Raw genomic sequence first — 98,200 nt, 5'->3', positions numbered from 1 at the left:
CACTGCAGGCGGCGCTGGACGGTGGCAAGATGACCGTGATCGTCAGCAAATGCGAAAGCGGCAACGCAAAAATGCCCGTCATCACAATGGACCCCGTCGTCATCAAGGACAGGTTCATGAAGGCTGTGCAGGCGTAAATTCACCGCCGTCGCGCGTTTCCGAGACGACGCGCGTGACGGCGGCAAGCAACCCCTCGACCAGACGTGTCTTGGCGCAATCCGCCCGTGTCAGAATCCCCAGCTGACGTTCCAATCCGAAGCTGTTCAATGGAATGCGCTGTAGCTGCGAGAACGCCGTATCGGGCACGCAGATATCTGGCACCACCGACACACCCAGGTCATGAGCCACCATGCTTGCCACGGATTCAAGCGAATCGAGCTCCATCGTTGCCTCGACCGTATAGCCCGCCTTGCTCAGCCATCGATCTGCCAATTGACCTACGGTGGCCCGCCTGCTGTGGCGAATAAATGGCCGGGTCTTCAACAAAGTATCGACGTCTGTTTCCCCAGCACCCGGTGCAACAATCAGAACTAAGGGTTCAACAGCAAAGGGGCGCCAGTCAAATCCTGGGTCTGGGGATCCTGGAATCGCAAGAATGGCCGCATCCAAACCGCGCCTTTCAACTTGCTCGATCAGCTCTTCTGACAAGCCCGGCACGATGCGCACGTGAAGTTGGGGGTAGGTTGCCACCAGTTGTTTCAGCACCCGAGGCACAAGTTCGCGCATCGTCGATTGCACCACACCCAAAGACAACTCTCCATAGAGTCGTGCCTCACCAATCAGATCGTCGAGCATTTGGTCATAGTCCTGAAGGACCGCGCGCGCGCGTGGGACCAAAGCCAGGCCAACAGCGTTGAGACGAGGAGAGCGCTCGGACCGATCAAACAGTTCGGTTTGGACCAGTTCCTCGAGTTTGCGCATCTGCTGGCCGACCGCAGCATGACTTACGCAAACCTGATCGGCAGCGGCGGCAAAGCTACCACGATCCGCAACGGCAACCAGGGTTCTGAGCAGAGTAAGCGACATATATCTGCATCCCCCGATTGGATAGGGAATGCAAGCGATGCATCCCGTTCTAGCCGTTTCGCTTGCGCCGAACCGTTGACCCGCGGACAATCAAGTGGGCGTCCAGCTGCTGGTGATCCGGTCGCGTGTCATGTTCAACCCAATTGGCCAAAGCGGTTGCGGCCTGCTCGCCCATTCTGTGAACGGGCAAATGCACTGTGGACAAGGGCGGCACAGTGACGGCTGAGCCCGGCAGATCGTCGATCCCCATCAGGGACAGATCTTGTGGCACGCTCACACCCATACCCTGCAACCCGAACAACATGCCCATGGCCAAAACGTCCGACAGGCACAAAATCGCATCAGGCTTTGGGCCATGTGAAAGAACTTGGCGCGCGGCCTCGGCCCCACCCTGCAGGCCAATCGGCGCCTCAACCCAGGACAGCTCGGTCTTTTGCTCAAACAATTTGAGCCCCCTGATCCGGTCCTGGGTTCGATCATTGTTCTGGGCCGGGCCATGTACCACAGCCACACGTCGGTGTCCCAGGTCATAGAGGTGCTCAAGTGCCAGCAATGCTGCCCCGCAATTGTCATAGCCGATGGTTGGCAACGCGCAGCTCTTGTCGAAATACGAGGTGGCAATCGTTGGCACACGGGCGCGATCTATCAGCGCCCTCAGATCCGCACTATGGGTGATGCCCGATACAATCAGCCCTTCGGCTCCGATGTCGAGCAAACCCTTGGCCTTGTTGGCCTCAAGTTCCTGATCGGAATTGGTTGTCGCCACAACCAGCGACAATTGATGCTCGCCCAACGTCCGTTCAAGTGCCGCCAGAAAGCGGGCAAAAATCGCGTTGTCCAGCGTCGGAACCAAGGCCCCTACAAACCGCGTACGTCCTGAGTTGATCGCCCGCGCAGCGGCACTTGGGACAAAGTTGAGCTGGTCAATCACCTCTTGAACGCGGGTGCGAGTCTTTTCGGTCACTGCATTGGGCGAATTCAAAACCCGCGAGACCGTCGCAACCGATACGCCAGCAGCCTTGGCCACGTCGCGCAGGTTCACCCGCTTCTTTCCGCTAACGTCAGTCATACCTTACCAAATACCCAGTCTCCCAACCCTTGCAAGATAAATTCTTGACACATGTAACTGGTTACATCAACCTATGTAACTGGTTACATTTTTCACGGAGGCTGGATTCGATGTCCGCTCCCACGATCTTGCGAGAGTTTTCAAACATCGGGTTTTCAAGCCCGGGGCGGAGCTTTCCCGGGTTTCAAACCGCTGCCGATGCACGGCCAATCGCCCTTTCGCCCCGCGATGCAGTGCGGATCGATATGGAACCGGGGGATTTGGTGTCCCTACACAACCTGACAGGTGATAGTTCTGTTTGGCTGGCGGGGTTCAACACCTTTGGCCAGGACACCCTGTCGGCAATCGGGTTGACCGCCAACGCCACGCTGGATCGCACGCTTGTCGATATCGATGCATTCCTGGGCTGGATCGCAGGTAAAGGTGGTGACCCGGACAAGGACATTCCGATTTGCATCGTTCAAGGCATCCGCGAACCTCTTGTCTTGAAGGCAACAGAAGCCCTCACTTGTTGGGCCATTTGCCCGATGCCAAGCCATCACCTGGTGACAGGTCGCGGTCTCAATTCTGTGTCGCTTGTCCACCAGCCCATGTCCCGCAATACCCCCCTCCTACCAATCCCCTTGGGTGAGGTGCGTGACGAATTCACCATCGCGCGGGGCACCGGGCAGGCCTATGAGGTTCGCAAAGGCGACATCATCCAGATTGTCGACATCGAAGGGCAGCAGTGTTCGGACTTCATGGCGTTGCGCATGGATGGGCTGGACAAGGGTCAGGAGTGGATGATCGACAGCACCGCGACCCGCTCGATGGTGCGGCGTGCGTACCCCGGTCCCGGCCTGCTGGACAAGTTCTTTGACCGCGAAATGCGACCGATGCTCAACGTTCTTCAGGACACATGCGGACAGCATGACACCTTTGGATTGGCCTGTACCGCGCGCGGCTACGAAGAACGCGGCTTTCCCGGTCACATCAATTGCTCGGACAACATGACGAACGCGCTTGATCCGTTTGGGGTGGCTCGTCGCGCTGCGTGGCCCGCGATCAACTTCTTCTGGAGCACCTGGATCGATCCCCACAGCCACCACATCCAAACCGAAGAAAGCCGTTCGCGCCCTGGCGACTATGTGGCGATGCGGGCGATGGATGACTTGGTTTGTGTCTCGACGGCCTGCCCGGACGATCTGGACCCGATCAACGGCTGGAACCCCACAGATATTCACGTCCGCATCTACCGCCCTGACGCCCCGATCCGGCGCGCGGTTGCCTATCGCGAAAAGGAAGACGCCCCGATGACCATCAGCCAGGAATCGGCTTTTCACGACCGGCTTGCTCCGTTGACCGAGCATTTCGCCCCGGCCCGCGACCTGTGGACGCCGGTCAGTTTCCCCAGCCACGGCACCTTGGGCGAATACTGGGCCTGCCGCGAGGCGGTCACGGTTCAGGACATGAGCGGGTTGCGCAAGTTTGATGTGATCGGCCCCGATGCCGAGCGTCTGCTGCAACAGGCCATGACCCGCAACATCGCAAAGCTGGCCGTTTGGCGCGGGACCTACAGCCTGCTCTGCGATGACAGCGGCACGGTGATCGACGACGGCACCTTGTTTCGTATGGGGTCCGAGCTGTTCCGCTGGTGCTGCGGGTCCGAGGAAAGCGGGCGTGTGTTTGAGGCACTTGCCACTGAGATGGGCCTGCAAGTGCGCATCCACGCCATGCGCGGCGCCCTGCCCAACCTGGCCATCCAGGGACCGAAATCCCGCGATCTGCTGCGCAAGATCGCCTTTACCCAGCCGCATGTACCGTCCCTGGATCAGTTGAAATGGTTCGGGGCAACCGTCGCTCGGCTGGACGACCGCGAAGGCGCGCCCTTCATGCTGTCCCGCTCGGGCTATACCGGCGAGCTGGGCTACGAAATTTTTTGCGCCAAGGCCGACGCTACCCGCATCTGGGACGCAATCATCGACGCCGGGGCCGAATTTGGCGTGACCCCGATGGGATCTGCGGCCCTGGAAGTCATCCGGATCGAGGCTGGTCTGGCCGCCGCAAATGCCGAGTTTGCGCCCGGTGTCGATGCCTTTGAGGCTGGCCTTGGCTTTGCCGTTGACCTGACCAAAACGGACTTCACTGGCAAGGCTGCGCTGGACCGCAACACCCGCGACCCGCGACGCGTACTAAAGGGCTTGCTGATCAACTGCGATGACGTGCCTGCTCATGGCGCTCCGGTCTTTGCCGGCGAGCGTCAGGTTGGTCAGGTCACTTCGGCGACGCGGTCCCCCAGTTTGGAACGGGCCATCGCCATCGTGCGGCTGGCCATAGAGCACGCCGAGGACGGAACCGAACTGGAGATTGGCCAGCTGGACGGACGCATGAAGCGTCTGACCGGCACCGTCACCGGCATCCCATTCATCGACCCACAAAGAAAACGCGCCCGGGCTTGAAACCGGGAACCCAATAGGAGGAGAAGACACATGAAGACACTCACAACACTTGCCGCATCGCTGGCCCTGACCCTGGCCGCGACCGGTGCCATGGCGCAGGAAAAGGTCATGGTTGGCGAACCCAGCTGGCCCGGTGCCAAGATCATGAGCCGCGTCATCGGTCAAATCATCGAAACCCGTTTGGGGGGCGAGGCCGGATATGCCCCCGGGGCCAATGCCGTCATCTTTGCTGCAATGGACGGCGGACGCGGCGACATCGACGTGCATCCCGATGTCTGGCTGCCGAACCAGTCGTCGTTCACCGACGAATACGTCGACCAGAAAGGCTCTGTTGCCCTGTCGTCGGGCAGCTATGAGGGCCGCGCAGGGTTCTGCACACCCACCTACATGGCCGACAAGCACAACATGAAGTCGATCTTTGATCTGGCAACGCCAATGGCGCAGGAGCTTTACGACACCAACGGCGACGGCAAGGGCGAGATCTGGGTCGGTGCCTCTGGCTGGGCCTCGACCAACGTGCACAAGGTCAAGGTGCGTGATTATGGGATCGAAACCTTCCTGGAGCCGTCAACCGAAGACGAAACCGTCTTTTATTCACGCCTCAAGGATGCCGTAGATCAGGAACAGGGCGTGGTGTTCTACTGCTACAGCCCGCACTACGTGCATGCTTTGTATGACGTGACCATGATCGAAGAGCCCGAGCATGATCCGGCGACCTACAAGATCGTACAGCCTGATCAGGACGCGGATTGGTACAACAAATCGTCGATCACCACAGGCGATCAGGTCAAGACCGTGACCGTGGCCTATTCCAAATCGCTGGAAGAGCGGAACCCGGCGGCGGCCTCGTTCCTGAGCCAGATCGACATGGACGCAGATGAGCTGTCGCAGCTGACCTATCAGGTCGTGATCCAGGGCAAGGATATCGACGCAGCCGTGTCCGATTGGCTCGCCGCCAACGGCGATACTGTTGATGGCTGGTTGGGCCTGAACTGAGCCAAACTGTGGCCGATTCCCGCCTATGGGGATCGGCCACTTCCACGCACGAAGATCAGGAGGGGACGATGACAGCTGAGATCGCAATCGACGCACGCAGCGTTTGGAAAGTGTTCGGCTCCAATGCAGATGAGGCGCTGAAAGCCATCCACGCCGAAGGCCTGAGCAAGGCCGAAGTGCTGGAGCGGTTCAACTGCGTAGTCGGAGTTGCGGATGCCAGTTTCAAGATCGAAACCGGCGAGCTGTTCTGCGTCATGGGCCTGTCGGGTTCTGGCAAGTCGACCCTCGTCCGGCACGTGAACCGCCTGCTGGAGCCCACCGACGGGCACATCTACATCGGCGGCGATGATGTCATGGGGCTGAGTGATGATGGGCTGCGTGACCTGCGCAATCGCCGCGTGGCAATGGTGTTTCAAAACTTTGGTCTGATGCCGCACCGCACAGTACGTGACAACGTGGCGATGCCGCTGGAAATTCGCGGCACGGGCAAGGCGCGCCGCTGGGAAGAGGCCGACCGCGTGCTTGATCTGGTCGAACTGTCGGGCTGGGAAGACAAATACGCGCACGAGCTTTCGGGCGGGATGCAACAGCGTGTGGGACTGGCCCGTGCCATTGCCGCCGACCCAGAAATCCTGCTGATGGATGAACCGTTCTCGGCCCTTGACCCGCTTATCCGCAAGCAGCTGCAGGATCAGTTCATGGCGCTGTCGCGTGAGTTGAAGAAAACCACGATGTTCATCACCCATGATTTGGATGAGGCCATTCGCATCGGTCACCGGATCGCGATCATGAAAGACGGGCGCATCGTGCAGGTCGGTACGCCCGAGGATATCATCTTGAACCCCGCCGACGATTATGTCGCCGACTTTGTGGCCGGCATCTCCAAGCTTCACATGATTTTTGCCCATGCCATCGTGGTGCCGGTCGCAGAATACGAGGCCGCAAATGGCTCACTGCCCGATGATTGCCATGAAGCGCACCCCGACATGGACCTACCCGACCTGATGGAGCTGAGCGTCAAGGGGCACGGGGTTATCGCGGTCAAACAGGATGGAAACATTCTGGGCATCATCGACCGAACGCGATTGATCCAATCCATCCAGGACAACCAGGCCTAAGGAGGGGCGGACATGAAACATGTGGACGTGAAAGACATCCAACCTGAAACCGCCGAACGTCTGTCCGGTCTGGTCGGAGAGTTTGTTGGACAAGGGCAGGACTACTACCGCCAGGTCTTTGCCTACATGATGGAAGCACCCGGGTTCCGGTTCACTTTTAACATCGCCGCCGGTTTGCTCGGCCCGATCTGGTTCGGGGCGCGCGGCCTGTGGTCCTGGTTCCTCAGCTTCATGGTGCTGGAAACGCTGGCCTGGATCCAAATCGGTCAGGGTCTGTTTGGCGATCTGGGACGCGAGGCGCGCACCCGCGCCGATCAGATCGCACAGACGTTGGAACTGCGTCGTCAGCAGATCGAAGCGGCCGAAGCCTCTGGTTCCGGCTCGCTTGACGCGTTGAAACGCGCTGCAACCTCGTTGGAAAACGCAATGACCGAGGCGCAGGCCACGGCAGCCGCGGCTGACGCCAGCGGGACGGTCTATCTTATCGTTGGCGTTGTGTTGCTGCTCGCAGTTAAAGGGCTCGCGGCCTCGGTCGCCAACTGGACGCTAGAGGGGCAATTCGCCCGCTGGCGCTCGGATCGGTCGGTGGCCAGCGGCTGGTCAATACCCCGGATGGGGTTGTCCATTGCCGTATTTGGAGCGGTCACGGTTCTGTCGACCATCAAGTTTGCGCAGCCTGACGCTATCGGCCTGCTCAAACAGTTCCCCACCAACCGTGATTGGCGTTTGAACGTGGGCGACGGCATTCAGGTGGCGTTCGACTGGACCAAAACCGCCGGTCGCGGGTTTTTTGACGGGCTGACCTATGGCATGCGCACTCTGCTTGACTGGATCGAGGTTGTCCTGGTCGACACCCCCTGGCCGGTTGTGGCCCTCGTCATTGTCATGCTGGCCTGGTTGTCCGCTGGCCCGCGTGTCGCGATCTTTACCGGCGCTGCTCTGGCCTATCTTGGCCTGCTCGATTTCTGGGAAAAGGCGATGACAACGATTGCGCTGCTCGGGGCCGCAGCGCTGATTTCGATCACACTTGGCATCCCGCTTGGCATCTACTGCGCGCGCAGGCCCAAGGTCTTTGCCGTGGTTCGTCCGATCCTGGACTTCATGCAGTCCATGCCGTCCTTCGTCTATCTCATCCCGGTTGTCGCGTTCATCGGGTCCGGTAAGCCGGCAGGCGTCGTCGCGACCATGATCTTTGGCAGCCCGCCGGTCATTCGCTTTACCGTTCTGGGCCTGCAACAGGTGCCGGAAACCGTGCGCGAGGCGGCAATGGCCTTTGGGGCAACCCCCCGCTACCTGCTCTGGCGCGTGGATCTGCCGCTGGCGCACAAAACGATCATGGCCGGCGTGAACCAGACAATCTTGTTGTCGCTGGCGATGGTGGTTGTCGCCTCGCTGATCGGCGCCAAGGGATTGGGCGAGGACGTTCTGGAAGCGTTGCAATACGCCGCTGCGGGTCAGGGCATTCTGGCCGGATTGGCAATCCTGTTCTGCGCCCTGATTCTCGACCGGATCGTGGCCGGAAAACGCTAGTTGTACAAACACGACACGGGAGCGGCGGTTTTTGCCGGTCCCGTTCGATGACATGTCGGTTTCTGCATCCACATTTCGGAAACCTGCACGTCAAACGGCCCATGCGACAGGCATGCTGCATTCAAACAGGAGATCGTCGCCATGACCCAACTCGCCACTGCGCCGCGCGCCCGTTCGGGTGGCAGGCAAGCCCGCCGCGCCCTGCGCACGGCCCCGAAATTCGACATGCTGCCCGGCCTGACCGGCAAGATCCCTCTATGCGAGGTGATGGACGGGGCCCAGGTCGAGCGCATCGACAACGCGTCGATGGACATTCTGGAAAACGTGGGGGTCCAGTTCCGTGATCCCATTGCGTTGGAGGATTGGAAAAAGGCCGGGGCCAAGGTCGAAGGCGAGCTGGTGTATCTGGACCGCGGTTTGGTTCGCGAACTGATCAAAACGATCCCGTCGGACTTCACCTATCACGCGCGCGATCCAAAAAAGAATGTGCGCCTTGGCGGTCGGCATTCAATCTTTGTTCCGATGACAGGCGCGCCCTTCCTGCGCGATCTGGATGACGTGCGCCGCAACCCGACGCTGGATGATTTGGCGATGTTCCACAAGCTATCGCACATGATGCCTGCGCTGCATTCCTCGGCGCACCACATCGTGGAACCCTACGATCACCCGATCAGCCAGCGGCATTTGCGCATCACCTATTCGTCGATGAAGCATTCGGACAAGACGTTCATGGGCATGACCACCTCGCCCAAGAACGCCGAGGATGTGATGGACATGTGCGCGATCCTCTTTGGCGAAGAGTTCATGGAAACGCACCCCGTCACCACCGGCAACTGCAACGGCAACTCGCCGCTGGTGTGGGACGAAACCATGTTAGGGGCAATGCGGGCGTTTTGCCGTCGTAACCAGCCCGTGCTCTGCTCTCCCTTTGTCTTGGGCGGTGCCAACACGCCCGCCAGCGTTCCCGCCACAGTCGCGCAGTTGAACGCGGAGGCGTTGAGCGCGCTGGCCTACACCCAGGTGATCCGCAAGGGTGCACCGGCGATTTATGGTCACTACCTGTCGACCGTGTCGATGAAATCTGGCGCGCCAATGGCCGGCACGCCCGAGATTTCGCTGATGAACTTCATGATCGGCCAGATGGCGCGCTATTACGGTGTGCCATGGCGCACCTCGAACACGCTTGGTGGGGCCAAGACGTTCGATGCTCAGGCCGGGTATGAATCGGCGACGACGCTGCAAGCTGTCATGCATGCCGGCGCCAACTACATCTGGCACAGCGCGGGCTGGAACGAGGCCGGGATGCACTGCTCAACAGCCAAATTCATCGTCGACGCCGAACAATGCGCAATGGCCTATCGTATGGCCGAAGGTCCCAAATGGGGTGATTTCGATCAGGCTCTGTCAGCTGTTCCTGATGTGGGTCCGGGCGGTCATTATCTGGGGCATCCCCACACGCAAGAAAACTTCCAAGAAGCGTTCTTCATGCCTGATATGTTCGACAACAACTCGATCGAGCAATGGGTGGCCGAAGGCAGTGTCGAGATCACCGAACGCGCCCTGAACCACGCCCGCAAGCTGCTGTCTGAGTATCAGGAGCCAACCCTCGACATCGCCAAGAACGAAGAGCTGTTGGACTATATCGCTCGGCGCGAACGAGAAATCCCGGCCGCCGACGAGCTGAACCAAGATTACTAATTCACTCCCCTACTGGCTCGCCCCGACAACGGGCGGGCCTTTTTTCGTGAGGGTCCCCTTTGAAGATCGCCGAAATTCACATCTATCAGCACGACCTTCCAGTCAAAAATGGCCCCTATACCATGGCCAAGGCGCAGGTTTGGGCACTGGACACGACGCTTGTCAAAATGGTCTCGGACACCGGTTTGATCGGCTGGGGCGAAACATGCCCTGTTGGTCCAACCTATGCCGAATCCCACGCAGGCGGCGCGCGTGCGGCCCTTATGCAGATGGCTCCGGATCTGATCGGGACAGAGGTCGCCCCATTGACCCTACATCGCGCGATGGACGGCCTGCTCAACGGGCACAACTACGCCAAGGCGGCCATCGACATCGCGGCGCATGATCTGCTGGGCAAACACCTGGGTGTCAGCGTGTCCGAACTGCTCGGTGGGGCCGCGACCAACCGTGTGCCGTCCTACTACGCCACAGGCGTCGGCACTCCGGATGACATCGCTCGGCTTGCCCGCGACAAGATGGCCGAAGGGTACCCACGCCTGCAGATCAAAGTCGGCGGGCGTCCGGTCGAGATCGACGTCGAGGTCATCCGTAAGGTTTGGGAGGTCGTCCAAGGCTCAGGTATGCGCCTAGCGGCCGATGGCAACCGGGGTTGGACAACGCGCGACGCGTTGCGGGTCAGCCGGGAATGCCCCGATGTTCCCTTCATCATGGAACAGCCCTGCAACACGATTGAGGATCTGCAAAAGATCCGCCCGCAGATCACCCATGGTCTTTACATGGACGAAAGCAGCACCTCGCTGAACACTGTCATCACCGCCGCTGGAACCGGGTTGGTGGATGGGTTCGGCATGAAGGTCACCCGCATCGGCGGCTTGCACCCGATGCGTGCCTTCCGCGACATTTGCGAGGCGCGCAACCTGCCGCACACCTGCGATGACAGCTGGGGCGGGGACATCATCGCCGCCGCTTGCACCCATATCGGGGCCACCGTCCGCCCCGATCTGCTCGAAGGGGTTTGGCTGGCCGCGCCTTACATCCAGGGGCATTATGACACCGCAAACGGCATCCGCGTCGAAGGTGGCCACATCGCAGTTCCAACCGGTCCGGGATTGGGGATCACACCGGATGAAACCCTGTTCGGGCCACCCGTCGCAGAGTTCTGACAACAAGAGGTCGAGCATGGATTTTCAAGGGAAACGCGCCCTCGTCACAGGTGCCGCAGGCGGTATCGGAGCCGCCATCGTCAATCGCTTACGCGCGGCCGGGGCTCAAGTCGCGGTGGCAGACCGCATGACAGATAGTGTCGACGCGGACGCCCACCTGCCCGGTGATCTGCTGAATGAGAGTTATGCCGATGGCCTGCCCGCCGCAGCGATCGAGGCGCTCGGAGGCCTGGACATTGTGATCAACAACGCGGGCGTGATTACCCGAGGGCCGGTCACAGAAACTTCGGATGCCGATTGGCAACTGTCGATGGGCGTCAACGTTGAGGCACCGTTCCGCATCTGCCGCGCCGCGATCCCGCTGATGGCGGAATCCGGCGGCGGCGCAATCGTCAACACCGCCTCTTGTTGGGGCGGAAAAGCGCCGGGGCCAAACCACGCGCTTTATTGCATGACCAAGGCGGCGATCGCGTCACTGACCCAATGCATGGGGATGGACCACGCGCACCAAGGCATCCGCATCAACGCGGTCTGTCCGAATGAGGTGAACACACCCATGTTGCGCAGCGGGTTCGAAAAGCGCGGCTTTGATCCTGACACAGCCGTCGCGAAACTGGGCCAATCCGTGCCACTAGGCCGGATCGCCGAACCCGATGACATTGCAGATGTTGTGCTTTTCCTGGCCTCAGATGCTGCGCGCTACATGTGCGGAGCCCTGGTCGAAGTGAACGGAGGTAAGCCGGTCTCATGAAACGGTTCGACGGAAAGGTCGCCTTGGTCACCGGCGGACGCAGCGGCATCGGTCAGGCCATCGCCCGCCGCCTGCGTGACGAAGGCGCACGGGTCTTCACAGCACAGCGAGGCATTGATCCCGAATTCGAACAAGTCACTGCTGATTTCTCGAACCCAAATGCGCCCGGCAAAGTGATTTCTGATATTATCGCTCAAACGGGCCAACTCGACACTGTCGTGAACAATGCAGGTAAGATGCAAGAAGCTCGGGTCGAGGACATGAGCCTTGCTGATTGGAACAGGACGCTCACCATCAACCTCACCGCACCGTTCCTGATGATCCAGGCCGCCCTGCCCCACCTGCGCGACACCAAGGGCAGTATCGTCAACGTGGGTTCCATCGAGGGGTTTGGGAGCAATCCGGGCCACACCGCCTATTGCGCCTCCAAAGCCGGGTTGCATGGGCTGACACGCGCGGTTGCCGTGGATCACGGTCCCGAGGGCATCCGCTGCAACGCCGTCGCGCCCGGCTGGATTGACACCGAATTGAACGAAGATTTCATCGACAGCATGCCAGACCCACAGGCTTTTCGCCGAGAAATTGCAGGCATCCACCCCGTCGCGCGAACCGGCAATCCCGAAGAAGTTGCTGCGCTGGTGGCTTTCCTGGCTTCAAAAGACGCCTCTTTCATCACCGGGCAAGTTTACACCGTCGATGGAGGAAGAATGGCTCAGCTCAGCCTGCCCTGATCCCCCCTCTTCTTCTTGCTAAAAATATCCCGGGGGAGGAGCGCAGCGACGGGGGCAGAGCCCCTATTCCTTGCCTGACCGCCATTCCTTCCACATCAGATAGGTGTTGGCTCCCAAGGCCGCAAAGGGCTCGGGCGGCAGTTTCGGCAACTCGGGCTGCGCAAGAAAGTGATCGGCGATGTCCGATGTCCCTTGCACAATCAGTTCAGCAACTCCCATGCCTTGCAAGGTGCCTCGTGCCGTTCCCAATCCGTTCTGGCAGCAGGCTGAGAAAACGCCCTGATCAAGTTCACCAAACGCGGCCGACCCATTGCGACTCAGGCACAGCATGCCCGCCCACCGATGTTCCATCCGCACGCCATTCAGGTGCGGGAACCGCTCGGCGAATTTGCGGTCATGCACCCAGCCGGCGTTGCGCACGCGCATGGGGCTGGTCTCGATCGTTGGGTGGAAACTGGCACAAGTCCGGATCAGAATGCGGTCGCCATAGCTACCCGAGATACGCCGCACGGATGTGCCCATCGGATCAGCAGGTGTGACACCCCAACGAGCTTGACCGCCAAGTGTCTTGGTCTGCTCATTGGACAGCCGTTCGGTGATCGAGGCGTACAGACAGATATGCATCAATTGCCGCTGGTAGAACCCGAAACTCTCCAAGTGCCCGTTGTTTGCCAGAACGACAGTGCCGGTGGCGATCTTGCCCTTAGGCGTCATCACCTGCCAGCCGTTGCCTTGCCGCTCGAACCCGGTTGCAGGTGTATTTTCAAAAACGTCGATCTGCCCTGCCAACAGCTGAGACAGGCCACGAATGTAGCCCGCCGGTTGCAGCATCACCGTGCCCGGACAGAACACGCCGGAGGTATAATGCGGACTGCCCGTGACCTCATGAATCTGAGCCTTGTCAAGGAACTCGCAGGGCTCCCCCAAACGTTTCAGATGCTCGACATAGTCACGGTTGTGCTTGTCGCCCGCGCGTGTGGCTGCCGCATTGTATTTTCCGCAAGGATCAAAGATCTCATCCGGCATCTGGCACTCGGCGGAGACCCCTTTGGCAAAACCGATGGCGCGCCGGTTCAGAGCGATTTCCGCCCGGTCAGCCTCTAGCCCGTCACCCGCATAATTGTCTGATGACAGATCATGCGGCAGATCGATCATGAAGCCTGAATTGCGCCCCGCCGAACTGTCCGCAAAGCGTCCCGCTTCGAGCACCGCGACTTTCAAGCTCGGGTCCAACTGATGCATCCGCCGCGCCGCGCTCAGCCCCGCAAAGCCACCCCCGATTACAGTGATGTCGACGGTCAAGTCCTGCTCCAGTACCGGCAAGGCTAGTTGCTCCGGCAGGATGGCATTCCATCCCGCCGGGCCGGTTTGTCGTGGCAGCCGTTTGGTGGTGTACTTGGTCAATCCACCGCCTCGTCTTCGTCATCTGCCAGATCAATCCAGATGGTTTTCAGCTGGGTGTACTGATCATGCGCATGGACCGAGTTGTCGCGTCCACCAAAGCCGGACTGCTTATACCCGCCAAAGGGGGTCGTGATGTCGCCCTCCCCAAAGCTGTTGACGGTTACGGTCCCTGCACGGATAGCCCGCGCACCGCGGATGGCGCGCTTGGCATTGGCAGTAAAGATCGAGGCGCAAAGGCCATAATCGGTGTCATTGGCGATGTTGATCGCCTCGTCAAAACCCGACACCTCGATCACCGAAAGAACCGGGCCAAAGATCTCTTCACGCGCCAGAACCGCGTCGTTGCCGGAAACCTCGACCACCGTCGCTTCGACAAAGCCATCCTTGGCGCTACCGCCAATCACGACGTTCTCCGCTTGCTCGAGATAACCGCACACTTTGGTGTAGTGCCCCTCGCTGACCAACGCGCCCATACGGGTTTCGGGATCAAGGGGATCGCCGATGTTCCAGTGTTTCGCGTGATGCGCGATCCGCTCCAGCAACTCGGCTTTGACGTCCTTGTGCACGATCAGGCGGGACGAGGCAGAGCAATTCTCGCCCATGTTCCAAAACGCGCCATTCACCACATGCGCCGCGACGCGGTCCAGGTTTTCGGCGTCATCCATGACGATGGCCGGGTTCTTGCCGCCCATTTCCAGCACCACCTCTTTGGCGTTGCTGTCTGCGGAATAGCCCAGGAACCGCTTGCCGGTCACGGTCGAGCCGGTAAAGGACACCATGTCGATGTCCATGTGCCGCCCGATGGGCTCGCCCACATCCGCGCCACCGCCAGGTACGATGTTCAGAACGCCGCGCGGCAAGCCCGCCTCCATCGCCAGTTCGGCCAGACGCAAGGCGGTCAACGTGGTTTCCGCCGCCGGTTTCACCACGACCGAACAGCCAGCCGCGAGCGCCGGGCCGATCTTCCACCCCAGCATCAGCAGGGGGAAGTTCCACGGCAGCACCAAACCCACAACGCCAATCGGCTCACGCACGACCATAGCGATGTGATCATCGCTTGCGGGCGAGACCTGATCATAGATCTTGTCGATCGCCTCGGCGTGCCATTTGATGCAATGGATCGTCTCGGGCACATCCACCGTTTCGCAGTCATAGATCGTCTTGCCGCTGTCGATGCTTTCCATCACCGCCAGTTCGCGCGCATTGCGGGTCATCAGCTTGCACAGGCGGATCAGCACATCCTTGCGATCCGACGGATGCATCCGCGACCAACGACCGTCATCAAACGCCTCGCGCGCCTTTTCCACGGCAAAGTCCACATCCTCGGCCCCGCAGGCGGCAATGTCGGCCAGCTTCTCGCCCGTGGCGGGGTTCGACGTCTCGAATGTCTTACCTGAAGTCGCCGGGCGATAGGCACCGTCGATGAAGGCCCCCGTTGGCAGGGTCAGATTGGCAGCGATGGATTTGTATTCGTCCTGAGTGAGCAGCGACATGGTTTATCCCTCCGCCTCGATATCTGCGATTTTCTGTTTCAACACGCGCGTGACCTGTTCCAGCGCGCGTTTGTCGTCCTTGTTCAGCCCTTTGAGCGGCGGGCGCACAACGCTGGCCTCGATCCCGTTCATGGTGACACCATGCTTGATGGTCTGGATGAACTTGCCGCCCTGCTCCAACACCCGCATCAGCGGCATCATCGCCGACATGATCCGGCGGCCCTTGGCAAAGTTGCCCTCGATCACGCAAGCATTGTAGAGCGCCACATGTTCACGCGGCAGAAAGTTCGATCCACCACAGACCCAGAATGGCGCGCCCCAAGCAAAGAATTCCAGCGCCTGATCATCCATGCCGCAACCCAATTGGATATGCGGGTAATCGCGTGCCAGTAGGTGCACCCGGTTGATGTCACCCGAGCTTTCCTTGATGCCGCAGAAATTGCGAGAGCGGCCAACACGGTCGAGGAACTCCTCGCCCATCATGGTGCCGGTGCGGTGCGGGTAGTTGTAGAGCATGATCGGCAGATCAGCAGCCTTGTCGATGGCCAGAGCGTTCAGCGCATTTTCGCGATCCGTTGGCACCGAATATGGCGGGCTGGCAAGCAGGATGCTTTCTGCCCCAATCTCGCGGGCGCCGGTCGCCAGTGCAATCGAATCCGGTGTCAGCATCGCTCCGGTGCCTACTACCAGCGGCAGACGCCCTTTGAGCTGCTGATGCGTGAATTTCGCCAATTCAAGACGCTCTTCAACGGTCTGGGCATAATTTTCACCGGTCGAGCCGCCCGAGATCAGGCCGTGCACGCCGTTATCGACCAGATATTCGATCACGTTCGCCAGGCCGTCCCAATGGACGCTGCCATCGGCGTGATAGGGGGTCACAACAGGTGTGTAGATCCCTTTGAATTCGAACAGGGGTGTCATGATGGTCCTCAAGCAGGTGTGTTTCGAGCGACCGAGCCCAGTTGCACGTCCAGCCCTACGGGCATGACGAACAGTTCAATCTGGTCTCGGGACAGGTTCCAATGGTCGATGGCGAGTTGCGCGGCTGCGATCTCGTCCCGCGCCTCGATGGCGGCGATGATAGCGTCGTGTTGTGCGCTGGCCTCGGACACGTTTTCGACCATCTGGGTGTCTTGCGGGCGGTAAAAGGTCATCGAGATCCGGGCATGGTCGATCAGCAGGCGCTGGAATGAGGGGAGCAAATAGATGTTGTCCGCCATCTCTCCGGTCACTTCGTGAAAGCGGTTGTTGGCCATGGCCCGATCCGCGCCAGAACCCGAACGCAGGGTGGATTTGAACACCTCTTGCGCGGCCTTCAGATCGTCGATTTGGGCGGGCCGCGCGTTTTGCGCCGCCAATTGCAACACCGCGCCGTAGATCATCGGGGCGGCCAGAAAGAAGTCACGCAAAGTCATGTGGGACATCTCGCTTACCCGCGCACCGCGATTTTCACGCAGATCGACATACCCGTCGCCTGCCAATTGGCGCAGCACTTCGCGCAACGGCGTGCGCGACAGCTGAAATTCGTCCGACAAGCGGCTTTCATCCAGATCGGCACCCGGCCGCAGGTCAAGCGTCATGATCGCGGCCTTGAGCCACTCGTAAAGTTCTGTCTTGCGGTTCTTCGCAACGTCTTTCACCGGCACCTCCCATGAATCGGTTGCCCAGTTGTCGAATGCTCTATGGCACGAAAATACAAATTGTGTACACAGTAAAAAAATGTTGTGTGCAAAAAATAAGTAGCGTACCCCGCATTATCTTGCCGCGCATACGAATCTTGGCTTAGCCTGAGAGGTGCACCCGCAGGACCACCAAATGCCACGCCCCGGCAACTTTGAATTGGGTCACGCCATGTCTAAGACACAGCACTTTGTCTTTCTTCTGGTCGAAGAGTTCTCGCACCTTGCTTTTTCCTGCGCGGTCGAGCCGTTGCGCATTGCCAATCTGGTGAGCGGCGAGCCGCTGTATCGGTGGTCTTTCGCGTCCGAGAACGGAGAGTCCGCAACCTGTTCGAATGAATCCGTGACCTTGGTGCATTCTGGGTTCGACAATCTGCCGCGGTGTGATCAGCTGTTTGTCTTGTCCGGCATTCGCATGCGCAATCATGTGACCAAACCCCTGTTGGCCACACTACGGCGCGAAAGGGTAAAGGGCACGCCCATCGGGGCTCTGTGTTCGGGCGCATGGGTCTTGGCCGAGGCCGGATTTCTGGATGATATGCAAGCCGCGATACATTGGGAATATCACGACAGTTTCATGGAGGCCTTTCCCGAAGTGAACCTGGTGCGCAGTGTCTTTGTCGCTGACGAGAAATACATGACCGCCTCGGGCGGCACCGCCACCGCTGATCTGATTCTGCACCTGATCGAACGCGACCATGGACAGGACCTTGCCGTCGCTGTGGCTGATCAGATGGTTTACAACGCCGTGCGCAACTCAACGGCGGAACAGAAGGTGTCGTTGCAATCGCGCAATGGAATGCGCAACGCACATCTGACCAAGGCGATCCAGATCATGCAAGAGCAGATCGCAGACCCGATTTCACCCACCGTGATTGCTGAACTTGTTGGGATTTCGACACGGCAGCTAGAGCGGTTGTTCGGCAAATACCTCAATGCCTCGCCCAAGAAATACTTTATGGAAATGCGGCTGGAACGGGCGCGCAACCTGCTGATCCAAACGGAATCATCCGTGACCGAAGTGGCCTTTGCCTGCGGTTTCGAAAGCCCCGGTCATTTCAGCCGGGTTTACCGGGCGGCTTACGGCGTCACACCGATGCTCCAGCGCGGCAAAATCTCGTGATCTGAGGCGTTGACAGAATTCGATTTCGGGCGTTGAGTTGCAGAAAACATCGACGCCCGAGGTTTTCATGCACAAGATCATCGCGCTTTGGTCGCACCCCCGTTCGATGTCCACCGCGATGGAACGGATCATGCGGGAACGCGGCGATCTGGACTGTGCGCATGAGCCGTTCATGTACGACTATTACGTCAACCGCTCGGTCCGCGAGATGCCGCATTTCGATGTGCAGGACGACCACCCCCAAACCTTTGATGCGATCCGGGACATGCTGTTGGCCCGCGCCGAGAAACAGCCGGTCTTTTTCAAGGATATGAGCTATTATGTCATGCCGCATATCCTGGATGACGCAGCGTTCCAGGACCGGTTGGTGAATTGCTTTCTGATCCGCAACCCAATGGCGTCGATCAAATCCTATTTCAAGCTTGATCCGGACGTATCAAGCGATGAAATCGGGATCGAGAAACAATGGCGACATTACCAGGCATTGGTTGATGCAGGCCAAACCCCGGTCGTGATCGAAGCCGAAGCCGTTCGCCGCGATGATCGCGCAACACTTTCCGCCATGTGGGACAAGATTGATCTGCCTTTTGTCGAAGCCGCTTTTGACTGGCAAACCGAGCGCCCGGCTGATTGGGCCCAGGTGGATGGCTGGCACGCGGACGCGGGCACGTCAAAATCCATCCGTCCGCTGACGCTCGAAGATCTGACCCGGCAGGAAGAGGCATTCTTTGCCGCAGCCGAAGCCGAGCCCAGGATGCTCGCCTATCTTGAACATCACATGCCATACTATCTGCGGCTCAAGGCTGCGGCGATGCGGCGATAGCCCCAAACGAAAACGGCGCCAGGCAGCACCGTTTTCATCGCTTGTCAAAAGGCAGGTTACTCTGCTGATTTCATCTCGGTCACAATCGAAATCGAAATCGGCCCCGTCGAAAAGCCACCAACACCAAACGCCATATGGTCGATCTCGGTTTCTGCGGTAAAGGCAATCCATTCGCCTTTATAGTAGTCGATCACGCCACCCAAAGGATGCGGCCCAATGTGGGTTAGCTCGGTCGCCAGAGTGACAGGCTTCGTGGTCCCGTGAATGGTCAGATCGCCGGTGACATTTGCGGTTTTCTCGCCGGTTACCTCGACCGAGGTGCTGGTAAACGTGATCTCTGGATAAGTTTCGACCTCAAGAAAATCCTTGCTTTTCAGGTGATCGTCCAGCGGGCCAAAGCCCGAATTCAGGCTGTCGGCCTTGATTGTCACGTTCAGCTTGGCCTCGCCCGGGTTTTCCGGATCAAGATCCAGGGTGCCGTCAGCAACGGTGAACTCGGCCGACTGCATCGAGACACCGGCGTGGCTCCAGCCAAAGTTGACTTCGGTATGGCCTTGGTCAGTTTTGAATTGGGCAGCACCCGCGCTGCCTGCGGCAAATAATGCGGCGGCAGCACTGGCGCAGAGGAAAGTCTGGAAAGAACGGAACATGGTCATAACCCTTTGGTTCGCCGTTTGGACAGGATGCAGATTTAATGCATTTGCATGTATATTGCACGCCTTTCTCTGGGCAACCTGTTTTCCTTATCCTCTCGACATCGTGAAAACCCGCGCCACGACTATCAAGCGGTTCCATTTTCGCCGAAATCCTCATACCGTAATCACCAAATTTCGCGGCAAGGGTACACCCGTTGAACATTCGACAACTTCGCTATTTCATTACCATTGTCGACGAGGGCAGTGTTTCCAGCGCGGCCCGCGTACTGCACATCGCCCAACCCGCTCTCAGCCAACATATTGCCAACCTTGAGGCCGAATTGACAACTGATCTGCTGGTCCGCTCATCACGCGGTGTGAAACCCACGCGGGCGGGCGAGGTGCTGTATCAACACGCCCGCAAGATTGCAGCGCAGATCAAGCAAGCCACCGATGACGTGCGCAACGAAGCGGAAACACCTCGCGGTGAGGTGTCCGTCGTGGTGCCTCCGATGCTGGGCGTTCACGTGGCCCCGCGCCTGCTGGAACGGGTGGCCGAAAAGTTCCCCGAAGTTGACCTGCGGATCATGGAAGAGCTTGGACTGAACGTGCGCGACATGATCGAAAACGCAAGGGTCGACATGGGAATCCTTGCAACCCAAAATCACACACCCAAGGCGGATCACTTGCTTCTGTATCGTGAACCGCTGTTCCTTGTTTCACGACGCAAAAAGGACGATCCACCCTGCGACGGCACTTCGACCATCAAGGCCGAAAAAATCTTTGACGTGCCGCTGGTACTCAGCCAGCAATCTCATGCGGTCCGCGAAATGGTCGAGACACTCGCCCAGGAAAGCGGCCGCACCTTGGCCCCACGCGTGACGACCGAATCCACCCGCCTCCGCCTCAGTTATATCCGAAGCGGGGTGACCTGTGGGGTTTTGCCCTGGCCATCGTTTGATGCTTTATGGCAGCGCGGAGAGATCACAGCCAGGCGCCTTGTCGATCCGGATCTGACCCGAAACATCTTTCTGATCTGGCCCAAAAATCAGCCATTGAACGCAGCCTCGCGCGCGGTACGACAAGAGCTGGTCGACATCTGCCACGACCTGTTCGAGCAAGGCGTCATTCGCGGATCCCTGGTCGCCACGCGTGAACAGCTTCAGGACAGCTGATCGTCAGCCAAGATCCCCTTGCGCATTCCGTACAGAGGTGTACGTTTAATCTCTATGACGGACACGGAAACATCAGACGGCACCAAACCCCGTGGGCGCGGGCCAAGCCGCACCAGCCGCGAGGATTGGATACGCATCGCACTGGATACACTGATTTCGGACGGGGTGGACAGTGTCAAGGTTCTGACCCTGGCCGAAAAACTGGAATGCGCCCGGTCCAGTTTTTATTGGTTCTTCAAGAACCGCACCGATCTGCTCAATGCGCTGCTGGATCATTGGCAATCAACCAACACCAAAGCTCTGGTCGACAGCACCAAACGCCCTGCTGATACCATCAACCTGGCCCTGGTTCAGGTCTATGGCATTTGGGTGGCGGATGGATCGTTTGACACTCAGCTGGACTTTGCCATTCGTGATTGGGCGCGCCGCTCAGGTAGCGTCCGGCGGGCGCTGGATCTGTCGGACACCGCGCGGGTTGATGCCCTGTCGGACATGTTCGAACGCTACGGCTATCCCAGATCCGAGGCAGAAACTCGTGCTCGGATCACGTATTTCACCCAAATCGGCTATGACGCGTTGGATCAACGCGAAACGATGGAAACCAGGGCGGCACGGGGATGGGACTACCTTTATTGCATCACCGGTGTACAACCGACCGAAGTGGAAATGACCGCTCTGCGCAACGCCGTCTGGAATGACGACAACGCCTAAGAGCCAGTGTTGCACAGCATGAACAGTGCGGACTTCGAGTTGATCCCAAGCTTCTCATAGGCCCGCTTACGATAGGTCATCACCGTGCTTGGCGCCACGTCCAACTCCCACGCGATGGCATCCGCTGTCAGCCCCCTGAGCATCCCTTCGCAGATCTCTTTCTCGCGCGCGGAAAGGGAATTCAGGGGGCTTTGTAGCTTGCTCCCGTTACGATCCGAGAAATGCAAAAGCACGGTCTGGGCAATCGCGTTCCAGAAATCCAATCGCAGCTGGTTCTCGCTGACGAAAAAACGCCCATTCTCCTTGAACCGAAAGAAATTCATGGCGATCACATCCTCGTCCCGCCGGGCAATCACGGTCAGCCGATCCCCGATCCCGGCGGCCGCAAAGGGCTCGTCCCCGTCGACCTGGTCCATGGTCGCGATAACCAATTGGCCGGTTTCGCGCACCTGTTCGATCGCAGCGCGTGATGGGTCCTGTTTGAACCCCTCGCGCAGATAGGTCTGCACCATGTTCTGCACGCCTTTGGCGTGACGCTCGTTATAGGTCAGATAGCATTGCGGCCGGGGTGTTTTGTAGGAAAACACCATGCATTGATCGGCCTTGATCACCTGTTCGATCAACTCAAGAAAGCGCGCGTTAAAGCCTGGCGTGCCGATCGACTGCAGGCACGTCGAAAAGATGTGCAAAAATTCCGGCGCGCCCGGCCCGCTAAAGAAATCTTCCAAGGACATAAGCGCAACATGCGCAGTCACGCCGCTAAAGGCAACCGATCCCCTGTCCCCCCTGACAAGGGACAGACGATCCCGCCCCGCCTGAGCTAGACACTCAGCCAACGACATGATTTTTGCGGATGACCCCATGACCCAATCAGACGCCGGCGGCTATCAGGCGGGCCTGTCAGTGGCCGAGGTACAAAGCCTCAGCGACACGCCCATCACCAAGCTCAGCTCGAACGAAAACCCCTATGGCCCTTCACCTATGGCTGTGGCTGCAGCGCACATGGCGCTGAGCGGCGCCAACATTTACCCCGAACGCACGGACGCAGCCTTGTGTCAGAAACTGGCCGAGTTTCACGGGCAAAACATGCAGCCCGAGCATTTCTTTTCTGCCAACAGCGGGGTCGAGGTTCTGTCCCTGATCGAAGACGCACTAATCGCCCCCGGGCAACGCGCCATCATCTGCCCGCCTTGCTTTGGCGCCTATACCGGCTCGCTGATGAAAAAAGGTGTCCATGTCGACAAAGTTGATCTGGTCGGAGCTGATTTTGAAGTGCATGTCGAAGGCATCCTAGCTGCCGTCACCCCAGACACGCGGTTGGTCTACCTATGCAACCCGAACAACCCCACCGGCACCTATTTCGGCGCCGAAGTGCTGGACGCCCTACTGGACGGCCTGCCCGATCACATCACGTTGGTATATGACGAAGTCTATTTTCAATTTGCGACCGAGTTCGATCTGCCCGACGCCCTGCGCCATGTTCGTGACGGGCGCAACATCGTCATCGTGCACAGCTTTTCAAAAGCGTACGGATTGGCGGGTATGCGGGTGGGCTATGGCATCGCGCCTGAGCCGATTGCGGCGCAGATCCGCAAACGCAAACGCAGCTTTCATTTGAACTCTATGGGAATGGCAGCCGCAATGGCAGCCCTGGACGATGCCGCCCATCTGGATCGAACCGTCGCCAACAATACAACCGAGCGTGCACGTCTCTCACAAGCCCTCAGGGGTATGGGGTATGAGGTGAGCCCCTCTCAAGCCAACTTCGTCATGTTCCGTTGCCCTGATGGGATGGACGCCAAGACGCTGACCAATCAGTTGGTAACCCATGGCGTCATGGTGCGGCCAGCGTTTGACCTGCCCCACCACATCCGCGCCACGATTGGCCAACCGGATGAAAACACCCGACTGCTGAACGCTCTGAAATCGCTGCAAGACGAGGTCCAGTAATGACTCAGACCATGACAGGCGGCGAAGCGGCCGTCCTTTCGCTTTATAAACACGGGATCAACACCGTGTTCGGCCTACCCGGCGTGCAGAACGACTGGCTTTACAATGCCTTCTACGACCACCGGGAAAAGTTCCGCATCATCCACACCCGGCATGAACAGGGCGCCGCCTACATGGGCTTGGGCCATTCACTTGCCAAGGATGAGCCGACGGTCTTCAACGTGGTGCCCGGCCCGGGCCTGCTGAACGCCACCGCTGCGCTCTCCACTGCTTACGCGCTGAACGCCAAGCTTTTTTGCCTGACCGGTCAAATCAACTCGCGTGCTATTGGCAAAGACTGGGGTGAATTACACGAGATCAACGACCAGCTTGGCGTCATGCGCGGCCTCACCAAATGGGCTGAACGCGCCAATGCGCCCTCTGAGGTGCCAGGACTGATCCACAAGGCGTTCACCCAGATGCAATCGGGCAGACCGCGCCCCGTTGGGCTTGAGATCCCGATGGATGTTCTGGCCGCAGAATGCGCAGTCGACCTGCTGTCCGGCGACGTACACGGCGCCGAGCCAGAGCTGAACGAGGACACCATCGAAGCCGCAGCCAAACTGCTGGGGCAGGCCAAGACGCCGATGATCTTCGTGGGCAGCGGGGCGCAGGGTGCAAGCGCTCTGGTCCGTCAACTGGCCGAGGCATTGCAAGCGCCTGTCGTCGGTTATCGCACTGGCATGGGCGTTGTGGATGCGCGCAGCTATCTGTCGTTGCATCAACCCGCGGCCAAAGGGCTGTGGGACAAGGCGGATGTGGTTCTGACCATCGGGTCGAACATGCGTGTACCGGCCCGCAAATGGATCAAGGGTCACGCGCCGCAGATCATCCGCATCGACGTTGATCCCGATAGTCACGAAAAATTCTTTATCCCCGCCTGCGCCATCACCGCCCGCGCCGAACAGGCCTTGCCGGTGTTGCTCAACCGTCTGGAGAGGCACAATTCCGTGCGCGCTTCGCGCAAGGACGAACTGCTGGAAGCCAAGGCCAAATGGGCCGAACGGTCGGCGGTGCTGGAGCCGCAGCTCAGCTATCTCAAGGTGATCCGTGAAGAGTTGGGAGAAGACGGTGTCTTTGTTGACGAGCTGACACAGGTCGGGTTTGCCAGCCGCATCACCTATCCGGTCTACAACCCGCGCACCTATATCTCGACCGGTTACCAGGGCACGCTTGGCTATGGCTTCCCCACCGCACTAGGCGTCAAGGTGGCGCGCCCGGATGTGCCGGTAATTTCGGTCTGTGGGGATGGAGGGTTCATGTTCGGCGTGCAGGAGCTAGCCACCGCCGTACAACACAAGATTCCGTTGATTGTGCTGCTGTTCAACAACAACCAGTATGGCAACGTGCAGCAGATGCAAAAGAACAATTATGGTGGCCGGGTGATCGCAACCGATCTGCACAACCCCGACTTTGTACGTATGGTCGAAAGCTTTGGCGCGCAGGCCTTGCGCGCGACCACACCCGAAGAGGTGCGCACCGCCATCCAACAAGGCAAACGCACCACAGATGTGCCTACGGTGATCGAGGTGCCGTTCACCGAAATGCCAAGCGTTGACCAATTCCGCTGAGGGAAGAGCCATGACCGACGATCAGATCATCATTCCGCATGACAGCCCGATCAGGGCGCAGCTGGAACATGCAGTCTCAACCCGCCGCTTGATCTTTATCGCGGGGCTGCCTGGTACGGGCAAAAGCCTGATTTTGCAACAAATCATCCTGCTTGCGGATCAGGCCGGGCGCCGGGTGCATACGATGCAATGGGACGCCGCGCGCCGTCCCTTTGAAACGGCTCAGTGGTTGGAAAAATACCCCGAGGTCGACAACCTGACCCACCCCGGCATTCGAAAAGCAGTGGGGTTATGGGTGCGCGACGGCGTAATGAATTGGCATGCGCACAACAGCGATCCGGCCGAGCTTTTGGTGGCCGAACTGCCGGTTGTCGGTGGACGGTTCACCGAATTGCTGCACAAGCTCGACGATGAGGCTGAGGACCTGCTCAGTTCGAACAATGCGGTTTTCTTTGTCCCAATCCCGCGCCCAGAAATCCGACGCGCCATCGAAGGGTTTCGCGCCGATACCTTTGCCAACCCGCGCAACGAACAGGAAACCAAGGACGCACCGCCGGAAATCGTGCAGAACGACTGGCTGGACATTCGCCGGGTGCATGACCTCTGGACGGACACGCAAAGCGACCCCGCCACGGCCCAAGTCTATGACGCCGAGATTTATCGCCACGTATATGACCAACTGATGCGGCACCGCAATTTGCAGATCCTCGACATCGACCGGACGTTCGACACCAAGGGCTCGGCCTATGAACGCGCGGTTCCCGTTCAGGAACTTGCAGCGGCAGGAGAGGCAATCACCAACAGCTATGCTCGACTGAAAGAGCAATTCCCCGGCGACAGCGTCGGCCCGGTCGTGGAAGCTTGGTATGACTACTGAACCGGCTGAGGCGTTGATCCTCGATTTTGGCAGCGTGGTCACGCTGACCATGTTCGAAACGCATCGGTTTTCCGAGCGCAACCTTGGCCTGCCCGAGGGCAGCCTGACGTGGATGGGTCCGTTCGACCCAGACAATGACACGCTTTGGACCACCATGCAGCGCGACGAGATCACCGAGCGCGACTATTGGCTGACCCGAGCACGTGAAGTGGGGCAGATGCTGGGCCAGGACTGGACTGAGATGGCGCAATTCGTCATCGCCGCACGCGGCAAGGACACCGAGAAAATTATCCGCCCCGAGATGGAGCCATTGGCTGAAATCGTCAAATCCTCGGGCAAGAAACTGGCGATCCTGTCGAACGAGCTGGACCTGTTTTTTGGCAAGACCCTGCGCCAATCGCTGCGGTTTCTGGACCATTTTGATGTGATCAGTGACGCCACCTATACCAAGATCCTGAAACCCGATCCCCGCGCCTATCAAGCCTGTCTCGATGATCTGGGGCTTGAGGCGCATCAATGCGTCTTTATCGACGATCAAATGCGCAATGTGGTGGGTGGGCAGCAGGCCGGTCTGCGGTCGCTGCACCTGGATGTGAAATTGCCGCTTGACGCGTTTAATACCGCGCTGACCGAGCTTGGCATCGACGCGAAATTCACCGCGCCGGGGCAATTGGCCCGGACAAAGGACCTCTCATGACCCTGGACCAATCCCGTATCGATGCCCTGCGTGCTCAACCCGTGGCACAAGGGCTGAACTTTATCGATGGTCGATCTTACGCTGCAAGTGACGGCGCGGTGATGCCCGTGATCTCTCCCATCGATGGACGTCACTTGACCGACCTGGCCGCCTCGGGTCAGGCCGAGGTCGACCGGGCCGTTGCCGCCGCCCGGCGATCGTTCGAAGCAGGCGATTGGTCCGAATTGTCACCGGTCGAGCGTAAACGCATCCTGCTGAAATGGGCCGATCTGATCGAAACGCAGGCGCTGGACCTCGCTGTTCTGGGCGCGCGTGACAATGGCACCGACATCCGTTCCGCGCTCAAGGGCGAGCCCCTGTCTGCTGCGCAAACGATCCGCTTTTATGCTGAAGCCATCGATAAGCGGAATGGAGAAATCACCCCAACCCGCAACGATGTCCTGTCCCTGATCGACCGCGAACCCGTTGGGGTCGTGGGGATCATCACGCCCTGGAACTTCCCTTTGATGATCGGCGCGTGGAAACTTGCCCCTGCCCTGGCCGCCGGCAATTCGGTCGTGATCAAACCGTCAGAAGAGGCCAGCTTGTCCACTTTGCGTATTGTGCAATTGGCCCACGAGGCGGGGTTGCCTTCGGGCGTCCTGAACGCTGTCACCGGGCGCGGCATCGACGTGGGTGCGGCCATGGGGTTGCACATGGACATCGACGTGATGGCCTTTACCGGGTCGGGCGGTGTCGGGCGGCTGTTGATGGAATATTCCGCGCAATCCAATCTGAAACGCGTCTATCTGGAGCTTGGCGGCAAATCCCCCAACATCGTCTTTCCCGATGCACCCGATCTGGACCGAGCCGCAGCAGAAACGGCGGCCTCGATCTTTCGCAACAACGGACAGGTCTGCGTCGCGGCCTCGCGCCTGATCGTGCATCGCGACATTCACGACGACTTCCTGGCCAAGGTGCGTGACCACGCAACAGCGTTAAAAATCGGCGATCCGCTGGATTTGTCCCTGACCACCGGTGCGCTTGCAAACGCGGCGCAGCTGAGCAAAACGCAAGGTGCCGTGGCCCGTGCGATTGACGAAGGGGCGGATCTTTGGACCGGCGGTCATCAGCTGCACGCAGACAGCGGCGGATTCTACCACGAGCCGACCGTGCTGACCGGCGTGACATCGGCCATGGGCATCGCCCAGAACGAGGTTTTTGGCCCGGTTTTGGCCGCCCGCAGTTTCGATACCGAACACGAAGCCGTCGCAATCGCCAATGAGACGGTCTATGGCTTGTCATCCGTGGTCTGGTCGCGTGACATTTCACGCGCGCACCGCATGTCGCGACGGATCAAATCGGGCACGGTGCAGGTGAATTGCTTCAGTGGTGCGGATGTGACTTCGCCCTTAGGAGGCGTAAAGCAATCCGGCAATGGGTCGGATCGTTCGCTGCATGCGCTTGAAAAATACGAAAACCTCAAGGCGACCTGGATTCAGCTTTGAGCTGGCATTGCCCACGGCTGTCATCAGGCTGTCACGTCTCGGAAACCAGAACGGGGCCTCAACACCCGAGGCCCCATGACCGATCTGGACCAACTCATCGCAACCGCCCTTGATCTGGCTGCCATGGCGCCCGAGATTTCGGGTGCCACTTGGCGCGCCGATCTTGACACTTTCGACATCTGCGCTCTGTGCCCAGTGGTGCAAGACGCCGGGGGGATTGTCACAGATTTGAACAGAGGACCGCTGTTCCTGACGTCCAACGGAGCCATCGTGGCAAGTGCTTCGTCAAGGCTGCACAGCAGGATCCTTGCGGGCCTCTGTGGGTAACCCGCTGTACAGCTAAGCTTTTTTGTTGAGCCTTAAGGCAGTGCCGCGATCACCAGGATCTCGACCTTCAGGATTTCACGGGCCAGTTTGGCTTCGCCGCAGGCGCGGGCAGGTGCATGACCGGTTGGGACCCAGGCGTTCCAGACCAAGTTCATCTCGGCAAAATCTGCCATGTCAGCCAACCAGATCGTGGTCTGCAGCAGGTGTTCCTTATCGGTTCCGGCTTCGGCCAGCAGGGCATCAACCTTGGCCAGGCAATCACGGGTCTGCTCGGCAACCGTGTCCCCTTCGGCAACCTGGCCGCTGAGGTAGACAACCCCATTATGCTTGACGATCTTGCTGGCGCGTTCGGTTGTGTGAAAGCGTTCGATCATGGGGTCTCTCCAATTCTGACCGGTGATGCGTTGTGGCGCACACTCATCAACTCGGACGGCAAAGCGCAACCCTCAATCCTTTTGTGGACGTCAGTTTTGCGCCTCGCTGCCATCAAGGTTCTCCAACAGCTTCGACAGAAGCCGGTTCAATTCGGCAACCTCGTCCTTGGAGAGCCCGCGAAGCAGATGTTTCTGCCGTTCCAAGGCCGCAACCAGAACGTTGTCGTGAAGCTCTTGCCCCTTGTCAGTCAAAAACCACTCTTTCCGGCGTTCATCGGGGCTGTTGCATTGCGCCTTGGCCAGCCCCTCTTTCTCAAGCCGCGCCAAACTGCGGCTGACAGCGCCCTTGTCGATCCCGATGGTCGCACTGGCATGCGAGACGCTACTGCCGGGATTGCGGGTCAAAGATACCAACATCCGCCAATCCATCGCCCCGATGCCAAAAGCATTCTGATAATGGCGCGACGCGTTGCGGGTAAAGCGGTTCGCTGCAAAGTTCAACAGAACCGTCGGAGACCGCGAAAAACTCAAGGTTTGGCGCCTGCGCCCGTCATCATCCTGTTCCAGTTCTGTCAGGAACATCTTGTCCGGCAGATCGTCCATGTCCGTCATCAACACCTCGCTTTGTCGCGACCCTAGCGAAATCGGATTGACTCAACAACAGCTCACGTGTTGACATGACAACATGTCACGCAAGAGGCCAGCAAAATGACCAATGCGCCTATCTATGAAATCGACCCCGAAGCGTTCTGGAAAGATCCCTACCCTGACCTGAAACAACTGCGTGCGAACGCCCCGGTCGCCTTTGTCCCGCAGTTGGGTGCGGTGCTGATCACCCGACGCGACGACATCTTTGCGAATGAGAAAAAGATCGACATCTTTTCGTCCACTCAACCAGACGGGCTGATGACCCGCTTGATGGGCCAGAACATGATGCGCAAAGATGGCGACGCGCATATGGCCGAGCGTAAGGCGATCTTTCCCACCGTGTCCCCCAAAACGGTCAAGAACGTTTGGAAAGCGCAGTTCATCGAGATGACAAAGGCAACCTTGGATGACCTGCACCCCAAAAGGCAGGCCGATATGGTCCTGGACATCGCCAAGCGGATTTCCGGCGACGCCTTGCGGGTGATGACGGGGCTGACCAACATGACCTGGCAAGAGATGGATCGCACCAGTCAGGGCATGATCGACGGCTGCGCGAATTACGCGGGCGACCCCGAGATCGAAGCGCATTGCCACGATTGCACCGCCTCGATCGACAGTCACATCGCGGCGCGCAGGCCGGACCTGCAAGCCAACCCGGACGCCTCCCTTTTGTCGGTCCAGATGCAAGCCGGTCTGTCGGACGAGCAGATCAGCGCCAACATCAAACTGGCGATTTCAGGCGGTCAGAACGAGCCGCGCGACGTGATCGCGGGTGCCATCTGGGCACTGCTCACGCACCCAGATCAACTGGCGCTTGTTCAAGCCGGTCAGGCAAACTGGATGGATGTGTTCGAAGAATACGCGCGCTGGATGTCCCCCATCGGCATGTCCCCGCGAGAGATTGCCAAACCCTATGAGCTACATGGCGTCTCTCTGGCCCCGGGCGACCGGGCGTTTTTCATGTTTGGGTCGGGCAACCGAGACGAGCGTACCTTTGAACGGCCCGATCAGTTCGACATGACACAGGATCATGGCCCATCGATCGCCTTTGGGGCGGGGCCGCATTTCTGCGCCGGGGCCTGGGCGGCACGCACATTGATCGCGGATGTCGCCTTGCCGATGATCTTTGAACGGCTGACAAACCTGCGGCTGGCAGGCGATGTACCCTTTGGAGGATGGGCATTTCGCGGACCGCTGAGCATGCCTGTAGCTTGGGACATCTGACAGCGAGCACCTTTTCCCACGGGGCAGATTTGATTAACGTTTCGGGATTGCGCGCGCCGCACCGTTCGAAAGCCCTGCTCATGTCCGATCCAAACAGCCCAAGTCAAGATCCGCATATCAAGGTCGGGTTCCTGCTGTTTCCCGGCTTTCCCATGTCGTGCCTGACATCAGCCATCGAACCCCTGCGCGCAGCAAACGACATTACCGGAACGCAAACCTTTTCCTGGGTCCTGATCTCGGAAGATGGTCAACCCGTTCAATCGAGCGCAGAGATCCCGTTTCAGGCCAATTGCACCTTGGCCGATGCCCCGGATGTCGACATGTTGTTTCTGATGTCCAGCCCGTCAGGCAAATTCGTGCATCCCAAGCCCTCGAACGGGCACCTGCGCAAGATCGCCCGGCATGGTGCGATTGTGGGGGCGGTTAGCGGCGGTATCTTTCCGCTTGCCCGCGCAGGGCTGCTCGATGGGCATTCGTGCTCTGCGCATTGGTGCTATAGCACCGCCTTTTCCGAGGCCTTTCCCTATCTGGAACTCAGCGACAGCCTGATCCAGATGGACAAACGCCGCTATACCACGTCCGGAGCAGGCGCGATCTTTGATCTGATGTTGCACGTGATCGAAGATACTTTGAACGCCACCCTGATGACCGAAGTGGCCTGCTGGTTCCAACACCCGGTGATCCGCGGCGCAGGCGTCCGGCAGAAAACACCGGCATTCAACTGCGACAGCACTGCTGACGGTTTGCCGCCCATAGTGTCCAAGACGGTTGAACTCTTCAGCCAAAACCTTGGCCAACCCCTATCCATGAATGAAATTGCAGATCAGTTGGGTGTTTCGGCCCGACATCTGGAACGCAGCTTCAAGGCAACAATGGGGGAAAGCCCCGGCAAGCACTATCGCGATCTGCGGATGCGGGCAGCGCGGCAAATGGTGCTTTATTCCAATGACCCGATCAGCCGGATTGCCCATGCGGTGGGATACGAAACCTCGGCCAACATGATCCGCAATTATCGCCGCTGTTTTGGCCGGTCCCCGCAAGAGGACAGGCGTAACGCGAACCCATTTCGCGTCACAAACGCAGAAAACCGCCCTTAGCCCTTTGAGGTAAAACAACGGGCCAATCACGCGACGCCCCACGCAGAGGCTGTTACGGTTGCAATCTAGTTGCGTCCCCGTGCTGACGAAGCAGCACTCGGTCGATCTCGGGTCGGTAATCGGTTTTGCAATCTTGCGACCAAAAGAACCCAAATTGGCGCCGCAGAGTATTCAATGTCCGCGCACAATTGGACCGAAGCCCATGATGTGCTGGCGACATTATTCAGGATTTCCACTCCTTTATGATCCCGATCGCCCCCAGCCATGGCGATTGCTGAAAACCCCAGCGTTAACCCGCCATTGGCATCGACAAGGGGCGTGCACCTGATTGTTAAACCCAGGCAAGATGCCCGATTGCTTGACCTCGCTTGCCAAATTTTTGAGCGCGCGCATCACGCTCACTGACTGCACATCCGAAATCGGTTTCATTCAATCACCCGCCTCGGCTAAGAAGGCAGCACCCCTTGTTTGCACGCGCTGGTGTCGGAGGCCGCATGACTTTGAAATCTGAAATCTTGGACCTGTCTCGCCAAAACAATATTGGCGACCTGACGCCTTGGTTCGACGCGCAATTGAACGCACGCATCGACAGCGGCGCATTTGCCCAGGAAGACACACTGCGCGCCGACATGGCTCGAATCTTGGCTGATCTAACCGCCTATCGTGAACAGAACGGCATTGGCGCGGCTGTGATCGGCATGTCCGGCGGGGTCGACAGCGCCTTGACCGCGGCGCTGTTCAAGGCTGCAGGCTGGCGCGTTGTGGGCCACACCATGCCGATCGAACAAAACCCCGAGGAGACCGAGCGCGGTCAAGAAGCCTGCATCGCCCTTGGTATCGAACATCAAAACATCGACCTGACGCCACAGTTTCATTCCATGGTCGAGGGGCTGACCAAACTGGATCCCGCCCTTTCAAACGGCGATGAGGCCGGCCTGCGCATCCGGCGCGGCAACATGCGCGCGCGGCTTCGGATGATCACGCTTTATGACCAGGCGCACCGCTATGGTGGGGTCGTGGCCAGCACCGACAATTTCTCGGAACTCGCCGCCGGCTTCTGGACACTGAACGGTGATGTGGGGGATGTGGCCCCGATCCAGTCCCTGCTCAAGTCGTGGGAGGTACCCTGGATGGCGCGCGAGATCGGTGTGCCCGAAAAGACCTGGCGCGCGACCCCCACCGATGGCCTTGGCATCAGCGCAGGCGACGAGGCCCAGCTGGGCGTGAGCTATCTGCAATGGGATCTGATGGTGTTGGCGATGGCGGATGCCCTGGCTGCCAATCCGAATCTCAGCCGCGAGGAGTTGCCCCAGGCCATGGGCTTTGGCGAGGATGCCGAGGGCACCAGGGTGCTGGATTGTGTCGCAGGACGCTTGGGCCGGACTTGGTACAAACGCGCCGGAACCTTCAACCTGGCCCACCCGCGCGAGGGTCGCTATGACGCCCTGGCCGGGATTGATCGCGCGTTGTTCATGCCCAACCTGCTGAAATAAAACTGGTTTTCTTTCACCTTGAACGCGGGCCCAACACTGGCCCCGCGGTTCTTAGTGATGATTCACCTCCTGGCACGCCGACGATATCCGGACGTTGCGGAATTGGCGCCATATCGCTGCAGGGCAGCATTTTTACTTGCACCCCTCCTCTTTGTAGATAAAAAACTAACCTATGCGTCAGGCAGGGAATTTTTATCTATAAAAGGAGTACCGACGTGCTGGATACAACAACGGTTCGCACGGACTGGACCCGTGAAGAAGCTGAAAAGATCTATAACCAACCGTTCATGGATCTGCTCTATCAGGCGCATACGGTGCACCGGGCCCATTTCGACCCGAACCAGGTTCAGAGATCGAAACTCCTGTCGATCAAGACCGGCGGTTGCGCCGAAGACTGCGCGTACTGCTCACAATCTGCCCGCAACGGCGCCAAGCTCTCGGCTTCGAAACTGATCGAGGTTGAGCGCGTGATCGCCGAGGCTCGTAAGGCCAAAGAAGGTGGCGCGACGCGGTATTGCATGGGGGCCGCCTGGCGCTCGCCCAAAGACCGTGACATGGCCGCGCTTGAGGCGATGATCGCTGGCGTCAAAGACCTGGGCATGGAAACCTGCATGACCCTGGGCATGCTGGACGACAACCAGGTGTTCCGCCTGCGCGACGCGGGTTTGGATTACTACAACCACAACATCGACACCTCCGAGCGGTATTATTCCGAGATCATCACCACCCGCACCTTTGCTGACCGGATCGACACGCTCAACCGTGTGCGCGAGGCCGGCATGAAGGTCTGCGCCGGTGGCATCGTCGGCATGGGTGAACAGCAGATGGACCGCATCGACATGCTGGTGTCGCTCGCCACGCTGGACGAGCACCCGGATTCCGTACCGGTCAACATGCTGATCCCGATTGCCGACACACCGCTGGCGGATGTCGAAAAGCTGGATCCGATCGAGTTTGTCCGGACCTGCGCCTTGGCCCGCATCCTGATGCCGAAGTCGCACGTACGCCTGTCCGCCGGCCGCACTGACATGACCGAAGAAATGCAGGCGATGTGCTTCTTTGTCGGCGCCAATTCGATCTTTGTGGGCGACACCCTGCTGACCGCTGACAACCCCGAAGAGGACAAAGACGGCCAACTGTTCGCCAAGCTTGGCATCCAGGCCATGGCCGTGGGGTGTGACGCCTCGAAATGACGCTGTTTGCCCGGCATGACCGCGCCCTGACTGCGTTGCAGACAAGGGGCCGTTACCGCGCGTTGATCGCGCGGGCCGGGCATGACTTTGCGTCAAATGACTATCTCGGGCTCGTCGGGTCCGAGGTGTTGCAGGCTGCGGCCCGCGAGGCTCTGGATCGCGGCGTTCCGGTTGGCGCGGGCGGTTCGCGTCTGTTGCGGGGCAATGCGGATGAGCATGTGTTGCTGGAGCAAGAGGCGGCTGCGTTCTTTGGCGCCCAAGCCGCCCTGTTCATGGGCGGCGGGTTTCAGGCCAACACGGCGATCTTTTCGACCCTGCCGGGGCATGAAGACCTAGTGCTTTATGACGCCCTGATCCACGCCAGCACGCATGACGGGATGCGCCTTGGTCGTGCCAAGACACAAGCCTTTGCCCATAACGATGTCTCTGCCGCCGAGGACGCAATCGGCACTTGGCGCGCGGCAGGTAATATCGGCCAGATCTGGATCGCGGTCGAAAGCCTTTATTCCATGGACGGAGATCTGGCCCCCGTGGCTGAACTGATGGCGCTGGCCGATGCCCATGAAGCGGTTTTGGTCGTGGATGAAGCCCACGCCACCGGCGTCTTTGGCGACCAGGGACGCGGGCTGAGCCACGCCTATGCCGCGCGCGATAATCTGTTGACCTTGCACACCTGCGGCAAGGGATTGGGCGTCTCGGGCGCGTTGATTTGTGGAGCGCAAGTGCTGATCGATACGTTGATCAACAAGGCCCGCGGATTCATCTTTGCCACTGCGCCCTCCCCGCTAAATGCTGCCCTCGTGCGGGCTGCGCTGAACGAGCTACGCGACAACCCCGCCCGACGAGCGGCAGCGCAGGTCCTGATGAACCACGCTCACAAAGAGGCGCAGGATCATCTTGGCCTAAGCGGCTTTCGAAGTCAGATCATGCCCATCATCATCGGCGCGGACAAACCCACAATGGCGCTTGCGTGCTCCATGCAGGACATGGGCTATGACATCCGCGGCATCCGTCCACCCACTGTTCCACGAGGCACCTCGCGGCTGCGAATCTCCATCACGCTCAACACCCCTGCCCCGGTGATCTCGGACATGTTCCGCGATCTTTCCCAAGCGAAGAAGGCTCTGCCCCATTGACCAACCCTGTCATCGTCACCGGAACCGACACCGAGATCGGCAAAACCGTGTTTTCCGCAGGTCTGACCCGCGCTTTGAAGGCGACCTATTGGAAACCCGTGCAATCGGGCATCGAGGCCGAGACCGACAGCCAGATCGTTGCCCGCCTGTCCAGCCAGACCACTCTGCCCGAGGGGTATCTGTTGCAACTGCCTGCTTCGCCGCATTTGTCGGCCGAGGCCGAAGGGGTTGAGATTGACCCAAACGTCCTGCCCTTGCCCACAGTCGATGGTCCTCTGGTGGTCGAAGGCGCCGGTGGGCTGCTGGTGCCGCTGAACCGGCAAGTGCTCTATGCTGATCTGATCGCGGATTGGGGGGCCCCGGTGATCTTGTGTGCAAGGACGAAGCTGGGCACCATCAACCATACTCTCTTGTCTCTCGCCGCCTTGCGCGAACGCAATTGCACGATTCTGGGCGTGGCCTTCATCGGTGACGCCGAACCACTGGTCGAACAGACGATCATCGACTTTGGAAAATGCGCCCCTCTGGGCCGCTTTCCCGTGATGGACAGTGTCACGCCAGACGCCTTGGATCAGGCGTTCACCAATATCGACATGGACACCATCCGCCGGGGCATGAACCTATGACACCGCTTGAATTCGACCAGAAACACCTTTGGCACCCTTACACCAACGTCGAAAAACCTGGGCCGACCTTTATTGCGAAAGAGGCCGAAGGTGTCTGGATCACGCTCGACGATGGCACCCGTTTGATCGACGCCATGTCGTCGTGGTGGTGCATGCTGCATGGCCACCGCAACCCCACGATCACGCAAGCGATCCACGACCAGCTTGACCGCCTGCCACATGTGATGTTTGGCGGCATGGCTCATGATCCGGCCATTGAGCTGGGGCAAAAACTGCTCGAAATCACACCGCCTTCGTTGCAACGGATTTTCTACTGCGACAGCGGCTCGGTCTCGGTCGAGGTGGCGATGAAAATGGCGGTGCAGTACCAGCACGCCGTCGGCCATCCGGGTCGCAGCCAGTTCGTCACCACCCGCTCTGGCTATCACGGCGACACGTGGAAGGCGATGAGCGTCTGCGACCCCGTCACCGGCATGCACCACCTGTTTCAGGGCGCGCTGAGCATCCAGCATTTTGTCCCCCAGCCCCCGATCGCGATTGATCAGGAATGGCCGGAAGACCCTGCATTGAACGGCATTGCCGAGTTGCGGGCTGTCCTGGAAGAGTATCACAAGCAGATCGCGGCCTTCATCCTGGAGCCGGTCGTGCAGGGCACTGGGGGCATGTACTTCTACCACCCCGAATACCTGAACCAGGCACGTGCCTTGTGTGACGAGTTCGGCGTGCTTCTGATATTCGACGAGATCGCCACCGGCTTTGGCCGCACCGGCCGTCTGTTTGCCACCGATCACACAGATATCGAGCCCGACATCCTGTGCATGGGCAAGGCGCTGACTGGCGGTCACATCAGCTTTGCCACCACCATGACCAACGACCGCGTGGCCCAAGGGATCGGCAATGGCGAACCGGGCGTGTTCATGCATGGACCAACCTTCATGGCCAACCCGCTGGCCTGTGTTGCCGCCAAGGCGAGCCTTGACCTATTGGACCAGACCGATTGGCAGGCCAACGTCACACGGATTGAAACCGCCTTGAACGAGCAACTCGCCGCCGCGCGCGATCTGCCGAATGTTGCAGACGTGCGCGTGCTGGGTGCCATCGGGGTAATCGAGATGGACCACCGCGTCAGTGCCGATCAGGCTCATGCGCTGGCGCATGACATGGGCGTGTTCCTGAGACCGTTTGGACACAACATCTATTGCATGCCACCCTTCATCACCTCGGACGACGAGCTGTCGGCGATCTGCGACGGTATGCTTCGCCTGGCGCGAGAGCTCTGATGCAGATCGATTGGTTACGGAATTCCGGGACGGCGGATGATGTGATCGTCGTCTTTGGTGGGTGGGCCCTGGGGCCTACACCCTTTACCCACCTTCAGGGCACGCAGGATGTGCTTTTTGTGCAGGACTACCACAATCTGGACACCCCCCTGCCCGATCTTGGCGGATACCAATGTGCCACTCTGATCGCCTATTCTTTTGGAGTGGCCTCATATGCGCATTGGCAGGCGGATCACCCTGATCCCTTCACCCGCAAAGTGGCGATAAACGGCACTTTGGCGCCGGTGGATCGCACCACCGGAATTCCACCTGTTGCCATGGCCAAAACCATCGAAACCCTGTCACCAAAGGCTTACCAACTCTTTTTGGCGCGCTGTTACGGCGTTGGGCAAGAGACAGCCCGGATCGACGTAGACGCACGCCGGGATGAACTGCTGGCGATCGAAGCGCGCGGCACCGCGCCGGAGGTGGAATTCGACCGTATCTGGATCTCGACAAACGACAGGATCATGCCCACCACCAACCAGGTGCGCAGCTGGAAGGCACAGTCAGATCGAGTGGCTCACATCGACGGACCGCATGTGCCCTTTGCGCGTTGGTCCACATGGGATGAGGTGACACAGACATGAGAACCATCGTCCTTGACCCTGATCAGCGCCGCATCCGGCAGAGCTTTCGCCGAGGTCTGGCAAGTTATCACGACAATGCCGAGGCGCAGGCTGAGATTGCCCGCGATCTGGTAAATGTCCTGAAGCCTCACGCGTCTGCCCCGATTGCCCGCGCATTCGAATTTGGCTGTGGGACAGGCCACCTCACCCACCTGTTGCGTCAGCAAATCGACATCGACTGGATGTTGGCCAATGATCTGGTGCCCGAATGCGCCGAGGCAGTTGCCCCCTATGTCGACGCCTTTGCTGCAGGCCCGATCGAAACCCTTTCCGTTCCGACTGGATTGAGCCTCATCTGCTCGGCTTCGACCGTGCAGTGGATCCCGGATCAGACCCAACTGTTGCAACGATTCAGTGATCATCTTGCACCGGGCGGCCTGTTGGCGCTCAGCGGGTTTGGCACCGCGCAGTTTCACGAATTGCAGGCCCTTGGGTCGGCTGCCGCAGCACCCGGCTATTGCGACGCGGAAGATTGGGCTGCCAAGGCCCCGAAAGACGTGGAAATCCTGCACTTGAAGCAAGAGCCCATCGTGATGTGGTTTGATGGCGCCCTGCCTTTGCTCCGCCACCTACGCAAGACCGGTGTAAACGGGCAATCAAACACGCAATGGTCACGCTCAAAATTGAGTGAATTTGAACGTCGTTACGCCGAGCAATTCGGCCAGGACAGCCTGCTGCCCCTGACCTATGATCCGGTCTGGATGATCGCGCGCAAGCGTTAACCCAATCGCGACAGGTGGCGACGCAGCACCGAAACGGCTGTATCCACGTCCCGCCGGTTGATTGCGGTCATGATCGCGCGGTGATCGCGGTCCTCGCGTTGCGACCAAGCACTTGAGTAGGTCGCCAACAGGTGCCGCGCGCTGAGCATCTGCAAATCCGTGATCTCGGCCTTCAGGCGCGGCATCGCACAGCCGGCAATGATTGCCAGGTGGAACCGGCGGTTTTGCGCTTCCCAGGTGAACAGGTCTTGCGCTTCGTCACAGGCCACACGCGCGGCCTCGGCCTCTTGCCGCTGTTCAAGCGTCAGATGCGTCACCGAATGGCCAAGTGCCAACGGCTCCAATGCCAATCGCATCTCGCGAATTTCGCGCATGTCGGCGGGGTCGAACGGGGCCACACGAACCCCACGACGCGATTGACTGACGGCCAGCCCCCGCGCCTCGAGCCGCAAAAGCGCCTCGCGCACCGGCACATGGCTGGTCTCGAACGTGCGAGCGATATGGTCTTGCCGCAGCTTGGTGTCAGCCTGCAGTTCCCCACGCACGATCTGATCGGTCAGTGACTGAACGATCTGGTCTGAAATAGTCTGCTTGGTGGCCGATGTCATGTCGATACTGATAGAAACCAAGAGGCCAAAGAGCAAGATCGATTAGTGGTTTTTGGCCTTGAAACACAGAGGTTTGGCGTCCTGATCGCCACTAAAGCTGCGCCGCCCAGAACCGGTATCGGTCCTGGCCTGTAACCTCGCGGATAAGGCCCAGATCGGCAAAGAGATTGAGGTTTCGCCGGGCCGAGGGCCGCGAACAGCCTGTATCCTTGGACACCAGTTCCGCTGAAACGATGGGGTACTTCATCATCGTCCCCATCAGCTCTGCCGGGGTACGCCCCGACAGATGCTGTGTCGCCTGCTGCGCTCGGGCTTGCCAATCGGCCAAACGCTCCAGTTCCATGTTCGCCTTCAACGCCCCCTGCCGGATCGCGTCGTAAAATACCTCTAATCGCGCCTCGGCCCCGCCTGCGTTTTCCGACAGCCCGTGCCGGTCGAACCGGTGGCTTTCCGACAGTGGCAAAAAGGGCGCCGCGGCATCCAGCCCCTCTCGTGCCAGAATGACTGCGGCAACAGTTGGCTCCAACAGCTCGTCCCAGGGCGTGATGTCATGCGCGCGCCATTGGGCAAAGGCGTAGGCCGCCCGCGTCAATGGATGCGCGGCCTGGGCCAGGCCCACTTTGGCCGCCCAATCCCGCCCCATGCTTTCCAACTCGTAACCTATCGGGCGATCCTCGCCCGGTACGTTCTGCGGGTCAGCCTGATGGGCGCGGCCCAGGAAATGGTGTACCCCGTCCGTGGGCCCCCCACCCTGCACCGGGCGCGCCATCAATCGGCGCATGGCCCAACTGGCCCGCGACAGATCACGTGCGGTGTCATCAGTGGCCAATCGCAACGCCTGATAAAGGGCGATCCGCTCAGGCCCCAACCAGACGCCCTCGCTGCGCAACACAGCCGACACGGTGGCCAAGGCAAACCGTTCCTTAACCTGTGACGGGAAATGGCGCAGACGCTCGGCATACCGTTCGACTGCCTGGACCGTCGCGATCAACGCCCGGTATCTGCCACGCTCGGCCTCGATCCAGACTGCGGGGTCAAGGCTCATGGGGCGTGGCGCAATCGGCCAAGGGGCAGTCGCAGAATCCTCCTCGTCCGGCGGGCCGGGAAGGAACCACAGATCGTCGTCGTCGTCTTCTGTGTCGTCTGGGTCGAAAGGTGAGGGCAAAGCGCACTAGTCCAAAAGCTTGGGACCAAGCTAGCAAATGAAAACGGCCCCGCCAATTGGCAGGGCCGCAGGCCGCGATGAAATCGCGATTACTTCAGACGACGCACCGCCCCCATCGAGGCGCTGGTGGTCAGTGCCGCATAAGCCTTGAGCGCGGTCGACACCGCTCGCTGGCGTGGCTCTGCTGGCCCCCAAGGCAACGGGCCTTTCGCCTCGCGGCGTTGGTTCAGGACATCATCACCCACCGCCAGATTGATAGTGCGGTTCGGGATGTCAATCTCGATCAGGTCGCCGGTTTCCACCAGGCCGATTGCGCCGCCCTCGGCGGCTTCGGGGCTGGCGTGACCAATCGACAGGCCCGATGTGCCGCCCGAGAAACGACCGTCCGTCAACAGGGCGCATTTCTTACCCAGTCCTTTGGATTTCAGGTACGAGGTCGGATAGAGCATTTCCTGCATGCCCGGACCACCTTGCGGGCCTTCGTAGCGGATGATCACCACCTCGCCCGCCTGAACCTTGCGGGTCAGGATACCCTCGACGGCGTCGTCCTGGCTTTCGAACACGCGAGCAGGGCCCGAGAATTTCAAGATGCTTTCGTCCACACCTGCGGTTTTGACGATACAGCCATCCAATGCGATGTTGCCGAACAGAACGGCCAGGCCACCGTCTTTCGAGAACGCAGCTTCGACCGAGCGGATCACACCACCCTCGCGATCTGTGTCCAGTTCCTTGAACCGGTTCGACTGGCTGAACGCTTGCGTGGTACGCACACCACCCGGGGCAGCTTTGAACAGTTCTTCGGCCTCAGGGTTGTTGGCGACCTTGATGTCCCATTTGGCGATAGCCTCTCCCATCGACGCGGTGTGCACAGTCGGAACATCTTCGTTGATCAGCCCGCCGCGGTGCAATTCGCCCAGGATCGAAAAGATGCCGCCAGCACGGTGCACGTCTTCCATGTGGACGTTGTGAATGTTCGGCGCGACTTTGCACAAGCATGGCACTTTGCGGCTGAGCCGGTCGATGTCGTCCATGGTAAAATCTACTTCACCCTCTTGGGCAATGGCCAGCAGGTGCAGAACCGTGTTGGTTGAACCGCCCATGGCGATGTCCAGGCTCATGGCGTTCTCAAAAGCGGCGAACGACGCAACCTCGCGCGGCAACAGGCCAGCTTCGTCACCCTCGTAGTGACGTTTGGTGATGTCGACGATCTTACGTCCGGCTTCCAGGAACAGGTTCTTGCGGTCCGAGTGTGTGGCCAGTGTCGAGCCATTGCCAGGCAGCGCCAGACCCAGAGCTTCGGCCAGACAGTTCATCGAGTTTGCGGTGAACATCCCCGAGCACGATCCACACGTCGGGCAAGCGTTCTCTTCAATGTGCTTGACTTGTTCATCAGTGAACTTTTCGTCCGCTGCAGCCACCATTGCGTCAACAAGGTCAACCTTGTTCATATCCAGATCGGCTATGTCGATCTTGCCGGCCTCCATCGGGCCACCCGAGACAAAGATGACCGGAATATTCAGGCGCATGGCGGCCATCAGCATGCCGGGTGTGATCTTGTCGCAGTTCGAAATACAGACCATCGCATCCGCGCAATGCGCGTTGACCATGTATTCCACCGAATCCGCAATCAGCTCACGCGAGGGCAGCGAATAAAGCATGCCGTCGTGGCCCATGGCGATGCCGTCATCAACCGCGATGGTGTTGAACTCTTTGGCGATACCGCCAGCGGATTCAATCTCGCGCGCAACCATCTGGCCCAGATCCTTGAGGTGGACGTGGCCCGGCACAAACTGCGTGAACGAGTTCACCACAGCAATGATCGGTTTTCCAAAATCCCCTTCGCCGACGCCTGTTGCACGCCACAGGCTGCGAGCGCCTGCCATGTTGCGGCCATGGGTAGATCTACGAGAGCGGTATTGCGGCACAGCTAGAGCCCCTCTTTCAGAATTATGTTCGAAGAACCCTTAATGACCCCCAAGCCCCGTTCCAAGCCATAACCAACCGAATAGCAGCTGAGTTTGGCAGAATCTTCCACTCTGATGCGGAGATCAGGGTAATTTTTGCTGAAATGCGGTCTCCCCCGGTCTGCGACGACGCCGAACTCAGGACCTGATCATAAGCCGGTTCTGTTGCAAGGATTTGGCTCTGCCGAACCGTTTGCGGTTTTGTGGAAGTTAGGTTGCCAGCTCGACAAATTGGCGGCACGGGCGGATTCCGGACATGCCCGCCATGTGATGAATCGAACGCCTTGCTCGACGATGTCGATCAAGTATTTCCGGCGCCTCATTTCAATCGAAATGGGGCATCCGAAGCCTTTCACCTTGATGAAAATCTCGTCCGTTCTTCAGGAGCGTCCGCATGATCCTATGCGGCGGCGGGTTGTTTCAGCGATTGAGCCGCTATTCCGAACATGGAAGAACACAGCGAACACGATGACGCCCTTGACGGAAATCACTGGGGCGATCCGCCTGCGCTACTGCTCTCAACAGTTCGCTCGGTAACGTGATTGAGGCAAAGCGTCAAAACTTGACATCAGAACCCGATCAAATCCCCCAGCAAAGTCGTGAGCCTAAGGCACCGAATAAAATTTCAGCAAGCTTCTACGTGCGTAAGCCATTGCTGTAGCTTGATTATTTTTGTTACTTTTTCACGGGCGTTGTGACTATTTCCGTTTCTTATAAGGGCTATTCAGACTAGAAATTTCAAACTCGCAAGCAAGGCTGCATTTGGATAAACAGCGGAGAGGCCATCGGTTCGGTTTGATCTCCGCTGCAACTTATCTCATGCGGAGTCCATCTATGTTTTCCGAGTTACTCAACAGCCTGCGTGCCAGACTGCAGACAACATCTACACTGGCCCAGGAATCCGTCCGCGAAGGACAAACACTGACCAACGGCTTCTTTCAAAACACCGTGGTCGAAAACACACCTGCCTTTGTTCTGGACGACAATTTTGCGCGGCTTCTGAATTTTGGGCAGGTGGAAACCAACAATGCCCCGTCATCGGTCTCAGTCCAGGCCGAAGACGTTCAGGTCTTTAACTTCCGCTCGGGCAGCATCGACGCCAACGGCGCGGCGGCCACAGGTGTTGAGGTCACAGACGGATCCAACGCAGATGTCCGCAACTTTGGCAGCATCTCGGGTGACTTGAACGGGGTCGAATTCTCGGGCGTGAACAGCTCGGGCACGCTGGACAACTTCCGCGGTGGTGTCATCTCGTCTGACAGCCGCGCCGTCGAAATCGAAGGTAACGGCATCAGTGTTCGCAACTTTGGCGACATCGTCGGCACCGGCAACCAGCGCAACGGCACCATCTACACCAATGCCACCGCCGAAGATGTCAGCATCTCGAACTTTACCGGCGGCACCATTGACGCAGGCGCAGGCAACAGCGGCGCGGGCATCTCGTTGCAGGTGGGCGACGAAGCAAATGATGTGGTTTCCAACACCATCTTCAACGGCTTTGGCGCCACCATTCAGGGCCGGGGCCAAGGGGCTGCAAACACCGGTGGCGCGGGCGACGGTATCCGGATCGACGACGGTGCCGAAGGGGCCGTATCCGACACCGACATTGTCAACAGCGGACTGATTTCGTCGGAAAGCAATCAGGGCACTGCGGCCGGTATCCGGATCGCCGATGGAGTCGCGGCCGAAGGGCGTATCCTCAACACTTCGACCGGTGCGATCGAAGGCGCTCGTAACGGCCTGTACATCGGTCAAGGCGAACACGACCTGGATGTCCTGAACTTTGGCACGATTCAATCCGACAGCCGCGCGGTCAACATCGATGGCACCGGCGTTGACCTGACCAACGCGGGCGACATTCTGGGCACCGGTGATCAACGCAACGGCACGGTTTATGCCGACGGCACCGCTGACGACTTCTCGATTCGCAACCTTCCGTCAGGCACCATTGATGCAGGCGAAGGCAACAAGGGCTCGGGCTTTGCGACCGAAATCGGCGGGGCCGCAGATGGCGCCACGACATTTGAGCTGACCAACGACGGCACCATTCAGGGTCGTGGCAATGGCGAAGCTGGCGCAGGATTGGCAGGCGACGGTGTGCGCATCGGCAACGTTGGCAACACAGGCACAACCGATGCCACCATCCTCAACCGGGGTGTGATCAGCTCGGAAGGGAATAATGGCACAGTGGCAGGCGTCCGCGTCGTCAATGATGTCAACTTCCAGGGCTCTATCACCAACGAGGGCATCATCAGTGGCGCGCAAAACGGCGTCTACTTTGGTGAAGGCGACCACACGGGTGGTTCCTTCGTGAACGAAAGTGGAGGCCTGATTTCTTCGGATAGCCGCGCTGTGAACATCGACGGCATTGGGCTGAATGTCACCAACGAGGGTACGATCCAAGCCACCGGCAACCAGCGCAACGGCACAGTATACGCCGATGGAACCGCTGACGATTTCACGTTCACCAACAGCGGCTTCGTTGACGCAGGTCTGGGCTTGCAGGGTTCTGGCTTTGCAGCCGAAATCGGCGGCGCGGCTGACGGCGCAAACAGCTTTGTGCTGGACAACTCTGGCATAATCGTTGGCGAGGGCAACGCTGCTGCTGCAACCGGTCAAGCTGGGGACGGTGTCCGCATCGGCAATGTCGGCAACCAAGGCACATTCGACGGGACGATCACAAACTCGGGCATCATTGAATCCGGGGCGATCAACGGCACGGTCGCTGGTGTGCGTGTTGTCAACGGTGTGAACTTTCAGGGCACGCTGAACAACGCAGGCAACATCGCGGGTGCTCAGAATGGTGTCTACTTTGGCACGGGCGACCACTCGGGCGGGTCTTTTGTGAACTCTGGCATCCTGACGTCGAACAGCCGTGCGCTGAACATCGACGGCACCGGGCTGGACGTCGTGAACTCGGGTCTCATTACCGGTACTGGTGATCAGCGCAACGGCACAGTTTATGCCGACGGAACTGCCGACAACTATACGTTCACCAACACGGGCCGCGTCGAAGGTGGTTTGGAAGCCAACGGCTCTGCCGTTTCGCTGCAGACCGGTGATGTCGCAGGTGACATCGTGTCGGCCGCCATCTTCAACGAGGGTACCCTGCAAGGCTCTGGCGACGCGGTCGAAGGGAACACCATCGGCGACGGTCTGCGCCTGTTCAGCAATCAAGAGAACGCGGGTTTTGCCGGGTTGGTACAGAACACTGGTGTTATCGCCGGGTCCGAAGACAGCGACGTTGCAGCAGGTATTCGCATCGACGGTGGCCTGACCCTGTTGGGTGCAATCCTGAACGAGGGTGAAATCAACGGCACAGTGAATGCCATTGATGCCCGTGAAGCCGGAGACGTCACCTTTGTCAATGATGACGACGGCGTGGTGAATGGCAACGTGTTGCTGGGTGCCGGGAACGATATCGTGGTCGATCTGGGCGAAATCAACGGTGTCATCGACGGTGGCGCAGGCAACGACGATCTGATCGCCGGTGCAGGTGACAACGTAATCGTCGGTGGTCTTGGAAATGACTTCATCGACGGCGGCGAAGGAATCGACACAGCTGATTTCTCGGATCAGGACGTGGGCGTGACCGTCAACCTGGGGACCAACGGCAATGGCACAGCAACCCGCGAAACCGGCTTTAGCGTGCAAATCACCGACGCCGTTGTCGATGAGCCAGACCAGTTCGGTTCGGCAATCCCAGACCCCTCCTGGTTCGTCGAAGAAGCCATTCTGGGCAACCTGTACTACAACATCCACACTTCGGAATTCCCCGGTGGCGAGATCCGCGCGCAGCTGCTGGTCGACGATATCGTAACCGATGGCAATATCCGCACCATCTCGTTGAGCGGCAACCTGGATGCGGCGCAAGAGCCGGGCCCGCTGTCTGACAGCGAAGCCACGGGTGAGGCCACTTTGGTCATCACGCAAAACCTGACAACACGCGAAGTCACCTATTCCAGTGACTTGAACGTGACCGGCCTGAACGAGGCTGATTTGGCGTCGCCGAACCCGGGCGTTATCTCGGCCATCCACCTGCACAACGCACCTGCCGGGGTCAACGGCCCCATCGTGCAAGATACGCTGGTGGACGCTGGCGGCACGGTTGATGGAGCTGCCTCGATCGGTGTCTCAGGTGTCGATGTGATCAACGAAGTCAGCGAAATCGACGTTCTGTTCTCGATCGAGAATGTGATCGGTTCCGGCGATGGCGACGTGATCACCGGCTCGGACGCGGCCAACAGCCTGAGCGGCGAAGGTGGCAATGACCTTCTGAACGGCGGCGAAGGCGATGACCTGCTGACCGGTGGCGCAGGTGAAGACATCTTTGTCTTCGAAGGCGACTTCGGCAACGACGCGATCACCGACTTCCAGGTGGGCGTGGACCGGCTGGATTTCTCGGACTTCGGCCCGGACTTCGCCGAAAACGTGGTGACCACACAGGACGGGGCCGATGCCCTTCTGACCCTGGCCAACGCCTCGGTCCGCCTTGAAGGGGTCAGTGCCGAGACTCTGACCGACGACGACTTTATCGTCTGATCCAAGCCCCTGCTGGTGGCGGCCTGGGGGCCGCCACCGCTTCACCCTGAAAAGAGATCACCCAAATGTTTCAGAAAAAATCCACCGTCAGAACTGCATGGAGGTCGCTGCGAGGCGGCTTTGCGGCCATCGCCATGTTCAGCATGGTCCTGAACCTTCTCATGCTGGCCGGTCCTCTTTACATGCTGCAGGTCTATGATCGCGTGCTGACCAGCCAGAACCTCGACACGCTGATTGCGCTTAGCATCCTGTTGGGCGGCGTCTTTGTCGTCACCGGCCTGCTGGACCTGATCCGCATGCGCATTCTGGCCCGCCTGGCCGCCCGATTTGAGCTGACAATCGGCGCGCCCATCTTGCAATCTGCGATCCGCCGCCGGGTGCAGGGCAAGGCCAGCGGCGACAATTCGGCCGCCGATGTGGCGGGGCTGCGCGACTTTATCGCGGGACCAACCCTGACCGCCTTTTTCGATGCGCCGTGGATCCCTCTTTATCTGGGCGTGCTTTACATCCTGCATCCCTATCTGGGCGCACTTGGGCTGGCGGGCGCGGTGTTTTTGACGCTCATGGCCCTGATCAACAACGCGCGCTCAAGTGATGTCATGCAAGAAGCCAACCAGGCGCGCAGCCGTTCCGACCGTTTGTTCACCGCAAGTGAACAGAACGCAGAGCTTGTCCACGCGATGGGTATGACTGGTGATCTCGCCCGTCGCTGGACAGCTCTGCAACATGATACCCACCGGCTGAAATCACGGGTATCGGACCGGATCGCCAGCTTTTCGGTGATGTCCAAGACGACCCGCATGGCCCTGCAATCGGGGATGCTTGGGCTGGGGGCCGCATTGGCCGTGACCGGGCAGGCCACCGCCGGTGTCATGATCGCCGCAACCATTGTTCTGGCGCGGGCCTTGTCCCCGATTGATCAATTGATCGGTCAATGGCGCACGTTTCTGGCGGCGCGCGGCTCGTACAAGTCCCTGCGCGCGCTGTCCGAGACCTTTCCCGAGCAACCCAAGCGCCTTGCCCTGCCGCGCCCGCAGATCTCGCTGAACGCAGTGATCAGCCAGGCGGGTCCGCCGCTGGCCCAAAACGCCACCATCGGTGGGGTCGACTTTGCCTTGTCCGCCGGTGATGTTTTGGCCGTAATCGGTCACAGCGGTTCAGGAAAATCCACCCTGGCCAAGATGTTGGCAGGTATCTGGGTGCCACAACGTGGGGCGATCCGGCTGGACGGCAATCCCATGGCCAAATGGGACCCCGAGAATCTGGGGCAGCTGGTGGGATATCTGCCGCAGGACGTGCAACTGTTTGACGGTACAATTCGCGAGAACATCGCGCGGTTTTCGACCTCAATCGACGATACCAAGGTTCTGGCCGCCGCTCAGGCCGCCGATGTGCATGGGCTGATCAGCACCCTGCCCGATGGATATGCAACCGAGGTCGGCAACGGGTTTCACCTGTCGGGCGGTCAACGCCAGCGGATCGCCTTGGCGCGCGCGCTTTATGATGATCCCTTTGTTCTGGTGCTGGACGAGCCGAATTCGGATCTGGACACGCAAGGCGAGCAAGCTCTGCGCAACGCGATCCGGCATGCAAGCGAACGTGGCGCCATCACCTTTGTGATGACCCACCGTCCCAGCACGCTTGAGGCGGTCAACAAGGTTCTGACCCTGAGCCGGGGAACCCAAACGGGCTTTGGCGACAAGGAAGATATTCTGCGTCCTCGCCAACAAGCTGCTGTTCCCAATGGCGCATCCCCTAAACCTGCTGCGCACCCCATCGTCGCGCAGCCCAAGACAGGAGCGGCACAATGACCCGCGAACTGACTCCAAAACCGCCCCAAAGCGTTCTGGTCCTTGAGGATTACAACCGCATCCAAACCAGGAAGCTGGGATCGGGCATCACCGGCTTTGTCTGTCTTGGTGCATTTGTCGTTGCCGGATTTCTGGGGGGTGCGGCCTATTGGGCGACCGCATCGAAACTGGACGGCGCGGTTGTGGCACCGGCCTCTTTCGTGGTCGAGGGCAATCGCAAAACTGTTGAACATATCGATGGTGGGATCGTGCGCGACATCCGGGTCAGCAACGGCGATCAGGTCGAAGCTGGGCAGGTGCTGCTGGAACTGGACAACACCGATCTTGGGGTTGAACTGGATGTGATCACCAGCCAGATCCGCGACTTGTCCGTCCGTCGCGCCCGTCTGCTTGCCCAACTGCAAGGGGCCGAAACATTCGATCAATCCGACGTTGCCAACACCCTACGCGTGCCCTTGGACCGGACCACTTGGCTGTCGGCCTATGCCACCCAAAAGCTGCTGTTTGATGCCGAGAAACGCTCTCGCACCGCCGAAAACGCCCTGACCGAGCAGCGTGTGTCCAGTCTTGAGGATCAGATGCGCGGCTTGCAGGCGCAGCGAGCCTCGAACGCACGCCAACTTGACATCGTGCGCCAAGAGCTGGGCAACCTGGAAACTCTGTTGGACAAGGGGCTGATCGCGATCTCGCGGGTCAACGCGCGTCGGGTCGAAGTTGAACGGCTGACCGGCGTTGATGCCGTTCTGCACGCTCAAGAGGCGCAATCTCGCAACGAGATCAGCGCCCTGCGACTGACCAGCATTGCCACGCAAACCGCAAGGGACGAAGCGGCCTCGACCGAATTGGCGCAGATCGAGGCCTCGCTCGCGACGCTAGAACCGCAATACACCGGCGCGGTCGAGCGGTTGAAACGGGTGGCAATCGTTGCCCCGGTCAGCGGGCGTGTGGTTGAAATGACCGTCTTTACCCCGGGTGGTGTAGTCCGGGCCGGGGCACCCATTCTGGACATCGTCCCCAACGACGAGCCCCTTATCGTCGAAGCCCGCGTTGACACCGCAGATATCGAAAAGCTTTATGTCGGCCAATCTTCACGTGTACGTCTGTCTGCGTTTGATCAAGGTGACGTGCCCGAAGCGCAGGGGACGATTGTCGATATCTCGGCCGACAGCCTTGAAGATGAGCGTACCGGGCAGTTCTACTATGTCACGCGGGTGAAACTGGATGCGGAACAGACGACGGATGTGGCCGCGCTTGATCTGGTGCCAGGCATGCCCGCAGACTTATTCGTCAACACCGGCGAGCGCACTGCCCTCAGCTATCTGACCCAACCGCTAAGCGACCGGCTGGCGCGAACGTTCACCGAGTGAGGAAAAGCACCGTCACGCCCCAAACGTGGGCGTGACGCCCTTGGGCGGATTATCCAAGATATAAGCGCCGATCTTTTGCAACAGCGGCTTGCGGGGACATTTCAACCGCGAAACGGCGCCGAGATTGCGCAGGTTTCCCGGGGCTTCAAAAGGGATAAAGGACAGGGGCCAATTGTCCTGTCGAAACTGTTCCGCCGCAAGCGCGGACACGATGGTGCAATCATCTGAATGGCAAATATGGCGACAGATCGTTTCAAAGCGCAGCGCAGTCAGATCAAACCTCTTTGCAGCCCGAGATGCAGGTCCCGGCATGGGCAAGCGTGCCTCAAGCTCATAGCCAAAGGGATGCGGCAACCGGATAAAATCATGCACGGGCACCTCTTCTGGGGTGATGCTCTGCAGCGTTTGCAACGGGTGCCCATTACGGATCGCCAGGAACAAAGGCTCTTCCCAGATCGACGTGAAATCCAATGCGGGACTGTGATTCAACTGGGCCACCAGCGCGACATCTAGTTCATGATCTTCGACCATCTGCAGCATATTATGGGGCAGATCCTCGATCATGGTGACACGCATCCGGGGGAACAGGGTGCGAAACAGCTCGGAAAAATACTTGGTCAGATAGGGCGCGAGCGTAGGAGTCAGACCGATACTGAAAGGCACGGCTTCGGGGTCTTGGTACTGGGCGGCCGTGTCCCTGATCTGCTGCGCACTGCCAAGCAGATCTTGGGCAATCTTGACGACTTGCCGACCACAAGCGGTCGGGCGTACCTCGCCGCTGAGACGAAGGAACAACTCGATCCCCAACTCTTTTTCCAGCTTCTTGATCTGGTTTGACAGGGCAGGTTGAGACACATTGCAATCTTCGGCTGCTACGCTGAAATTACTGCGTCTCGCGACGGCAATGATATATTCAAGATCTCGTAGGTTCATCCAGTGCCACCGCGTTCATGCCGCCTTTTTCATAGAAGAACCGGGACGCAAAAAAAACATATGTTGCTTCACCGCACGCTTCTGTGAAATCGCGTTGGCAATAATGGCGGGGCTCCGATAACAGGGTATCGGTCAATTCTTGGCGTCTGGCAATTGATCCGTCGGGGTGATTTTCAGCATTAGTGTAGGTGTCCGCTCTGCTTGCCAAACTGTTTCATCAATGTCGCTGTCGCGGCGCAGGATGTTCAAAAGTTCAGTCGGCGTGCTAACATCAAGCCAGACACTCAGGCCGGTGACAGGCAGGTGCATCTGTCCATCCGTTGTCCCGATCAAGGGGTCACCCCTGCAGATCAAAACCGCTTTTTCATGACATTCCATTAGGATCGCGATCCTATCGAAATCAACGTCCCTTGTGCGTGCAACCTTAGGTCAGGCGATCAAGGGTTTATCAACAACACGATTGTCCGAAGAAAATTCAACGGATGGAATGGGCGTTGCCATTCGGCAAGATTATTTCAAAAAAACAAGGATTTATCAATTGGGATCCGCATCACCCAGGAGCCGCCTACACGCAACTTGCCGTCCGAGAACCACGCAAGATCGAAGATCTGTTAGCTCGCAAAGGTCGCTGTCGTCCTGGTGTCGGGCCCAATAGTATTCCACGATGTCCTTTTGGCACCTAAACGGGATGTTGTGTGGTGCCGTCAGGCGGGTTTCGCCGCGCCATCTGGACATCCGTCAACCAAAACAGATCAGATCTTTCCTGGGCTCGCCTTTCGAACCCATAGCCACGCCGCGTCCTGAAAATCAGTAGGTCTTGGGTTCGGAACAGATCGCGATTCCAATCAATAATAATATTATTCAACTAGCATAATTTGATTATTTTAATGCTGAAACATTCTATAAATTTATTTTGAACATTTGTGTAAGGATATTTTCCTGGAATTACGAAAAGGTAAATCTGGCCATATATCGATTATCCTCCGTCACCTCACAATACATTAACCAAAAAATCCGCCGAAGCTTTAGCGCCGGTCAACAAAACCATCAAGGAGAATATGCTGTGGGAGCCAATCATGAGGGTCGTTGGGACGGAACGAGTAGCCGCGACGAATTGGAGATAAACGGGATCAATCACCAGATCTATTTGTGGGATGGTGATGACGATCTTAGGACCCATACAACAAACAGCTTGTACGCCAGCCTTGGCAACGGAAACGACCGGCTTGAGATCTACAACAAGGCTGTCACCTACGCGACGGTGAACATGGGTGACGGCAATGACGAGGCTATTCTTGGTGCAGTTAACCTGACTGTCCAATCCGACACTGGGAACGACATTTACAAAATTGTAAGTGGCGCAAATATCAATGTTACACTTGGGCAGGGACACAAAACGATCGAGGGTAGTGTTCTTGGAGACATAACAGTCACAGAAAACTGGTTCGGCACCACGACGGGCAGACATATTACTGTTCAATCATCTTCGTTTGCCAACATCAGAACCGGTAACGGCAGCGACCATATTGAGAGCCTTGGTGTCTTCCGCGCACATGTAGATGCAGGACATGGAAACAACTATGTTGTCGTCAATGGCGCGAGTTCCCGGGCCGTGACCGGAAATGGTCACGATACAATTAAGGCAGGTGGCTTGCACACCTATGTCAACGCAGGCGGTGGCAACGACAACATCTATGTAACTTCTGCAGTTGGTGAGGTGCATGGCGGTTCCGGAAACGATACCATTCATCTGAATGCAGTTGCTGGGCACGTCGATGGTGGCTATGGGGATGATACCTACAGAATATATGCTGCAGGTGCCAATCTGACCGATCATCATGGCACAAACTATATTCACTTCAATGCAATAGGTGGCAACATCCAGTTGGGTGGTGGTAACGATGTAATCTACGCCAACGTTGTAGGGGTGAACGTAAATGCCGGGCACGGCAATAACAGGATCGAACTTGGCGCACTTGGGGCAAACATTACAGCAGGGAACGGTCATGACATCATTAATGTTCATGCAGCGGGAGGTGGCGCTGTAAATGCCGGGCACGGCAACAACACCGTCAATTTCACCGGTGCTGTTGCCGACATTCAGGTTGGCGACGGTCATGACACGATCAATGCAAATGTCATCGGTGTGAACATCAATGCCCGGGAAGGTAACAACACGATCAACGTACGCGCCGCGGGTGCAAATATTTCTGCAGGCAGCGGCAATGACGTCGCGAACATTTTTGCCGGTGCAGGTGGTTCCGTCTCGCTGGGGCACGGCGACAACACCGTCAATTTCACAGGAGCTGTTGCGGCTGTGTCGGTGGGAGATGGCGATGATACCGTCAACATTGATGCACTTGGGGCCAGCATCAACACCAATGGCGGTGACGACACAATCCGGGTGCGCGCTGTAGGTGCGACCGTGAATGCCGGATCTGGTGAAAACCTCTTTGACATCCAGGCGGCAGGTGCCTCGCTGACAGCGGGTTCCGGCGATGATTACGCCTATGTTGGCGTGGGCGTCGGTCTGCTGAATCTGGGTGATGGCGACAACTATGTCGATCTGCGCGCCCTGGGTGGATCGGTCGATGTCGGAAGCGGCGACGACACCATTTTTGTCAAGGTTCTCGGTGCCAGCATCAATGCGGGCGACGGCGATAACATCGTTGATGCACGCGGCTTTGGCGTTAATGCGACAACCGGTTCGGGCAATGACTCGATCTACTCGATAGGTGTTGGCGGGCAGTCCATCGACAGCGGCAACGGCAATGACCGGATTACAGCATTTGGGGGCGTTAACATCGTGTCCGCTGGCCATGGTCATAACAACGTCACGGTCGGCGGCGCGCTGAATGTGGTGCAGGCTGGCTTTGGCGATAACGTAATCGGATCCTATGGTGGATCGAACACCATCCTGTCTGGCCACGGCAACAACTTCATCGATGCCTATGGCGGCGCAAACATTGTTCTGACCGGCAACGGCAACAACGACATCGACGCTTTGGGCGGTCTGAACATCGTATTGGCGGGCGACGGTCGCAACAAGATCTATGCTGCGGGTGGTGCCAACATCATCATGACCGGCAATGGCGGCGTTACCGACAACACGCAACGCCACGTGCCGACCATCGACGATCTGGGTGCAAATCTGGTCGCTAACGGCAGCTTCGAAGCCGGTGCGCATGCGCGAGCTGCGGGATCCGCCTCCTTCGGAACGCCTGATGGCTGGACTGTAGCTCAAAGCTTGTTGACCGAATTCCAGACAGACGGCGTAGGTGGTGTTGAAACCTCCTCAGGTCGTACATTTATTGAACTCGCTGCAAACGGCGAAAACACAGCAATTTATCAAGACATTGGCACACGCCAAAACAGCGTTTACGAAGTAGCCATTGATTACCGGCTAAGAAGCGCATCCAACCCCGAACATCAGGCCGTCGAAGTTTATTGGGCCGGTGAGCGTCTGGGGACCCTCAACAACGGTACAGACTGGACAACATACACGTTCCGTATTTCCGGAGACGTAGGTGACACATCGCGCCTCGAACTGCGTGCGATCGGTGACAACCCCGGCTTTGGCGGCCTGATCGACAATGTGCGCGTACAGGAAGTCATCGCACTGCGCGCGCCAGAGAATACTATTCACTCTGCTGCGATTGCAACGGAATACGATGGCAGCGGCGAGTACTCCGATCTGGGCGATTTCACCTCTGGCGGTCAGATGACCATTGCTGGGACGGCCCGGTTCGACGGCGTTAACAATTGGGAACGGGTATTTGACTTCGGCGGCAACCGAACAACCAACACAGATACCGAAGGTGGCAACATCCTTTTTACCCGTGTCGGCAACACAAACGATCTTAGGTTTGAGTTTAACGAAGGCGGCGCTGGCAGCACGAAGATCACGATCTCAGACTACATTGAGCAAGGCACCGAATTTGATTTTTCGGCTGTAATCGACGATCAAGCAAATGAACTCCGCCTTTACCTCAATGGTGAACTTGCAGGATCAGAAACGCTGCATGGCGATGTGTCCGAACGTGTGCGCGCCAACAACTATGTTGGTCGCAGCAACTGGGACCCAGATGAGGCGTTCGAAGGATCAATTCAAAACTTCCAAGTTCTGAACGAAGCTGCCGATCTGACACAGGCCCAATCGCTGCGTGGCGAACTTGCTTCTGGTCCTTCAGTTGTAGCCGAGCTGTTGGCAGAAGGTCAGGCCCCTGTTGGATTGCTGGCGGAAAGCCAAGCAGTTTTTGACGGATCTGGCGCCTATGCGGATCTTGGCAATTTTGTATCCGGTGGTCAGATGACCATCGCAGGTACGGCCCAGTTTGATGGCAACAACAGTTGGGAGCGGATCTTCGATTTCGGCGGGAACCGCACAAGCAATACCGACACGGACGGAGGCAATTTCCTACTTGCGCGTGGCGGTACCAGCAACGACCTGGTGTTCATGTTCAGTGACCCCACTGCTGGCGATCACGAAATCCGAATCACAGACTTCATTGAACAAGGGACTGCGTTCGACTTTGCCGCTGTTGTCGACGATCAAGAAAATGAATTGCGCCTCTACCTGAATGGCGAGCTTGCAGGCTCGACCACCGTAAACGCTGAAATTTCTGAACGCATTCGCGCCAACAACTATGTCGGTCGAAGCAATTGGGACAATGATGAAGACTTCCAGGGTTCGGTACAAAACTTCCAAGTCTTCAACGAAGCCGTGACGCTGGATGAAGCGCAAGCGTTGCGCGGGAACGTCGCGACCAATTCGATAAATGTTCTGAACGGCGCGGAACCCATTGGTGGGTATGACGGCGCGCGGAGCTTTAGTGATGGGACGCACAATAATCTCTACAATACCACTACAGGCGGCCAACTTACGATTACCGGAAAGGCGCGGTTCGACGGCAACAACAGCTATGAGCGTATCTTCGACTTTGGCGGGAACCGGACCACGAATACCGACATTGAAGGAGGAAACATCCTTCTCGCCCGCCAAGGAACTACAAACAATCTAACGTTCCAATTCAGCGAAAGTGGTGTTGGCTATACGGCACTCACTGCGTCGAACGTCATTCAACAGGGTGAAGAATTTGACTTTGCCGCGGTAGTTGATGATCAAGCGGGTGAATTGCGGCTTTATCTCGATGGTGAGCTTGCTGGCACTACTGAGCTGCATGGCGATGTTGCCGAACGCGTTCGGGCCAATAACTATGTTGGTCGCAGCAACTGGGACAATGATGCGGCATTTGACGGTCAGATCTCTGACTTTGCTGTCTACGATCAAGTCCTGTCTGAAGCTCAGATCAAAGCCATTCACGACGGGCCATTGGTGATTGCGGAATTGCAGGGCCAAAAGGATGTTGTCGTTCCTGGCAACGAGATCGAGGCATATGGGTCTGGCAACCTTGTTGTTTCTGGCGATGGCGACGACCGCATTCGAGCAGGCAGCTTGCTGGGCATTGGCACTGCGGCTGCCGTTGCTGCCGCAAACAACAGCGAAGACGACTTTGTCCGGGGTGCGTTCGGCACCGACGATGGAACCATCTACGGCGAAGAAAACCTTGGGTCTGCCTTCACCAACGTACTGAGTGGTTTGGGCAATCTAGGCAACGTCATCATCGCTGGCGAAGGCGACAATGTCGTTAAATCATATGGTGGCGCGAACATCATCCAGGCCGGTTCGGGCGATGACTACATCGTGGCTTATGGCCTTGCGAACGGTGTGGTTGCTGGCGACGGCAACAACAAACTGCAACTCATCGGAGCCCAGAACGCTGTTTGGGGCGGCAATGGCAATGACGAGGTTCATTTCATCGGGGATGACAACATCTTCATTCTGGGTGACGGCTTTAACCGGGTGACCGGATTTGCGCCTAGCTTCTTTGTGCCACCGGGGGTCAACAACGTAACCGGCCTTATCGGGAACGTCATTATCGGCGCTGGTGGTGTTGATGACGTCATCGTCTTTGGTACTCAGAACTTCCTGCTGTTGGGTGGTGGAAACAACTTTGCGATTGCGGTGGGTAAAACCAACGTCATTCAAGGTGCCAGCGGGGACGACTTCTTTGTTGGTCTTGGCGCAGGCAACTTTGTCAACGCTGGCGACGGCGACAACTTCCTGGTTCTGGGCGGGTTGCTCAACTTTGCGATGACAGGCGCGGGTGACGATGTGTCGTTCCAGCTGGGAACCGACAACATCGGCTTCTACGGGGGCGGTGAAAACCGGATCTTCATTGGCGGCGAGCGCAACTTTGTTCTGACAGGAACCGGTGACGATACGGTTGTTTCGATCGCTATTCCAACCGTCAGCCTTATCATTCAGGCCATCACCGGTGTCGAGCTGCCAACAGGCAACGTTGCCATCACTGGAGCTGGGCGCGACAATGTCATCCTGATCGGGCGCTACAACGCAGCCCTGACAGGCAACGACCATGACATCGCCATTCTGGGCGGCGAGTACAACTTCCTCGCGGCCGGTGCTGGCGACGACATTTCGTTGTTGGTCGGCAAGCACAACTTTGCCCTCTATGAAGGCGGTCGTGACATCGGTCTGGCGATCGGTGAAAACAACATCGTGTTCTCTGGCTCGGGCGATGACATCGTCGGTGTGGTCGGGAAAACCAACGTCGTCTTTGGCGGCACCGGCAACGATCTGGTTCTGGCGGCTGGTAAGTTCAACTTTATCGTGACCGACAACGAGCTGGAGTTCAGCACAACCCAAATCGCCAGCTTGGTTGGCGAGGATAACTTCAACCCGGTCACCGACCTCAAGCTGGAAGATGGCAATGGCGGCTCGATCCAAGCGGGACCGTTTGCCGATGTGTCCGCCTTCTTCCCGGATATCGAGTTCTCGGACCCGGATGTCCCGGATTACGCGTTCCCGACACTGACCCTGGACCAGTATGACATTCCGATCCCGTCCATTCCGGAACTGAAGGGCGCGCCAGACTACAAGTACGGCGAACTTGGTAACTATGGCCTGCCCGAGATTGCATTGCCGACAATCTCGACCCCAGAGCTTCAGCTGCCGGGTCAGTCCTTCCCGTCGATTTCCATCCCCGACATCACGGCCTTCAACATTCAGGTTGATCAGGCCGGGGTTCAGATCACGCAGGAAACGAATATCAGCAACAACCACTTTGGTGCTGCCAACTCGTTTGGTCGTGACTTCCTGGGCGCCAACAGCTCGGATGGCAACGCAGGTACGCTTTTTGGAACCGAGACCGATCTGACCTTCTGGCAAGAAGGCGAAGACTATGGTGTCGAAGGGTACACCCTGGCGGAAACCAACTTTGGTGTTGGCGATGCGGATGGGTCCGTAGACATCAGCGCACAAGCCAGCGCTGATGAGCAGGACTCCGCGTCCTTCACCTCGGCGACACAGGGCAACTATAATTTGCTCGACTCGTCGCTGGACTCGCAGGATGAGCTCAACATCGACCGGACCGGCGTGGAATATGACTTCTCGGTCGAAGTGCAGGCGGGCGATGTCGTGTCCGGATCGATCGAAGGATCCGTCGCTGTTCCGTTCTCGGGCACACCGGATGCAACGCATAACACGCTGTCGATCAACGGCACGCAAACCGGCGTTGCCTTGGACCTGACCAACGACAAAACCTATGAGGTTCAGGTTTCCTATCTTGCATCCAACGTTACGGGAACCGAGGCGGACGACATCATCGTCTATTACACGGATGAACGCGGCAAACAGGAGATCGGCAGGATCGATCCAAAGACCGCAAACAAGGAAGAAACGGAAACCTTCCGCTTCCGCGCAGAAGAGGGTGGTTCCATCAGCGTAGAGGCTCAATCCGGCAGCACCTCGACGACCGAAATCAAAGGTGTCGATGTCTACAAGAGTGACGTGTCTCTGATTGAGATGCCAACACTCAGCCTGCCTGATTTGACCTTGCCAGAGTTTCACCTGAACGGGCTGGACCTGTCAGGGGTCGAGGCGATTGAGACCGCGCTGTCAGGTCGGGAACTGTTCGGGCTGCAGGTGCCAGAGTTCGATATCCCGAGCGAAGACCTGAAAGTTCCTGATTTCGATCTGGCCGAGCATGTGCCAGCGGATCAGGTCAAGCTGGATGCGCTGAGCTATACGATTCCCGCGCTGAACATTCCGAATATTGCGGGCATTCAGTGGGACGAAAGAATTGGCGACTACAGTCACGAATTCTCTCTCCTGCAATCGCAGATCGTGGAATCCGAGGAATCCATTATCGCCTTGAACCCGGACTATAATGGCACCGGGGATACCGAAACGGTTTATGGCGATATCGCGGTGGCCGTGGGCGAGGAGAACCACGTCTACACTGGGCGCGGGGACGATGCCGCTGTGTTGGTCGGTAAAAAGAACGTGTTCTATGGGGGCAGCGAAGACGACATCGCGATCCTTGCCGGCGAAACCAACCTGGGCATTCTGGGCACCGGCAACAACGTCGCCTTGGCGGTTGGTAAGTCCAACCGTCTGGCGTCTCGTGGTGGCACTGACTTCCTCATCGCTATTGGTGAAGAGAACAACGTCACAAGTGCGGGGGACAACGCCGCGGTCCTGCTGGGCAAAAAGAACGAATACTCGGCGTTCAATACCTTCTCGGGCAGCGACGTTGTTTTGTCAGCAGGTCAGGAAAACAAGCTTAAGCTTGGGTATGGAAACGACACTGCGTTTGCTATCGGTTACAAGAATGACATTTCCGGGCAGGCCGCAGATGACATCATCGTGGCGCTTGGCTTCGAGAACGAAGTCAAATTGGGAACCGGTTCCGACTTTGGCGTCATTGCCGGTGTCAAAAACGAAGTTCTGGGCGATGCCACAGGCCAGGCCAACGGAAGTGATATCATCTTTACGCTTGGCGCGGCGAACCGGGTTGACGCCGGGGGTGGTACGGACAGCATCTTTACCCTCGGTCTGGCCAACCAGATCATCGCCGGAGGCGGCGATGATCTGGTCATTACCGGCGGCGTGTTCAACGCGACATCACTGGGTGATGGTGATGATGCCCTTGTCAACTTTGGCGCTGGCAGCTTTACCACAGGTGGTCTGGGTGATGATTACCTGATCGACATGGGTGTTGGATTTGCCACTTTCGGCAATGACGGCAACGATACGTTCCTGAGCGCCGGCTACGGCTTTACCTCGGGTGGGGCTGGCAACGACAACTTCCTCAACTTCGGTCTTGGCACGCTTGAGGTCTATGCCGAAGCAGGGATAACCATTCTTGGTGATGCCATCAGTGGCGTTATCAGTGCGCTCGTGCAGGTTTCATCGCTGCTTGGCGCTGAAACCTTCAAGGGGCCATCACAGTTCCTAGTCAATGGTACGGGTGTCGTAAGTCAGGGCGGTGCCGGAGAAGATGTCTTTTTCTCGGGCTTTGGCCGGACGGTAGCATTGGGTCAAACCGGTGACGACAGCTATATCTACACGATTGGCAGCGGCGAGATGGTCATTGGCGAGCACCTGGGAACCGATATCCTTGGTGAACTGGACAGCCAGAGGTTCAATGTGTCCGGTTTGAACGAGGGGCTGAATGGTGAATCGAGCTTGGAAGACATCATTAGGGGCGACGAAGTCAACTCGATTTACATCGAAACGGCCAGAACCGACCTGACGACAGAGCTTACAATAGACAATCTCAAACTCAGCAACTCGGATGCAACGATTGATATCGTCGTGAACGGCGCGTCAGTCGGCAAGATCCTGCAGAACGGTCTTGGTGACAACGATGTCTTCCACCTCGAGGATCATGACAGCACGTCGAGTTTCACATTTGCAGAACTGAAGGCAAATCTGGCATCGACCGAACCTTCGCAGCACACAGAATTCAATAGTGCGAGTGTGCTGGCTCAAGGACTGCAGGAAACGCTCAATTGGCTGAACACGGTTGAAGCCGCGGACGCCGAAACTTCAGAGACAGGTCGCGAACTCTCTACAGGTGAATTTGCGGTCGTGGCCGAGGTGTACGACACGATCTACGATGCCAAAACCGCCGTTGATGGTGTGTTCGCCAATAAAACTGACAATTCGGCGACAAGCGCAACATAGTCAAAAACCCGAGCAGTGAAAGTGATCGGCGCAGAATGGAATGTCTGCGCCGATCTAACATAAAAATGAGCCGCATCAGGCCAGTAGACAGGAACACACTGGATTGAACATTAAACCGGATCAGAACACGCCAAATCCAGAGCGGATGAGACAGATTGGGCAGATCTGTTTTCTGGTCTCTCAGTCCCGGCTTCACAGCGGTATGCGATACAGGCAGCTTGAACGCCGTTTGTTCTATCCGTTGTCGATCGGACAAGGCCGTCTATTCATGCAAGGAGAAAACACGCCTCTCTCTTTTGTCACCTGGGCTTGGGTGAATGAAGAGGTTGATGCGCGGCTTATGGATGATCCCGACGACATCAAACCACATGAATGGAACTGCGGAGAGCTTCTGTGGTTTATGGATTTCATGGCTCCTTATGGACGTGTTCGAGAAATCATATCGCATCTCGACAAAGAGCTGTTTCATTCGGTTTCCTACGCCAAGCTTCACCGAATTGGAATGGACACCGGACAATCAAAACGTGTCACCCGCTATTATGGATCGAGGCGGCGCGAAGAGCGCAGGCAAGTAAAAACCCAAACAGCTTGAATTCTCCCCTAGCGGAATGAGTTGCGAATCGCGATTTTGCGATCATTTAGGTACCTGAGGTAAGGTAAATTTCATCGGGAAATTGCTGTTTCACAGGGCGGAACCTGTGTCTATCTGCTATCCAGGCAATGGGTCCGGGCTTTCAGTGTTCATTTACCCCCAAGAGATAACTAAAAATTGTTACCATGCGCTAACATCTCTGTGTGTCGAGGATAGTTTTTTGAGCTGAATTTTTTCTCAGAGGAGTTTATCTCAAACATCACGGGACGTAGGTGTTGTATTAACCCGCTGAAATAGGACCAGTTGATAGGTACCCTAAGTCCAAACTTTAGATGACTGCTTGAAGTGTGAAAATATTTCAATCTTTAGTTATTGATATTAAATGATAAATACAGATCAAGTAACAACATATGACAATTTTACGATCTATGTTTGATCATTTCCCCCACACCAAGATCGCCCACATCATTTGACCTTGGAATACTCAAAAGGTTAAATTAGTATCACTACCCATGATCAACGCTACATCACATCCAGTTCAATGAAGCGCAGATCAAAGATGAAAAACGCCAGGTCGGCGAATAGGACACCGAGAGTAAGGGAAAGAAAACACATTTACCTCTCAATATCCGATTTTCAAAATTTAGAATCTTACCATTAAATCATAATATCTCGAATGAGCGGAAAGGTGTCTAAAATGGCACCTTCTGCGGAACATAGGTTAATCCCTCACAAAATACGTGAGGAGATTAATTTGCACGAAACATGACGACTGACGTCAACTATAAGGAGAATAAAATAACAGGCCAATCGAGGTCAAGCGACGCACTTAGGGACTCAATGAAACGTGATCCTTAGAATTGCTGCCATCGAAAATGACACCCAGTCAAATTTTTGCTGTGAAAGATTGCGGTCGCTGCTTTGGAGGAAGCAGGGGAAGCAGTCGCCGCAGATCAGATACAGAACCACTCGAACGGAGGAAACCAAAAGTGAGTGAAGCCCAACAAGTCTACATCGACGGAATTTCGAATATTGCGATGATCAACAGCAATATGCGTATCGATTGTTTCTCGTTCGGGGTTGATCCGAGCGCAGACCCGGAATCGCCCCCTGTTGAAGAAAATCTGCGTCTCGTCCTTTCGCCCCAGGGTTTCCTGCGCGCCTACGAGGTTTTTGATCGCATGTTCAAGGAAATGGAGTCTCGTGGCGTAATCCAGCGAAACAACCCGAACGGCAAAGAAGAGAATGTAGCCGTGTCCAGCGAGCCACTGCAAAACAACTCTCCGAATTTTGACGCTTAGGCGGTTGGATGGCTTCGGAGGCTGGTCTTGGCCTTGTGTCGACACGCCTCTGACACCCATCCCGCTTTTACCGAGCCAAATGTACCTACCACTCACGGAATAGCGGTCATTGGCTCCGGCACTGCGACGCATAGGTCGCAGTGCCGACATCTCCCCAGTTTAATCAACACATCCCCCGCTCGCGGTGTGTGGAACGCATGGCTGCACCATGAAAGACTTTGAAAACATTGCTAACTCACAGACCAGCTCGGGGTTGGAATGCCTGGTGTTGGTCGCCCGTTTCCTGGGAACCGAAATCTCACGCGACGCGATTGTTCGTCAACACGCCCCGATCAGTGGAAAGGAGTGCACGGCACGGGATATCCAATTGGCCGCCGAAGCCAACTATCTGGATGTCGAAATCTCGTCCATAAACTGGTCGTCCTTACGCCGCATGAGCCGCACGATGCCGTTCATCATTCACCTCAAGAACGGTGAATATGTCATTCTGTCTGGCCTTGTTCCAGATCCCCAAAGCACCAAAGGCGGGTTGATCGCCCTCGTGCAAGATCCGCTGGCGGACTCGCTGGAACTGTTGCGCATACCAGAAAAGGAATTCCGCAAACGGTGGGATGGAACCGTTATCTTGCTGCGTCTGGGCACAGATGACAAAACCCCCTACGCGCCCTTTGACCTACGTTGGATCTTCTCGGAGGCCGGCAAATTCAAAGGCGTTTTTGCCGAAATCGGATTGATTTCAGTTTTCATTCACGTTGTCGGCTTTGTGACGGCCATTTTCACGATGATCGTTTTTGACAAGGTCATCGGCTACGAAGGTTATTCTACGCTTCACACCCTTTTCATGTTCGCTGTGGCTGCGATCGGTATTGCCGGTCTGCTGGGATACCTGCGCACACTCATGCTGGTGAATGTCACGGTCAAGCTGGACATACTGATGGCCAAGCTCTCTTCGAAACGTCTGCTGGACCTTCCTGTCAGCTATTTCGAGGGGTCTGCGACGGGAACCCTTGCCAAAAAGATACAAGAGGCCAGCGCAATTCGCGAATTCGTGACAGGCCGGTTGCTGGCCACGTTGATCGAGCTATCGGCGGTGGTCCTGATCTTGCCAGTTCTGTTCCTTCTCAGCTCTTCCTTGACTGTCTTGGTCCTGGCTTTTTCCGCAATCATGATGACCCAGGTCTTACTGGCACTTCGCCCACACCGTCGACACCTGACCGCACTTTATCATACCGAAAGCGAGCGCCAGGCGATGATCGTCGAAACGGTTATGGGCATCGGGACAATCAAGAGCTTGGCGTTGGAAGAGGAACAACGCCAGAAGTGGATGCAAAAGACCAGCGAGGCGGTACTGCGGCAAAAATCCGTCGCGACTCTAAATGGGTTTTTGCAAGAAACCAGCGGGTTTCTCCAAAAACTTATGCAACTCACGATCATCTGGCTGGGTGCACAGTTTGTTCTGGCTGGTGAGATGACAATCGGCACGCTGATCGCCTTTAACATTCTGTCGGGCCGGATTGCCGGACCACTGGTGCAACTGGCCGGACTCACCAGCAAGTATCAGGAAACCGCCATATCGGTGAAAATGTTGGGCTCAGTTCTCAATCGAGCACCTGAACGGTTGCGCAAAGGTGGCGTGACACCTCCAATTAGCGGCGAAATCACCATGGAAGATGTAAACTATTCCTATGCCGAAGGCCTGCCACCGGTTCTAAAGAACGTCAGCTTTCGCATTCCTCCGGGGTCTGTCGTCGGGGTTGTCGGGCAAAGCGGGTCCGGAAAAAGTACGCTGGCTAAACTATTGCAAGGGTTTGACCTGCCGCAAAGCGGTTACGTTCGTATCGATGGCTTCAACATCCGCGAATACGACCTGCAGTACCTAAGACGATCACTGGCCACCGTCTCGCAGGACAATTTCCTGTTTAAGGGAACGATCGCCGAAAACATCGCTGCCGGTCATCGCCATGCGGAACGGACCGAAATTATTGAAGTCGCCCAGATAGCGCAGGCGCATGAGTTCATTCGTACTTTGCCAGACCGTTATGACACGGTCCTTGAAGAACACGCGTCTAACCTTTCTGGCGGTCAGAAGCAGAGAATTTGTATTGCGCGCGCGCTTCTGCGGCCTTCAAAGTTGATGCTTCTGGACGAAGCCATGAGCGCGATTGACGCGCACATGGAAGAACAAGTTCTTTCCCGAATTCTAGAAAACCGGGGGCGTCAAACAATCGTCAACATTTCCCATCGGATGCCGACGATGTTGATGATGGATTACGTCCTGGTGATGCACGAAGGCGAGGTTGCAGATTTTGCAACCCATGACGTTTTGATGCAGCGATGCGAACCCTACGGAACCCTTTGGGCATCCGCACACCGCTTTCAATCTTCACACAAGCCTCTGAATATCAGCAGAAAATCATAGGTGTCTAGACATGTCTCAGGAGAAGAAAGCAGATAAACTGGTCGAAAACTTTATTCCCGAACATGAACGACTGCTGCGCGAAACTAATCCATGGACCCGGAGATTTGCGGTTTGGCTGTTGTTGCTGGCAGTCGCCTGTACAGGGGTTTGGCTGTCCATCGCCAAGGTTGATACTCAAGTCATCGCTCGGGGCATTGTTGAGACTGCTCAACCCCGATCAACCATTCATGCCTTTAACTCGGGCTACGTTGTCGACTTGCGAGTCAACATTGGTGATGTCGTAAAAAAGGGCGAAACCCTGATCACGGTCAGGAATGAGTCGTCCGAGGTGGACATACAAAAGCTCGAACACGACCTGCTTAAAGTCGAGGCCGAGATTTTGCGCCTTGAGGCCGAAATATTCGGCGAAACACCAGCCCGATTTTCACACAACCATGACGTACACCAGCTCGAAAATTCCGCGTACTTGGCAAACATGCAGCTACACGAAGTGTCGTTGTCGCGTCTTTTGGAACAAGCCGAAGAATTGGCCTCGCAGATCGCAGAAAAAGAGCGCGAACTGCCGGTTCTTCAAGAACACTATGAGTTGATGGATCAATTGGCGAATGTGCGCGAGGACCTGTTCAAAAAGGAACAGGAACGATTTCAGCGCGACGGCCCCAAGCGCCTGGAATACCTTGAAGCGGCGGCCGTTTCAGTCAGCAGTCAGCGCGTTCTGATCAGCGCCAGACATGAGATATCTTCGTTGCGTCGCCGCAACGAGCAGATTCAGACCGCAATCAATGCCTATCTGATCGAGCGCGAAAGCTCGCTCAGGCAGCAGATGGTTGAGGCGCACCGTAAATATGATGACCTGAGAAACCATCATCGAAAAGCGGTGCAAAGTAATGAGTTCATATACCTCAAAGCCCCGTTCGAAGGCGTCGTCGTCTCTAGAACAAACAAGGCAGAGGGCACTTTGGTTCAGGCAGGCGAGTCTCTTTTGGAGTTGATACCGGCCAACAGCGAACTGCGCGCCGTGTTCGATGTAAGCCTGCCCGACATAGCGCGCGTTGATCCCGGCGCAGCAGTTATTTTGAAGCTGGATGCGCTGCCCTTCACCAAACACGGCGTGATGCATGGAAGCGTCACGTTGATCAGCCCGGATGTCGAACGCGAAAGCTTCACCGGGGCACAAGAAATGGTTTTTCGCAGTTGGGCCAAAATCGAAGACATACAACTGCGTGAAATGCCACCGGGCTTTGTTCTGCAACCTGGCATGACGTTGGAGGCCAACATCAAAACCGATGAAAGGACAATCTTGTCCTTCTTGACCTACCCGATCCTGAGAACCCTTTCGCAGAGTTTTATCGAGCCATGAGATACCATCGAGCCAAAAGCCCTTTTCGCTTTGGATCGAAACTGTTGGCTGCCGGCAGCTTCTTGCTGCTTGCATCCTGCAGTATCGAACCCAAGCTTCTGACGTCAGAAGAGTTGCAGTCAAATGCGGACCGCCTGCATCACGCAGCTTTCGCAAGTGTACCCGCAGGAAACGTCAAACTGGGTTTTCATGATGTCCTCAGCCGCGCCGTTTTGGCCAACCTTGATATCCGGCAGGGCCAACTGGCAGCGGAGCTTGCGGAACTGTCACTACAAGAGTTGATCCTGCGTACCAGCCCGAATGCAGATACGCGGCTGCGCAATTCCAACCGCAACAACGACGGGGGCGATATCAATGACATCACGCCTCCGGATCGGCGGCGCAAGGCGCGATCCTTGTCAGTCAATTGGTCTGTTCTGGGCCTTGGTCAGGCATACATTCGCGCCAAACAACAGGCAAATGCCAACCTGATCCTAGAAGAGGAACGGCGCCGGACGGCAAATGAAATTGTCGCCGAAACAGCAGAACTGTATATGAGGGCAGCTATCGCGGATCGCCAACTGGGCAACATCCAAGCTGTCCTGAACCGAATTCAGGACAGCACGGCCACCGCGGATCAATACGGTCAAGAGGATCTGATCGATCCCTTGGACGCACTGTTGTTCAAAACCCGGATCATCGAGCTGAAGTCCGCATTGCACGGTTGGCAATCCGAACTGTTGGCCGACCGAGCACGATTGGCTGCCCTGGTTCTGGTCGACCCAAACCAGTTGAAGTTTTCCGAAAGCGTTTCCACCTATTTACCGGGGAATGTCAGTTGTCAGAAAACCGAAAAATTGGAACGCCTCGCCTTGCTCAACCGACCTGAGGTTCGACAAGGTATCTATGGCAACAGAAACGGCAGACTCGATGCTTATCGCGCAATGGCGCGACTTCTGCCCGATTTCTCGCTGGCGGCCAATCTGGAATACGACAGCGAAAGCTCTTTGAACAACAACACATATATCGAATTGACGGAAACCTTGACCTATAACCTGATCAACATCCTGCAAGTGCCCAACATTCGTAGACAGAACGCGACCCGAGAAGCGTTGCGAGAGGTCGAAGAACTTACCGTCGCAGTTGCAGTGATCGAACAGGTTCGTATCGCGCAGGTTCAAGCCAGCCTGTCGAGATCAAATGTCAATCTAGAGCGTGAACGCCGGTCCCTTTGGATAGAGATCTCGGACATTCAAGAACAGAGAACAGTTTTTGATATTCGAGATGAGTTGAATCAATTCGAATATCAGGTCAGAGCGATCAATGCGCAAATCACCTATGAGGAAACGCAAGCGCAGTATTACTCGGATGTCCTGCGGTTGATGCGCTCCATCGGCGTGGACCTGTTTCCGAAAGATCTGATTCATCTTCAGCAAAAGGATGTCTCGCAATTGATGGCGGCGCATTGGTCAAACCTAATGCCCAATCTGAACTGCACCTGACGGATTGCTCAAGGGGGGGGCCAAGCTGGCAAAATGGCTGTGTTGAACTCAGAGTTTGCTGTTAGCCACGACTGTGTCGAAATTCACGCTGGCGGGCAGAGTGCAGGTCTTTTTCCATCCGCAGCGTTGTCACACGGTCGTATCCCTCGTGGGCGCGTCCACCGGTGATCTGAAAGCCAAGCGCCTGGAACTTTGCCTGGTTGCTGCGCAGTTCTACCCGCGTCTCAAGTGCCAGGCGGTGCAAGCCTTTTTGCCGGGCGAGCTCCTCGGCTGCGACCAACACGCGCCGAGCCAATCCAGCCCCTTGTTCCGCAGGTAGTATTCCGAACCGGCGCAGAAACAGCTCGTCCTGTGTGGATCGCAGAAACAGGCAGCCGATCAAAGAGGGCCCCCTGTACACCAGCAGCAGGCTTTCGCGTTTTGCGCTGTCCTGCAAATCCTGTTCCGAGCTGGAAAAGACCGTGCTGGGTGGATCGATCCGGCCGACGTTCTGGGCAAATGCCGCCCGCATCACCCGCATCAACCCGGACCAGTCGCTGAATGTGTTGGGTGCAAGACCCAGAGTGATGCCCCCTGAAGACGCCTTTCGCACAGAATGAACCGTCATGCGCGCGCCCCTGTCGATTGCACGGGGCCGACCCCGAATTTCCTTTGGAAACTGCGCGAGAACGTGGTTGCGTTGGAAAACCCGCAAGCGGTCGCGATGTCTATGATCCGGTCATCTGTATCGCGCAGCAATTGCCGACCAAGCCCCAGTCGCAAATCTCTATAGTATTCTGCGGGCGATCTGTCTGTGTGCGAACGAAAGAGCCGCTCCATCTGTCGCCGGGATACGCCGGCCAAATCGGCCAGTACATCCAGCCGGATCGGCTCTTCCAGGTTTTCAGACATGAGTCGGGCAGCCATTATCAGATGCGGGTTGCGTGACCCCAACGTAGCCGAGATCGAACTTTGCGGGCGCTCCTGCCCGCTGCGCTGGCCGTAGTGGACACACAAGTCAGCGACCGCGAGCGAAAACCCGCGACCAAAATCCTGCGCGATCAGGTGCAGCATCATGTCGGTGGCCGCGGCCCCGCCCGCGCAGGTGAACATGTCGCGGTCCCAACAAAACAGGCGCTCTTTGGGGGACAGCAGCGGAAAACGTTCAACAAAGCCTGGGCGGTCCTCCCAGTGAAGGGTGAAATCACGGTCTGTAAGCAGTCCGGTTTGGGCCAAGACCTCGGCCCCTCCCCCGACCGACCCCACGCAGGCGCCATGTCGGTGTCTGGACCTGATCCATTGAGCGGCTTGTTTTTGCATGTCTCTACCAACTGCCCCGCCCGCCGCGATCAGGGCGAAATCAACCGGACGCGTCGCGTCCAATGCACCGTCCACGGTCATGAACATGCCATTGGAAAAGGCAACCGGCTCCCCATCCAATGACACCGCCTGCCAGCTATAGGCGGCCTTTGTGTCCAGCTTTCGCGCCATCCGGAGCGGCTCGATCGCGGCGGTAAAGCTCAACATCGAGGCGCCGGGCAGCAACAGAAAGGAAAATGTCCGGGGGTATGTGTTGGAGGCGCGCAACCGTGTTGCGCGCCCTTCAAGGCCAGGCTGGGAAGAGGAGCGATGCCTGGCCTCGTATTCGAAGGTGCTATCCTTCATGATCGCTGAGCGTGAAGAACAGCGTATCGCCGATTTCACACAGCGCCGGGGTGCGTTTGCAAAAGACCACGCCGCCCTTGTTGAAATAGAGCTCTTCGGGTTTCTCCCACGGCTCTTTCAGGTTCCAGATGTAGCCCGCGAACTGCCCGTCCTCGACCACATCACCCAGGTTCACGCGCGGCTCGAACATCCCATCCTTGCGGGCAAAGATGTAGTGGTCGCCAGTCTGCATCGCCTTAAGCGCAACCTTGTGCTCGGGCTCAGGCAGAACCTCGTCCGTTTGCAGAACCCCCAATTCGCGCAGGCAGCGTTTCATGCCATTCCAGGCAAAATCGCGAATCCAGGGGCGGATTTTGCCCGCACCACCCAGTTCGGTGGACAGATAGATCTTGTCCAGTGGCAGGATCTCCCCCGACAACGTGGTCTCATGCACCCGATCACCGACGATACCCAAGGGCGCGCCGAAAAGCTCGAGGAACTTCATTTGCATCGCATCCTTGGCCGGATCGTTCATCAGGCGGATCTTGACCGAGGGGTGATGGTCGATAGATTTGCCGGCCGAATGCAGATCAAAGAACGCATCCCCACGCGGCACGATGTGATTGGTGATGTACCAGGCGATCATTTCGGTGGGCGACCCGTACTGATTGCCGGGGAAGACCCGGTTCAGGTTGGCCTCGCCGGTCCAGTCGAGCGGCGAAGTGCGACGACCGGCATAGAAGGCGGGCGCGTTGGCGGCAGGCAGAAAGATGATCTGCCCCTTGATGTCGGAAGGGTCCAGTTCCTGGTACAGACCATTGGTGATCGAGACACCTTCGTATTCGTCACCGTGGTTGGCCCCGATCACAACCGCGACGGGACCGTCGCCGTTCTTGATCGACATGATCGGCATCGGCAACCAGCCATAGGCCGACCTGTCCGAGCTGAACTGAATGCGCACGTAACCGTGGTGCTTGCCTTCGGCGTCCAGGTCGATTTCACACGACGGGGCGAGGCTTACTTTTGGGCAAGGCATGAGGGGTTTCCTTCTCTTTAGGCCGCTTGAGCTTGGGTTTGGAGCTTGCGCCAGGCGACGCCCAGCTTGGCAATTCCGTCTTTGATGTCGTCCACTTCGATGAAGCTGTAGGCCATGCGGATGAAGTTGCCGGGATCATCGTTGGGAAAGCTCAGCCGCCCCGATGAGATCTCGACCCCTTCTTCGATGCCCAGTTCCACCAGCCGCTCGGCATCTGATTCTTCGGGCAGTTTGGCCCACAGGAAATAACCGCCTTGGGGCGCGCGGATCTCGGCCTCGGGCAGATGCTCGGCAAAGGCCGCGATCATTTCATCGCGGTGGATGCGCATGTGATGGATCATCTCGTCGATGTGCTTGGCCATCTTGTTGGACCGCATCAACTGCACCACGATCCGCTGTGCGAATGCGTTGGACCCACCATCGGCCTTTTGCATCGCCATGCGCCGGATCACGCCCGCATCACCGATGGCCCAACCGACACGCAGGCCGGGGGCCAGGATCTTGGACACGGTGCCCAGGCTGATCACATGGCCGGTTGTATCCATGGATTTGATCGAGGGGATTACCTCGCCCTCGAACCGGATGCGGCGATAGGGATCGTCTTCGCAGATCACAAAGTTATAGCGCTGCGCCAGTTCCAGCATCCGCTTGCGGCGCGCAAGCGACGTGGTGACGCCCGTGGGGTTGTGGAAATCAGGCACGTCAAACAGCAGCTTGGGCATTTGTTCGGCGTTGTTTTCCATGATCGCCAGCTTGCGGGCCAACTCTTCGGCATCAAACCCTTGTTCATCCTGGCCGATGTCCAGAAAACGCACGTTGTGTGTGCGCATGATATGCACGGCCGTCATATAGGTGGGGCGGGTCACGATGACCGTGTCGCCGGGTTCGCAAAAAGTGCGCAGCGCCAGGTCAAAGGCGCTTTTCGACCCATAGGTCACCAGCACGTTCTCGCGGTTGGCTTTGATGCCGTCCTCGGCCACGAAATTGCAGATCTCGTCGCGCAGGTCGTCAAGACCCATCAGCGGCGCATATTGCATCGCCTCTTCGCGAAGGGGGCCGACGGCCTCGGTGGCTTCGCGGACCACATCCGGCAGGCAGGGCGGGTAGGCCGCCCCTGAGTTGAGCGCGATGGTCCCCGGCGCGTGGTCAAAGACCGATTTGCCCAAAATGGCAGATCGGCGTGCAAATCTGAACTCTGTCATTGTTTTTCCAGTCAGGTTTGAGATGAAGCAACCATGCGCGCCGCCACGAAATCTTCGATCGCGGCCCCCACGGATTTGAAAACAGTTATTTGCGTATCGGACTGGCGCGGTTGCGCCTCGCCCCGGCACAACTCGGCCATGTCACCGGCGATGTCGACGCGGGTGATCGCGCCTTCGGCCAAGGGCTGGGTGATGTCGCCCGCTTCGGCCATCGCGCCATCATAGGTATCGACGATGATGCCACCGGCGGCGCGCTTCATCGCGTCGCTGTCGGCTTCGCGCATATCGGTGGTGAAGCCCCCCACCAGATCCAGATGCACGCCCTCTTTCAACAGCGCACCCTTGATCAACGGATCGTTGGTCAAGGTGGCAGCCGCGATTACATCCGCGTCCGCCACAGCAGCGTCCAGATCAGCGGCGACCGACACCGCATCGCCGAAACGACCCGCTAGCGCCTGCGCCTGCTCAGGCTTTCGGGCCCAGATGGTGATTCTGTCGTAATCGCGCACCGCCATGTGGGCGGGAATCAGGTTCGAGGCGATGGTCCCTGCCCCAACGATCAGCAGCGATTTGGCGTCCCGCCGCGCCATCAAATCCGCAGCCAGAGCCGATGTTGCCGCCGTCCGACGCGCGGTCAATTCAGCGCCTTCCATTGCGGCTTCGGCCTGACCGGTCACGGCGTCAAACACCATCACCGATGCATTCACGGCAGGCAGGTTTCGGCCCGTGTTTCCGGGCGCTATGAACAGGATTTTCACGGCAAGTTTACCGCCTTCCTCCCACGCGGGCATGGCCAGGAACGTGGCATCCGGCTCTCCCGGAACCGGGATCGTGTGCGCCGTGCGCAGGGGCTGTGACACGCCTTGCGCAAAGGCCTGGCGCAGATCGGCGATCAACGCCTGCCACGGCAATGCCTCTGCCACCGATGCGTCCGAAAACACCTTCATTGAGAACCTCCCCGAAAATTTGTCTTGCACGATTTAATATATTATCTAGTATCCATGACACGTCAACTCAGAATTACAGGGCTCTCATGGCACCCCAATACGCAGACTTTTCACGCGAGGAATTCGATCAGCGTTACGCAAAGACACGCGCGCTGATGGCCGAACAAAACCTGGATGCAATGCTCATCACCGAGCGGCTGAACTATCAGTACTACTCGGGCCACCGGTCCGAGCAGTGCGCGGTGGACAAGATCCGGTCATATATGGTGATCATCCCAAAGGACGGGGATCCGACACTCATCACCATGCCGTTCGAGGTGGCGCAGGTCGAACAGACCTCGTTCATCAGCGACATCCGCACCACCGGTGGCCTGATGGGCCACCCCGAGTTCATCATCGGTGTGCTCAAGGATCTGGGCCTGTCCAAGGCCAAAATCGGCTGCGAACTTGGCCGGGAACAGTACCTGGGCATCTCGTATCTTGGCCTGCAAGAAGTGATGCAAGGCCTGCCCGAAGCTAGCTTCGTAGACGCCGCCGACATCATCCTGAAAGTGCGCAATGTGAAGTCCCCGCAAGAGATCGAATACTTGCGCCGGGCTTCAATCATCTCGGCCGAAGCACAGCGCAAGACCTTCACCCAGGTGCGCGCAGGCATGACCGAAAACGAGGTGGCGCAGATCCTGCGCGAAAACCTGATCGCCAACGGGGCCGAAAAGATCTCGCTTTTGTGCGTGCTGTCGGGGGCCAATGAAAAGGGCATCGTGCTGCTGCCCACCGACCGTGTGATCCAAAAGGGTGAAACGCTGGGGTTTGACGTTGGCGTCAGCTATAGAGGTTATTGGTCCGACCTGGCGCGGACAGCATCTATTGGTGAACCATCGGCCGAGCTGAAAGAGTTCTACAATTGGAGCATGCAGCTGCGCCACGACTGCAACATGCAGCTGACCGCCGGCAACAAGCCAGCCGATGTGGTGGCTGTGGTCGACAAATACCTGGCCGAACGTGGTCTGCAGACCATGGGCGTCGGTCGCGTGGGCCATGGTGTCGGGATCGAGACCACAGAATACCCGTCTTTGGCCGCGTTCGAGGACGTCACCTTTGAGGTGGGCAACGTCTTTGCCTGCAACCCCAACTTCTCGAACCACCTTGGCTTCATCAATGCTGAAGACAATTGGGCCATTACAGAAGGCGAACCGGATCTGCTGTCAGCTCCGGTCGCCGATTGGGACATTCCAATCGTCGAAGCCTGACCCAATTCCGTGGCCCGTCACCCTCGGCGGGCCACGGGGCAATAATTCAACAGGGAGAACGCAATGAAAACGAATATGCTACGCCGTACGGTTCTGAAAATGACCGCTGCTCTGGCCTTGGCTGCGACGCCGGTGGCCACGATGGCGCAGAACGTCGAAGAGCGCGGGGCCGGTGATGGCCTACGGGTCGCCTACTACAACTTTGCGCCATTTGGTTATGTGAATTCCGATGGGGACGTTGTGGGCGAGCAGGTCGAAATCCTGCGCCATGTTCTGGGTGAAATGGGCCTAAAGGTGCAGTCCGAAACAGCGACTGAATGGGGCAATCTGATCCCGGGGCTCAAGGCTGATCGGTTCGACATCGTTGCCGCCGCCATGTTCGTGACACCCAAACGCTGCGCCGAGGTTGCATTTTCTGAGCCGACATTCGGCATCCGCAACACCATCATCGTGCCGGAAGGCAACCCAAAGGGGTTGGGTGGCAACTATGAAGCCGTTGCTTCGTCCGGGGCCAAACTGGCGGCCATCGCGGGCACCGCACAGGTCGATTGGGCCAAGAGCGTGGGGGTCGAGGATGGCAACATCATGCAGGTTCCCGACAACCCGACCGGCCTGGCCGCCGTGCGCGCAGGCCGTGCCGACGCCTTTACCATCGACGCCCCTGGCGCGCGGATCGCGTTGAGCAGTGATGGTGGGGCCGGTTTCGAAATGCTGGAACCCTTTGCCGAGGTTGGCGGCAAACCTGCCAGCCCGCACGGGGCCTATGCTTTCCGCAAGGATGAGGCCGAATTCGTGAAGAAATTCAACGAAGTTCTATCAGGCTTCATCGGCACCGACGCGCATCTTGCGATCATGGAAACACATGGTCTGGACAAGAGCGAGCTTCCGGCGCGCGCGACAAGCGACCTGTGTAACGGTTAAGCTGAATCACAGGCCGGGGGCACCACCCCGGCCTGTTGAAAAGGGATGCGATATGACAGGCCACACAATTCTGGGCGACAGTCCCGGCGGTTTCCGGGTGGGCGTACTGGCGCTTGCCAATGATCAGGTGATTGAACGGGATCTCGGCCGCCTGCTGCCAGATGACGTATGGACCTTTACCACGCGCATTGCCTATGGCGGGGACTGTTCGCTGGAACAATTGGCCCAGATGGCGCCGACTCTGACGGATGCCACCCGGCTTTTGAACCCCGAGGTCGCGCTGGATGCGGTTGTCTTTGGCTGCACTTCTGGCACCATCGCCATCGGGGTCGATCAGATCGCTGACGCCATCCACCTGGCCTCGCCCAAGGCGGCGGTGGTCAATCCGGTGCAATCCGCCTGTGCGGCCTTTGAGCGGTTGAACGCCAGGCGCCTGAACCTGATCACCCCCTATGAGCCCGAGCTGGCAGAACTGATGACCCGCACATTTGCGGCATATGGGTTCGAAATCGTGAACCGCCATGACTTTGGAATTGTCGAGTCGGCCGACATCAGCCGCGTGACACCACAGGCAATCCGACAGGCGACTGCCGCTCTGCCCCGAAACGTGGATGCGACATTCATTTCCTGCACCGACTTTCAATCGCTGTCTGTGCTCGCAGATATCGAACGCGACACCGGGCTGCCAACAGTGACCAGTAACCAAGCCATCGTCTGGCGGTTGCTGTCTTTGGCAGGCGCAAAAACAAACATTCAAGGGTTCGGGCGCTTGCTGGAAACCTTTGACCAGACTGCCGATCAACAGGGAGAATTGGCATGATTCTGACCCCAAAGGCCCGCGCATGAACCGCGTCGCCATTGTATCTGCGCTGATCGCTTTTTTGTTGGGCCTGTCAGCCGCCACATTTTCCGAGTTGCGAGTGTTCCTGCCCGCGATCCTAAAAGGGGCGGTGGTGACGGTTCAGGTCTCGGTCCTGTCGATTGCGCTCTTTTTGTTCATGTCCGTCATCTCGGGCATCGGACGGGCCAGCAAAAACACCGCGATCCGCTGGATTTCCACGATCTATGTCGAGGTGTTTCGCGGCACGTCCCTGCTGGTGATCCTGTTCTGGATGTTCTTTGTCATGCCCGAATTCGGCCTGACCCTGTCGCCCATGGTGGCCGGTGTCGCGGCCATCGGGTTGAACTTTGGTGCCTACGGGGCCGAGGTCGTGCGTGGCGCGATCAGTGCGGTGCCCAAGGGCCAGACCGAGGCAACAATTGCGCTGAACATGTCCCCATATCGCCGGATGACCCGGATCGTGTTACCGCAGGCCGTCGCGATCATGATCCCCGGCATGAGCAACCTGGTGATCGAGCTGATCAAGGCAACCGCGCTGGTGTCTGCCGTAACCTTGGTCGACATCACCTATGCTGCCGTTCAACAGAACCAACTGCACTATCGCACGGTCGAAATCTTCCTGCTGACGATGCTGCTGTATTACTGCCTGGCGCAATTCGTGCGCTTTGGGGGCGAGGCCCTGGAAGAACGCTTTACCCGCCACCTGAGCAAGAGGGTCTGACCATGGATTGGAGATGGGATTTTACCTTTGAGGTGGTGCTGCCGAAGATGTGGCAGGCCGCAGGCGTCACTGTCTGGGCCACGGTGGCAAGCTTTGCCATTGCTCTGGTCGGCGGCCTGATCCTGATGCTGCTCAAGACGCATCGATCGAAATGGATCAGCCGCCCCGCCACCGAACTGATCGAGGTCATTCGCGCCACGCCGCTGCTGGTGCTGATCTTCTTTCTGTTCTTCTTACTGCCCGAGGTCGGGATCACCCTACCGCCACTAACCACCGGTATCGTTGCGATTGGCCTTTATAACTCGGCCCTGTGTGCCGAGGTCTACCGTGCCGGTTTTCAGGCCGTGCCCAAAGGCCAGTGGGAGGCATGTATCGCGCTGAACATGTCGCCCTACCGGACCTTTCGGAATGTGATCATTCCGCAATCGCTGCCGCCCATCGTGCCGGCACTTGGCAACTATCTGGTGGCGATCTTCAAAGAGACGCCACTGCTATCCTTTGTTGCGGTGGCTGAGATCATGCAGGTGTCGAAGCTGATCGGCGCCGAATACTATCGCTTTACCGAGGCAATAACCGTCGCCGGGATCTTTTTCCTGGTGATGAGCCTGATCGCGGCCTTCCTGATACGCCTGGTCGAGAACTATGTCAAAAGGAGCATCCTGCATTGACCCAGCCCATGATTCAATTTGACAAGGTCCTCAAGGCCTATGGCGCGCTCCAGGTGCTCAAGGACCTCGACTTTACGGTCGACAAAGGCGAAGTGGTGTCGATCATCGGCCCTTCGGGATCGGGCAAGACGACGGTACTGCGGGTGCTGATGACGCTGGAACCCATTCAGGGCGGCACCATGTATGTGGACGGCGAGCCACTGAACCGGATGCAAGCCAACGGCGAATTGGTTGATGCCTCGGCCGCGCACATCCGGCGCATCCGGTCCAAGATCGGAATGGTGTTTCAGAGCTTCAATCTGTTTCCTCATATGACCGCGCTGGAAAATTGCAACGAAAGCCCGATCTACACGCAAGGCAAGACCAAGGCCGAAGCAACCGAGGAATCCATGCGCCTGTTGGATATGGTGGGGCTGGCGGACAAAGCCGGTCACTATCCCAGCCAACTGTCGGGCGGCCAACAACAGCGTGTCGCCATCGCCCGGACCCTGGCCATGCATCCCGAGGTTCTGCTGTTTGACGAGCCGACATCGGCGCTTGACCCTGAAATGGTGGGCGAAGTGCTCGAGGTGATCCGTGAACTGGCACGGTCAGGGAATTACACGATATTGCTGGTCACCCATCAGATGGGATTTGCCCGCGAGGTGTCCGATCGCGTTTGTTTCTTTGATGGCGGGCGCATGGTGGAACAGGGCCTGCCGGATGATCTTTTTGGCAACCCCCAAAACGAGCGCTTGCAACAATTCCTGTCCAAAGTGCTGGAGGCCGGATGACGACAAACATTTGCTTTCATGCTTTGGTCATGCCATCTGACCTGCGTTTGGAGGGCCACCGCGCGGCGGGCCGCCTTGTCGTCGAGTTACCCAGAATGGGAGAGTATTGAACCATGAAACACATGCTCAACTACGGTGACGGACCCAAGGCGATCTATGAAATCCTGAAACGTCAGATCATTGCCGGCGAGCTGGAGCCGGGCAACGAACTCAAAATCATGCCGCTGGCAAAAGAGATGGACATCTCAATCGTGCCCCTGCGCGAAGCGATCCGGATGCTGGCCGCCGAGAAACTGGTTGAATTGCGTCCCCGTCGCAGCCCGATCATTGCACGTCTGGATGTGCGCGATCTGGTCGAAATGAACCAGATCCGCGGTGCGCTGGAACCCATCATCCTGGCTGATGCGATCCCGCGGCACACCGATGAGACGCTCAAGGAATGCGAGAAGGTTCTCAAGCGCACAACAAAGGTCAAAGACCCCTGGGAGATGGTGGAACTCAACAAGGATTTTCACTTGGCGATCCTGGGACCCACGCGGCTGAAGCGCTCGCTCGAGATTGTGTCCGACCAATACGACGGCATCGCGCGGCTGACTCAGTTCCGTGTCATCACGCATGAGGAACAGCTTGGCAAACTGCACGACGAACACGCAGGCATATTCGAAGCAGCAAAACGAGGCGATGTAGATGCTGCGGTGTCCGAGATGACCCATCACATTGATCAGGCCACGACCCGTGCCGCAAACGAGCTGAATTCAGAAGACCAATCCGACGACACCTCTGGCGAACACGCCAGTTGATCTCAGGTTTTGACAACATGACGACAGAATACGATTTCATCGTGGTGGGATCGGGCAGTGCTGGTGCGATCATCGCAGCCAGACTGGCCGAGGCTGGCACCTCTCGCGTCCTGCTGCTGGAGGCAGGCCCAAAGGACAACAGCCTGTTGTTCCACGTGCCTGCCGCAATGCGCTATGCCTACAACGCGTCCAAGTACAACTGGAACTATGAGACCGAGCCCGAGCCCTATCTGAACAACCGCGTTTTGGTGCAGCCGCGCGGCAAGGTTCTGGGCGGATCGTCTTCGATCAACGGTCAGCTGTATCTTCGCGGCCACCCGATGGACTACGAGGGCTGGGCCGAAGGCGGGGCCCAGGGGTGGTCCTATGCCGAGGTATTGCCGTACTTCCAACGTCTGGAAACGCGTGTGGACGGGAGCAACGCGTATCAGGGCACAGGGGGAAAGATCCGCGCCTCGACCATGGGATCGGAGAACCCGCTGACACAGGCGTTTTTGCTGGCTGGCCGCGAGGCCGGTTACCTCAGCACTGATGACGTCAATGGTGGGCAGCAGGATGGGTTCGGCTATCTGCCCAAAAACGTGGCTGACGGTCGCCGGTCGTCCACGGCGCAGTGTTACTTGCGCAATCCGCCCGCCAATCTGGACATCCAGACGGGCTGCAACGTGCGCAACCTGATCGTTCAGGGCAAGACCGTCAAGGGCGTGCGCTATGTCCAGAACGGGCAGACGAAAACCGCCGCCGCCCGGGCCGAGGTCATCCTGTCCGCTGGTGCCTTCAACAGCCCGCTGATCCTGATGCATTCGGGCATTGGCCCCGCCGAGCAGTTGCGCGCGCAGGGGGTCGAGGTCGTGCATGATCTGCCCGGTGTGGGCGAAAACCTGATGGATCACCCACTGACGTCGCTACAGGTGAAATGTACCCAGCCCGTCACGCTATATAAACATCTCAACCTGTTCAGTCAGGCCAAGGGGGCGGTGGAATGGGCGCTGACCCGCAAGGGGCTGTTGGCCAACAACCACTTTGACGCGGTCTGTTTCATCCGCACCAAGGCAGGCGTGCGCTTTCCCAACATGCAGATCGCCCTGTTCCAGATCGCCGTGGCCGAAGGATCAGCCGATTTCATCAAGGAACACGCCTTTCAGCTGCAGTTCACCAACCAGCGCCCGCAAAGCCGGGGCTATGTGCGGCTGGCGTCAAACGACCCCTTTGCCGCGCCGCGTATCCGCTACAACATGCTCGAGCACGACGACGACGTCGAAGAGCTCAAGGCCGGGTTGCGTCTGTCGCGTGAGTTGACCCGGCAGCCATCGCTTGCAGCCTTCACCAGTGACGAAATCTTTCCTGGGGTTCAAGTTCAGGACGATGCAGAAATTGAGGCCTGGCTGCGCCAGAACTGCCACTCCTCGTATCATCCGTCGGGCACCTGCAAGATGGGCATTGACCGGATGGCGGTCGTGGACCCCGAATGCAGGGTGCATGGCATTGCGAACCTACGCGTCGCCGATGCCTCGATCATGCCGGTCATCCCCTCGGCCAACTTGAACTGCCCCACCATGATGATCGGTGAAAAGGCATCGGACATAATCCTGGGCAAAGCCCCCTTGCCCCCGTCAAACCTGCCCTATTTCCAAGACCCGAATTGGGAGACATCACAGCGGTAACGGTGTCAAACAGGTGGTCCCGGCAGGCGTCCATCGCTGTCGATGACGCGGATCATTTCCGGCGGCGTGTCACCCCACCGCCAGAACACCACGTTGACGTCCCGGGGCGTCGCGCCTCGGGCAAAACTTTGCACGCGGAGGCCTGCAAATCCGTTGGCGATCAGCTGATCTGCCACCGTGTGGGACGCAGGCACGCGGCCGCTGAGCATCTCGCCCATCCAGTTCGGGCATTGCAACTGACCAAAGGTGATCCCATGCGCCGCCAACAGTGCCGGATTGGTTGCGTCAAAGACCGGTCCGCAATCGACCTGGTATTCGCAGATAGTGAGCGGCTCCATCGGGCGACCCAGGGGGCTGGCCTCACGAATGGTGGTCAGAACGGTCTCGGACATATAGATCGCGGGGGTGCCGATTGGGTTGAAGCGCCCTCCGTTCATGCGCGCACCCTCTCCGGACACCGGGTCCCAAGACCAATAGGGATTGTGGGCGCGAAACAGCGGGCCTTTGTGCTGCATGCTCAGGCGTAACCGCCTGCCGCCACGTGATCGAGATAGCGGCGCACTTGATCGGCCCTGCCCTCTCGGATCAGCTGTTCTGCGGTTTGCCCGCCAAAGCCCACAATCGGTTCCGACCGCATCCAAGCATAGGCCGTCAGCGCCGAACCTGTGAACTTTTCGACCCGGTTCAGGATTTCCAGCATCTCGCGCAGCCGCGTTTGCGTGCGGACCGACTTTAGCCGGTCCTTTCGGGAAAACGCGTCGCGCGACAGGCCGATGGTGGCAGCGATCTCAGATTGCGTCGTGCGCAGTTTGGCCGCCATCTTTGCCGGGGCAAAAACCTTATCCTCAATAAGCTCTGCGAGTTCCATATCTCCTCCGCGCCACATGTAATGACATATATTGGTGTCATTTTGTGCGCTGTCAAGGTTCTGGGCCACACGTGATCAACGCGCCAAGGTCAGGGTTTCATCGCTGTCAATCTGGGGAACAGGTATTCATTCACGGCGGATTCACCCCCAACACAACCCAATCCGCTGAGTTTGAGGCCACCAAACGGCACGTCGATATAGGCAGTCGTCAGTTGATTGACGGCAACACTGCCCACCTGCAGACGCGCACCGACGGCTTCGGCAGCGGTCTGATCCGGGCCATAAACGTACCCGGACAGCCCCAATTCGCAGGCGTTCGCGCGGGCCATGATGTCATCCAGATCATCGTAGGGCGCAATACAGGCAATCGGACCAAAAATCTCTTCGGTCATGCCAAGCGCGTCGTCGGGCACGTTGGCAAAAACACGCGGTGGCGCAAAGAACCCTTCGTTCTGCCGAGCCGGGTCGTTCAGGATCACGGTGGAGCCCTTGGCAATAGCGTCCGCTGCGATCTGGTCCATCGTCTGAACGCGTTCGATATTGGCCAGCGGCCCCATGGTGGTCGCCACGTCCATCCCGTCGCCCAGAACCAGGCCCCGAGCATAGGCCCCGGCGAGTTCGGCAAAGGCGTCGTGCTGGTCCCGGTTTACGTAAATCCGGTTCGGAGCGGTGCAGACCTGTCCACCGTTCCAGAACCGTTTCGAAATCAGTGCCTGCGCCGCCTCTTCGACATTTGAGCCGGGCAAAACAATCGCAGGCGCGTTGCCGCCCAATTCCAACGTGCAGCGCATGATTTCGGCGCCACATTGCGCAGCCAGATCGCGGCCAACATTGACCGACCCGGTATAGGACAGATGCCGCATCGCCCGATGCTTGATCAACCGGGTCGACAGAACTCGAGAGCTTCCCATCACCAGATTGACCGCGCCCTTGGGCAAATCCGACTGATTTAGGATGTCCACCAGCATTGCCACCGATGATGGTGTGTCGTTGTTGGCCAGAACCACCACAGTACAGCCCGCCGCCAACGCGGGCGCGATGTGAACAGCAGCCGTTTCGACCGGGAAATTCCACGTCGTGATGACGATCACCGGGCCGACCGGCACCATGTCGATCCGCCGCCGCGCGCCATAGCCCGGACGGTCATAGGCAAACGTCATCGTGTCCGACATTTCGGCGAAATGTTCGAACATGCCCACCACGCCCGACATCTCAAGCCGCGCTTCGTCCATGGGCTTGCCCTGCTCCAATGTGATCTGTTGGGCAAGCGTCTCCGAGGCAGCCTTGACCCGTTGCGCAATTCCATCCAGCACGCGGGCTCGCGCGTGTGGTGACGTGCCTGACCATTCCGTAAATGCTTGCCCTGCCGCATCTGCTGCGGAATCCGCGTCCTGTTCGGTTGCGCAAACAAACTCGGCCAGTAACTCTCCGCTTGCCGGGTTGGTGATGGCGCGCCGCTCTCGCCCTGCGACGGGGATCTTGGCCGCATTCACAATGGGATGAAACATTCAGAAATTCTCGCATCAGGAGTGTGTTATTGATTATAATATATTATATATTGTATGGCATCAACCCTGTGAAACGGGTTTTGCTAGCGGAGCACGCCCAAGGCAGCCCGCACCACCACCGCCCGCAATTCTGTATGATCCGCCGGAAACAATGGCCCCGAGCCAAGCGATGTGTGAATGGCCATTGTGATGATCACCTGTACTGCATGTCTGATCGCTTGCTGTTTGTCGTCCAGCTCGATCTCATCGGCGTAGGTTTCAGCAACCTCGGCAAATCGATCACCGATCACCAGGGACAACTCCTTCAAGCGTTCCCAAACATCTGGGTCCTGGGCAGAGATCTCGTAAGCTGCGCGGTAGAACCCAATATGCGCACGGATCGTGGTGTAGGAATGATCGGCGTAATGCGTCAGCAGGTTCGCCAGAGACCCAAAGGTTTCTTTGGACAAATCCATCTCTCGGGCTTCATGTGCCAAAGCCTCCCAAATTCGGGCCAACATGACCTCGAACAGATCCCGCTTGTCCGAAAACCGATGATAGAATGACCCGGTCGATGCCCCGGATGCAGAGATGATGTCTGCGATCCGAGACCCAGCAAAGCCGTTCTTGGCAAACGCCACCTCAGCCGCATCCAGAAACTTCTGTTCGGTCTTCCGGCTGCGGGCCTGTTTGGCCGGTGTATATCCCCTGTCTGTATCTTGCTCCGCCACGTCGTTTGGCATCCCCCTGCATTTCCAATTGACAAAAGCAGATTATTGGGACGAATTCAATATTAGAAACTTTTTTCTAGTTTTGTGAGGAAACAAAGCGAGTGGAAAAGTGAGTGGAGGAACTTATGAAAAAACTGATTATCGGAACTGTTGTTTCAGGCTGTTTGGCGACGGCGACCTCGGCACAAGTCGAGATCAAGCTGGCGTCGATTGCGCCGGCAGGAACACCTTGGATCGGCCATCTGGAGACCTGGGAGAAGAATGTCGAGGCGGCCACAAACGGCGAGATTGACATCGTCATTTACCCGTCCGGACAGCTTGGCAATGAATACGACACGTTCAAACAAGTGCAACGCGGACGCATTGATGCGGCATCGTTGTCGGGCGGTGTGCTGAGTGCCTTTGTCCCAGAGCTGGCGCTGATGTCGACGCCCTATCTGTTCGACAAGGTGGAAACCATTGACTGCGTCTATGACGGCGCCATGGGTGACACGATGAAATCGCTCGTTGCCGACAAAGACGTCGAGCTGTTGCAATGGGGCGAAACGGGCTGGGTGCATGTTTACGCCCAGGACGATCTGTCGGATGTGGCCAATGCCGAAGGCTACAAGGCCCGCGTCGCGCCCCACGACATGTCGCGCACCCTGTGGGCATCGGTCGGCGCCAACGGAACCGAGCTGCCTTATGCTGAAACCCCTGCTGCGTTGCAGACCGGACTGGTGAAGGCCGGGGAAAGCGCCGAGGTGTCTTATGTTGCCTTCGGCCTGGGCAAGGTCGCGCCGCATTTCATGATGACCTATCACATGCATCAGGCCGGCGGCATCATCATCAGCGAACGCACGATGAGAAAGCTCAGCCCCGAACAGCAGCAGATCCTGCGCGACAGCCTGCCCAGCACCCAAGGGGGCCGGGATGAGATCCGTCAGATGGGAGTGGCTCTGGTCAGAAAATATGAGGCCGCAGGTGGCCCTGTTCATCGCCTGACAGACGAGCAGCGCGCCGCGTGGAAAGCCAAGGTCGAGCCGAACTGGCCCGGCTTTGTGGCCGGTCTGGGTGGCCAGTCCGAGGCGATGTGGCCCCAAGTCCTCGAAGCCAAATCGGCTTGCGGCGAATGACACTCTCGCCTGATTGGGCCGAACGGGTTCTGGCCGGAGTGTTCCGGTTTGAATCCGTAATCGCGGTGGCAGGCTATGCCACCGTGGCCGGCTTGTTGGTTGTCGACGTCGGCCTGCGCGAGCTGGTCGGCACCTCGATCTACGGGGCGCAGCGGGTGTCGGTCTATATCATGATCGTCACCGGATTTCTGGGGCTTGGCCTGGCCGCAGCACAGGGCCGCCATCTGCGGCCCCGCTTTGCCGATGGGCTGATCCCAAAGCGCTTTACCACCGCCGCAACCCGACTGGGCGACCTGATCATGACTGCTGTCTTGTTGGGCTTTGCCTGGGTCGGTGTCCACTACGTGCTTGAGGCGCGCGAGTTCGAAGACATGGCCCGGATCATCGATATCCCGCTTTGGTATCTGAATCTGATTGTCCCCTACGCCTTTGCCACCACAGCGCTGCGTTATGCGCTCTTTGCCCTTTACCCGGCCCTGCGCCCTGAAGAAGTCAGCTCTGAATGACCTATGCTTTTATCCTGTTCGGCCTGAGCATCGCTTTGCTGGCGTTACGGGTGAACCTGTTTGTCCTGCTCTTGATCGTGGGCAGCTTTATCCACCTGGTTTGGGGCGATGCCGAACTTCTCTACATCGTCGAAGACATGTGGATCGCCCTTGATAAAGAAGTGCTCCTGTCGATCCCACTGTTCCTGATCTGTGGGTCCGTGATGGGACGCGGTGCAATTGCCGCTCGTCTGATCGAAATCATGACCGCCCTTACATCCCCCCTGCCCGGTGGGCTGGCGGTGGCGACCGTGATGACCTGCGCGGTCTTTGCCGCTATTTCCGGATCATCCGCCGTAACATTGATTGCTGTTGGCTCTATCGCCTACCCGGCGCTGCTGGCGCAGGGCTATGACAAATCCTTTTCCCTTGGCGCGCTGACCACCGCCGGGACGCTCGGCGTCATCATCCCGCCGTCGATTCCGATGATCCTGTATGGCATTGCGACCGAAACCTCGATCATCGACCTGTTTACTGCGGGCATCCTGCCCGGTCTGTTCCTGATGACGTTGCTGGCGGGATATTCGTTCTTCGTGAACCGCCACATGCCACGCGAACGCTTTTCGCTGACCCGACTGCTGAGCGCGCTTCGGTCAGGCATCTGGTCGATGCTGATGCCTGTAATCCTGCTTGGCGGCATCTATTCGGGCTATTTCTCGCCCACGGAATCCGCCGCCGTTGCCTTGGCCTACGCGGTTATCATCGAGGTATTCGTACACCGCGAATTGCGACTTCCGGACCTGCGCGATGTGGCGATCGAGACGACAACCATGGTTGGCACCATCTTTCCCGTGCTGGCGATCGCGCTGTCGGTCAACCTGCTGTTGACCGCACATCAGGCCCCCGCCCATCTGGCGGACTGGATCAGCGGGTTCATCACCAGCAAGATCACTTTCCTGCTGGCGATCAACGTGCTGTTGCTGATCGTGGGCTGCGTGATGGACATGATCTCGGCCATCCTGATCCTAGCACCGCTGCTGCTGGCCCTTGGTCGCGTCTATGGCATCGACCCGGTGCACCTTGGCATCATCATGACCGTAAACCTTGAGATCGGTCTGCTGACCCCGCCTGTGGGCATCAACCTGATCGTGGCGATGACCGCCTTCCGCGAGAAATTCGGCCTGATCTGTCGCAGCGTCCTTCCCTTTATCGCCATCATGGTGCTTGGCCTGTTGGTGATCACCTTTGTCCCCGCCCTCTCGCTCATCCTGCTTTAGAGGTTCGACCATGTCCGAAATCACCATCTATCCCGCCCGCCGTATCCATACAATGAGCCCTTCGAACCCCATTGCCGAGGCGGTCGCTGTGCGCGACGGGATCATCCTTGAGGCTGGGCGGATCAAAGACATGCAGCCCTGGCTTGAGGGGGCCAAGGTCACGGTGGACGAGCAATTCGCCGACAAGGTGCTGTTTCCGGGATTCATTGACCCGCATCTGCATCCGTCGCTCGGGGCTACATTGCTGCCGTGCCAGTTCATCACTGCGTTCGAATGGGATCTGGGCAAGCATAAGGTGCCGGCAACGCGCGGGCGCACCGAATACCTTGCTCGACTGCAGCAGTTCATCGCGGATCGTGGCCCCTCGCAAGAGCTGTTTGTCACGTGGGGATACCACCGCACCTGGCATGGCATCATTGGGCGTCCGGACCTGAACGCAATTGCACCCGACGTGCCGGTCATCCTATGGCATCGTTCGTTTCACGAGGTCATTCTGAACGACGCTGCCATCGACAAGCTGAACCTGGATCGGCAGATGATGGCAAGCCACCCGCAGATCGACGCGGATCTGGGTGTGTTTTTTGAAACCGGCGGGCAGGTTGCGCTGAATGCTCTACGGCCGCATCTTTTTGCACCCACCTGGTTCGGACGCGGGCTGCAAGATCTGAAACAGCTGCTGCATGCGGGCGGGCACACCACCGTGGGTGACATGGCCTGGGGGATCTTTGATTTCGAACTGGAATGGCAATCCTATATCTTTGCGATTGAGCAGGCCGAGGCCCCATTTCGCGTACAGATGATCCCTCGTGGCATTCCCGACGCCGAACTGACCGGAACGCCCGAAGAGGCGTTGGCCCGGATCGAAACCTTGAGTGATCGTGGCAGTCACCGTCTGTTCTTTGACAAACACGTCAAGCTCTTCACTGATGGCGCGTTTTTCTCTCAGCTTATGCAAGTACAGGAACCCGGCTTCATCGACGGGCATCATGGCGAATGGCTGACCGCCCCCGAACAGTTCGAGGCCGCCTGCCGCGCCTATTGGAATGCAGGTTATCGCATCCATGTGCATTGCACCGGCGATCTAGGGGTCGAGCTCGCCTTGGATGTGCTCGACAAGCTGCAATTCGAACGGCCCCGGTTCGATCACCGCTTTACCATCGAACATTTCGGCGTCTCGACCGAGGAGCAGGTGCGCCGGATCAAGGCACTTGGGGCTCTGGTTTCGGCAAATGTCTATTACCTGCATGAGTTGGGAGAGGCTTACTGGCGCCACAATCTGGGCCACGAACGCGCCAGCCAGATGGCCCGTTTGGGGTCATTGGCGCGCGAAGGTGTGCCCTTTGCCCTGCATTCCGATTTCACCATGGCCCCGGCCCGCCCGCTGACCAGCGTTTGGGTGGCGGTGAACCGAATTGCGGAATCGGGTGCGGTTCTGGGCCCCAATGAACGGATCAGCGTCGATCAGGCGATGCGCGCCATCACCATCGATGCAGCTTATGTCTTGGGTCAAGAGCAGAGGATCGGATCCATTCGCGCGGGCAAGTCGGCGGATTTCACGGTGCTGGACGATGACCCCTACGAGGTCGCCCCCGAAACCATTCGCGACATCCGTGTCCACGGCACGGTGTTCGAAGGCACCCCGCATCTGGTCAAAGGATAGGCCATGATCCCCGTCTGCATCGTTTCAGGCTATTTGGGAGCGGGCAAAACAACACTGATCCGCGATTTCCTGCGCGCGCCCGGCGGGTTGCGCGCGACGGTACTGGTCAACGATTTTGGACAGATCAATATCGATGCTGAACTGATCGCTCAGACCGGCGTCGACACGATTGCGCTGACCAACGGATGCGCCTGCTGCTCGATCGGCGACGACCTGCTTGGCGCCGCTCAATCGGCGGTTCAAGATGAGCCTGACATAATGATCATCGAAGCCAGCGGCGTCGCTCAACCCGCCCGGATCGCCCACCTGTTACACGGTGTCGTGGGGACCCGGTCAGCGCGGTGTCTGACGGTGATGAACCTGGCGCGCGCGCGCCAACTGTCGCGAGACAAGTTTGTCGCCAACCTGTTTCGCCAGCAGATCGACCAGGCCCATGGCCTAAGCGTTAACCGAACAGCAGCTCACGCCCGGGGCTGGACATCGAACCACCCACAATACCCCACGTTGGGTGCCTTCATCGCAGATAATAAGGCCCGAACCCGTTCTACCGCCACCGAAATGACAAAGGGTACCAATTTTGTGCACCGCGTCTTTCATCCCCGACCCATGAAAGAGGCTGAGCTTATGCAGTGGTTGATGACACATTGCCCGAATCTGCACCGCGCAAAGGGTCTGGTGCCGCTCAAGCTGGCCAGCGGGAAAACAATCATGGCCAGGTTGGATTTTGTGCAGGGGGATTGGGCCTTGGAACGGGTGCCAAACGCCCAACCAGATCCTTTCGGCCAAATCGTAGCGATTTCACCGGTCACCTAAGAAAAGGTTCTGACGTGTGTGGTTTGCCTCATTTCGCAACAGGTTCAACAAGATGCATTGATTAGGACAGGACAAACCAAAACCCTGATCCCAAAACAAACGGCTTTATTTTCGTGCCTATTTTCTAAGCGCAACCACCCGTAAATGCCCAAAGAGATATGCAAAAACCCGATTGCTTAGGATCAGCCTAAGGTGAGGTGAGGAACACAATTATTCAGAGGAACCTGCGCGCCGTATATACCTTTTGCGAAACTTCGCGATGCTCAGGGAGGCGCATTTGTCTGACAAGGAAAATATCGCGATTGATGTGCGGGACGCGGTGAAACGCTATGGCGACTTTACCGCGCTGAAAACGATCTCGCTGTCGATCATGGACAATGAGTTCTTTACGCTTCTCGGCCCATCGGGATGTGGCAAGACCACATTGCTGCGGATGATCGCGGGATTCGAGGACGTCACCGAAGGAGCGATCTTCCTTTACGGCGACGAGATCGAGAACCTGCCGCCCAACAAGCGCCCGGTGAACACGGTGTTCCAGAACTATGCGCTGTTCCCGCATATGACCATTCTGGACAACGTGGCCTTCGGACTTGAGATGCGCGGCGCATCCAAATCCGACGCGCGCACCAAGGCGGGCGAAATGCTCGAGCTGGTTCAACTGTCGCAATTTGCTGCTCGCAAACCATCACAGCTCTCAGGTGGGCAGCAACAACGTGTGGCGCTGGCGCGTGCGCTGGCGCCACAACCCAAAGTTCTGCTGTTGGACGAACCCCTGTCGGCACTGGACCTGAAGCTGCGCAAGGCGATGCAGCTGGAACTCAAGCATCTACAACGCGAAACCGGCATCACCTTCATCTTTGTGACCCATGATCAGGAAGAAGCCCTGACAATGTCCGACCGCATTGCCGTCATGTCGGCAGGCGAGATGCAGCAACTGGGCTCTCCCACCGATATCTACGAGCGTCCACACAACATGTTCGTGGCGGATTTCATCGGTGAAACCAACCTGCTCGAGGTGTCCGTGGACGGTATCGCAGAGGGTCGCGCAACCTGCCATCTGGGCGGTGGGCACGAACTGACTTGCAACGCTGTCGATGGCATCGGAGTGGGGTCCAAGGTCCACATGTCGATCCGGCCCGAACGTCTGTACATGTCGGCCGAACCGATGGCCTCCGAAGGGTTGCATGGCCGCGTCAAGGACAACATCTTTGTCGGCACCGATATCACCACCATCGTGCAGTTGGACGAGGGCCCCGATTTTGTGGTGCGCACCTCAAACTCGGATCGCGGCAACAAGCGGATCTTTGAGCCGGGCACCGAGATGTTCGTCAACATGGAGCGGGGGGCCGCGCGCCTCCTGGTGGACTGATGGCGGCCGGTGCAGCAAGCGGCGGTAGCGCGACAACCGACACCTACAAAGAGGCGCGCACCTGGTTGCTATTGCCCGCGTGGGTGACCCTGTCCATTCTGATTTTGGCTCCGGTTCTTATGATGCTGGTCTACTCTTTCCTGACGAAAGAGTTCCGAGGCGGCGTGATCTGGGAATTCAGCCTGGCGGCCTATGATCAGTTCTTCTTTGATCGCGGTCTGTTCGGGGATGACCCCCCCAAGATCGAATGGACCTACATTGCCATCTTCTGGCGTTCGATCTGGCAGGCCGGCGCGGCAACGCTGCTGAGCCTGGTGATCGGCTTTCCAACGGCATATTTCATCGCCACACGGGCGGAAAACATGCGCCCGGTCTGGGTGTTCCTGATCACCATTCCATACTGGGTGAACCTGCTGATCCGCACTGTGTCGATGAAGTTCCTGCTGCGGGACCAAGGCCCGCTGAATGACTTCTTGATCAACATCGGCCTGATCGACAGCCCGCTGCACATCGTCAACACCAACTTTGCGGTGCAATTGGGTTTGTTCTATTCCTACCTGCCCTTCATGGTGCTGCCGATCTATGCGGCCGTCGAACGCTACAACTTCAATCTGTCCGAGGCTGCAGCCGACCTTTACGCAAGTAAATGGACCACCCTGCGCCGCATCCTGCTGCCGGCTGTCAAACCGGGTGTAATCGCGGGTTGTATCCTGGTGTTCGTCCCCTCGATGGGTTCGTTCCTGGCCCCTGACCTTTTGGGTGGCGCCAAGAACTTCATGATCGGGTCGCTGATCGAGGAACAGTTCAAGGGCAACGCCGGCAACTGGCCGTTTGGCGCGGCTGCCTCGATGATCCTGCTGACCATGGTTCTGATCATCCTGATGATCTTTGCCCGGCAACAGGCCAAAGCCGAAAAAGCAGGGGGCTGAACCATGGCGTCGACAAACTTTGACATCAAAACCTATCCCGGCTTCAAGGCCATCACCCTGCTGTGTCTGATCGTGCTTTATGCGCCGCTGGTGGTGGTCACGATCTACAGCTTTAACGCCTCGCAATCGTTGACCAACTGGGAGGGCCTCTCGCTGCGCTGGTATGCGGATGTCTTTACCGGCCCGGAAAGCGGCAAGTTCAAAGAGGCGGCCAAGAACAGCTTTATCATCGCCATCGTCGCGGCCACGGTGTCGACCTCGATCGCAACGTTGGCGGCCACGGCCATGGTCCGGGGTGGCAGATTCAAGCTGCGTACCGTGTCCTTTGGCCTGATCAGCCTGCCGCTGATGGTGCCGGAAATCGTGACGGCGGTTGCCACCCTGATCTTTTTCAACTCGATCGGGTTCGACCGGGGGATCATGACCATCCTTCTGGCCCATATCGCCTTTTGCATTCCCTTTGCCTACTTGCCGATTTCGGCCCGGATGCAGGGGATCGAAGACAGCTATGAGCAGGCCGCGCAGGACCTCTATGCCACCAAACGACAGGCGTTCACCAAGATCCTGCTGCCGCTGATGATGCCCGGTATCATCTCGGGTTTTCTTTTGGCCTTTATCGTCAGTCTGGATGACTTCATCATCACCAACTTTGTCAAAGGCGCGGGCGTCGAAACCCTGCCCACGGCGATCTTTGGCTCGGTCAAGCAGGGGATCAAACCCAATATCATGGCGATCTCGACCATGTTGCTGGGGGTGTCAGTGGTGATGGTAACGATCAGCTATTTCGTCAGCAAAAAAGACAACACAAAGTAAAACCAACAGATGGAGAGAACGATGAAATCCTTCATGAAGAACAGCGCCGCTGCAATGGCCCTGATCATCGGAGCAAATGCCGCCGCCGCCGAGGGCAACCTGGTCCTGTACCACTGGTTCGAATACATTCCGCAGGAATTGATCGAGAAGTTCACGGCCGAGACCGGCATCAACGTGACCATGGATACCTTTGATTCCAACGAGGCGATGCTGGCCTCGCTCAAAGCGGGCGGTATCGGCACCTATGACGTCTCGGTCCCTGGCGACTATATGGTGTCGATCATGGCAGGCGAAGGGATGCTGGATACCATCGCGGATGGCGAACTGAAGAACAAAGGCAATATTGCCCCCGAATGGGCCGACCCCAGCTTTGATCCCGGTCGCAAACACTCGATCCCCTATCAGTGGGGTTCGACCAGCTTTGCCGTGAACCGCGATGTCTATTCTGGCGACATCCAGACCACCGATATCCTGTTCAACCCACCGGCCGAGCTCCAGGGTCGCATCAACATGCTGGACAGCCAGGGCGAGGTGATGGCGATGGCCGCGCTGCACATGGGCATCCCGCAATGTTCGACCGACCGCGAGCAGCTCAAGGCGTTGAACGCCATGCTGATCGAAGCGAAACAGCATTGGGCCTCGTTCAATTCGGACACCGCAAAAGAGGTGCTGGTGTCGGGTGATGCAGCCGTGGGCCAGATCTATGACGGGTTCTCAGCCAAGGCGCGCGAAGAGGGGGCGAATGTCGAATACGCCTATCCGACGCAAGGGTACATCGCCTGGATGGACAACGTCGTCCTGCTAAAGGATGCGCCGAACCGTGACAGCGCGTTGAAGTTCATGGATTTCCTGCTGGAGCCTGAAAACATCGCCGCCGTCACCAACTATGCCCGCTACAACGCTGGCGTGACCGGGGTCGGGGAGTTCCTTGACCCGGAATTGGCCACTCAGCCCGAAAAGAATCCCCACGACAAGGTCGGCCCGGGCGTCTTTATCGAGGTCTGCTCGGAAGAGGTTCAGGCGGTTTATGACCAGATCTGGACCAACGTGAAGAAGTAAGCACCGCTCATGTGTGCTTTTGAAAACCGGGCGGCCAGGCTGCCCGGTATTTTCACGGGGCCGATGTGCCCACATGATCGAGCCGCAACAAAAACAAGTCGCACTAGGTAGTGATATCTGCTTGCACGACGAAAGAAGGCACCATGACCAAACCCATCCGTTTGCTGGCCGAAGGCCACCCTGAAACCGGCTTTGTTCCGTCCAACCTGGTGGCGGACAGCGATTTCACGACCCAAGACAAGTCCGAGACCATCAGCAGCTTTTTTGAAAGCCGGGACGAGAAAATCTCGGTCGGCGTTTGGGAATGCGCGCCCTGCCGGGAAGAGATCAAGGCCTATCCGGTGGACGAGATGATGACGGTGATCTCGGGCGCGTTAACTCTGACCAGTTCGGACGGAACGGCGCAGGAATTCGTCGCGGGCGACACGTTCTTTATCCCCAAGGGCACGGCGTGCGTCTGGGAGATCACCCAGACGCTGCGCAAGTTTTACATGATTGCGGAATGACCCGGTTGGGTCCTGACCCTACGCGCCCCGCAGATTGCGCAAGATCGCCAAAGCGGCGATCAGCAGGAACATGACCTCGATCACGATGGCCCCCAGGTTGGGCCGATAGATCAACGAGATCATCACCAAAGTCCCGCCCACGATATTGCAAGCGTTAAAGGTGATCTTATCGGCGGGCAGGATGTTTCGGGTGGCTAGGTAATAGGCAACTACGATGATCACCGAACCGATCAGACCGACCCCGTCAATTAGCGAAATGTCTTGCAGCATGTCCATCATCGGTCACTCACACAAATCATCCAGAATGCGATCCATCATCGCATCACAGGCATTCAACTGACTCACCTCCAGATACTCATCCGGCTTGTGTCCTTGCCCTTCCATCGAGCCGGGGCCGCAGACGACGATTGGAATACCAAGCTCGCTAAAGAACCCAGCCTCCGTGCCAAAGGCCACTTTGGTCGTCTCATTGCTTTGCGCCAGTTTTTGGGCGTAGCCGATCACAGCATCCGTCTCAGGCGTGTCCAGGCCGGGATAGGCGTTGTATTGCTCGACCTCGACCCGCGCGCCGTCAAATTGCGCGCGATGTGAGGCACCGACACGCTCTGCTGCGGCCTTGATCTGAGCCAGAATATTCGCCCCCCGGTCCGCGGCGAGGTGGCGGTATTCGAACGTCATCTCGGCCCGGTCCGGCACGATGTTCAACGCGGTGCCCCCTGACAGAACACCCACATGAAAGGTCGTATAGGGCACGGAATAGGCCTGATCGCGATTGCCGCCGGTGGCAAAGGTGTTTTGCAGCGCGCGCAGCTCGCCTATGAAATCGGTGGCCAGATGCAGCGCATTGACGAACTTGGGCGCCAAAGCTGAATGCCCGGCCTGCCCATGACAGATTGCCCGCAGCGCTGCCTTGCCCTTGTGCCCCACGGCGACCTGCATATCCGTAGGCTCGCCCACAAAGCAGGCGCGCGGTTGACCCAGCATCGGTGCCAACCGGTCCAACATGCGCTGAATGCCGACACAGCCCACCTCTTCATCATACGACAGCGCGATCTTGAGCGGCTCGCGCAGCGGGGCCTGCGCCGCCCGATCCGCCAGCGACAGGATCGAGGCGACATATCCTTTCATGTCTGTTGTGCCCCGCCCATACAGCCGGTCATCCTCGCGGGTCAGGCGGAACGGATCCTTGGTCCAGACCTGCCCGTCGACCGGCACGACATCGGTGTGCGCAGACAAAAGTACCCCATCCCCGGATGGCCCTTTCTCGGCATAAAGACCGGTTTTCTCACCGTCCGGATCGTCGATACGATGTACCGCAAAACCCCGTTCGGTCAGGAAATCTTCGGCATAGCTGGCAAGCTCCAGGTTCGAGTTCCGGCTAACCGTGTCAAATCCGATCAGACGGTCCAGAATATCCAAGGTTGATGTCATGAGGTCAGAAACTTCTTTTGTATCCAGATGTTATTCGGCATCCATCGCATAGAGCCCCGGCAAGGCCCCCGATTGAACCGCTTGGGTGCAGTGTTCAACAAATGCCTTCAGCGTGTTGGTTTCATTCTCGGCGCGGGCTTGCAACAGCCCCAGGCGCATCGGTCGAACGTCGCCAGCCAAAGGCACAAAGATCAGCTTTTTCCCGTCGGGCGACAAAGTGTTCAGCGGTCGGATGTTGGCGATTGAGAAGCCAAATCCATTGGCCACCATCGACCGCATAACCGACATGTCAGCGGTACGTTCTTCGATGATCGGCTTGATGTTCTCGTCGCGAAAGAAAGACAGAAAATACTCGCCGCTAAACGGCAAATCCAACAACACCATCGGGGAATCGCGCAGTTCAGCAATCGTCAGTTCGGATCGTTCTGCCAGCGGATGCCCCTCACCCAGAACCACATAGGGCGGCAGTACATGAAGGGGCTGGAATTCCAGATCGGCGGGAATGTCCAGATCATAAGTCAGCGCGATGTCCAACTCGGCCCGCCGCAGTTGGCTGAAGATCTCGGCCTGGTTCAGCTCGCGCTGTTCAAAGCGGACATTGGGGTAGGTGTCGATGAACTCGCGCCGCAGGCCCGGCAGCACGATCTGGGCAAAGGTCACCAGACAGCCCACCGACAGAACACCCTGCACCTTGCCGGTGATTTCCCCGGCCAAAGTCGTCAGCAGTTCGGCCTCACGTAGGACGAACTCGGTTCGTTCCAGAAACTTGTGGCCTGCGTTGGTCAGCGCCAGACCCCGCGCGTGTTCGCGGACAAACAGGTTGATGCCAAATTCGACCTCAAGCTGCGTAATCGCCGCCGAGATCGACGGCGACGACACGTTCAGTTTGTTGCTTGCCGCCGCGATGCTGCCGGCCCGTCCGACCGCCACGAAATACTCCAACTGGCGCAAAGTATATCTGAAAGGCACTGGCGCATCTCCGCTTGCTCCGGATCAAGCCTTGTACTTGATCCAAGTGGTTTTCAGAGCAGTGTACTTTTCAAGCGAGTGCAATGACAAATCCCGACCAAAGCCGGATTGTTTCATGCCACCAAACGGGGTCTGTGCCGACAGGGCGTCGACCGTGTTGACCGACACCGTGCCCACCATCAGCTTGTCCGACACCCGGCACGCGCGGCTCAGGTTGTCGGTCCAGACCGAGGCCGCAAGCCCGTAGATCGAGTCGTTGGCCATGGCCACCGCCTCATTCTCGGTGTCGAACGGGATGACCGACAGGACAGGACCAAAGATTTCGTCGCGGGCAAGTGGGTTGTCGTGGGCCACATCGTCAAAGATCGTGGGCTGCACAAAGCACCCTTTGCCGTCCACGATGACGCGCTCGCCGCCGGTCACCAGATTGGCGCTTTTCTTGCCCTCTTCAACAAAGCGCATGATGCCTTGGGTCTGTTTCTCGTCAACGATGGCGCCCATTTTCGAGGCCGGATCGAGCGGATCGCCCGGCTGCATCGCCTCGGCCCGCGCGATCAGCTTTTCAACGAACTCGTCCTTGATCGAGCGTTCGACGTATAGCCGCGAGTTGGCCGAGCAGACCTCGCCCTGATTGAAGAAGATGCCAAAGGCGGCCATGTCGGCGGCGGTGTCCAGATCCTCGCAATCGGCAAAGACCAGGTTGGGGCTTTTGCCGCCGGTTTCGGGCCAAACCTGTTTCAGGTTGGACTGCCCGGAATACTGCATGAACATTTTGCCAATCGCGGTCGAGCCGGTGAAGGCCAGACAGTCGACATCCATATGCAGACCAAGCGCCTTGCCTGCCGTGACGCCGAAACCCGGCACCACGTTGAACACCCCATCAGGCACGCCCGCCTCGGCCGCAAGCTCGGCCAGTCGCAGGGCCGACAAGGGCGATTGCTCGGCCGGTTTCAAAACGACCGAGTTGCCAGCGGCCAAGGCCGCAGCGCCTTTCCATGTCGCCATGTCCAGGGGAAAGTTCCAGGGCGTTACTGCGCCCACAACGCCAAGCGGCACGCGAGAGACCAGCGCGAGATCGCCAGGACCTGTCGGGGCAACCTCGTCATAGACCTTGTCGATGGCCTCGGCATACCATTGAAAGAAATGGGCCGAACCGGGCGCATCCACAGTGGCCGCAACCGTCACCAGCTTGCCCATATCCAGACTGTCGAGCAGCGCCATCTCTTCCAGATTGGCGCGGATCAGATCAGCCAGTTTCAACAACACCGCCTTGCGGTCGCCCGGTGCCATACGTGACCAACGACCGTCTTCGAACGCTGCACGCCCGGCAGCAACGGCCCGGTTGATATCGGCCTCATCGCCCTCGGCCACTTGCGCCAGAACCGCGCCGGTGGCAGGGTTGATACAGTCAAAGGTTTTGCCTGATGCCGCATCGACCAACTTGCCGTCGATAAAGGCCTGACCCCTGATGTTCAGGCCTGCGGCGCGGGCTTTCCAATCTTCATGTGTGTAGTCCAGCATCACATGTTCCTTGTGTTATTCGTCACCGGGGACGCCGTAAGAGGGTGCCTCTCGCGGGTCCAATGCGCGTTGGACGTAGGCGTCGAGTTGGGGTTTGTAGATGTCCCAGGCCGTCGCGATGGCCTCAACCGGGCAGTCCTCAGTCCAATCGCAGC

General features: G+C 58.1%; 84 protein-coding genes and 3 pseudogenes. 55 read left to right on the top strand and 32 right to left on the bottom strand.

Annotation, left to right across the window (positions count from 1 at the left end; genetic code table 11):
* Nucleotides 1-137 (top strand): annotated as a pseudogene (locus TRL7639_RS23415) (sulfopyruvate decarboxylase subunit beta); the annotation flags it as partial.
* Here the strand turns inward: TRL7639_RS23415 and TRL7639_RS22215 are convergent.
* Both TRL7639_RS22215 and TRL7639_RS22210 read right to left on the bottom strand, forming a co-directional pair.
* Nucleotides 115-1,026, bottom strand: a complete 912-nt coding sequence (locus tag TRL7639_RS22215) for a LysR substrate-binding domain-containing protein (RefSeq protein WP_085798104.1) — start codon at nt 1,024-1,026, stop codon at nt 115-117. The pseudogene TRL7639_RS23415 and the gene TRL7639_RS22215 overlap by 23 nt on opposite strands.
* 49 nt (nt 1,027-1,075) lie before the next feature.
* Nucleotides 1,076-2,095: a LacI family DNA-binding transcriptional regulator gene (locus tag TRL7639_RS22210; protein WP_085798103.1), complete on the bottom strand. Its 1,020-nt coding sequence runs from the start codon at nt 2,093-2,095 to the stop codon at nt 1,076-1,078.
* A gap of 110 nt (nt 2,096-2,205) precedes the next feature.
* Here TRL7639_RS22210 and TRL7639_RS22205 point away from each other — a divergent pair, with 110 nt between their 5' ends.
* The 8 genes from TRL7639_RS22205 to TRL7639_RS22170 all read left to right on the top strand — a co-directional run bounded on the left by TRL7639_RS22205 (nt 2,206) and on the right by TRL7639_RS22170 (nt 12,520).
* Nucleotides 2,206-4,533 carry a DUF1989 domain-containing protein gene (locus TRL7639_RS22205; protein WP_085798102.1) on the top strand — a complete coding sequence of 776 codons (2,328 nt, stop codon included), beginning with the start codon at nt 2,206-2,208 and terminating at the stop codon, nt 4,531-4,533.
* A gap of 30 nt (nt 4,534-4,563) precedes the next feature.
* Nucleotides 4,564-5,529, top strand: coding sequence for an ABC transporter substrate-binding protein (locus tag TRL7639_RS22200; protein ID WP_085798101.1), 966 nt, complete (start codon nt 4,564-4,566; stop codon nt 5,527-5,529).
* A gap of 68 nt (nt 5,530-5,597) precedes the next feature.
* The gene (locus TRL7639_RS22195) at nt 5,598-6,647 is read left to right on the top strand and encodes a quaternary amine ABC transporter ATP-binding protein (protein WP_085798100.1); all 1,050 of its coding nucleotides are present in this window, start codon (nt 5,598-5,600) and stop codon (nt 6,645-6,647) included.
* A 12-nt stretch (nt 6,648-6,659) separates the two neighbouring features.
* Nucleotides 6,660-8,177: an ABC transporter permease gene (locus tag TRL7639_RS22190; RefSeq protein ID WP_085798099.1), complete on the top strand. Its 1,518-nt coding sequence runs from the start codon at nt 6,660-6,662 to the stop codon at nt 8,175-8,177.
* Between the two features lie 141 nt (nt 8,178-8,318).
* Complete coding sequence (locus tag TRL7639_RS22185; RefSeq protein ID WP_085798098.1) at nt 8,319-9,875, top strand: trimethylamine methyltransferase family protein; 1,557 nt, start codon at nt 8,319-8,321, stop codon at nt 9,873-9,875.
* A gap of 59 nt (nt 9,876-9,934) precedes the next feature.
* Entirely contained in the window at nt 9,935-11,038 is a 1,104-nt protein-coding gene (locus TRL7639_RS22180) for a mandelate racemase/muconate lactonizing enzyme family protein (RefSeq protein ID WP_085798097.1), read from the top strand.
* A gap of 16 nt (nt 11,039-11,054) precedes the next feature.
* Entirely contained in the window at nt 11,055-11,789 is a 735-nt protein-coding gene (locus TRL7639_RS22175; RefSeq protein ID WP_085798096.1) for an SDR family NAD(P)-dependent oxidoreductase, read from the top strand.
* Entirely contained in the window at nt 11,786-12,520 is a 735-nt protein-coding gene (locus tag TRL7639_RS22170) for an SDR family NAD(P)-dependent oxidoreductase (RefSeq protein WP_085798095.1), read from the top strand. The genes TRL7639_RS22175 and TRL7639_RS22170 overlap by 4 nt, the downstream gene beginning before the upstream one ends.
* A gap of 63 nt (nt 12,521-12,583) precedes the next feature.
* Here the strand turns inward: TRL7639_RS22170 and TRL7639_RS22165 are convergent, their stop codons facing one another.
* Genes TRL7639_RS22165 through TRL7639_RS22150 form a run of 4 tightly spaced genes read right to left on the bottom strand, consistent with a single transcriptional unit; the run spans nt 12,584 to nt 17,057 of the window.
* A complete protein-coding gene (locus TRL7639_RS22165) occupies nt 12,584-13,924 on the bottom strand; it encodes an NAD(P)/FAD-dependent oxidoreductase (RefSeq protein WP_085798094.1) in 1,341 nt (446 codons plus the stop codon).
* Entirely contained in the window at nt 13,921-15,417 is a 1,497-nt protein-coding gene (locus TRL7639_RS22160; RefSeq protein WP_085798093.1) for an aldehyde dehydrogenase, read from the bottom strand. Before TRL7639_RS22160 ends, TRL7639_RS22165 begins: the two co-directional genes overlap by 4 nt.
* A gap of 3 nt (nt 15,418-15,420) precedes the next feature.
* The gene (locus tag TRL7639_RS22155; RefSeq protein ID WP_085798092.1) at nt 15,421-16,338 is read right to left on the bottom strand and encodes a dihydrodipicolinate synthase family protein; all 918 of its coding nucleotides are present in this window, start codon (nt 16,336-16,338) and stop codon (nt 15,421-15,423) included.
* A gap of 8 nt (nt 16,339-16,346) precedes the next feature.
* Complete coding sequence (locus TRL7639_RS22150) at nt 16,347-17,057, bottom strand: GntR family transcriptional regulator (RefSeq protein ID WP_085798111.1); 711 nt, start codon at nt 17,055-17,057, stop codon at nt 16,347-16,349.
* A 211-nt stretch (nt 17,058-17,268) separates the two neighbouring features.
* Here TRL7639_RS22150 and TRL7639_RS22145 point away from each other — a divergent pair, with 211 nt between their 5' ends.
* Both TRL7639_RS22145 and TRL7639_RS22140 read left to right on the top strand, forming a co-directional pair.
* Entirely contained in the window at nt 17,269-18,219 is a 951-nt protein-coding gene (locus TRL7639_RS22145; RefSeq protein ID WP_085798110.1) for a GlxA family transcriptional regulator, read from the top strand.
* A 67-nt stretch (nt 18,220-18,286) separates the two neighbouring features.
* On the top strand, nt 18,287-19,042 hold the full coding sequence (locus TRL7639_RS22140) for a sulfotransferase-like domain-containing protein (protein ID WP_085798091.1): 756 nt from the start codon (nt 18,287-18,289) through the stop codon (nt 19,040-19,042).
* Between the two features lie 56 nt (nt 19,043-19,098).
* Here the strand turns inward: TRL7639_RS22140 and TRL7639_RS22135 are convergent, their stop codons facing one another.
* On the bottom strand, nt 19,099-19,692 hold the full coding sequence (locus TRL7639_RS22135) for a YceI family protein (protein WP_085798109.1): 594 nt from the start codon (nt 19,690-19,692) through the stop codon (nt 19,099-19,101).
* A gap of 200 nt (nt 19,693-19,892) precedes the next feature.
* Between TRL7639_RS22135 and TRL7639_RS22130 the strand changes: the two genes are divergently transcribed.
* Entirely contained in the window at nt 19,893-20,852 is a 960-nt protein-coding gene (locus TRL7639_RS22130) for a LysR family transcriptional regulator (RefSeq protein ID WP_085798090.1), read from the top strand.
* A gap of 54 nt (nt 20,853-20,906) precedes the next feature.
* Entirely contained in the window at nt 20,907-21,563 is a 657-nt protein-coding gene (locus tag TRL7639_RS22125; RefSeq protein WP_085798089.1) for a TetR/AcrR family transcriptional regulator, read from the top strand.
* Here the strand turns inward: TRL7639_RS22125 and TRL7639_RS22120 are convergent.
* Entirely contained in the window at nt 21,560-22,297 is a 738-nt protein-coding gene (locus TRL7639_RS22120) for a helix-turn-helix transcriptional regulator (RefSeq protein WP_165759890.1), read from the bottom strand. The genes TRL7639_RS22125 and TRL7639_RS22120 overlap by 4 nt on opposite strands.
* Before the next feature lie 127 nt (nt 22,298-22,424).
* On the opposite strand from TRL7639_RS22120, the gene TRL7639_RS22115 reads away from it, so the two are divergent.
* The 6 genes from TRL7639_RS22115 to TRL7639_RS22090 all read left to right on the top strand — a co-directional run bounded on the left by TRL7639_RS22115 (nt 22,425) and on the right by TRL7639_RS22090 (nt 28,511).
* A complete protein-coding gene (locus TRL7639_RS22115; RefSeq protein ID WP_085798108.1) occupies nt 22,425-23,513 on the top strand; it encodes a pyridoxal phosphate-dependent aminotransferase in 1,089 nt (362 codons plus the stop codon).
* Complete coding sequence (locus TRL7639_RS22110; protein ID WP_207559711.1) at nt 23,513-25,123, top strand: thiamine pyrophosphate-dependent enzyme; 1,611 nt, start codon at nt 23,513-23,515, stop codon at nt 25,121-25,123. Before TRL7639_RS22115 ends, TRL7639_RS22110 begins: the two co-directional genes overlap by 1 nt.
* 10 nt (nt 25,124-25,133) lie before the next feature.
* The gene (locus tag TRL7639_RS22105) at nt 25,134-26,000 is read left to right on the top strand and encodes a DEAD/DEAH box helicase family protein (protein WP_085798087.1); all 867 of its coding nucleotides are present in this window, start codon (nt 25,134-25,136) and stop codon (nt 25,998-26,000) included.
* Complete coding sequence (locus TRL7639_RS22100) at nt 25,990-26,697, top strand: HAD-IA family hydrolase (RefSeq protein ID WP_085798086.1); 708 nt, start codon at nt 25,990-25,992, stop codon at nt 26,695-26,697. The genes TRL7639_RS22105 and TRL7639_RS22100 overlap by 11 nt, the downstream gene beginning before the upstream one ends.
* Nucleotides 26,694-28,184: an aldehyde dehydrogenase gene (locus TRL7639_RS22095; RefSeq protein ID WP_085798085.1), complete on the top strand. Its 1,491-nt coding sequence runs from the start codon at nt 26,694-26,696 to the stop codon at nt 28,182-28,184. Before TRL7639_RS22100 ends, TRL7639_RS22095 begins: the two co-directional genes overlap by 4 nt.
* A gap of 75 nt (nt 28,185-28,259) precedes the next feature.
* Complete coding sequence (locus TRL7639_RS22090; protein ID WP_085798084.1) at nt 28,260-28,511, top strand: inositol monophosphatase family protein; 252 nt, start codon at nt 28,260-28,262, stop codon at nt 28,509-28,511.
* Nucleotides 28,512-28,543: 32 nt separating this feature from the next.
* On the opposite strand, the gene TRL7639_RS22085 is transcribed toward TRL7639_RS22090, so the two are convergent.
* Nucleotides 28,544-28,885 carry a RidA family protein gene (locus TRL7639_RS22085; protein WP_085798083.1) on the bottom strand — a complete coding sequence of 114 codons (342 nt, stop codon included), beginning with the start codon at nt 28,883-28,885 and terminating at the stop codon, nt 28,544-28,546.
* Between the two features lie 90 nt (nt 28,886-28,975).
* Nucleotides 28,976-29,497, bottom strand: coding sequence for a MarR family winged helix-turn-helix transcriptional regulator (locus tag TRL7639_RS22080; protein ID WP_085798082.1), 522 nt, complete (start codon nt 29,495-29,497; stop codon nt 28,976-28,978).
* Nucleotides 29,498-29,593: 96 nt separating this feature from the next.
* On the opposite strand from TRL7639_RS22080, the gene TRL7639_RS22075 reads away from it, so the two are divergent.
* From TRL7639_RS22075 to TRL7639_RS22035, 9 genes are all read left to right on the top strand, one after another.
* Nucleotides 29,594-30,757, top strand: a complete 1,164-nt coding sequence (locus TRL7639_RS22075; RefSeq protein WP_085798081.1) for a cytochrome P450 — start codon at nt 29,594-29,596, stop codon at nt 30,755-30,757.
* An 80-nt stretch (nt 30,758-30,837) separates the two neighbouring features.
* Nucleotides 30,838-31,854 carry a GlxA family transcriptional regulator gene (locus TRL7639_RS22070; RefSeq protein ID WP_085798080.1) on the top strand — a complete coding sequence of 339 codons (1,017 nt, stop codon included), beginning with the start codon at nt 30,838-30,840 and terminating at the stop codon, nt 31,852-31,854.
* Nucleotides 31,855-32,348: 494 nt separating this feature from the next.
* Nucleotides 32,349-33,347, top strand: coding sequence for an NAD(+) synthase (gene nadE / locus TRL7639_RS22065; RefSeq protein ID WP_085798079.1), 999 nt, complete (start codon nt 32,349-32,351; stop codon nt 33,345-33,347).
* A gap of 215 nt (nt 33,348-33,562) precedes the next feature.
* Complete coding sequence (bioB, locus tag TRL7639_RS22060; RefSeq protein ID WP_085798078.1) at nt 33,563-34,540, top strand: biotin synthase BioB; 978 nt, start codon at nt 33,563-33,565, stop codon at nt 34,538-34,540.
* Nucleotides 34,537-35,676, top strand: coding sequence for an 8-amino-7-oxononanoate synthase (locus tag TRL7639_RS22055; RefSeq protein WP_085798077.1), 1,140 nt, complete (start codon nt 34,537-34,539; stop codon nt 35,674-35,676). Before bioB ends, TRL7639_RS22055 begins: the two co-directional genes overlap by 4 nt.
* Complete coding sequence (bioD, locus tag TRL7639_RS22050) at nt 35,673-36,302, top strand: dethiobiotin synthase (protein WP_085798076.1); 630 nt, start codon at nt 35,673-35,675, stop codon at nt 36,300-36,302. Before TRL7639_RS22055 ends, bioD begins: the two co-directional genes overlap by 4 nt.
* A complete protein-coding gene (gene bioA, locus TRL7639_RS22045) occupies nt 36,299-37,582 on the top strand; it encodes an adenosylmethionine--8-amino-7-oxononanoate transaminase (protein WP_085798075.1) in 1,284 nt (427 codons plus the stop codon). The genes bioD and bioA overlap by 4 nt, the downstream gene beginning before the upstream one ends.
* On the top strand, nt 37,582-38,211 hold the full coding sequence (locus tag TRL7639_RS22040; protein WP_085798074.1) for a pimeloyl-ACP methyl esterase BioG family protein: 630 nt from the start codon (nt 37,582-37,584) through the stop codon (nt 38,209-38,211). Before bioA ends, TRL7639_RS22040 begins: the two co-directional genes overlap by 1 nt.
* Nucleotides 38,208-38,972: a methyltransferase domain-containing protein gene (locus TRL7639_RS22035; RefSeq protein ID WP_085798073.1), complete on the top strand. Its 765-nt coding sequence runs from the start codon at nt 38,208-38,210 to the stop codon at nt 38,970-38,972. Before TRL7639_RS22040 ends, TRL7639_RS22035 begins: the two co-directional genes overlap by 4 nt.
* Here TRL7639_RS22035 and TRL7639_RS22030 read toward each other — a convergent pair.
* From TRL7639_RS22030 to TRL7639_RS23615, 4 genes and pseudogenes are all read right to left on the bottom strand, one after another.
* Nucleotides 38,969-39,580, bottom strand: coding sequence for a GntR family transcriptional regulator (locus TRL7639_RS22030; protein ID WP_085798106.1), 612 nt, complete (start codon nt 39,578-39,580; stop codon nt 38,969-38,971). The genes TRL7639_RS22035 and TRL7639_RS22030 overlap by 4 nt on opposite strands.
* A 91-nt stretch (nt 39,581-39,671) precedes the next feature.
* On the bottom strand, nt 39,672-40,625 hold the full coding sequence (locus tag TRL7639_RS22025; RefSeq protein ID WP_165759889.1) for a helix-turn-helix domain-containing protein: 954 nt from the start codon (nt 40,623-40,625) through the stop codon (nt 39,672-39,674).
* 209 nt (nt 40,626-40,834) lie between these two features.
* Nucleotides 40,835-42,670, bottom strand: coding sequence for a dihydroxy-acid dehydratase (gene ilvD / locus TRL7639_RS22020; protein ID WP_085798071.1), 1,836 nt, complete (start codon nt 42,668-42,670; stop codon nt 40,835-40,837).
* Nucleotides 42,671-42,960: 290 nt separating this feature from the next.
* Nucleotides 42,961-43,065, bottom strand: a pseudogene (locus TRL7639_RS23615) (IS6 family transposase); the annotation flags it as partial.
* 478 nt (nt 43,066-43,543) lie between these two features.
* On the opposite strand from TRL7639_RS23615, the gene TRL7639_RS22010 reads away from it, so the two are divergent.
* The 3 genes from TRL7639_RS22010 to TRL7639_RS22000 all read left to right on the top strand — a co-directional run bounded on the left by TRL7639_RS22010 (nt 43,544) and on the right by TRL7639_RS22000 (nt 50,429).
* Nucleotides 43,544-47,251, top strand: a complete 3,708-nt coding sequence (locus tag TRL7639_RS22010) for a beta strand repeat-containing protein (RefSeq protein ID WP_085798069.1) — start codon at nt 43,544-43,546, stop codon at nt 47,249-47,251.
* A 65-nt stretch (nt 47,252-47,316) separates the two neighbouring features.
* Nucleotides 47,317-49,062 (top strand): type I secretion system permease/ATPase, encoded by a 1,746-nt coding sequence (locus tag TRL7639_RS22005; RefSeq protein WP_085798068.1) that lies wholly within the window; start codon nt 47,317-47,319, stop codon nt 49,060-49,062.
* Nucleotides 49,059-50,429, top strand: a complete 1,371-nt coding sequence (locus tag TRL7639_RS22000) for an HlyD family type I secretion periplasmic adaptor subunit (RefSeq protein WP_085798067.1) — start codon at nt 49,059-49,061, stop codon at nt 50,427-50,429. The genes TRL7639_RS22005 and TRL7639_RS22000 overlap by 4 nt, the downstream gene beginning before the upstream one ends.
* Nucleotides 50,430-50,441: 12 nt before the next feature.
* On the opposite strand, the gene TRL7639_RS21995 is transcribed toward TRL7639_RS22000, so the two are convergent.
* The 4 genes from TRL7639_RS21995 to TRL7639_RS23170 all read right to left on the bottom strand — a co-directional run bounded on the left by TRL7639_RS21995 (nt 50,442) and on the right by TRL7639_RS23170 (nt 53,481).
* Nucleotides 50,442-51,362, bottom strand: coding sequence for a LysR family transcriptional regulator (locus TRL7639_RS21995; RefSeq protein WP_085798066.1), 921 nt, complete (start codon nt 51,360-51,362; stop codon nt 50,442-50,444).
* Between the two features lie 132 nt (nt 51,363-51,494).
* Nucleotides 51,495-51,695, bottom strand: a complete 201-nt coding sequence (locus TRL7639_RS21990) for a hypothetical protein (RefSeq protein WP_133057694.1) — start codon at nt 51,693-51,695, stop codon at nt 51,495-51,497.
* A gap of 658 nt (nt 51,696-52,353) precedes the next feature.
* Nucleotides 52,354-52,830 carry a hypothetical protein gene (locus tag TRL7639_RS23175; protein ID WP_165759887.1) on the bottom strand — a complete coding sequence of 159 codons (477 nt, stop codon included), beginning with the start codon at nt 52,828-52,830 and terminating at the stop codon, nt 52,354-52,356.
* A 12-nt stretch (nt 52,831-52,842) separates the two neighbouring features.
* On the bottom strand, nt 52,843-53,481 hold the full coding sequence (locus TRL7639_RS23170) for a hypothetical protein (RefSeq protein WP_165759886.1): 639 nt from the start codon (nt 53,479-53,481) through the stop codon (nt 52,843-52,845).
* 27 nt (nt 53,482-53,508) lie between these two features.
* On the opposite strand from TRL7639_RS23170, the gene TRL7639_RS21980 reads away from it, so the two are divergent.
* The 6 genes from TRL7639_RS21980 (at nt 53,509) to TRL7639_RS21955 (ending at nt 68,566) form a co-directional block, all read left to right on the top strand.
* Nucleotides 53,509-61,413 (top strand): beta strand repeat-containing protein, encoded by a 7,905-nt coding sequence (locus tag TRL7639_RS21980; RefSeq protein WP_165759885.1) that lies wholly within the window; start codon nt 53,509-53,511, stop codon nt 61,411-61,413.
* 103 nt (nt 61,414-61,516) lie between these two features.
* Nucleotides 61,517-62,005 (top strand): toxin-activating lysine-acyltransferase, encoded by a 489-nt coding sequence (locus TRL7639_RS21975; RefSeq protein ID WP_133057692.1) that lies wholly within the window; start codon nt 61,517-61,519, stop codon nt 62,003-62,005.
* A 989-nt stretch (nt 62,006-62,994) separates the two neighbouring features.
* A complete protein-coding gene (locus TRL7639_RS21970) occupies nt 62,995-63,306 on the top strand; it encodes a hypothetical protein (RefSeq protein ID WP_085798061.1) in 312 nt (103 codons plus the stop codon).
* A 208-nt stretch (nt 63,307-63,514) separates the two neighbouring features.
* Complete coding sequence (locus tag TRL7639_RS21965) at nt 63,515-65,725, top strand: peptidase domain-containing ABC transporter (protein WP_085798060.1); 2,211 nt, start codon at nt 63,515-63,517, stop codon at nt 65,723-65,725.
* Nucleotides 65,726-65,735: 10 nt separating this feature from the next.
* Nucleotides 65,736-67,085: an HlyD family type I secretion periplasmic adaptor subunit gene (locus tag TRL7639_RS21960; protein ID WP_085798059.1), complete on the top strand. Its 1,350-nt coding sequence runs from the start codon at nt 65,736-65,738 to the stop codon at nt 67,083-67,085.
* Nucleotides 67,082-68,566: a TolC family protein gene (locus TRL7639_RS21955; protein WP_085798058.1), complete on the top strand. Its 1,485-nt coding sequence runs from the start codon at nt 67,082-67,084 to the stop codon at nt 68,564-68,566. Before TRL7639_RS21960 ends, TRL7639_RS21955 begins: the two co-directional genes overlap by 4 nt.
* Before the next feature lie 61 nt (nt 68,567-68,627).
* Here TRL7639_RS21955 and TRL7639_RS21950 read toward each other — a convergent pair whose 3' ends face one another.
* From TRL7639_RS21950 to lhpI, 5 genes are read right to left on the bottom strand one after another with little or no spacing between them, the layout of a single operon-like run.
* On the bottom strand, nt 68,628-69,173 hold the full coding sequence (locus TRL7639_RS21950) for a GNAT family N-acetyltransferase (protein ID WP_085798057.1): 546 nt from the start codon (nt 69,171-69,173) through the stop codon (nt 68,628-68,630).
* Nucleotides 69,170-70,210 (bottom strand): GlxA family transcriptional regulator, encoded by a 1,041-nt coding sequence (locus tag TRL7639_RS21945; RefSeq protein WP_085798056.1) that lies wholly within the window; start codon nt 70,208-70,210, stop codon nt 69,170-69,172. Before TRL7639_RS21945 ends, TRL7639_RS21950 begins: the two co-directional genes overlap by 4 nt.
* Nucleotides 70,200-71,225, bottom strand: a complete 1,026-nt coding sequence (locus TRL7639_RS21940) for a succinylglutamate desuccinylase/aspartoacylase family protein (RefSeq protein ID WP_085798055.1) — start codon at nt 71,223-71,225, stop codon at nt 70,200-70,202. The genes TRL7639_RS21945 and TRL7639_RS21940 overlap by 11 nt, the downstream gene beginning before the upstream one ends.
* A gap of 17 nt (nt 71,226-71,242) precedes the next feature.
* The gene (locus TRL7639_RS21935; RefSeq protein WP_085798054.1) at nt 71,243-72,427 is read right to left on the bottom strand and encodes an aminotransferase-like domain-containing protein; all 1,185 of its coding nucleotides are present in this window, start codon (nt 72,425-72,427) and stop codon (nt 71,243-71,245) included.
* Between the two features lie 11 nt (nt 72,428-72,438).
* Nucleotides 72,439-73,374: a bifunctional Delta(1)-pyrroline-2-carboxylate/Delta(1)-piperideine-2-carboxylate reductase gene (gene lhpI / locus TRL7639_RS21930; RefSeq protein WP_085798053.1), complete on the bottom strand. Its 936-nt coding sequence runs from the start codon at nt 73,372-73,374 to the stop codon at nt 72,439-72,441.
* Nucleotides 73,375-73,460: 86 nt separating this feature from the next.
* On the opposite strand from lhpI, the gene TRL7639_RS21925 reads away from it, so the two are divergent.
* The 8 genes from TRL7639_RS21925 (at nt 73,461) to TRL7639_RS21890 (ending at nt 81,012) form a co-directional block, all read left to right on the top strand.
* A complete protein-coding gene (locus TRL7639_RS21925) occupies nt 73,461-74,624 on the top strand; it encodes a M24 family metallopeptidase (RefSeq protein WP_165759884.1) in 1,164 nt (387 codons plus the stop codon).
* A gap of 63 nt (nt 74,625-74,687) precedes the next feature.
* On the top strand, nt 74,688-75,545 hold the full coding sequence (ehuB, locus tag TRL7639_RS21920) for an ectoine/hydroxyectoine ABC transporter substrate-binding protein EhuB (protein WP_085798051.1): 858 nt from the start codon (nt 74,688-74,690) through the stop codon (nt 75,543-75,545).
* A 52-nt stretch (nt 75,546-75,597) separates the two neighbouring features.
* Nucleotides 75,598-76,365, top strand: coding sequence for a maleate cis-trans isomerase family protein (locus tag TRL7639_RS21915; protein WP_165759883.1), 768 nt, complete (start codon nt 75,598-75,600; stop codon nt 76,363-76,365).
* 22 nt (nt 76,366-76,387) lie between these two features.
* A complete protein-coding gene (ehuC, locus tag TRL7639_RS21910) occupies nt 76,388-77,107 on the top strand; it encodes an ectoine/hydroxyectoine ABC transporter permease subunit EhuC (protein WP_085798049.1) in 720 nt (239 codons plus the stop codon).
* Between the two features lie 2 nt (nt 77,108-77,109).
* Nucleotides 77,110-77,775: an ectoine/hydroxyectoine ABC transporter permease subunit EhuD gene (gene ehuD / locus TRL7639_RS21905; protein WP_085798048.1), complete on the top strand. Its 666-nt coding sequence runs from the start codon at nt 77,110-77,112 to the stop codon at nt 77,773-77,775.
* An 8-nt stretch (nt 77,776-77,783) separates the two neighbouring features.
* A complete protein-coding gene (ehuA, locus tag TRL7639_RS21900) occupies nt 77,784-78,548 on the top strand; it encodes an ectoine/hydroxyectoine ABC transporter ATP-binding protein EhuA (protein WP_085798047.1) in 765 nt (254 codons plus the stop codon).
* Between the two features lie 113 nt (nt 78,549-78,661).
* Nucleotides 78,662-79,348 (top strand): GntR family transcriptional regulator, encoded by a 687-nt coding sequence (locus tag TRL7639_RS21895; protein ID WP_085798046.1) that lies wholly within the window; start codon nt 78,662-78,664, stop codon nt 79,346-79,348.
* A gap of 17 nt (nt 79,349-79,365) precedes the next feature.
* On the top strand, nt 79,366-81,012 hold the full coding sequence (locus TRL7639_RS21890) for a choline dehydrogenase (protein ID WP_133057691.1): 1,647 nt from the start codon (nt 79,366-79,368) through the stop codon (nt 81,010-81,012).
* Between the two features lie 5 nt (nt 81,013-81,017).
* Here the strand turns inward: TRL7639_RS21890 and TRL7639_RS21885 are convergent, their stop codons facing one another.
* The 4 genes from TRL7639_RS21885 to TRL7639_RS21870 form a co-directional block, all read right to left on the bottom strand.
* A complete protein-coding gene (locus tag TRL7639_RS21885) occupies nt 81,018-81,527 on the bottom strand; it encodes an RES family NAD+ phosphorylase (RefSeq protein WP_085798044.1) in 510 nt (169 codons plus the stop codon).
* A gap of 2 nt (nt 81,528-81,529) precedes the next feature.
* The gene (locus tag TRL7639_RS21880; protein ID WP_085798043.1) at nt 81,530-81,880 is read right to left on the bottom strand and encodes an MbcA/ParS/Xre antitoxin family protein; all 351 of its coding nucleotides are present in this window, start codon (nt 81,878-81,880) and stop codon (nt 81,530-81,532) included.
* An 89-nt stretch (nt 81,881-81,969) separates the two neighbouring features.
* Nucleotides 81,970-83,388: an aldehyde dehydrogenase family protein gene (locus tag TRL7639_RS21875; RefSeq protein WP_085798042.1), complete on the bottom strand. Its 1,419-nt coding sequence runs from the start codon at nt 83,386-83,388 to the stop codon at nt 81,970-81,972.
* An 83-nt stretch (nt 83,389-83,471) separates the two neighbouring features.
* Complete coding sequence (locus TRL7639_RS21870; RefSeq protein ID WP_165759882.1) at nt 83,472-84,098, bottom strand: TetR/AcrR family transcriptional regulator; 627 nt, start codon at nt 84,096-84,098, stop codon at nt 83,472-83,474.
* Nucleotides 84,099-84,223: 125 nt separating this feature from the next.
* Here TRL7639_RS21870 and TRL7639_RS21865 point away from each other — a divergent pair, with 125 nt between their 5' ends.
* From TRL7639_RS21865 to TRL7639_RS21820, 10 genes are all read left to right on the top strand, one after another.
* Nucleotides 84,224-85,213, top strand: a complete 990-nt coding sequence (locus tag TRL7639_RS21865) for a TRAP transporter substrate-binding protein (protein ID WP_085798040.1) — start codon at nt 84,224-84,226, stop codon at nt 85,211-85,213.
* Entirely contained in the window at nt 85,210-85,719 is a 510-nt protein-coding gene (locus tag TRL7639_RS21860; RefSeq protein ID WP_085798039.1) for a TRAP transporter small permease, read from the top strand. Before TRL7639_RS21865 ends, TRL7639_RS21860 begins: the two co-directional genes overlap by 4 nt.
* Nucleotides 85,716-86,975 carry a TRAP transporter large permease gene (locus tag TRL7639_RS21855; RefSeq protein WP_085798038.1) on the top strand — a complete coding sequence of 420 codons (1,260 nt, stop codon included), beginning with the start codon at nt 85,716-85,718 and terminating at the stop codon, nt 86,973-86,975. The genes TRL7639_RS21860 and TRL7639_RS21855 overlap by 4 nt, the downstream gene beginning before the upstream one ends.
* A 10-nt stretch (nt 86,976-86,985) precedes the next feature.
* Nucleotides 86,986-88,635 (top strand): amidohydrolase, encoded by a 1,650-nt coding sequence (locus TRL7639_RS21850; protein WP_085798037.1) that lies wholly within the window; start codon nt 86,986-86,988, stop codon nt 88,633-88,635.
* Between the two features lie 3 nt (nt 88,636-88,638).
* Complete coding sequence (locus TRL7639_RS21845) at nt 88,639-89,448, top strand: CobW family GTP-binding protein (protein ID WP_085798036.1); 810 nt, start codon at nt 88,639-88,641, stop codon at nt 89,446-89,448.
* 259 nt (nt 89,449-89,707) lie between these two features.
* Nucleotides 89,708-90,817 carry an ABC transporter ATP-binding protein gene (locus TRL7639_RS21840; protein ID WP_085798035.1) on the top strand — a complete coding sequence of 370 codons (1,110 nt, stop codon included), beginning with the start codon at nt 89,708-89,710 and terminating at the stop codon, nt 90,815-90,817.
* The gene (locus tag TRL7639_RS21835) at nt 90,817-91,746 is read left to right on the top strand and encodes an ABC transporter permease (protein ID WP_085798034.1); all 930 of its coding nucleotides are present in this window, start codon (nt 90,817-90,819) and stop codon (nt 91,744-91,746) included. Before TRL7639_RS21840 ends, TRL7639_RS21835 begins: the two co-directional genes overlap by 1 nt.
* 3 nt (nt 91,747-91,749) lie before the next feature.
* On the top strand, nt 91,750-92,559 hold the full coding sequence (locus TRL7639_RS21830; protein ID WP_085798033.1) for an ABC transporter permease: 810 nt from the start codon (nt 91,750-91,752) through the stop codon (nt 92,557-92,559).
* Between the two features lie 21 nt (nt 92,560-92,580).
* Nucleotides 92,581-93,618, top strand: a complete 1,038-nt coding sequence (locus TRL7639_RS21825) for an extracellular solute-binding protein (protein WP_207559709.1) — start codon at nt 92,581-92,583, stop codon at nt 93,616-93,618.
* A gap of 143 nt (nt 93,619-93,761) precedes the next feature.
* Complete coding sequence (locus TRL7639_RS21820) at nt 93,762-94,124, top strand: cupin domain-containing protein (RefSeq protein ID WP_085798032.1); 363 nt, start codon at nt 93,762-93,764, stop codon at nt 94,122-94,124.
* A gap of 18 nt (nt 94,125-94,142) precedes the next feature.
* On the opposite strand, the gene TRL7639_RS21815 is transcribed toward TRL7639_RS21820, so the two are convergent.
* From TRL7639_RS21815 to TRL7639_RS23410, 5 genes and pseudogenes are all read right to left on the bottom strand, one after another.
* Nucleotides 94,143-94,403 (bottom strand): CBU_0592 family membrane protein, encoded by a 261-nt coding sequence (locus tag TRL7639_RS21815; RefSeq protein ID WP_085798031.1) that lies wholly within the window; start codon nt 94,401-94,403, stop codon nt 94,143-94,145.
* A gap of 3 nt (nt 94,404-94,406) precedes the next feature.
* Nucleotides 94,407-95,555 (bottom strand): acetylornithine deacetylase, encoded by a 1,149-nt coding sequence (argE, locus tag TRL7639_RS21810; protein ID WP_085798030.1) that lies wholly within the window; start codon nt 95,553-95,555, stop codon nt 94,407-94,409.
* Between the two features lie 30 nt (nt 95,556-95,585).
* Nucleotides 95,586-96,524, bottom strand: a complete 939-nt coding sequence (locus tag TRL7639_RS21805) for a LysR substrate-binding domain-containing protein (protein ID WP_085798029.1) — start codon at nt 96,522-96,524, stop codon at nt 95,586-95,588.
* A 24-nt stretch (nt 96,525-96,548) separates the two neighbouring features.
* On the bottom strand, nt 96,549-98,045 hold the full coding sequence (locus tag TRL7639_RS21800; protein WP_085798028.1) for an aldehyde dehydrogenase: 1,497 nt from the start codon (nt 98,043-98,045) through the stop codon (nt 96,549-96,551).
* A gap of 15 nt (nt 98,046-98,060) precedes the next feature.
* Nucleotides 98,061-98,200: pseudogene (locus TRL7639_RS23410) on the bottom strand (DUF1028 domain-containing protein); the annotation flags it as partial.

It is taken from the genome of Falsiruegeria litorea R37 (assembly GCF_900172225.1).
In the GTDB taxonomy this organism is placed as follows: domain Bacteria; phylum Pseudomonadota; class Alphaproteobacteria; order Rhodobacterales; family Rhodobacteraceae; genus Falsiruegeria; species Falsiruegeria litorea.
The sequence above is the reverse complement of the archived record's forward strand: the minus strand, read 5'-3'. Positions and strand labels throughout refer to the sequence as shown.

What these genes read in the sequence shown, in the direction of transcription:
- TRL7639_RS22215 (WP_085798104.1), bottom strand. Translation starts at nt 1,026, where the DNA reads ATGTCGCTTACTCTGCTCAGAACCCTGGTTGCCGTTGCGGATCGTGGT.
- TRL7639_RS22210 (WP_085798103.1), bottom strand. Translation starts at nt 2,095, where the DNA reads ATGACTGACGTTAGCGGAAAGAAGCGGGTGAACCTGCGCGACGTGGCC.
- TRL7639_RS22205 (WP_085798102.1), top strand. Translation starts at nt 2,206, where the DNA reads ATGTCCGCTCCCACGATCTTGCGAGAGTTTTCAAACATCGGGTTTTCA.
- TRL7639_RS22200 (WP_085798101.1), top strand. Translation starts at nt 4,564, where the DNA reads ATGAAGACACTCACAACACTTGCCGCATCGCTGGCCCTGACCCTGGCC.
- TRL7639_RS22195 (WP_085798100.1), top strand. Translation starts at nt 5,598, where the DNA reads ATGACAGCTGAGATCGCAATCGACGCACGCAGCGTTTGGAAAGTGTTC.
- TRL7639_RS22190 (WP_085798099.1), top strand. Translation starts at nt 6,660, where the DNA reads ATGAAACATGTGGACGTGAAAGACATCCAACCTGAAACCGCCGAACGT.
- TRL7639_RS22185 (WP_085798098.1), top strand. Translation starts at nt 8,319, where the DNA reads ATGACCCAACTCGCCACTGCGCCGCGCGCCCGTTCGGGTGGCAGGCAA.
- TRL7639_RS22175 (WP_085798096.1), top strand. Translation starts at nt 11,055, where the DNA reads ATGGATTTTCAAGGGAAACGCGCCCTCGTCACAGGTGCCGCAGGCGGT.
- TRL7639_RS22170 (WP_085798095.1), top strand. Translation starts at nt 11,786, where the DNA reads ATGAAACGGTTCGACGGAAAGGTCGCCTTGGTCACCGGCGGACGCAGC.
- TRL7639_RS22160 (WP_085798093.1), bottom strand. Translation starts at nt 15,417, where the DNA reads ATGTCGCTGCTCACTCAGGACGAATACAAATCCATCGCTGCCAATCTG.
- TRL7639_RS22155 (WP_085798092.1), bottom strand. Translation starts at nt 16,338, where the DNA reads ATGACACCCCTGTTCGAATTCAAAGGGATCTACACACCTGTTGTGACC.
- TRL7639_RS22145 (WP_085798110.1), top strand. Translation starts at nt 17,269, where the DNA reads ATGTCTAAGACACAGCACTTTGTCTTTCTTCTGGTCGAAGAGTTCTCG.
- TRL7639_RS22140 (WP_085798091.1), top strand. Translation starts at nt 18,287, where the DNA reads ATGCACAAGATCATCGCGCTTTGGTCGCACCCCCGTTCGATGTCCACC.
- TRL7639_RS22135 (WP_085798109.1), bottom strand. Translation starts at nt 19,692, where the DNA reads ATGTTCCGTTCTTTCCAGACTTTCCTCTGCGCCAGTGCTGCCGCCGCA.
- TRL7639_RS22125 (WP_085798089.1), top strand. Translation starts at nt 20,907, where the DNA reads ATGACGGACACGGAAACATCAGACGGCACCAAACCCCGTGGGCGCGGG.
- TRL7639_RS22120 (WP_165759890.1), bottom strand. Translation starts at nt 22,297, where the DNA reads ATGTCCTTGGAAGATTTCTTTAGCGGGCCGGGCGCGCCGGAATTTTTG.
- TRL7639_RS22115 (WP_085798108.1), top strand. Translation starts at nt 22,425, where the DNA reads ATGACCCAATCAGACGCCGGCGGCTATCAGGCGGGCCTGTCAGTGGCC.
- TRL7639_RS22110 (WP_207559711.1), top strand. Translation starts at nt 23,513, where the DNA reads ATGACTCAGACCATGACAGGCGGCGAAGCGGCCGTCCTTTCGCTTTAT.
- TRL7639_RS22105 (WP_085798087.1), top strand. Translation starts at nt 25,134, where the DNA reads ATGACCGACGATCAGATCATCATTCCGCATGACAGCCCGATCAGGGCG.
- TRL7639_RS22100 (WP_085798086.1), top strand. Translation starts at nt 25,990, where the DNA reads ATGACTACTGAACCGGCTGAGGCGTTGATCCTCGATTTTGGCAGCGTG.
- TRL7639_RS22095 (WP_085798085.1), top strand. Translation starts at nt 26,694, where the DNA reads ATGACCCTGGACCAATCCCGTATCGATGCCCTGCGTGCTCAACCCGTG.
- TRL7639_RS22090 (WP_085798084.1), top strand. Translation starts at nt 28,260, where the DNA reads ATGACCGATCTGGACCAACTCATCGCAACCGCCCTTGATCTGGCTGCC.
- TRL7639_RS22085 (WP_085798083.1), bottom strand. Translation starts at nt 28,885, where the DNA reads ATGATCGAACGCTTTCACACAACCGAACGCGCCAGCAAGATCGTCAAG.
- TRL7639_RS22080 (WP_085798082.1), bottom strand. Translation starts at nt 29,497, where the DNA reads ATGACGGACATGGACGATCTGCCGGACAAGATGTTCCTGACAGAACTG.
- TRL7639_RS22075 (WP_085798081.1), top strand. Translation starts at nt 29,594, where the DNA reads ATGACCAATGCGCCTATCTATGAAATCGACCCCGAAGCGTTCTGGAAA.
- TRL7639_RS22070 (WP_085798080.1), top strand. Translation starts at nt 30,838, where the DNA reads ATGTCCGATCCAAACAGCCCAAGTCAAGATCCGCATATCAAGGTCGGG.
- nadE (WP_085798079.1), top strand. Translation starts at nt 32,349, where the DNA reads ATGACTTTGAAATCTGAAATCTTGGACCTGTCTCGCCAAAACAATATT.
- TRL7639_RS22055 (WP_085798077.1), top strand. Translation starts at nt 34,537, where the DNA reads ATGACGCTGTTTGCCCGGCATGACCGCGCCCTGACTGCGTTGCAGACA.
- bioA (WP_085798075.1), top strand. Translation starts at nt 36,299, where the DNA reads ATGACACCGCTTGAATTCGACCAGAAACACCTTTGGCACCCTTACACC.
- TRL7639_RS22040 (WP_085798074.1), top strand. Translation starts at nt 37,582, where the DNA reads ATGCAGATCGATTGGTTACGGAATTCCGGGACGGCGGATGATGTGATC.
- TRL7639_RS22035 (WP_085798073.1), top strand. Translation starts at nt 38,208, where the DNA reads ATGAGAACCATCGTCCTTGACCCTGATCAGCGCCGCATCCGGCAGAGC.
- TRL7639_RS22030 (WP_085798106.1), bottom strand. Translation starts at nt 39,580, where the DNA reads ATGACATCGGCCACCAAGCAGACTATTTCAGACCAGATCGTTCAGTCA.
- TRL7639_RS22025 (WP_165759889.1), bottom strand. Translation starts at nt 40,625, where the DNA reads ATGAGCCTTGACCCCGCAGTCTGGATCGAGGCCGAGCGTGGCAGATAC.
- TRL7639_RS22010 (WP_085798069.1), top strand. Translation starts at nt 43,544, where the DNA reads ATGTTTTCCGAGTTACTCAACAGCCTGCGTGCCAGACTGCAGACAACA.
- TRL7639_RS22005 (WP_085798068.1), top strand. Translation starts at nt 47,317, where the DNA reads ATGTTTCAGAAAAAATCCACCGTCAGAACTGCATGGAGGTCGCTGCGA.
- TRL7639_RS22000 (WP_085798067.1), top strand. Translation starts at nt 49,059, where the DNA reads ATGACCCGCGAACTGACTCCAAAACCGCCCCAAAGCGTTCTGGTCCTT.
- TRL7639_RS21995 (WP_085798066.1), bottom strand. Translation starts at nt 51,362, where the DNA reads ATGAACCTACGAGATCTTGAATATATCATTGCCGTCGCGAGACGCAGT.
- TRL7639_RS23175 (WP_165759887.1), bottom strand. Translation starts at nt 52,830, where the DNA reads ATGTCTGCCCGTCGTGGTGCCGAACCAGTTTTCTGTGACTGTTATGTC.
- TRL7639_RS23170 (WP_165759886.1), bottom strand. Translation starts at nt 53,481, where the DNA reads ATGACCGTCGCCAACCTGAATGTCGGCAACAGCACCGGTGAAATTGAC.
- TRL7639_RS21965 (WP_085798060.1), top strand. Translation starts at nt 63,515, where the DNA reads ATGAAAGACTTTGAAAACATTGCTAACTCACAGACCAGCTCGGGGTTG.
- TRL7639_RS21960 (WP_085798059.1), top strand. Translation starts at nt 65,736, where the DNA reads ATGTCTCAGGAGAAGAAAGCAGATAAACTGGTCGAAAACTTTATTCCC.
- TRL7639_RS21955 (WP_085798058.1), top strand. Translation starts at nt 67,082, where the DNA reads ATGAGATACCATCGAGCCAAAAGCCCTTTTCGCTTTGGATCGAAACTG.
- TRL7639_RS21950 (WP_085798057.1), bottom strand. Translation starts at nt 69,173, where the DNA reads ATGACGGTTCATTCTGTGCGAAAGGCGTCTTCAGGGGGCATCACTCTG.
- TRL7639_RS21945 (WP_085798056.1), bottom strand. Translation starts at nt 70,210, where the DNA reads ATGAAGGATAGCACCTTCGAATACGAGGCCAGGCATCGCTCCTCTTCC.
- TRL7639_RS21940 (WP_085798055.1), bottom strand. Translation starts at nt 71,225, where the DNA reads ATGCCTTGCCCAAAAGTAAGCCTCGCCCCGTCGTGTGAAATCGACCTG.
- TRL7639_RS21935 (WP_085798054.1), bottom strand. Translation starts at nt 72,427, where the DNA reads ATGACAGAGTTCAGATTTGCACGCCGATCTGCCATTTTGGGCAAATCG.
- lhpI (WP_085798053.1), bottom strand. Translation starts at nt 73,374, where the DNA reads ATGAAGGTGTTTTCGGACGCATCGGTGGCAGAGGCATTGCCGTGGCAG.
- TRL7639_RS21925 (WP_165759884.1), top strand. Translation starts at nt 73,461, where the DNA reads ATGGCACCCCAATACGCAGACTTTTCACGCGAGGAATTCGATCAGCGT.
- ehuB (WP_085798051.1), top strand. Translation starts at nt 74,688, where the DNA reads ATGAAAACGAATATGCTACGCCGTACGGTTCTGAAAATGACCGCTGCT.
- TRL7639_RS21915 (WP_165759883.1), top strand. Translation starts at nt 75,598, where the DNA reads ATGACAGGCCACACAATTCTGGGCGACAGTCCCGGCGGTTTCCGGGTG.
- ehuC (WP_085798049.1), top strand. Translation starts at nt 76,388, where the DNA reads ATGAACCGCGTCGCCATTGTATCTGCGCTGATCGCTTTTTTGTTGGGC.
- ehuD (WP_085798048.1), top strand. Translation starts at nt 77,110, where the DNA reads ATGGATTGGAGATGGGATTTTACCTTTGAGGTGGTGCTGCCGAAGATG.
- ehuA (WP_085798047.1), top strand. Translation starts at nt 77,784, where the DNA reads ATGATTCAATTTGACAAGGTCCTCAAGGCCTATGGCGCGCTCCAGGTG.
- TRL7639_RS21895 (WP_085798046.1), top strand. Translation starts at nt 78,662, where the DNA reads ATGAAACACATGCTCAACTACGGTGACGGACCCAAGGCGATCTATGAA.
- TRL7639_RS21890 (WP_133057691.1), top strand. Translation starts at nt 79,366, where the DNA reads ATGACGACAGAATACGATTTCATCGTGGTGGGATCGGGCAGTGCTGGT.
- TRL7639_RS21885 (WP_085798044.1), bottom strand. Translation starts at nt 81,527, where the DNA reads ATGCAGCACAAAGGCCCGCTGTTTCGCGCCCACAATCCCTATTGGTCT.
- TRL7639_RS21880 (WP_085798043.1), bottom strand. Translation starts at nt 81,880, where the DNA reads ATGGAACTCGCAGAGCTTATTGAGGATAAGGTTTTTGCCCCGGCAAAG.
- TRL7639_RS21875 (WP_085798042.1), bottom strand. Translation starts at nt 83,388, where the DNA reads ATGTTTCATCCCATTGTGAATGCGGCCAAGATCCCCGTCGCAGGGCGA.
- TRL7639_RS21865 (WP_085798040.1), top strand. Translation starts at nt 84,224, where the DNA reads ATGAAAAAACTGATTATCGGAACTGTTGTTTCAGGCTGTTTGGCGACG.
- TRL7639_RS21860 (WP_085798039.1), top strand. Translation starts at nt 85,210, where the DNA reads ATGACACTCTCGCCTGATTGGGCCGAACGGGTTCTGGCCGGAGTGTTC.
- TRL7639_RS21855 (WP_085798038.1), top strand. Translation starts at nt 85,716, where the DNA reads ATGACCTATGCTTTTATCCTGTTCGGCCTGAGCATCGCTTTGCTGGCG.
- TRL7639_RS21850 (WP_085798037.1), top strand. Translation starts at nt 86,986, where the DNA reads ATGTCCGAAATCACCATCTATCCCGCCCGCCGTATCCATACAATGAGC.
- TRL7639_RS21845 (WP_085798036.1), top strand. Translation starts at nt 88,639, where the DNA reads ATGATCCCCGTCTGCATCGTTTCAGGCTATTTGGGAGCGGGCAAAACA.
- TRL7639_RS21840 (WP_085798035.1), top strand. Translation starts at nt 89,708, where the DNA reads ATGCTCAGGGAGGCGCATTTGTCTGACAAGGAAAATATCGCGATTGAT.
- TRL7639_RS21835 (WP_085798034.1), top strand. Translation starts at nt 90,817, where the DNA reads ATGGCGGCCGGTGCAGCAAGCGGCGGTAGCGCGACAACCGACACCTAC.
- TRL7639_RS21830 (WP_085798033.1), top strand. Translation starts at nt 91,750, where the DNA reads ATGGCGTCGACAAACTTTGACATCAAAACCTATCCCGGCTTCAAGGCC.
- TRL7639_RS21825 (WP_207559709.1), top strand. Translation starts at nt 92,581, where the DNA reads ATGAAATCCTTCATGAAGAACAGCGCCGCTGCAATGGCCCTGATCATC.
- TRL7639_RS21820 (WP_085798032.1), top strand. Translation starts at nt 93,762, where the DNA reads ATGACCAAACCCATCCGTTTGCTGGCCGAAGGCCACCCTGAAACCGGC.
- TRL7639_RS21815 (WP_085798031.1), bottom strand. Translation starts at nt 94,403, where the DNA reads ATGATGGACATGCTGCAAGACATTTCGCTAATTGACGGGGTCGGTCTG.
- argE (WP_085798030.1), bottom strand. Translation starts at nt 95,555, where the DNA reads ATGACATCAACCTTGGATATTCTGGACCGTCTGATCGGATTTGACACG.
- TRL7639_RS21800 (WP_085798028.1), bottom strand. Translation starts at nt 98,045, where the DNA reads ATGCTGGACTACACACATGAAGATTGGAAAGCCCGCGCCGCAGGCCTG.